Annotated in this window: 93 protein-coding genes, 5 tRNA genes, 1 other RNA gene and 1 pseudogene (1 of these 100 cut by a window edge); 47 read left to right on the top strand and 53 right to left on the bottom strand. The window is 66.2% G+C overall.

Annotated features, from left to right (window positions below):
- Positions 1-171: 171 nt before the first annotated feature.
- From ACFWVD_RS24055 to ACFWVD_RS24030, 6 genes are all read right to left on the bottom strand, one after another.
- Complete coding sequence (locus ACFWVD_RS24055) at positions 172-1455, bottom strand: ROK family protein (protein ID WP_379246348.1); 1284 nt, start codon at positions 1453-1455, stop codon at positions 172-174.
- Between the two features lie 370 nt (positions 1456-1825).
- Positions 1826-2530: a hypothetical protein gene (locus tag ACFWVD_RS24050; protein WP_379246346.1), complete on the bottom strand. Its 705-nt coding sequence runs from the start codon at positions 2528-2530 to the stop codon at positions 1826-1828.
- A 104-nt stretch (positions 2531-2634) separates the two neighbouring features.
- Complete coding sequence (locus tag ACFWVD_RS24045) at positions 2635-3213, bottom strand: HhH-GPD-type base excision DNA repair protein (protein ID WP_379246344.1); 579 nt, start codon at positions 3211-3213, stop codon at positions 2635-2637.
- Between the two features lie 10 nt (positions 3214-3223).
- Positions 3224-4513, bottom strand: coding sequence for an aminotransferase class I/II-fold pyridoxal phosphate-dependent enzyme (locus ACFWVD_RS24040; protein WP_379246343.1), 1290 nt, complete (start codon positions 4511-4513; stop codon positions 3224-3226).
- Between the two features lie 155 nt (positions 4514-4668).
- Positions 4669-4763, bottom strand: an RNA gene (ffs, locus tag ACFWVD_RS24035) — signal recognition particle sRNA small type.
- Between the two features lie 35 nt (positions 4764-4798).
- The gene (locus tag ACFWVD_RS24030; RefSeq protein WP_379246341.1) at positions 4799-5344 is read right to left on the bottom strand and encodes a TetR/AcrR family transcriptional regulator; all 546 of its coding nucleotides are present in this window, start codon (positions 5342-5344) and stop codon (positions 4799-4801) included.
- Between the two features lie 158 nt (positions 5345-5502).
- Here ACFWVD_RS24030 and ACFWVD_RS24025 point away from each other — a divergent pair, with 158 nt between their 5' ends.
- From ACFWVD_RS24025 to ACFWVD_RS24015, 3 genes are all read left to right on the top strand, one after another.
- A complete protein-coding gene (locus ACFWVD_RS24025; RefSeq protein ID WP_379246339.1) occupies positions 5503-6537 on the top strand; it encodes a hypothetical protein in 1035 nt (344 codons plus the stop codon).
- 66 nt (positions 6538-6603) lie between these two features.
- Positions 6604-6688, top strand: a tRNA-Ser gene (locus tag ACFWVD_RS24020).
- A gap of 167 nt (positions 6689-6855) precedes the next feature.
- Positions 6856-7401, top strand: coding sequence for a DUF5994 family protein (locus ACFWVD_RS24015; protein ID WP_379246337.1), 546 nt, complete (start codon positions 6856-6858; stop codon positions 7399-7401).
- Here ACFWVD_RS24015 and ACFWVD_RS24010 read toward each other — a convergent pair whose 3' ends face one another.
- A complete protein-coding gene (locus ACFWVD_RS24010) occupies positions 7402-8853 on the bottom strand; it encodes a threonine/serine exporter ThrE family protein (protein WP_379246335.1) in 1452 nt (483 codons plus the stop codon).
- Between the two features lie 342 nt (positions 8854-9195).
- On the opposite strand from ACFWVD_RS24010, the gene ACFWVD_RS24005 reads away from it, so the two are divergent.
- Together ACFWVD_RS24005 and ACFWVD_RS24000 are read left to right on the top strand one after the other, a co-directional pair.
- Positions 9196-9834, top strand: a complete 639-nt coding sequence (locus ACFWVD_RS24005; protein ID WP_379246333.1) for a helix-turn-helix domain-containing protein — start codon at positions 9196-9198, stop codon at positions 9832-9834.
- 210 nt (positions 9835-10044) lie between these two features.
- A complete protein-coding gene (locus ACFWVD_RS24000; RefSeq protein WP_379246331.1) occupies positions 10045-10500 on the top strand; it encodes a helix-turn-helix domain-containing protein in 456 nt (151 codons plus the stop codon).
- Here ACFWVD_RS24000 and ACFWVD_RS23995 read toward each other — a convergent pair.
- Both ACFWVD_RS23995 and ACFWVD_RS23990 read right to left on the bottom strand, forming a co-directional pair.
- On the bottom strand, positions 10497-11924 hold the full coding sequence (locus ACFWVD_RS23995) for a WS/DGAT domain-containing protein (protein ID WP_379246329.1): 1428 nt from the start codon (positions 11922-11924) through the stop codon (positions 10497-10499). The genes ACFWVD_RS24000 and ACFWVD_RS23995 overlap by 4 nt on opposite strands.
- Positions 11925-12020: 96 nt before the next feature.
- Positions 12021-12230: a DUF397 domain-containing protein gene (locus tag ACFWVD_RS23990; RefSeq protein WP_379246327.1), complete on the bottom strand. Its 210-nt coding sequence runs from the start codon at positions 12228-12230 to the stop codon at positions 12021-12023.
- A 422-nt stretch (positions 12231-12652) separates the two neighbouring features.
- Here ACFWVD_RS23990 and ACFWVD_RS23985 point away from each other — a divergent pair, with 422 nt between their 5' ends.
- Genes ACFWVD_RS23985 through ACFWVD_RS23975 form a run of 3 tightly spaced genes read left to right on the top strand, consistent with a single transcriptional unit; the run spans position 12653 to position 14903 of the window.
- Positions 12653-13138 (top strand): DUF309 domain-containing protein, encoded by a 486-nt coding sequence (locus ACFWVD_RS23985; RefSeq protein WP_379246325.1) that lies wholly within the window; start codon positions 12653-12655, stop codon positions 13136-13138.
- A gap of 10 nt (positions 13139-13148) precedes the next feature.
- Positions 13149-14129 carry a tRNA glutamyl-Q(34) synthetase GluQRS gene (gene gluQRS, locus ACFWVD_RS23980; protein WP_379246323.1) on the top strand — a complete coding sequence of 327 codons (981 nt, stop codon included), beginning with the start codon at positions 13149-13151 and terminating at the stop codon, positions 14127-14129.
- A gap of 45 nt (positions 14130-14174) precedes the next feature.
- Positions 14175-14903, top strand: coding sequence for an RDD family protein (locus ACFWVD_RS23975; protein ID WP_379246321.1), 729 nt, complete (start codon positions 14175-14177; stop codon positions 14901-14903).
- A gap of 107 nt (positions 14904-15010) precedes the next feature.
- On the opposite strand, the gene ACFWVD_RS23970 is transcribed toward ACFWVD_RS23975, so the two are convergent.
- Positions 15011-15565: a DUF4190 domain-containing protein gene (locus ACFWVD_RS23970; protein WP_379246319.1), complete on the bottom strand. Its 555-nt coding sequence runs from the start codon at positions 15563-15565 to the stop codon at positions 15011-15013.
- 62 nt (positions 15566-15627) lie between these two features.
- Between ACFWVD_RS23970 and ACFWVD_RS23965 the strand changes: the two genes are divergently transcribed.
- A complete protein-coding gene (locus tag ACFWVD_RS23965) occupies positions 15628-16401 on the top strand; it encodes a queuosine precursor transporter (protein WP_379246317.1) in 774 nt (257 codons plus the stop codon).
- 28 nt (positions 16402-16429) lie between these two features.
- Here the strand turns inward: ACFWVD_RS23965 and tgt are convergent, their stop codons facing one another.
- The 5 genes from tgt to ACFWVD_RS23940 all read right to left on the bottom strand — a co-directional run bounded on the left by tgt (position 16430) and on the right by ACFWVD_RS23940 (position 22531).
- The gene (gene tgt / locus ACFWVD_RS23960; RefSeq protein WP_379246315.1) at positions 16430-17683 is read right to left on the bottom strand and encodes a tRNA guanosine(34) transglycosylase Tgt; all 1254 of its coding nucleotides are present in this window, start codon (positions 17681-17683) and stop codon (positions 16430-16432) included.
- Between the two features lie 49 nt (positions 17684-17732).
- Entirely contained in the window at positions 17733-19637 is a 1905-nt protein-coding gene (locus ACFWVD_RS23955) for an ABC transporter ATP-binding protein (protein WP_379246313.1), read from the bottom strand.
- Positions 19634-21367: an ABC transporter ATP-binding protein gene (locus ACFWVD_RS23950; protein WP_379246311.1), complete on the bottom strand. Its 1734-nt coding sequence runs from the start codon at positions 21365-21367 to the stop codon at positions 19634-19636. Before ACFWVD_RS23950 ends, ACFWVD_RS23955 begins: the two co-directional genes overlap by 4 nt.
- An 84-nt stretch (positions 21368-21451) precedes the next feature.
- Positions 21452-21928, bottom strand: coding sequence for an RrF2 family transcriptional regulator (locus ACFWVD_RS23945; protein ID WP_379246309.1), 477 nt, complete (start codon positions 21926-21928; stop codon positions 21452-21454).
- A 9-nt stretch (positions 21929-21937) separates the two neighbouring features.
- A complete protein-coding gene (locus tag ACFWVD_RS23940) occupies positions 21938-22531 on the bottom strand; it encodes a TetR/AcrR family transcriptional regulator (protein WP_379246307.1) in 594 nt (197 codons plus the stop codon).
- Between the two features lie 199 nt (positions 22532-22730).
- Between ACFWVD_RS23940 and ACFWVD_RS23935 the strand changes: the two genes are divergently transcribed.
- From ACFWVD_RS23935 to ACFWVD_RS23925, 3 genes are all read left to right on the top strand, one after another.
- Positions 22731-25028 carry an MMPL family transporter gene (locus tag ACFWVD_RS23935; protein WP_379246305.1) on the top strand — a complete coding sequence of 766 codons (2298 nt, stop codon included), beginning with the start codon at positions 22731-22733 and terminating at the stop codon, positions 25026-25028.
- A 165-nt stretch (positions 25029-25193) separates the two neighbouring features.
- Positions 25194-27482, top strand: a complete 2289-nt coding sequence (locus ACFWVD_RS23930; protein WP_379246303.1) for an MMPL family transporter — start codon at positions 25194-25196, stop codon at positions 27480-27482.
- 569 nt (positions 27483-28051) lie between these two features.
- The gene (locus tag ACFWVD_RS23925) at positions 28052-29020 is read left to right on the top strand and encodes a GlxA family transcriptional regulator (RefSeq protein WP_379246301.1); all 969 of its coding nucleotides are present in this window, start codon (positions 28052-28054) and stop codon (positions 29018-29020) included.
- A gap of 16 nt (positions 29021-29036) precedes the next feature.
- Here the strand turns inward: ACFWVD_RS23925 and ACFWVD_RS23920 are convergent.
- The 3 genes from ACFWVD_RS23920 to ACFWVD_RS23910 all read right to left on the bottom strand — a co-directional run bounded on the left by ACFWVD_RS23920 (position 29037) and on the right by ACFWVD_RS23910 (position 30162).
- Positions 29037-29127 (bottom strand) — tRNA-Ser (locus tag ACFWVD_RS23920).
- 46 nt (positions 29128-29173) lie between these two features.
- Entirely contained in the window at positions 29174-29626 is a 453-nt protein-coding gene (locus ACFWVD_RS23915) for a nucleoside deaminase (protein ID WP_379246299.1), read from the bottom strand.
- Positions 29623-30162 (bottom strand): tRNA adenosine deaminase-associated protein, encoded by a 540-nt coding sequence (locus tag ACFWVD_RS23910; protein ID WP_379246297.1) that lies wholly within the window; start codon positions 30160-30162, stop codon positions 29623-29625. Before ACFWVD_RS23910 ends, ACFWVD_RS23915 begins: the two co-directional genes overlap by 4 nt.
- A 58-nt stretch (positions 30163-30220) precedes the next feature.
- On the opposite strand from ACFWVD_RS23910, the gene ACFWVD_RS23905 reads away from it, so the two are divergent.
- The gene (locus ACFWVD_RS23905; RefSeq protein ID WP_379246295.1) at positions 30221-31168 is read left to right on the top strand and encodes a prephenate dehydrogenase; all 948 of its coding nucleotides are present in this window, start codon (positions 30221-30223) and stop codon (positions 31166-31168) included.
- A gap of 92 nt (positions 31169-31260) precedes the next feature.
- Here the strand turns inward: ACFWVD_RS23905 and ACFWVD_RS23900 are convergent, their stop codons facing one another.
- From ACFWVD_RS23900 to ACFWVD_RS23890, 3 genes are read right to left on the bottom strand one after another with little or no spacing between them, the layout of a single operon-like run.
- Entirely contained in the window at positions 31261-31878 is a 618-nt protein-coding gene (locus ACFWVD_RS23900) for a putative glycolipid-binding domain-containing protein (protein WP_379246293.1), read from the bottom strand.
- Positions 31879-31927: 49 nt separating this feature from the next.
- Positions 31928-33781 (bottom strand): ABC transporter ATP-binding protein, encoded by a 1854-nt coding sequence (locus ACFWVD_RS23895; RefSeq protein WP_379246291.1) that lies wholly within the window; start codon positions 33779-33781, stop codon positions 31928-31930.
- Positions 33778-35526, bottom strand: coding sequence for an ABC transporter ATP-binding protein (locus ACFWVD_RS23890; protein WP_379246370.1), 1749 nt, complete (start codon positions 35524-35526; stop codon positions 33778-33780). Before ACFWVD_RS23890 ends, ACFWVD_RS23895 begins: the two co-directional genes overlap by 4 nt.
- Before the next feature lie 310 nt (positions 35527-35836).
- Between ACFWVD_RS23890 and ACFWVD_RS23885 the strand changes: the two genes are divergently transcribed.
- The gene (locus ACFWVD_RS23885) at positions 35837-36970 is read left to right on the top strand and encodes a DNA cytosine methyltransferase (protein ID WP_379246368.1); all 1134 of its coding nucleotides are present in this window, start codon (positions 35837-35839) and stop codon (positions 36968-36970) included.
- A 245-nt stretch (positions 36971-37215) separates the two neighbouring features.
- Positions 37216-37626: pseudogene (locus ACFWVD_RS23880) on the top strand (very short patch repair endonuclease); the annotation flags it as partial.
- A gap of 11 nt (positions 37627-37637) precedes the next feature.
- Here the strand turns inward: ACFWVD_RS23880 and ACFWVD_RS23875 are convergent.
- Positions 37638-37766, bottom strand: coding sequence for a hypothetical protein (locus ACFWVD_RS23875; protein WP_379246289.1), 129 nt, complete (start codon positions 37764-37766; stop codon positions 37638-37640).
- 127 nt (positions 37767-37893) lie between these two features.
- Between ACFWVD_RS23875 and ACFWVD_RS23870 the strand changes: the two genes are divergently transcribed.
- Positions 37894-38574 (top strand): DUF998 domain-containing protein, encoded by a 681-nt coding sequence (locus ACFWVD_RS23870; RefSeq protein ID WP_379246287.1) that lies wholly within the window; start codon positions 37894-37896, stop codon positions 38572-38574.
- 165 nt (positions 38575-38739) lie between these two features.
- Positions 38740-39465, top strand: a complete 726-nt coding sequence (locus tag ACFWVD_RS23865; RefSeq protein WP_379246285.1) for a maleylpyruvate isomerase family mycothiol-dependent enzyme — start codon at positions 38740-38742, stop codon at positions 39463-39465.
- Positions 39466-39509: 44 nt separating this feature from the next.
- Here the strand turns inward: ACFWVD_RS23865 and ACFWVD_RS23860 are convergent, their stop codons facing one another.
- Complete coding sequence (locus ACFWVD_RS23860; RefSeq protein ID WP_379246283.1) at positions 39510-40688, bottom strand: nitrate ABC transporter substrate-binding protein; 1179 nt, start codon at positions 40686-40688, stop codon at positions 39510-39512.
- Positions 40689-40818: 130 nt separating this feature from the next.
- On the opposite strand from ACFWVD_RS23860, the gene ACFWVD_RS23855 reads away from it, so the two are divergent.
- Complete coding sequence (locus ACFWVD_RS23855) at positions 40819-41880, top strand: isopenicillin N synthase family dioxygenase (protein WP_379246281.1); 1062 nt, start codon at positions 40819-40821, stop codon at positions 41878-41880.
- 58 nt (positions 41881-41938) lie between these two features.
- Here the strand turns inward: ACFWVD_RS23855 and ACFWVD_RS23850 are convergent.
- The 3 genes from ACFWVD_RS23850 to ACFWVD_RS23840 form a co-directional block, all read right to left on the bottom strand.
- Positions 41939-42011: transfer RNA gene (locus ACFWVD_RS23850), tRNA-Arg, on the bottom strand.
- 40 nt (positions 42012-42051) lie between these two features.
- Positions 42052-42141, bottom strand: a tRNA-Ser gene (locus ACFWVD_RS23845).
- A 93-nt stretch (positions 42142-42234) separates the two neighbouring features.
- On the bottom strand, positions 42235-42939 hold the full coding sequence (locus ACFWVD_RS23840) for a dienelactone hydrolase family protein (protein ID WP_379246279.1): 705 nt from the start codon (positions 42937-42939) through the stop codon (positions 42235-42237).
- 89 nt (positions 42940-43028) lie between these two features.
- Between ACFWVD_RS23840 and hisC the strand changes: the two genes are divergently transcribed.
- From hisC to ACFWVD_RS23825, 3 genes are all read left to right on the top strand, one after another.
- Positions 43029-44099 (top strand): histidinol-phosphate transaminase, encoded by a 1071-nt coding sequence (gene hisC / locus ACFWVD_RS23835; RefSeq protein ID WP_379246278.1) that lies wholly within the window; start codon positions 43029-43031, stop codon positions 44097-44099.
- A gap of 297 nt (positions 44100-44396) precedes the next feature.
- On the top strand, positions 44397-45479 hold the full coding sequence (locus ACFWVD_RS23830) for a nitric oxide synthase oxygenase (protein WP_379246276.1): 1083 nt from the start codon (positions 44397-44399) through the stop codon (positions 45477-45479).
- 168 nt (positions 45480-45647) lie between these two features.
- A complete protein-coding gene (locus ACFWVD_RS23825) occupies positions 45648-46424 on the top strand; it encodes a DUF2382 domain-containing protein (protein ID WP_379246274.1) in 777 nt (258 codons plus the stop codon).
- 197 nt (positions 46425-46621) lie between these two features.
- Here ACFWVD_RS23825 and ACFWVD_RS23820 read toward each other — a convergent pair.
- Positions 46622-46706, bottom strand: a tRNA-Ser gene (locus tag ACFWVD_RS23820).
- An 83-nt stretch (positions 46707-46789) separates the two neighbouring features.
- Here ACFWVD_RS23820 and ACFWVD_RS23815 point away from each other — a divergent pair.
- Positions 46790-47773: an NAD(P)H-quinone oxidoreductase gene (locus ACFWVD_RS23815; RefSeq protein WP_379246272.1), complete on the top strand. Its 984-nt coding sequence runs from the start codon at positions 46790-46792 to the stop codon at positions 47771-47773.
- Positions 47774-47856: 83 nt separating this feature from the next.
- On the opposite strand, the gene ACFWVD_RS23810 is transcribed toward ACFWVD_RS23815, so the two are convergent.
- Positions 47857-49059 carry a cysteine desulfurase-like protein gene (locus ACFWVD_RS23810; protein ID WP_379246270.1) on the bottom strand — a complete coding sequence of 401 codons (1203 nt, stop codon included), beginning with the start codon at positions 49057-49059 and terminating at the stop codon, positions 47857-47859.
- Between the two features lie 86 nt (positions 49060-49145).
- On the opposite strand from ACFWVD_RS23810, the gene ACFWVD_RS23805 reads away from it, so the two are divergent.
- The 6 genes from ACFWVD_RS23805 (at position 49146) to rsgA (ending at position 54776) form a co-directional block, all read left to right on the top strand.
- Positions 49146-49709: a bacterial proteasome activator family protein gene (locus ACFWVD_RS23805; protein WP_379246268.1), complete on the top strand. Its 564-nt coding sequence runs from the start codon at positions 49146-49148 to the stop codon at positions 49707-49709.
- A 293-nt stretch (positions 49710-50002) separates the two neighbouring features.
- Positions 50003-50830: an ABC transporter permease gene (locus tag ACFWVD_RS23800; protein WP_379246366.1), complete on the top strand. Its 828-nt coding sequence runs from the start codon at positions 50003-50005 to the stop codon at positions 50828-50830.
- A gap of 12 nt (positions 50831-50842) precedes the next feature.
- Positions 50843-51685, top strand: coding sequence for an ABC transporter ATP-binding protein (locus ACFWVD_RS23795; protein WP_379246266.1), 843 nt, complete (start codon positions 50843-50845; stop codon positions 51683-51685).
- 331 nt (positions 51686-52016) lie between these two features.
- Complete coding sequence (locus ACFWVD_RS23790) at positions 52017-52925, top strand: glycosyltransferase (protein ID WP_379246364.1); 909 nt, start codon at positions 52017-52019, stop codon at positions 52923-52925.
- Positions 52926-53006: 81 nt separating this feature from the next.
- On the top strand, positions 53007-53540 hold the full coding sequence (locus ACFWVD_RS23785; protein WP_379246264.1) for a hypothetical protein: 534 nt from the start codon (positions 53007-53009) through the stop codon (positions 53538-53540).
- Between the two features lie 204 nt (positions 53541-53744).
- Positions 53745-54776: a ribosome small subunit-dependent GTPase A gene (gene rsgA / locus ACFWVD_RS23780; protein WP_379246262.1), complete on the top strand. Its 1032-nt coding sequence runs from the start codon at positions 53745-53747 to the stop codon at positions 54774-54776.
- 257 nt (positions 54777-55033) lie between these two features.
- Here rsgA and ACFWVD_RS23775 read toward each other — a convergent pair whose 3' ends face one another.
- Both ACFWVD_RS23775 and ACFWVD_RS23770 read right to left on the bottom strand, forming a co-directional pair.
- The gene (locus ACFWVD_RS23775; protein ID WP_379246260.1) at positions 55034-56932 is read right to left on the bottom strand and encodes a glycosyltransferase; all 1899 of its coding nucleotides are present in this window, start codon (positions 56930-56932) and stop codon (positions 55034-55036) included.
- A 104-nt stretch (positions 56933-57036) separates the two neighbouring features.
- On the bottom strand, positions 57037-57528 hold the full coding sequence (locus ACFWVD_RS23770) for a GtrA family protein (protein ID WP_379246258.1): 492 nt from the start codon (positions 57526-57528) through the stop codon (positions 57037-57039).
- 167 nt (positions 57529-57695) lie between these two features.
- Between ACFWVD_RS23770 and ACFWVD_RS23765 the strand changes: the two genes are divergently transcribed.
- Together ACFWVD_RS23765 and ACFWVD_RS23760 are read left to right on the top strand one after the other, a co-directional pair.
- Complete coding sequence (locus ACFWVD_RS23765) at positions 57696-58664, top strand: glycosyltransferase family 2 protein (protein WP_379246256.1); 969 nt, start codon at positions 57696-57698, stop codon at positions 58662-58664.
- Positions 58661-60178 carry a DUF2142 domain-containing protein gene (locus tag ACFWVD_RS23760; RefSeq protein WP_379246254.1) on the top strand — a complete coding sequence of 506 codons (1518 nt, stop codon included), beginning with the start codon at positions 58661-58663 and terminating at the stop codon, positions 60176-60178. The genes ACFWVD_RS23765 and ACFWVD_RS23760 overlap by 4 nt, the downstream gene beginning before the upstream one ends.
- A 21-nt stretch (positions 60179-60199) precedes the next feature.
- Here the strand turns inward: ACFWVD_RS23760 and rfbB are convergent, their stop codons facing one another.
- Positions 60200-61201 carry a dTDP-glucose 4,6-dehydratase gene (gene rfbB, locus ACFWVD_RS23755; protein ID WP_379246252.1) on the bottom strand — a complete coding sequence of 334 codons (1002 nt, stop codon included), beginning with the start codon at positions 61199-61201 and terminating at the stop codon, positions 60200-60202.
- 325 nt (positions 61202-61526) lie between these two features.
- Between rfbB and ACFWVD_RS23750 the strand changes: the two genes are divergently transcribed.
- The gene (locus ACFWVD_RS23750) at positions 61527-62225 is read left to right on the top strand and encodes a hypothetical protein (RefSeq protein ID WP_379246250.1); all 699 of its coding nucleotides are present in this window, start codon (positions 61527-61529) and stop codon (positions 62223-62225) included.
- 191 nt (positions 62226-62416) lie between these two features.
- On the opposite strand, the gene ACFWVD_RS23745 is transcribed toward ACFWVD_RS23750, so the two are convergent.
- A complete protein-coding gene (locus tag ACFWVD_RS23745) occupies positions 62417-63460 on the bottom strand; it encodes an alpha/beta hydrolase (protein WP_379246248.1) in 1044 nt (347 codons plus the stop codon).
- Between the two features lie 243 nt (positions 63461-63703).
- On the opposite strand from ACFWVD_RS23745, the gene rfbA reads away from it, so the two are divergent.
- A complete protein-coding gene (rfbA, locus tag ACFWVD_RS23740; protein ID WP_379246246.1) occupies positions 63704-64579 on the top strand; it encodes a glucose-1-phosphate thymidylyltransferase RfbA in 876 nt (291 codons plus the stop codon).
- Positions 64580-64582: 3 nt separating this feature from the next.
- The gene (locus ACFWVD_RS23735; protein ID WP_379246244.1) at positions 64583-65134 is read left to right on the top strand and encodes a dTDP-4-dehydrorhamnose 3,5-epimerase family protein; all 552 of its coding nucleotides are present in this window, start codon (positions 64583-64585) and stop codon (positions 65132-65134) included.
- Between the two features lie 42 nt (positions 65135-65176).
- Here ACFWVD_RS23735 and ACFWVD_RS23730 read toward each other — a convergent pair whose 3' ends face one another.
- Complete coding sequence (locus ACFWVD_RS23730) at positions 65177-66652, bottom strand: MFS transporter (RefSeq protein ID WP_379246243.1); 1476 nt, start codon at positions 66650-66652, stop codon at positions 65177-65179.
- 85 nt (positions 66653-66737) lie between these two features.
- On the opposite strand from ACFWVD_RS23730, the gene ACFWVD_RS23725 reads away from it, so the two are divergent.
- A complete protein-coding gene (locus tag ACFWVD_RS23725) occupies positions 66738-67160 on the top strand; it encodes a MarR family winged helix-turn-helix transcriptional regulator (protein WP_379246241.1) in 423 nt (140 codons plus the stop codon).
- On the opposite strand, the gene ACFWVD_RS23720 is transcribed toward ACFWVD_RS23725, so the two are convergent.
- Together ACFWVD_RS23720 and ACFWVD_RS23715 are read right to left on the bottom strand one after the other, a co-directional pair.
- Positions 67144-67989 carry a helix-turn-helix domain-containing protein gene (locus tag ACFWVD_RS23720; RefSeq protein WP_379246239.1) on the bottom strand — a complete coding sequence of 282 codons (846 nt, stop codon included), beginning with the start codon at positions 67987-67989 and terminating at the stop codon, positions 67144-67146. The genes ACFWVD_RS23725 and ACFWVD_RS23720 overlap by 17 nt on opposite strands.
- A gap of 123 nt (positions 67990-68112) precedes the next feature.
- Positions 68113-68709 (bottom strand): DUF4282 domain-containing protein, encoded by a 597-nt coding sequence (locus ACFWVD_RS23715; RefSeq protein ID WP_379246237.1) that lies wholly within the window; start codon positions 68707-68709, stop codon positions 68113-68115.
- A 241-nt stretch (positions 68710-68950) separates the two neighbouring features.
- On the opposite strand from ACFWVD_RS23715, the gene ACFWVD_RS23710 reads away from it, so the two are divergent.
- From ACFWVD_RS23710 to ACFWVD_RS23700, 3 genes are all read left to right on the top strand, one after another.
- Positions 68951-69445: a hypothetical protein gene (locus tag ACFWVD_RS23710; protein ID WP_379246235.1), complete on the top strand. Its 495-nt coding sequence runs from the start codon at positions 68951-68953 to the stop codon at positions 69443-69445.
- A gap of 98 nt (positions 69446-69543) precedes the next feature.
- Entirely contained in the window at positions 69544-71697 is a 2154-nt protein-coding gene (locus ACFWVD_RS23705; RefSeq protein ID WP_379246234.1) for a molybdopterin oxidoreductase family protein, read from the top strand.
- A 157-nt stretch (positions 71698-71854) separates the two neighbouring features.
- Complete coding sequence (locus ACFWVD_RS23700; RefSeq protein WP_379246233.1) at positions 71855-72481, top strand: pyridoxamine 5'-phosphate oxidase family protein; 627 nt, start codon at positions 71855-71857, stop codon at positions 72479-72481.
- A gap of 1 nt (position 72482) precedes the next feature.
- Here the strand turns inward: ACFWVD_RS23700 and ACFWVD_RS23695 are convergent, their stop codons facing one another.
- Entirely contained in the window at positions 72483-72938 is a 456-nt protein-coding gene (locus ACFWVD_RS23695; protein WP_379246232.1) for a GtrA family protein, read from the bottom strand.
- Between the two features lie 68 nt (positions 72939-73006).
- Here ACFWVD_RS23695 and ACFWVD_RS23690 point away from each other — a divergent pair, with 68 nt between their 5' ends.
- From ACFWVD_RS23690 to ACFWVD_RS23665, 6 genes are all read left to right on the top strand, one after another.
- Complete coding sequence (locus ACFWVD_RS23690) at positions 73007-74422, top strand: FAD-binding protein (RefSeq protein WP_379246362.1); 1416 nt, start codon at positions 73007-73009, stop codon at positions 74420-74422.
- A complete protein-coding gene (locus ACFWVD_RS23685) occupies positions 74419-75198 on the top strand; it encodes a decaprenylphospho-beta-D-erythro-pentofuranosid-2-ulose 2-reductase (RefSeq protein ID WP_379246231.1) in 780 nt (259 codons plus the stop codon). The genes ACFWVD_RS23690 and ACFWVD_RS23685 overlap by 4 nt, the downstream gene beginning before the upstream one ends.
- An 80-nt stretch (positions 75199-75278) precedes the next feature.
- Complete coding sequence (locus tag ACFWVD_RS23680) at positions 75279-75470, top strand: type II toxin-antitoxin system VapB family antitoxin (RefSeq protein WP_379246230.1); 192 nt, start codon at positions 75279-75281, stop codon at positions 75468-75470.
- A gap of 4 nt (positions 75471-75474) precedes the next feature.
- Positions 75475-75717 (top strand): hypothetical protein, encoded by a 243-nt coding sequence (locus tag ACFWVD_RS23675; RefSeq protein WP_379246229.1) that lies wholly within the window; start codon positions 75475-75477, stop codon positions 75715-75717.
- Complete coding sequence (locus ACFWVD_RS23670; protein ID WP_379246228.1) at positions 75714-76148, top strand: type II toxin-antitoxin system VapC family toxin; 435 nt, start codon at positions 75714-75716, stop codon at positions 76146-76148. Before ACFWVD_RS23675 ends, ACFWVD_RS23670 begins: the two co-directional genes overlap by 4 nt.
- Before the next feature lie 91 nt (positions 76149-76239).
- The gene (locus tag ACFWVD_RS23665; protein ID WP_379246226.1) at positions 76240-78144 is read left to right on the top strand and encodes a galactan 5-O-arabinofuranosyltransferase; all 1905 of its coding nucleotides are present in this window, start codon (positions 76240-76242) and stop codon (positions 78142-78144) included.
- Positions 78145-78165: 21 nt separating this feature from the next.
- Here ACFWVD_RS23665 and ACFWVD_RS23660 read toward each other — a convergent pair whose 3' ends face one another.
- Both ACFWVD_RS23660 and ACFWVD_RS23655 read right to left on the bottom strand, forming a co-directional pair.
- Positions 78166-78600: a PIN domain-containing protein gene (locus ACFWVD_RS23660; RefSeq protein WP_379246224.1), complete on the bottom strand. Its 435-nt coding sequence runs from the start codon at positions 78598-78600 to the stop codon at positions 78166-78168.
- Complete coding sequence (locus ACFWVD_RS23655) at positions 78597-78851, bottom strand: AbrB/MazE/SpoVT family DNA-binding domain-containing protein (protein WP_379246222.1); 255 nt, start codon at positions 78849-78851, stop codon at positions 78597-78599. The genes ACFWVD_RS23660 and ACFWVD_RS23655 overlap by 4 nt, the downstream gene beginning before the upstream one ends.
- Before the next feature lie 302 nt (positions 78852-79153).
- On the opposite strand from ACFWVD_RS23655, the gene ACFWVD_RS23650 reads away from it, so the two are divergent.
- The 3 genes from ACFWVD_RS23650 (at position 79154) to ACFWVD_RS23640 (ending at position 83761) form a co-directional block, all read left to right on the top strand.
- Positions 79154-79609, top strand: coding sequence for a hypothetical protein (locus ACFWVD_RS23650; RefSeq protein WP_379246220.1), 456 nt, complete (start codon positions 79154-79156; stop codon positions 79607-79609).
- A 216-nt stretch (positions 79610-79825) separates the two neighbouring features.
- Positions 79826-80338 (top strand): hypothetical protein, encoded by a 513-nt coding sequence (locus ACFWVD_RS23645; protein ID WP_379246218.1) that lies wholly within the window; start codon positions 79826-79828, stop codon positions 80336-80338.
- Between the two features lie 51 nt (positions 80339-80389).
- On the top strand, positions 80390-83761 hold the full coding sequence (locus tag ACFWVD_RS23640; RefSeq protein ID WP_379246216.1) for an arabinosyltransferase domain-containing protein: 3372 nt from the start codon (positions 80390-80392) through the stop codon (positions 83759-83761).
- A 399-nt stretch (positions 83762-84160) separates the two neighbouring features.
- Here the strand turns inward: ACFWVD_RS23640 and ACFWVD_RS23635 are convergent, their stop codons facing one another.
- Positions 84161-87493, bottom strand: coding sequence for an arabinosyltransferase domain-containing protein (locus ACFWVD_RS23635; protein WP_379246214.1), 3333 nt, complete (start codon positions 87491-87493; stop codon positions 84161-84163).
- Between the two features lie 78 nt (positions 87494-87571).
- Between ACFWVD_RS23635 and ACFWVD_RS23630 the strand changes: the two genes are divergently transcribed.
- Entirely contained in the window at positions 87572-88069 is a 498-nt protein-coding gene (locus tag ACFWVD_RS23630; RefSeq protein ID WP_379246212.1) for a peptidylprolyl isomerase, read from the top strand.
- Between the two features lie 117 nt (positions 88070-88186).
- Here the strand turns inward: ACFWVD_RS23630 and ACFWVD_RS23625 are convergent, their stop codons facing one another.
- From ACFWVD_RS23625 to ACFWVD_RS23560, 14 genes are all read right to left on the bottom strand, one after another.
- Entirely contained in the window at positions 88187-88768 is a 582-nt protein-coding gene (locus ACFWVD_RS23625) for a Uma2 family endonuclease (protein ID WP_379246210.1), read from the bottom strand.
- 92 nt (positions 88769-88860) lie between these two features.
- On the bottom strand, positions 88861-90405 hold the full coding sequence (locus ACFWVD_RS23620) for an acyl-CoA carboxylase subunit beta (protein ID WP_379246208.1): 1545 nt from the start codon (positions 90403-90405) through the stop codon (positions 88861-88863).
- Positions 90406-90409: 4 nt separating this feature from the next.
- Positions 90410-95617 carry a polyketide synthase Pks13 gene (gene pks13, locus ACFWVD_RS23615; RefSeq protein WP_379246206.1) on the bottom strand — a complete coding sequence of 1736 codons (5208 nt, stop codon included), beginning with the start codon at positions 95615-95617 and terminating at the stop codon, positions 90410-90412.
- A gap of 97 nt (positions 95618-95714) precedes the next feature.
- Positions 95715-97625 (bottom strand): long-chain-fatty-acid--AMP ligase FadD32, encoded by a 1911-nt coding sequence (gene fadD32 / locus ACFWVD_RS23610; protein WP_379246204.1) that lies wholly within the window; start codon positions 97623-97625, stop codon positions 95715-95717.
- 186 nt (positions 97626-97811) lie between these two features.
- Entirely contained in the window at positions 97812-98831 is a 1020-nt protein-coding gene (locus ACFWVD_RS23605) for an LLM class F420-dependent oxidoreductase (RefSeq protein ID WP_379246202.1), read from the bottom strand.
- A gap of 140 nt (positions 98832-98971) precedes the next feature.
- On the bottom strand, positions 98972-99958 hold the full coding sequence (locus tag ACFWVD_RS23600) for a cutinase family protein (protein ID WP_379246360.1): 987 nt from the start codon (positions 99956-99958) through the stop codon (positions 98972-98974).
- Entirely contained in the window at positions 99952-100455 is a 504-nt protein-coding gene (locus tag ACFWVD_RS23595; protein WP_379246200.1) for a DUF732 domain-containing protein, read from the bottom strand. The genes ACFWVD_RS23600 and ACFWVD_RS23595 overlap by 7 nt, the downstream gene beginning before the upstream one ends.
- A gap of 114 nt (positions 100456-100569) precedes the next feature.
- On the bottom strand, positions 100570-102372 hold the full coding sequence (locus ACFWVD_RS23590) for an alpha/beta hydrolase-fold protein (RefSeq protein WP_379246198.1): 1803 nt from the start codon (positions 102370-102372) through the stop codon (positions 100570-100572).
- Between the two features lie 174 nt (positions 102373-102546).
- Complete coding sequence (locus ACFWVD_RS23585; RefSeq protein WP_379246196.1) at positions 102547-103551, bottom strand: alpha/beta hydrolase; 1005 nt, start codon at positions 103549-103551, stop codon at positions 102547-102549.
- Positions 103552-103743: 192 nt separating this feature from the next.
- Complete coding sequence (locus tag ACFWVD_RS23580) at positions 103744-104805, bottom strand: alpha/beta hydrolase (RefSeq protein ID WP_379246194.1); 1062 nt, start codon at positions 104803-104805, stop codon at positions 103744-103746.
- Between the two features lie 447 nt (positions 104806-105252).
- The gene (locus tag ACFWVD_RS23575) at positions 105253-106323 is read right to left on the bottom strand and encodes an alpha/beta hydrolase (RefSeq protein WP_379246192.1); all 1071 of its coding nucleotides are present in this window, start codon (positions 106321-106323) and stop codon (positions 105253-105255) included.
- A 189-nt stretch (positions 106324-106512) separates the two neighbouring features.
- Complete coding sequence (gene zomB, locus ACFWVD_RS23570) at positions 106513-108408, bottom strand: flagellar motor control protein ZomB (RefSeq protein ID WP_379246358.1); 1896 nt, start codon at positions 108406-108408, stop codon at positions 106513-106515.
- Positions 108409-108412: 4 nt separating this feature from the next.
- Positions 108413-109345: a decaprenyl-phosphate phosphoribosyltransferase gene (locus ACFWVD_RS23565; RefSeq protein WP_379246190.1), complete on the bottom strand. Its 933-nt coding sequence runs from the start codon at positions 109343-109345 to the stop codon at positions 108413-108415.
- Between the two features lie 26 nt (positions 109346-109371).
- Positions 109372-109665 carry the 3' portion of a phosphatase PAP2 family protein gene (locus tag ACFWVD_RS23560; RefSeq protein ID WP_379246356.1) on the bottom strand. The gene runs 264 nt beyond the window's last position, so the window shows 294 of its 558 coding nt (coding positions 265-558); the start codon falls outside the window, past its right edge; its stop codon occupies positions 109372-109374.

The raw sequence follows: 109665 nt of genomic DNA, 5'->3' as shown, positions 1-109665 counted from the left end.
CAACGGTGGCTAACTCGCGGCCCCTCAGGGGCCGCGCTCGAGCGCGCCAGCGCTCCAAAAACACAGCCTCAAACAACCCGGGACCACTCAAACCCCGTGGCTCTGCCACACCTTTGAAGCTCTGCCACACCTTTGAAGCTCTGCCACACCCTGAAGCTCTGCCACACCCACCTAAACCCGGCGCATAGCCGCCAACGGATCCGCATACAACACACTCAGCGAAGTAACCACCGCAGCGAACTCCTGCACCTTCCCCCCGAACCCACTGATCCGAATATCAGTAGCCGCCAACTGCGTACTCTGCGAAAACGCTCGAGCCACATGCCCCAGCGCAGGCCGATACCCCGTAAAAGCCTGACCCCCCAACACAACCCGGTCCGGGTTCAGCATGTCCCGCACCAGCGCGACAGTCTGCCCGAGCATCGTCGCCCGCTCAGCCAACAATTCCCGCGCCGACTCCGACCCCGACTCCGCCGCCCGATACAGATCGTTGATCGTGGTCCCGGCAGTTCCGTTGTGCGCCGGGATGATTCCGCGACCGACGGCCCGAGCCTGCAGAGCCCGATCGCCGACGGTCACTTCCAAGCACCCACGCCGACCGCACGTGCACTGCACATCGGAACCCGTCGGCAGGTGCGCGATCGACCCCGGCCCATTGCTCGGCGTGTGCACCCGCCCATCGAGAGTGACTGCGATACCGGCGGTTTCGCGCACGTAGAAGTAGAGGCTGCTGCCGTGCTGGGCAGCGGGAAGTTCGGTGTCGGGCTCGGGCCGACGGGCGTCGAAGGTCGGCAGCAGCAATTCCGAACCCGCCATCGCCTCGACGTGCGGCGCCACCGACACCGGCAGTTCGAGCACGTCACCGAGCACCTGCCCGATCGGCGCGCCCTTCCATTCCAGTTTGGGATGGTCCACCACCCCGGTCTGCGGATCCACCCGCCCACCGATGGCAACGCCCGCCCACAGCGGCGTGCGCCGGTGCCACCGCTGCAGGAAAGCCTTGGCGCTGCGGGCCACTGTTGTGACCGCGAATTCCTGCCCGGTCTGCGGGGTAGCGATGGCCAGCCCGCCGAGAATGCGCCCGCGCAGGTCCGCGGCGACGATCTTGGTGGCCTCGGCACCGATATGGATACCCAGCGTGAGATAGGCATCGTGGTCGATCTCGAACGGCACGCGCGGCCGCCCGACAGCACCGGCAGCGGTCAGATCGGCCCGCTCACGCAGCAGCCCGGCCGAAAGCAGCGCGGCCACTTGACGATTCACCGTGGCGATACTCAAACCCGTTGCCCGCGCGGCATTGTCACGCGACACCGGACCCGAAGCCGCGGTACGCAGCACCGCGGCCGCCGGATTGTCACTGCGTCGCAGCTCAGGGGGTACAACAGGGCGCGAAACGCGAGGACGGACGACACCGCCGGTCCGGGAGAGGGGACGGTCGAGAATGGGAGCAGACATAGGAAGTTCCTTGCTGAAATCCCGTTGTCGCAACGGGATTGCCTACACGTATGACGTGGCGGCGCAGGAGTCGGAAGGACTCAGCCGCAGTGGCAGGAACGACACAGTTCACGGGTCAACGGCAACCGCAGGCCCAGAGCGGCGGTCACATAGGTGACCCGCTGGGCGGTGTGATGGTTACCGGACATAACAATCAAGTTAACACCGAATCCGGACCCATCCAAGCCGAACCGGCGGATTGTGCCGTGCGGCACACCGAACCCCCAGATCACAGCGTTTCGATGCGTGCGTAATGCGGCGCGTGTCGGCCGAAAAACGCCAAAACCCCTCCCGGAAAACAACTTCCGGAAGGGGCTGACGAACCGCGTGGCTACTTGGCCGGTGCGGTGAAGGGTGCGTTGATGGTGGTGAAGTACTGAATGGCGGCGCCGATCGCGACCGGCGCGGTGATGAAGATCTGACCGGCCAGGGTGCCCAGCGCGCCCACTGCCAGGATCCCGCCGATGCAGCCGACGGCCGCCGCGGGCAGGAACGGACCGAACAGGCCGACGATGGTCGCCGCCGCGACGGACGCGCCGACGATCCCGCCGAGCACGCAGCCGACCGCACCGCCGGTGAGCCCACCGACCAGCGTGCCCACCGCGGCACCGGTGGAGATGGTGCTGGTCAGCCGACTCCAGGCCGCCACCTCACGGTCGTATTCGGACTTGAACGGCGCCTTGTCCTCGAACGGCAGCGCGACCGGCTTGTAGACCGCCTTGTCGACGTCGAGCTGCGGTGTCAGGGTCGCGGTGTTGCCCGCGATGTGCGCCGCGATCGGCAATTCGTAGTCGTCGAGGCGGAAGGTCAGCGGGGTGGCCGCGATGGTGGTGCCGTTGGCGGCCTTCACCTTGAAGGCGCCGTCTTCGACCACCAGCGAACCGGCGTCGGTGGTGATCACGGAGGTGCCGTCGACTTCCGCGGCGGTGAAGTTCACGGGTGCGTCGACCTCGGGGGTCGCCACGGAGGTGCCCGCGCCCGCACCGGTTGCCAGGGTCACGAGCGCCGCGACCACGGCGAGCTTCCTCATTTTCATAACGTGCCAATCCCTCATCAGTCGGTGGAGCTGTTCGAGGGCAAGCTTCGAGCAGATCGTTCGCGCAGACGAGGGAAAAAAGCAGCCGGATCTCAACTAAGAGTTCACTTCGAATCCTTCGCGGCGGCCTTGGCCTGTTTCTTGAATTCCCTGACCTGAGTCAAAGTCTCGGCGTCCACCACATCCGCCACCGACCGCCGCGACCCGTCGTCGCCATAGGATCCGGCGGCTTCCCGCCACCCGTTCGGGTGCACGTCGCGCTGCTTCCCCAGCAACGCGAGGAAGATCTTGGCCTTCTGCGCGCCGAACCCCGGCAGGTCCTGCAATCGGCGCAGCACCTCTTTTCCGTCGGGGTCGCCCGCGGTCCAGATCGCCGCGGGCTCGCCGTCGTAGTGCTCGATCACGTACTGCGCCAACGCTTGTGCGCGCCGGGCCATCGAGCGGCCGTACCGGTGGATGGCGGGCGGTGTCGCGGCCAGTTCCTCGAATTCGGCCGGGTCGGCGTCGGCGATCTGCCGCAGCGAGAACCCGCCCATCCGGTCGGCGAGTTTGCGCGGCCCACGAAACGCGTGCTCCATCGGATATTGCTGATCCAGCAACATCCCCAGCAGCAGCGCGAAATCGTCGGTGCTGAGCAGTTCGTCCGCCTCGGGTTCCTGCGCGAGGCACAGCGTGCGGGTCATGGGTTCGACTTTATCCCTGGTCGAGCAGTTTCTCCGTGGCCGCGAGCAGCACGCAGGTCGCCAGCCCGTCCATCGCCTTCTCCAGTTCCGGCAGCTGCGGGAAGCTGGGGGCGATGCGGATGTTCTTGTCGTCGGGGTCGTTGCGGTACGGGAAGGCCGAGCCCGCGGCGGTGAGCGCGATGCCCGCGTCCTTGGCCAGGGCGATCACCCGGGCGGCGGTGCCGTCGAGCACGTCCAGGCTGATGAAATAGCCGCCCTTGGGCTCGGTCCACGACGCCACCTTCGAGGCGCCGAGGCGGTCCTCGAGGATGCGACGGACCAGCGCGAACTTGGGTTCCAGCAGCGCGCGATGCTTCTGCATGTGCTCGCGCACGCCCTCGGCATCGGTGAAGAAGCGCAGGTGCCGCAGCTGGTTGAGCTTGTCGGGGCCGATGCTCTTCTTCGACGCGTGCGACAGATACCAGTCGATGTTGGCCTTGGACGCACCGAAGAAGCTCACGCCCGCGCCCGCGAAGGTGATCTTGGACGTCGACGCGAAGACCAGCGGACGGTTCGGGTTACCGGCCGCGGCGGCCAGACCGAGCACGTCGATCACCGGCGCCGCGGTGTCGGTGATCGGGTGCACCGCGTAGGCGTTGTCCCAGAACAGCCGGAAGTCCGGCGCCGCGGCGTGCATCGAAACCAGTTCGCGCACAACGTCTTCGGAGTACACGACACCGGTGGGGTTGGAGTAGTTCGGCACCGCCCACAGGCCCTTGATCTGCGGGTCGTCGGCCAGCAGGGCCGCGATGGCGTGGGTGTCGGGGCCGTCGGGCAGCATCGGGATGGTGATCATCTCGATGCCGAGTGCCTCGGTGATGGCGAAGTGGCGGTCGTAACCCGGTGCGGGACACAGCCATTTGATCGGCTCGTCGACCCAGCGGCGCGGGGAGTCGGGGGTGCCGTACAGCATCGAGAACACGATGAGGTCGTGCATGATCTCGAGGCTGGCGTTGTTGCCCGCCAGCAGTTGATCCACGGGGATGTGCAGCAGTTCGCCGAAGATCGCGCGCAGTTCGGGCAGACCGTTCAGGCCGCCGTAGTTGCGGCAGTCGGTGCCGGTGCCGTCGCGGAAGTCGCCGTCGCCGGGCAGTGACAGCAGCGAATCCGACAGCGCGAGTTGTTCCGGCGAGGGCTTACCTCGGGTGAGATCCAGCGTGAGCTTCTCGGTCTGGAGCGTCGCGTAATTCGCGGTCTGGGACTCGTGTTCGGACACGAGTTCCGCGTGGCTCATCAAACCGATCTGCGTTTGCCGGGGCATCCTGGGCAGCCTTTCGAAGCAGCAAGGTGGGCGCACGCCGTGCGTGCTGACACCCGCAAGGCTACCCGGCGGCGGATCGGAATCGGCGGGGTATGTGCCCCGGATCAGGCTCGCACGCAGCGTCGGTGCGTGAGCCGAAGGGGGATCCCCAGAAATTAAGGGGACCCCGCGCACCCGGCAGAGCCCGTTGACCCTTGCTGCCTTCCGGCCCTGGGGGAGTTCACAGGATGCTCGCCGCGCGGGATCCGTCGGCCAGTGTAGCGGCTAATCGGACAGGCGGCGATCTCAGGGTTCGAACAGCAGGTCCGCGGCACGGGTGAGCACTTCGATGCGGGTACGGCCCTCGTGGTCGGCGGCCAGGAAGTGCGCGCCGATGGTGGCACAGAAGGCGAGCAGGCTCCTGGCTTCGACCTCGTCGGGATCGTCGCAGAACGTGCCGATCGTCTCGCGCAGCAACGCCATTCGCGTGTTGTCGACGCGGCGTAGACGTTGCGCGACCGCGTCGTCGCGGCGGGCCCAGTCGCGGATCGCGAGGTCGATGGGCAGCAGTCGATGACTGGAGAAGGTGAGCAGGCCGGCCACCCGCGCCTTGGTCTTCGGGTCTAGGTCGGCCACGCGTTCGAGCACCTGCTCGGTGGCCTCGCTCTCCCACGCGTCGAGCATGGCGGTCAGCAGGGCGTCGCGGTCGGCGAAATAGCCGTAGAACCCACCCTTGGTGACGCCGATGCGCTTGGCCAGCGCCTCGATTCGCACGGCGTCCACACCCGAGGACGCGAGCACCGCAAGACCTTCCTCGACCCATCTGACCTTGGGCGTTCGTGCGGTTCCCACGATGTGTGTCACCTCATATCCCTGGATTGCCACCCGATCTCGCAGTGTACGCAGCCGTATAGTCGCCGCACTGTCGGTGATGCTGGCTACGATCTATCCGAATATCGGTAGCCGGGGGGTCCGTTCCCCATGACGCAGACGCAGAGGGGGGTTCGAGCATGACCGACCCGAATCAACAACCGCCAGGCAAGGGTGTTCCGCCGTCCGACCCGACCGTCGCGTGGTGGGAACGACCGGGCGAGGGCGCGGGACAGAATCCGGCGCAGGCCGATCCGACGGTGCTGCGCGGCAATATCGGCGCGCCCGGGCCTTACACCGCACCGCCCTCGCCGTATCAGAGCGGCGCCAACCCGCAGCCGTACACCGCGCCGCCCTCGCCGTACCAGGGCAGCCCGCAGCCGTATCAGAGCGGTGCGAACCCGCAGCCCTATCAGAGCGGCGGCGCGAACCCCCAGCCCTATCCGCCGCAGCAGTTTCCCCAAGCGGGCGGCTACGGCCCGACTCCCCCGCAGCAGCCCTGGGGCGCACCGCCGCGTCCGCCGTCGTCGGGTGGCGGCAACAAGACCCTGTGGTGGGTCCTTGGCTCCATCGCGGTGGTCGGCGTGCTGGTGGTCGGCCTGATCGCCTTCGCCGCGAACAAGGCCGAGGACGCGTTCGGCCCCGATTCGGACAAGTGGGCGGGCAACTACGAGTATCGCGAGGGCAAGAACGCCTGCGAACTGGTCGACCTGACCGTGCTGAACAAGTGGTCGACCACCCGCGAGACCACCACCCACACCGAGCACCCGCCCTACGAGTACATCGGCGGCGGCTCCTACGACTGCGACGCCGACAACAAGGACTCCGGCCGCAACGGCAACTCGGCGAGCCTGTCGCTGGACGTGCAGTTCAAAACCGATTCCGGCAGCGAATCGGACTACGCGCGATGGAAGAACTCCGACACCAAGACCACCGGCAAGGGCTACGAGAACGGCCCGGTGAGCGGCCTGGGCACCGAGGCGTATTTCGCGAGCGAGCAGCAGACCTACAGCTCGATTCCCAACCGGTACATCTACACCGTCGCCGCGATCGACAGCAATATCTCGGTGAAGGTGCAGATCGAGGTGTCCACGATGAGCTCCTACGACCGTGCCTCGATGGCCACCGCCGCGGAATCGCAGGTCCGCAAGGCCATGGCAGCTTTGAAGAAGTAGCAGGTCAGATGCCTGTCCCGGGGGCGGTTTGGCGTAAACCCCCGGTCACCCGCTATGCTGCTCCACGGAGGATTCGCCTAGTGGCCTATGGCGCTCGCCTGGAACGCGGGTTGGGTTAACGCCCTCAGGGGTTCAAATCCCCTATCCTCCGCAACAGCAGGGCCCTGATCGGTTCGCCGATCGGGGCCCTGTTCGTTTAATCGGTGGATCTGTCAGTGGGCATCCGTAGAGTGAGCCCCGACGGTGCGGGAGACCCCCACCACACCCACACGCCGTCGTCGCCGCACCTCCCACCTATGTGCGTGCCGACACAGTGCAATGGGTACCCAACCTTCGCGCGCGTCCGAGAACAGGACCGCGCCGGTCGACAGCCACGAAGAGGCATCGATCGAACAAAACCAGGAAGACGAAGACGAAGTGAATACATCACCTGAAACGAGCATCGGGCGCGACGTGTCCGGGCCGATCCGGCTGATGCTGCGTGACCGCACAGCCACCACCGGGCCCATCGACGGCGCCTGGTGGCCACGAACCGACCAGCCGATGACCGAACTGCACCAGCTGGTCGCCGCGGTCGCGCCGCGCATCGGCAAATTGGCCCGGCTCGGGTTCGACTGGACCTCCAGCGAATCCGGCGACGACAACACAGCCCACAACAACACAGCCAAAAACGATCAGGCCGCGCGCATCATGCACGTGGTCGGCAGCAACGGCGCCGCGCTGGCGTTGCTGGTCATCCCCGCGGCCACCGAGGCACCGGCCGCCCGCAGCCATATGCGCTGGGCGGCGGGCAAGCCGCGCATCCAGGACCCGGCGCCCGCTGAGAAGGCAGCCGACGGGCCCCGGATGCTCGTGCAGATCTAGTCAGCGGTCGCTGGTGTAGGTCGGGTCGAAGTCGCGCGGTGCACCGCGACGACTCAACAAGCGGTCGAACCATTCGCCGAGAATGACGCCCGCGGCCAGCGCACAGCCCACACCGAACGCCCCGAGGATCTGTCCGAAGCCCAACAGGGTTTCGTCCTCGAGCAGGGCATACAACCCTCGGTACACCTTCAGACCCGGCAGCAGCGGCGTGATCCCGGCCGCTGCCACCACCAACGGCGGCGTGAGCGCGCGACGCGCCATCAGACCACCGGCCAGACCGATCAGCGTGGCGGCCAGACCCGACGCCACCACCGGCCCGAAGCCGATGTACTGGGCGCCGAGGAAGACCATGATGCCGCCCGCACCACTGAGTCCGGCCGCGACCAGCGCCCGTCGCTCGGCGTAACAGGCCAGCGCGAACGCGATCGACGCGACGGCACCGGCGGCCAGTTTGATCGGCAGATACTGGATGTCACGTCCGGCGTCGGCCGCGATCTCGGGCACCGCGATGCCGATCATCGTCGAAATACGAAGGGCCAGACCGATACCCGCGACGATGCCCGCCGTCATCATCACCACTTCGAGCATGCGGGCGGCGGCGGTGACGGGGGCGCCGGTGATCGCGTCCTGCACCGAACCCACCAATTGCAGACCCGACAGCAGCACGGTGATCCCCGCGGCGACGATCAGCGCGGCGTCGGCACGCCAGTGTTCGCTGAACGCGGCCAACGCGATGGCCGGGGTGGCGGCGACGATCCCGCCGATCATGTGCTGGAAGAACAGCGGCAGACCCAGCTGATGCAGTACCCGGTTCACCACATCGATCACCGCTGTCGTGGCGAAACTGATTGCGGCGAGCAGGAATCCACCGCCAAGCAGCACCGCGATCGCCGCCGCCAGCAGCGACCAGCCCAACGTGGATACCCAACGCGGGTACGGGTGCCGGGAGGAGATGAGTTCGTCCAGCGCCGCGTGCGCCTGGTCGACGGGCACGATCTGGCTGCGGATGCGGCGGGTGAGGCGGTCGACCGCGGCCAGTCGGGTGAAGTCCAGCGAGCGGTACTTCACCACGCGCATATCGCTGGCCGGTGGGAGTCGCGGCCCGCGGTCGGCCCAGATGCGGATCGCGTCGAAGGTGACGTCGATATCGCAACTGTTCAGGCCGTAGGTCGAGGCGATGAAACGGACCTGCGCGGTGGTGTCCGCGACACCGGTGCCCGCCGAGAGCACGACCTCGCCCACCCGCACGGCCAAGTCCAGTACCTGCGCGACCTCGGCATCGTCGGCGAGGTCGATCGGCTGCAGCGGGGTGGGCGCGGCGACGATGTTGTCGGCGGTGGCGCGTTGCGACGGCAACAGGAACGGTCGACGCAGTCGCCACCATCGATGTCGCAGACTCGGGCGTTCGAGAATTGTGGCGCCATCGCCTTCCGCCAGTGGGTCCGCACTCATACCTCGACGGTATAGCCGTTGGCAGCGGCTTCGCGTTCTCGCAATCAGTTCGTCAACGTGTCGGGGCCGCTGACCTGGTATCGGCGCTCAGATGTCCTCGATCAGGCCGGTGCTGTAGGCCATCGCCGCCAGGTGTTGCAGACAGCGCGGACCGCAGTCATTGTGCTCAGTCATCACGAAACGGGCCTGCTGCAGCGAAGAAATGGAAGAATCGGCCAGGCAGTCGGCATGGGCGACGCGCCAGCGGTCTTCGTGACCCGCGAGCGCGGCGCGCGAGGTCGGCGGGTCCGGTGTGTCCAGCAGGGTGTGACGGGAGGGGCAGGCGATGGAGGCGATGACTGTATGAACACCGGGACGGGGAAGGTGATCCAGGAGCGGCGCAGGCTGCTCGGGCTGTCGCAGCCCGCACTGGCCACCGCGATCGGGGTGAGCTCGCGCCAGATCACCAGGTACGAGTCCGAGGAACAATCGCCGACGCTGCCGGTCGCGGTCCGCCTGGCCGACGCGCTGCAGGTGTCGCTGGCGGAGCTGGCCGGCATTGTGGACAACCGGGTCGACCTGGCCGGACGGTGGTGGGCAGCCTGGCAGAAACCGGCGAACCACCGCGACGAGGTCGAGGTAACGGCGGTGGACATCCGGCACGAAGGCGACCACCTCATGCTCGATTCCGCTGCCGAAACGCCTGTCGCCGAGGCGGATCCGACCACGCAGATGCGCGGCGAGATGCGCGTGTGGGACGGTGACGCGCTCACCGGCTGGGTGCGCGGCATGGACATCGCCTACCCGGTCGGCACCATCTACTACTCGCTGCATCCCCAAGGCGCTCACGCCGTCGGCTCGTGGACGACGAAGTCGGGCCCCGACGGCTTGTTGCGCGGCTGGAGTGTGCTCGCGCGGGAGAAGTCCGAAGCCGAGAAGCTGCTGGCGGAGATGTTGCGGACCGACGGCACTGTCGAATCGTGGCCGACGCGTCCGGCCTGACGTAGTAGGCGCCGGGTCAGCGCCCCGAACACGAACAGCCCCACGGCAATCCACGCGTAGATCTGCATCAGACCCTCCGAACTCGTCGTCGCTGACAAAGGTGGCGCGGTATGGTGTTCACGAAGCCGCCACGAAAAGTATGGTCGCCGTCAAGACCTTTTGGACAGCAAAAAGCGTCTACAAACGTCTACAGTTCTCTACGATGGGTCCATGTCCAGTCGGGGCGAGCAGGGGAACGGCATCGTCGGAGCTCGGTTGCGGCGATTGCGAGAAGAAGCGGGATTGTCGCTGGCGGCGTTGGCCACTCGCGTGCCGTACAGCAGGGCCGCGCTGGGTCACTACGAAACCGGTACGCGCGCGGCTACTTTCGAAGTGATCGCCTGGTACGAGCGTGTGCACGCGCAATCCGGTGTGCCGGTGATCCATCGACGCGATCCGCGCGCGGCCGATGCGGCACTGGCGGCGGCCATCGCGTCCGCGAATCGAAACGGTCCGCTGATCGAGATCGGGCGACCGCACGAGGGGGACAACGGGACTGGGTATTTCTGTCCGTTTCGGATCGTCGGGGTGATCGAAGGGGAAGCCGCCGGTACCGATGCGGCGACGGCCCTGCACTCGGCGTTGCTCGCGGTGGGCGCCGAACTGAATCGGGCGAAGTCGGCTTAGCGGTGGGCGGCGACGACGGTTTTCAGCGCGTGCGCGAGTAGTTGCAGGTAGCGGTCGGGATCTGGCACGACCTTCGGGTCGGAATGTACTGACAGCGTGATGGTTTCGCCGATGCCGTGGATGCCGTGGGTCAGGTGCATGACGGTGCCGAGCGCCGGAAAACCGCCGGTGAACAGCACAGGAGCGCCTGCGAGGGTGAGGTCGGTCGGGCCGCGGTAGACGCTGGAGACCACGGTGTTGCCGTCGAGGATCGCGGGGACGTTGTCCAGGTCGGCGTGCTGCACGTCGCGGGCTGCCAGGACCGACGGGACGGTTTCACCGACTCGATCCTGTGCGGACAGTAGGGGATTCAGTGCTCGCTCGCGGCGGGTAGTGAGATCGTCGGCGATGAGTTCCGCGCGAAGGCGCAGGTCGGGTTCGTCGATGTGCAGGTCGATGGACAGGCCGCGGTAGTTGTTGCGGGACGTGCTCTGCGTCGGGAGTGCCATCGGGAGCGCGGTGCCCAGACGTGCTGGGCGCTCGCCGTTTTCGGCGAGATAGTCGGACAAAGCTCGCGAAATCGCCGTCAGTGCAACAACAGTGACGGTTTTGCCGGGTATGCGGAAGTCGTCCGCATCGATGACAAGCATTCGCACGTCGCGGTCGACCACCGGCGATGTCGGGTTGAGCGCGCACGGTGCGAAACCCGTTGTGGGCGGCGGTACCTCACCGGTTGCGGTGAGCTCCGCCAGTTTCCGCTGCGCGAGGTAGGCGGCCCGCCCGCGCCACGCCGTGGTCACCACCTGCCGGGGAAACCGCAGCACTCCAAGCCATCTCGGATTTGCATGGTTCGCAATCCATCCACAGGTTTGTCCACAGGTATCCACAGGCTGTGCACGGGTTTTGGCTGGTCCGACCGGGGGCTTTGCCGAGTTATCCACAGACACACCGGGATGTGTGTGGACAACTGGGTCAGCCGCGGGCGCGAACAGCGCGCGAGCGATGGCGGCGGCGCGGGTGCCGTCGGCGAGCGCGTGCGAAAGTTGTAGCAGCACCACGACAACGGGCTCCGTGGACTGCGGTGCGTCACGAACCCTGCGGAAAACATGGATGCGCCAGGGGAATTCGGTCGCGTCGACGCCGGTTCCCAGAAGTTCGCCCATGCGGGTGAGCAGCAGGGGCCACGACAGCCCGTCGGGCTGGTGGTGCACGATTTGCTGGGACGTGAATTCGGCCGGAACCCACCGCGGATAGGCGAGGTCGCCCGGTATCCGCTGGAGTCGAATCCGCAGATCGGGAATGTGTTCGACCCGCGCAGTGACGAACGCTCGCAGTTCATCAGCGGCGGTGTCGGTTTCGGCGAAACAGTAGAGCAGGAACACGTCGTTGGCGGTGCGGCGCGACAGCCAGAACATCGTCGCGTCCCGCGCGGCCATCGAGGTCATTGCGCCACGATAGGCCACCCCGCGTAGGTCCCTGAGAAGGCCCCGAGTCCGTATCGACCCGGGGCCGGTATTGCCCGCTCGAGGCGCATCAGCGGATCAGCCGCGTGCGAACTCTCCCGCGTTGACATCGGCTAGAAAGGCCTGCCACTGCCCTGGACCGAAGGCCAGCACGGGTCCACGGCCACGGTCCTTGGTGTCGCGAACGGCGATATCGCCGCCGGCGAGAAAGGCCACTTCGACGCAGTTCCCATCGGGTCCGCTGTAGGTGCTCTTCCGCCACACAGCGTCGGTCACATCAACTTTCACGGCACTTGCTCCTTTGGTTCATCGAGAAGAGGGAGAACTCCTGGATTCGTAACGAACATTGGCGATATCCGGCGCGACCGGTGAGTTACTTCGTGGCACACACGGCACTGCCACACGGCGCGCGCAACCGACCGGCACGAACCAGCTCATGGAGGTGTTTCCAGCTCCGGGGGCTGCCCCCGCGGAAGAAACACTAGCAGGTCTTCCGCAATGTTGCGGAAGAGAATTTGCTTTCTCATATCGTTTTGCCAACCTTGCGAAGCTTGCCGTTTGCGGAGGCATTGCCGGGGGTCCTTACCCATTCCCGAAGGGGGTCACACATCGGGATTTACTTCCATGTGATTGGTCCGTGATACGTCAAATTCTCGAGTACCTCAGCAGTCACATGCGCACCATCGGGCCCGGGCGTGGATCATGGAGGAATGATCTCCCGTGACCGTGACGCCGCAGGTCGTGCCCGTAGCGACCGCCCCCGCGATCGACTCGGCCGACCGCTGCCCCCGGGCAGTGTCGGAGTCGCCCGAATCCCCGACGACCTCGAGCTCGACCCCCAGCAAACTCTGGCCTTCGCTCAGCAACTGCTGGACGACGGATTGGCTTTCAACGCCCACGAGGTATTGGAGGCGGCGTGGAAGAACGGGGCGGTTGCCGAGCGGATGCTCTGGCAGGGACTTGCCCAATATGCGGTGGGGCTCACGCACATTCAGCGCGGCAATGCCAAGGGCGCGGGTACCCTACTGCGCCGCGCGAGGCAGCGACTCGAGGCGTATCCGGCGAATGCCCAGCAGCACGATGTCGACCGCGCGGGGCTGATCGCGCACGCGCGGGAACTGGTCGACGCGCTCGACGCCGGTGAGTCCATCGACGAGCGGCGGTTGCGCACGCGGCTGTGTGTGACCCCCGCCTAGGATTCGCCAGGTGCCAACGAATTCGGACGGCCCGACCAGCCACAACGCGCCGACCACGTCGGGCCACGGCCCACGCGAGCGCCGAGGTGCGGGCCGCTACGCCCCGAGCCCGTCGGGGGAACTGCACGTGGGGAACTTGCGCACTGCGGTTCTCGCGTGGCTGTTCGCGCGAACTACGGGGCGCGAGTTCCTGATTCGCGTGGACAACCTGGATCGCGTGCGACCCGGTGCCGCGCAACGTCAGCTCGACGACCTCGCCGCGATCGGCATCGATTGGGACGGCCCCGTGGTCTATCAGTCCGATCGACTGCCTGTTTACGAGGCCGCCGTCGCCGAGCTCACCGCCGCCGGGCGTACCTACGAATGTTTCTGCACCAGAAGGGAAATCCAGCAGGCCGCCACCGCGCCACACGGGCCGATGGGTGCGTATCCCGGCACTTGCCGTGAGCTGACCGAGGCCCAGCGCGCGGAGCGGCGAGCCGAAGGACGTGTCGCCGCACTACGTTTGCGCGCCGACGTGACCGAATACGAGATCACCGATGCGCTGCACGGCCGATATCGCGGCGCCGTAGACGATTTGGTGTTGCGACGCGGCGACGGCATCCCGGCCTACAACCTCACCGTCGTGGTCGACGATGCCGCGCAGGGTGTTGACCAGGTGGTTCGCGGCGATGACTTGCTGCCATCGACCCCGCGCCAGGCCTACCTCGCCGCACTGCTCGGACTCACCGTTCCGACCTACGCGCACGTCCCGCTGGTGCTCAACGAAGAAGGCAAGCGACTGGCGAAACGTGATGGGGCCGTGAGTCTTTCGGATCAACTAGCCCTCGGCAACACACCCGAGGACGTGGTCGCGGCGATCGCGGATTCACTCGGCTACACCGCACGCACCACCGCGGCGCTGCGCGAAGTTTTCGACCCCGCACGCATCCCCACGAAACCATGGATACTCGAGCCCATCGGGTTGTTCCGACCCGAAGGATGTCCGTAACGTACGCATCGACCGATCTAGAAGATCAATACGAGGACTGAGATTATGACCAGCGGTGGTTACGACCCCAACCAGTACCCGCAGGGCGGTCAGCCCGGCGGCTACGGCCAGGACCCCTACGGCCAGCAGCAGCCGCAGCCCGGCTACGGCCAGCAGCAGCCTTACGGCCAGCCTGCGCACGGCGGGGCGCCCCAGCCCGGTTACGGACAGCCAGATCCCTACGGTCAGCAGCAGCCGGCGTACGGGCAGGATCCGTACGGTCAGCAGCAGCAGCAGCAGTTCCCGCAGGGCGGATACGGTCAGCAGGGCGGGTACGGTCAGCAAGGCTTCGGCGGCGTGATGCCTGCCGACCTGGGAGTTCGCCTCGGCGCGCGCGTGATCGATGGCCTGATCATCGGCATTCCGATGTTCTTCGTGAACATGGCCATCAGCTTCGCGCTGCTGGACAGCCCGTTCACGGCAGGGATCATCACCTGGTTGATCATGGGCCTGGCGTACGTCGGCTACAACGTGGGCTTCGAAGTGACCCAGGGCACCACGATCGGCAAGAAGCTGCTCGGCCTGCGCGTGCTCGCCCCCGGTGGCGCCCCGAAGCTCACCCCGGAAGCCTCGCTCAAGCGCAACATCTTCCTGGCTCCGCTGGTGGTCTACTGCCTCGGTGGTCTCGTCACCACCGGCCTGGCGATCTACATCGCGGTCACCATCAACAACGACCCGAACAAGCAGGGCTGGAACGACAAGTTCGCCGGCGGTACGCAGGTCGTCAAGGGCTGACGCTCTTCTCCTGACGAAAACGTAAGGGGCGCTTCCGAATTCCGGAAGCGCCCCTTTTTCGTAGTTCGTGCCGACGCAAGTTGCGCGTCCGGCTCGCCCCGTCGCAACTATGACGACGAAGAGGTGCCTATGACGACGAAGAGGAATACGAAGTACAAGACCACAGCCAGTATCGACAGTGCGCCGATCCAGATTCCCGCAACTGCCAGCCCGCGACCTTCACCGCCACGCTCCTTGATCTGATTCACCCCGAGCACACCGAGAATGATCCCGACGATCGAGCCCAGGCCACAGGTGAACGGACCGACCAACGACGCGATCAAGGCACCGATCGCCAACCCGTTGGTGCCCTGCGGCTGCGGGTACTGCCCGTACGGCTGGTAACCCGCGCCCGGATACCCACCGTAAGCAGGCGGCTGCCCGTAAGCGGGCTGCTGCGGATACCCCGGCTGCTGGTACTGCGGCTGCGAAGGCTGCGGATACTGGGGCGTGGAGGGCGGCGCCGGCTGCTGCGGGTACTGCGGCGACGACGGGTAGTTCGAAGGCTGCGACGGTTGCGCGGTCGGATGCTGCGGCACCGAACCCGGCGCGCCGGATTCCGGCGTCACACCGGAACCGCCGTACTGCTTCCACCACTCGTCGGAATCGCCAGGATTCGTCATGAGAACAGCGTATTCCACAACCGCCCACCGTGGCGCATCGTCAGCTTGGGAGAATATGCCTCGTGACTGATGCAAACTCGCTCGAAAAAACTGCTCAATCTGGGCACCCCGCGCCGGACCATGCGGCATTCGCCCAGGTTGCGCGGGGGTTCTATCCGGTAATCGTCGCCGTTTTCACCGCGACGCTGATCATCTCCAACATCTGCGCCACCAAGGGCGTGGAGTTCTTCACCGACAGTTCGGTGATGTTGGGCCCGCTGCAGATCCTGCCGATCGCCACCGACGGTGCCTTCTTCCTGTTCCCCCTGGCCTACATCCTCGGCGACGTGCTGAGCGAGGTCTACGGCTTCCGCGCCACCCGCCACGCCATCTACACCGGCTTCGGCGCCCTGCTGCTGACCGTGGGCTGTTTCTATGTGGCCATCAACCTGCCCGCCGCGGGCTTCTACGAAAACCAGGAAGCCTTCCGCACGGTCCTGGGCACCACGCCCCAGTTGGTCCTGGCAGGCCTGGCCGGTTACTTCGTCGGCCAACTCCTGAACTCCGCCACCCTGGTCATGATCAAGGAACGGACCAAGGAAAAGCACCTGTGGGCGCGCCTGATCGGCTCCACGGTGGTGGGTGAGTTCGCCGACACCCTGATCTTCTGCTCGATCGCCGCGACCGCCATCGGCATCAACACCTGGCAGTCGTTCATCAACTACGTCATCGTGGGCTTCGTCTGGAAGACCCTGTGCGAGGTGTTGGTCATGCCGATCACCTACCGGCTGATCGCCGTCCTGAAGAAGACCGAACCGACCTACGCTCCGGCGAAGGCCGCCGCCCTGCACGACTAGTGCGCCAGTGCGGGTGGCGGATCGAGCGCTACTCCCCCGGAACCTTGATCCGCCCCCGCCACTGCCCCAGGAACTCCTTCTTGAACTCGTCGAAGGTGCCGTCCTCGATGCTGGCCCTGATCCGATCCACGAGCCGAATCGTGTACCGCTCGTTGTGAATCGTGCACAGCGTGGCCGACAGCATCTCCTTCGCCTTGAACAGGTGATGCAGGTAGGCCCGGCTGTAATGCGCGCAGGTGTAGCAGTCGCACGTCTCGTCGATCGGCCGGAAATCGCGTTTGAACCGGGCGGTGTTGATGTTGAACCGGCCCTCGTCCACGTAGATCGCGGCGTTGCGAGCCACCCGCGACGGATTCACGCAGTCGAAGGTGTCGGCGCCGTTCTCGATCGCGGTGAACATGTCCTCGGGCTCACTGATCCCCAGCATGTGTCGTGGTTTGGTCTCGGGCAGCTCGTCACAGCACCACCCGACGATCGTGCCGAGGTTGTGCTTCTCGAGCGCCCCGCCGATCCCGTATCCGTCGAATCCTGTTCCGCCGGTTCCACGAATCGTCTCCAACTCGCGACAAGCCTTGCGCCGCAAGTCTTCATACTGCGCGCCCTGGATCACTCCGAACAGTGCCTGGTACGGCCGATGGCTGCGCAGGTCGGTCAGGCGCTCGTGCTCATCCACGCACCGCTGCGCCCATTCGTGCGTGCGCTGCAGCGACTTCTCTTGGTAGCCACGGGTATTCATCAGCGTGGTCAGCTCGTCGAAGGCGAACATGATGTCCGCGCCCAGCTGGTGCTGGATCCCCATCGACACCTCGGGGGTGAACCGATGCTTGGAGCCGTCCAGGTGCGAGCGGAAGGTGACGCCGTCGTCGTCGACCGTGGCCAACCGCTCCTTGCCCGCCGCGATCACCTGATCCGACCGGACGCCCACGGCCTCCATAGCCAGCACCTTCTTGAACCCGACCCCCAGCGACATCACCTGGAACCCGCCGCTGTCGGTGAAGGTGGGCCCCGGCCAGTTCATGAACTTCCCGAGCCCACCGGCCTCGTCGACCACGTCGGATCCGGGCTGCAGGTACAGGTGGTAGGCGTTGGCCAGCAGCGCCTGCGCCCCGATCTCCTTCATCGTCTCCGGCAGCACGGCCTTCACCGACGCCTTGGTGCCCACCGGAATGAAAGCGGGCGTGGCGATCTCGCCGTGCGGGGTGGAGATCACGCCGGTACGACCGTGCCGACCCCCGTCCAGTCGGGTGCCTACGTCAAAGGAGAACTCGCTGCGATCAGCCACCCGTCCATGTTGCCAGGCCCGCGACGATGGGCCTGAACTGGGCGTTGTATTACTGAGCCGCCGCGAACTGGGCGTTGTACAGGTCGTAGTAGGCCCCGCGCTCGGCGAGTAATCGTTCGTGCGTCCCGTGTTCGACGATGCGGCCCTTGTCCATCACCACGATCAGATCGGCGTCCCGGATCGTCGAAAGCCGGTGCGCGATCACGAAACTGGTGCGATCGCGACGCAAGGCCGCGGTCGCGTGCTGCACCAGGCACTCGGTGCGGGTATCGACCGAGCTGGTCGCCTCGTCCAGGATCAGGATCGACGGCTTGGCCAGGAACGCGCGCGCGATGGTGATCAGCTGCTTCTCGCCGGCGCTGACACCCCCGCCCTCCTCGTCGATGACCGTGTCGTACCCGTTGGGCAGCGAGTGCACGAACCGGTCCACATACGCAGCCCGCGCCGCGGCGAGGATTTCCTCCTCCGAAGCGGTGGGGTTGCCGTAGGCGATGTTCTCGCGGATGGTGCCCTTGAACAGCCAGGTGTCCTGCAGCACCATGCCGATGCGCGAGCGCAGGTGGTCGCGCGAGATGGTGGTGATGTCGATGTCGTCGATGGCGATGGTGCCCGCGTCGAGTTCGTAGAAGCGCATCAGCAGGTTCACCAGCGTGGTCTTGCCCGCACCGGTCGGCCCGACGATGGCGACCACATGGCCTGGATCCGCGACCAGCGAAAGGCGTTCGATGACAGGCGATTCCGGGTCGTAGCCGAACGACACCGCCTCGAACTCCACCCGTCCACGATCCACCGGACGCTGGTTCTCCACCACCGGATCGGGGCTCTGTTCCTCGGCGTCGAGGATCTCGAAGATCCGCTCGGCCGAGGCCACGCCCGACTGCAGCAGGTTCGCCATCGCGCCGATCTGGGTCAGCGGCTGACTGAACTGGCGCGAGTACTGGATGAACGCCTGCACCTCGCCCAGCGACAGGTTGCCCGTGGCCACCCGCAGCCCGCCGACCAGCGCGATGAACACGAAGTTCACGTTCCCGAGGAACATGATCGCGGGCATGATCAACCCGGAGATGAACTGTGCCTTGAAGCTGGCGTCGTAGAGGTCCTGGTTGCGCTTGTCGAACTCGGCGCCGACCTCGCGGCCGCGACCGAACGCGGTGATGATCTCGTGGCCGGTGTAGGCCTCTTCCACCGAGGAGTTCACTTCGCCGGTGAACTTCCACTGGTTGACGAAGTGCGGCTTGGAGCGCTTGGCGATCTGCGCGGTGACCACGATCGCGGCAGGCACGGTGAGCAGCGCGATCAGTGCCAGCAGCGGCGAGATCCAGAACATCATGATCAGGATGCCGATCACGGTGAACAGCGAGACGAGCAGCTGGCTCATGGTCTGCTGCAGGCTCTGCGAGACATTGTCGACATCGTTGGTGACGCGACTGAGCACGTCACCGCGCGGTGCGGTGTCGAAGTAGCGCAGCGGCAGGCGGTGCAGCTTCTGCTCCACCTCGTCGCGCAGCCGCTTCACCGTGCGGTTGATGACGATATTGAGCAGATATCCCTGCAACCACCCGAACACCGACGCGGCCACATACAGCGCGAGCACGATCATCAGCACCCGGCCCACGGCGTCGAAGTCGATCCCGGTTCCCGGAATCACGTTCATCGCCGACAGCATGTCCGCGCGGGTGGTCTCGCCCTGGCGGCGCAGCAGTTCGACCGTCTGGTCCTTGGTCAGCCCCGGCGCGAGCTGCTTGCCGACGAAGCCGTCGAACACCAGGTTCGTGGCCTTGCCGAGCAGCCACGGGCCCAGCGTATTCAGCACCACCGACGTGATCACCAGCGCGACGATCACCCCGACGGTGAACTTCTCCGGAGCCAGCCTGCTCAGCAGTCGCTTCAGCGACGGACGGAACGACTTGGCCTTCGTACCGGGAGCTCCGGGTACGGGTCCACCTGGCCTCATCGGGCTTCCTCCGCGCTCAGTTGGGACTCGACGATCTCGCGGTACTCCGAGCAGCGCTGCATCAAGTGGTCATGGGTGCCGATGCCCACCATCGCGCCGTCTTCGAGGACGACGATCTGGTCGGCATCGCGAATGGTCTGAATGCGCTGGGCCACGATGATCACCGAGGCATCGGCGGTTTCGGGCTTCAGCGCGGCGCGCAGGCGGGCGTCGGTGGCCACGTCCAGCGCGGAGAACGAGTCGTCGAACAGGAAGATCCGTGGCTTGCGCACCAGCGCCCGCGCGATACACAACCGCTGCCGCTGACCACCCGACACCGTGGTGCCGCCCTGGGCAACCGGAGTGTCCAGACCCTGCGGCATCTCCCGCACGAAATCGGCCGCCTGGGCCACCTCGAGCGCGTGCCACAGTTCTTCGTCGGTGGCGTCGGGCTTGCCGTAGCGCAGGTTCGTGGCGATCGTCCCGGAGAACAGGTACGCCTTCTGCGGCACCAATCCGATTCCGCTGCGCAACAATTCGAGGTCCAGGTGTCGCACGTCGGTGCCGCCCACGTAGACCGCACCGTCGGTGACGTCGATCAGGCGCGGGATCAGGTTGATCAGCGTGGTCTTGCCCGAACCGGTCGAACCGACAACGGCAGTGGTCGTGCCGGGCGCGGTCTGGAAACGGATCCCGCGCAGCACCGGCTTCTCCGCACCCGGATACGCGAACTCCGCGTACTGCATGTCGACCGTGGCCGGATCACCCTTGAACGGCTGCGGCAGTCGCGGCGGACGCACCGAGGACTCGGTCTCGAGCACCGCCCCGATCCGATCCGCGGACACCGCCGCGCGCGGCGCCATCATCGCCAGGAACGAGGCCATCATCACGGCCATCAGGATCTGCATGACGTACGACAGCATCGCGGTGAGCGAGCCGATCTGCATCGTGCCGTTGTCGACATGGTGTCCGCCGAACCAGATCACCCCGACCGCGGTCAGATTGCTGATCAACATCACGGTCGGGAACATCAGCGCCATCAGCTTGCCCACCCGCAGCGATGCGTCGGTCAGCGCGGTGTTGGCCATGCCGAACCGCCAGATCTCCTGCCGTTCGCGCACGAACGCGCGCACCACCCGGATACCGGTGATCTGCTCGCGCATCACCCGGTTCACCCCGTCGATGCGTTCCTGCATCTGCCGGAAACCCGGCACCATCCTGGCCACGATCGTGCCCATCGACAGCGCAAGCGCCGGCACCGCGATCAGCAGCAACCACGACAGTCCCAGATCCTCGCGCAGCGCCATGATCACGCCACCCACGCACATGATCGGCGCCATCACCAGGATGGTCACCGACATCACGATCAGTAGCTGGACCTGCTGAATGTCATTGGTCGAGCGGGTGATCAGCGAGGGCGCGCCGAACATCCCGACCTCCCTGGCCGAGAACGTCTCCACCCGGTGCAGCACGCCACCGCGCATGTCCCGGCCCGCGCCCATCGCGGCCTGCGCGCCGAAGTACACCGAGGCCGACGAGGCCACGATCTGCACGCAACTCACCGCCAACATCCACAGGCCGGTGGTCCAGATGAAGCCGATGTCGCCCTTGGTGACACCGTCGTCGATCAGGTCGGCGTTGAGGCTCGGGAGGTAGAGCATCGCGATAACCGAGATCAGCTGGAGGACCAGCACAGCCGCCAATTGGGGCCGGTAGGGGGTGAGGTAGGTCCTCAGCAGGGTGATCAACATGATGGGTCGAAGGCTACCGCGCGCAGGTCACCGACGCCGCGCACTTTTGCCCACCCTGTGGATAACTTCGCGCCTGTGGATAACTCAGGCACCCGCAGGTGTACGGGGTTCGCGACGCACCCATGCGCCGGGGTCAGCGACCAATTCTCCGATGAAACCCGGCAGTGCGTCGGCAGCGATATCGGCAATCGAAACGTTCTCCAGCACCGCGCGAATATTTACTCGCAGCGCGATCCACACCTGCTGCAACGGTTCCGCCGCACCGGGATATCGCACATCCTCCGGCCGCTGCCCGCGCACCGACGCCAGCGGCGATTCCACCGCGCGGATCACATCGGCCACCGAGATCTCCGCCGCGGGCCGACCCAGCCGATACCCGCCGTCGGGCCCACGCCTGCTCAGCACGAGGTCCGCGCGGCGCAGTTCGGCCAGCACGGTCTCGAGCACTTTCGGGGGGATCTGTGCGGCGGCGGCGATGGCCTCGGACTTGACGACTCCATCGGCCGCGGCGAGTTCGAGCAGCGTTCGCACCGCGTAATCGACCCTGGCGGTGATATGCACAGGTCGAACTTACGCGGTCCCACACGCGGTCAGGACACAGGTAGCCGCGTCGAGCAGGGTCTTCTCGACCACCTCGTCGGTGGCGTCGGGCGTGAGCTCCGAGGACAGCAGTGCCACGCCGAGCACCTCGATGGCCGCGGCCGCGCGCAGCATCGACGCGGTGGTCGGCTCGGGCCCGGCCAGCCATAACCGCAGCTCACGGGTGGGTTCCATCAGATCGGGATAGCGATCGGCGATGGCGTTGACCACCGCGGCGGTATCGCGCACACACAGCGCGCCGGCGTCGCGGTGGCGGATCATGCCGCGCAGATAGGTGCGAAGGACCGCGCGGATCCCCTCGTCGTCGTACGGGACGGCGTCGATGTCCTCGACGATCTCGCGCATGTGATCGATGATCGGATCGATGATCGCCAGCAGCAGATCCAGCTTCGAGGCGTAGTGGTAGTACAGCGACGCCTTCGTGATTCCCACCACATCCGCGACCTCGCGCAGGCTCGTCTGCTCGAAACCTTTGGCGGAGAACAGCGCGACGGCGGCGTCACGAATCGCCTGTTTGGTGCCGCCACCTGCGGTGACGGTATCGGCGATGTCTCGGGCGGGCATGGCGGCAATCCTCCCATGAATGTGCGTTGTACATAAGCAGCCCCAAAAATTGAGGTTGCTCCTCCACTTCCTTCCTCGGTAGTCTACCTACCGCACGGTAGGCAGAAAACGATGTAGTGGAGGCGGGTTCGGCAGGGGCGGCCCGCAAGTGCTGTCTACGAGCCCTATCCCACCCGTTCTTCGCGCTAGGAGCACCCGCGTGTCCGTATACCTGTACAGATGGGGAAAGTTCGCTTTCCGCCGTAAATGGATCGTCTTGCCGGTCTGGCTGTTGCTGTTCGTGATCCTGAGCGGACTCGGCTTCACCCTGGCCAAGCCGATGTCCAACGACTTCAGCATGCCCGAGCTACCGTCGGCCCGCGCCAACGAGATCCTCGACAAGCACTTCGAAGGCATGTCCAAGCAGTTCTCGATGGACGCCGTCACCGGCACCTACGTGCTGGGCGCGCCGGAGGGGCAGAAGCTCACCGACCCGGCCAACCGCGCCGCGATCGACGCGTTCATCGCGAAGCTCAACGAGCTCGACATCGTCGATCACGCCGAAAAGCCGGTCAGCCCGGTCGAACTCACCGACAAGATGGGCTGCCTGAGCAACCCGGACCCGTCGAAGTGCTCGTCCGCGCCGCTGAACGTGTTGAGCCAGACCGCACCCGACACCGTCGGCGTGCTCAGCGTCCCGTTCACCATCCCCACCATCACCGACGTGACCGATGCCCAGCGTGACGCCGCGTTCGACGTCGGCGCGCAGGCCCGCGACGCAGGCCTGACCGTCGAGCTCAGCGGTTCGATCGCGATGAAGCAGGAACAGCCCAGCGGCAAGTCCGAGATGATCGGCATGGGTGTCGCGCTGATCGTGATGGTCGTGGCCTTCGGCGCGCTGGTCGCCGCAGTCGTCCCGATCATCACCGCCATCGTGGGCCTGGGTGCCGCGACCTCGGTGATCATGCTCGGCACGTCGGTGATGGAGGTGCCCAGCTTCACCACCTTCCTGGCCTCGATGATCGGTATCGCGCTGTCGATCGACTACGCGCTGTTCATCGTGTCCCGGTACAAACACGAACTGTCCGTGCGTGATTCGGCCGAAGAAGCCGCCGGAACCGCGCTGGGCACCGCCGGTTCGGCCGTGGTGTTCGCCGGTCTCACCGTCATCATCGCGCTGGGTGCTCTCGGCATCGTCGGCGTGGAGTTCCTGACCTTCATGGGTCTGGGTGGCGCCATCGCGGCGGCGTTCGCGGTGCTCACCGCGGTCACGCTGATGCCCGCGCTGATGGGCGCGTTCGGCAAGTACCTGTTCAAGCCGAAGCTGCCGCTGGTGGCGCAGCACGATCCCGACGACGACACGTCCGTCACCAACGGTCAGCGGTTCGCCAAGCTGATCGCCAAGGCGCCGTGGGTCGCGCTGATCCTGTCGGTGGTCGTGCTCGGCGCGCTGGCCGCACCCGCCGCCGGCCTGAACCTGGGCCTGCCCGGTGACGACAGCATGCCGAAGACCTCCACCATCCGTAAGGCCTACGACCTGCGGACCGAAGGCTTCGGCGAGGGCAGCAACGGCGTGCTCATGGTCGCCGCGGACCTGAGCGCGACACCCGAGGCTGAGCGCGAAGCCGCCGTGGGCGCACTGCGCGCCAAGCTCGAGTCCTACGAGGGCATGGATTACGTCACCGAGCCGCAGTGGAGCGAGAACAAGCAGGGCGCCATGCTCAACGGCGTGCCCAAGTCCGGTCCCAACAACCAGGACACCAAGGATCTGGTCGCCGAGGCACGTGGCGCGGAAGCCGATCTGAACGCGAAGTACGGCATGGCGTACGGCATCACCGGCACCACCGCCATCTACGCCGATGTCGACCATGTGCTGCTCAGCAAGATCGTGCCGTACCTGGCGATCGTGGCCGGTGCCGCGTTCATCCTGCTGATCCTGGTGTTCCGCTCGATCCTGGTCCCGCTCACCGCGGCCCTCGGCTTCCTGCTCTCGATGGCGGCCACCTTCGGTGCGACCGTGCTGATCTTCCAGGAGGGCGCGTTCGGCCTGATCTCCGATCCGCAACCGCTGGTCAGCTTCCTGCCGATCATGTTGATCGGCTTGGTGTTCGGTCTGGCGATGGACTACCAGGTGTTCCTGGTGACCCGCATGCGCGAGGAATTCGTGCACGGTAAGTCGCCGAGGGACGCGATGGTCGCCGGCTACCACCACGGTGCCCGCGTGGTCACCTCCGCGGCGATCATCATGATCTCGGTGTTCGGTTCCTTCATCATGGAAACCGACGTCACCGCGAAGTCGTTCGGTTTCGCGCTGGCCGCCGGTGTGGCGATCGACGCGTTCATCGTGCGCATGGTGATCGTGCCCGCGCTGCTGGTGATCATGGGCAAGTGGTCGTGGTGGATGCCGAAGTGGCTGGACCGCATCGTGCCCGATATCGACGTCGAGGGCGCCAAGCTCGAGCAGTTGCGCGCCGAGAAGACCGTGACGATGGAGAAGCAGCCGGTTCCGGTCAGCTGATTCCTCCAGAGACGACCCCGCAGTCCGCTACCGGATTGCGGGGTCGTCTCGTTTTCAGTGTTCGTGCTGTTCCGGTGCTTGATATCGAGGTTGCCGGGCAGCAGACTCAAGGGTTAGTTCGACCGGAAGATCCGCGCTGCGCACCGATCCTCGAGGAGAACAACCGTGTCCATCTACCTGTACCGGTGGGGTAAGCTCGCGTTCCGCCGCAAATGGATCGTGCTGCCTGTCTGGTTGCTGCTATTCATGGTGCTGGCGGGGTTGGGCTCCTCGTTGCAGAAGCCGATGACCGACGACTTCAGCATGCCGAACCTGCCGTCCGAACGCGCCACCGACATTCTGGACAAGCACTTCCCCGGCATGTCGGAGGCGTTCGCCTTCGACGCGGTGACCGGCACGTATGTCGTTGGCGCCCCCGCCGGGCAGAAGCTCACCGACCCGGCCAACCGCGAGGCGTTGAAAGGGTTGATCGACCGACTCGGCCAACTCGACATCGTCGACCACGCGAAACCCATCGAGGACCCGATCGCCGCCACCGAGGAAATGGGCTGTCTCACAGCACAACCCGACCCCTCCACCTGCAGCGCCGCACCCCTGAACGTGCTGAACAAGACCGCGCCCGACACCGTCGCGTTCTTCAGCGTCCCGTTCACGATCAAGGATTTCGCCGACATCACCGCCGACGAACGCGAAGCCGCCTACAAGGCAGGCGATTCCGCGCGCGCGGCCGGGCTGACCGTCGAGATCAGCGGCACCATCGCCATGGAACAGGAAATGCCCAGCGGCAAGGCCGAATTGATCGGCATGGGCGTGGCGCTGGTGGTGATGATCGTGGCGTTCGGCGCGATCGTGGCCGCGTTCGTGCCGATCATCACCGCGATCGTGGGTCTTGGTGCGGCGACGTCGCTGATCTTCCTGTCCACCTCGTTCGTGTCGGTGCCCAGTTTCACCACGTTCCTGGCCTCGATGATCGGCATCGCACTGTCGATCGACTACGCGCTGTTCATCGTGTCGCGGTACAAACACGAACTGCACGTACAGGATTCACCCGAGGAAGCAGCCGGAACCGCGCTGGGCACGGCGGGTTCGGCGGTGGTGTTCGCGGGCCTGACCGTGATCATCGCGCTGGTCGGGCTCAGCATCGTCGGGGTCAGGTTCCTGACCTTCATGGGCTTGGGTGGCGCGATCGCGGCCGCGTTCGCCGTGCTCACCGCCATCACCCTGATGCCCGCGCTGCTGGGCGCGTTCGGCAAGTACCTGTTCAAGCCGAAGCTGCCGCTGATCGCCCAGCAGGATCCCGAGGACGACAACGTCGTCACCAACGGCACCCGCGTGGCTCGCGTGATCGCCAAGTTCCCGGCGATCACGATGCTGCTGGCCATCCTGGTGCTCGGCCTGCTCGCCGCGCCCGCCCTGAACCTGAACCTCGGCCTGCCCGGCGAGGACAGCCTGCCCAAGACCACCACTGTCCGCAAGGCCTATGACCTGCGCACACAGGGTTTCGGCGAGGGCAGCAACGGTGTGCTGCAGGTGGCCGTCGACCTCAGCGACACGCCCGCCGATCAACGCCCCGCGGCACTGACCGCCCTGCGCGAGAAGCTGCAGTCCTACCCCGACATGGACCTGGTCACCGAGCCTCAGATGAGCAAGGACGGGGCGGGCGCGCTGATCAACGGCATTCCCAAGACCGGCCCCAATGCCCAGTCGACCAAGGATCTGGTGCAGTCCGCGCGCGACGCGGAATCCTCGCTGAACGAGCAGTACAAGATGACGTACGGCATCACCGGCACCACCGCGATCTACGCCGATATCGACCACGTGCTGCTGAGCAAGATCGTGCCGTACATGGCGATCGTGGCGGGCGCGGCATTCATCCTGCTCATCCTGGTATTCCGGTCGATCCTCGTCCCGCTCACCGCCGCACTCGGCTTCCTGCTGTCGATGGCGGCCACGTTCGGCGCGACCGTGCTGATCTTCCAGGAGGGCAAGCTCGGGCTGATCGAAGACCCACACCCGCTGGTCAGCTTCCTACCGATCATGCTGATCGGCTTGGTCTTCGGTCTGGCGATGGACTACCAGGTGTTCCTGGTGACCCGCATGCGCGAGGAATACGTGCACGGCGCCGACCCCACCCAGGCGGTGATCAAGGGCTACCACCACGGCGCGCGCGTGGTGACCTCGGCGGCGATCATCATGATCTCGGTGTTCGGTTCGTTCCTGCTCGAATCCGACCCCACCGCCAAATCCATGGGCTTCGCGCTGGCAGCGGGCGTGGCCCTGGACGCGTTCGTGGTCCGCATGGTGCTCATCCCGGCTTTGCTTGTGCTGCTGGGCAAATGGGCATGGTGGATGCCGAAGTGGCTGGACCGCATCGTGCCCGATATCGACGTCGAGGGCACCCGGTTGTTGGAGATCCAGGCCGAACGACGAGCGATCGCCCCACCGCAAGGCTGAGTTCCGATGGCCGGGGAGCCCAGGTCCCCGGCTATTGACTCGGTTGCGGCACTTGGCATTCCGTCACGCGCGGATTCAACCCGACATAGTTCGCAGGCCCCGCCGCAGCGGTGACCGCGATCGTCGCCCAGTCCGAACACTCCCGCGGCAACTGAGCGAAATGATGCCGCTGGCCAGCAGCAAGCAGCCCCACAGCAACCCAGCCCAACACCAGAAGAACCACAAGCTTTCCCCCGAGCCCGATCCCGGACTTCGCGGGTGGCGGCTGTCGCCCGCGCATAAACATCGTTCCTTCCCGGATTCGGTGTAACCCAGTCTATTACGCGAGACCGACACCGCAGGTCGGACGAGGTGAATACCCGACGACAGATCGCTACCGAGTTCTCCGCGCACCCGCGCACGGTGTCTCGCGGCGAGCGGCGGTGGGTGGGCGGATGCCGTGCCTGATCGCGTTCGCGGCGTGGATCCCGATGGCAAAGTCCTTCAGTCGCTTCAACATAGCTCTATGGTCCGACTTCCGCGCCACCGGGAGAAGTGGCGCATATGACGACTACCGCTAAGATTTAGACATGAGTTCCGTATCCGTGCTGGCCTATGACGGGATGACGGCGTTCGAAACCGGCATCGTCGTCGAGGTGTTCGGCCTGACCTGGTCCGATATCGACCAGCCCTGGTACGACCTGAAGATCTGCACGGAAACCCCCGACCCCATCCGCGTGATCGGCGGCGCGACCCTGACCAGCCCCTACGGCCTCGCGGAGTTCGCCGCGGCCGACACGGTCGTGGTCCCCAGCGTCGCCGACCCCCGCGCACAGACCTCACCGGAATTGATCGATGCGTTGAAGCTGGCGCACAGCAACGGATCCCGGATCGTGTCGATCTGTTCGGGCGCCTTCGCGCTGGCCGCCGCAGGCCTGCTCGACGGCCGCCGAGCCACCACCCACTGGCGCTACGCCGACCTGCTGCGTCAGCGCTACCCCCTGGTCGAGGTCGACCCGGAACCCCTCTACACCGACGAAGGCGACATCCTCACCAGCGCGGGCTGCGCCGCGGGCCTCGACCTGGCCCTGCACCTGGTCCGCACCGACCTGGGCGCGGCCGTGACCAACGCCGTCGCCCGCCGCCTGGTCATCCAACCCCACCGCACCGGCGGCCAAGCCCAATACATCGAGTCCCCGCTACCCCCCGAACCCCTCGACGCCCCCATCGCCCGCAGCCTCTCCTGGGCCCTGGAACACCTCGCCGACCCCCTCGGCATACCGGACCTGGCTCGCGTGGCAGGCCTGTCCCCCCGCACCTACCTGCGCCACTTCACCCGCGAAACCGGCTCCACCCCCAGCAAATGGCTCACCGCCCAACGCATCCAAGCCGCCCTGGCAATGCTGGAAACCACCGACGCCCCCATCGAGGAAATAGCCACCGCCGCCGGCTTCGCCACTCCGGTCACCTTCCGCCACCATTTCGCGAAGGCGGTCCGCACCTCCCCGTCGGCCTACCGCCGCACCTTTCAGACAAGAAAAAGCCCCTCACCTGCGTGAACAAGTGAGGGGCTCTTGGCGGTGGCGGAGGGATTTGAACCCTCGGAGGGGGGTTACCCCTCACACGCTTTCGAGGCGTGCTCCTTAGGCCGCTCGGACACGCCACCGCCGACTACGGTACCGGAATGGGTCGGGGATTGTTAAATCGGCTGGTCAGCGTTGGTTTTTGAAGAAGGTGTCGAGCAGGGTCACGCAGTCTTGTTCGAGGATGCCGCCGCGGACCTGGGGGCGGTGGTTGAGGCGGCGGTCGCGCACCACGTCCCACAGGGAGCCGACGGCGCCGGTTTTGGGTTCCCAGGCACCGAACACGACCTTGCCGACGCGGGCCAGGACCAACGCGCCCGCGCACATGGTGCACGGTTCGAGGGTGACGGCCAGGGTCGCGTCTTCCAGGCGCCAGCCGTCGCCGTGGACCGCGGCGGCTTTGCGGAGGGCCAGGACCTCGGCGTGGGCGGTGGGGTCGCCCATTGCTTCTCTGGCGTTGGTGGCGCGGGCCAGTTCGCGGCCGTGGGCGTCGAAGACGACGGCGCCGACCGGCACATCGCGCGGGTCGGCGTCGGCTGCGGCCGCCAGGGCGGCGCGCATCATGTCTTCGTCAGATTTCACCTGGGCAATTTGTCCAGGGCCGCGGCGAATTCGTCGGCGAAACCGAGGCGCTGGGCGATCATGCCGAGCTGCTCGTCGGGGTAGAGATCGGTCTCGGCGATGATCACACTGAGCACCGGCTCGGGCAGGCCCAGATCGGCCAGCACACCGAGGTCGCCCTCTTCCCACGGTTCGACATCGTCGAGGTCGTCGGGGTCGATATCGGGGATCTCGACATTGAGCGCGTCGAGAACATCGGCGGCCAGGTCGTAGTCGATCGCGGCGGTGGCGTCGGAAACCAGCAGACGGGTGCCACTGGGCGCGGGACGCAACACCACGAAGAACTCATCGTCGACGTCGATCATCCCGAATACCGCGCCTGAGCTGCGCAAACTCTTCAGTTCGGTCTCGGCGGCGGAAAGGTCGTGCAAGGCTTCGTTGCTCAGCGGGCTGACCCGCCACGTGCCTTCTTCGCGGACCACGGCCACTGCGAACCCTTCGACGTCGAAGTCGTCATCCGACGTCGCCCTGTTCGTGCCCGAGCGCTGTGCTGCCATGAACCAAACGGTAGTCTGTCCGACCCCTAATGATGAACTCGTGTGCCAATCTGTTCGCATGAAAATCGACCAGCGTGGGGCTGTCTGCGTCCTGGGAACCGGCCTGATCGGTGGTTCGCTGCTGCGCGGGGCCGTGGGGGCAGGATATGCGGCGTTCGGGTACAACCGGTCGGAATCGGGGGTGGTCGCGGCGCGCGCGGACGGATTCGATGTGTCGGGGGACCTGGTCGAGGTGCTGCGCCGGGCCGCGGAAGTGGACGCGTTGGTGGTGATCGCGGTGCCGATGCCTGCGGTGGATTTCGTGCTGGGCGAGATCGCCGCGCATGCGTCCGGGTGTGCGCTGACCGATGTGGTGAGTGTGAAGGGGCCGGTGTTGGACGCGGTGCGTGAGCATGGGCTCGAGGGGTTGTATGTGGGTGGGCATCCGATGGCCGGTACTTCCGAATCAGGGTGGGCTGCAACAGATTCCACGCTGTTTCGCGGTGCTGTGTGGGCTGTCGGGGTAGACGAGGGTACACGGGTGGAACCGTGGTCGCGGGTGGTGCGGCTGGCTTTGGATTGTGGGTCTGTGGTGGTTCCGGTGGTTGCGTCCGAGCATGATCAGGCGGTCGCTCGGATCTCGCATCTGCCGCATGTGTTGGCGGAAACGTTGGCCGCGTCGGGGGCCGCTGGTGGGAAGTTGGCGCTCGGTCTGGCGGCTGGGTCTTTCCGCGATGGGACTCGTGTGGCGGGTACCGCGCCCGACCTCGTGCGGGCTATTTGCGAACCGAACGCGACCGCGTTGGGGCGGGTGCTCGACGAGGCGATCGAGACACTGGTCACTGCGCGGGAATCCCTGCGTGCGCAGGGGTCGCTGCGCGGGGTTGTCGAGACGGGTTATCGCGGGCGCACCGCTTATGACGAGCGTGCGAGCTGGGATATCACGGGTGTCGTCCCAGGGTCGGACGATTGGCTGGGCGAACTGCAACGCGCAGGTCGCGACGGTGGAGTGCTACGCGCGATCTGAACTCGCCTGCGGTCGGGCCGCGACGCGGGATGTCGGCATTCGGCCGATTGTGCAGCGTGGCTGTATCGCCTTGTGCGCGAACCGCTTCGAGATCAGACGCGCTCGGCCAACCCCGGGTAGTCCAGGACGAAACCTTCCGGATCGACCTTCAGCGTCGCGCTCGACACCGGCGACAGGACGTTGATCCCGTCGGCCGCGCTCGAGTAGGTCAGCTCGGCTTCCTGCACCAACAGGTCGGGCAGCCGCACGTAGACCACCGGGACCTGCACGTCGCCGACGGCGTTCTGCAGGCTGAACCGGCGAATCGGCAGCGTGTTGAAGAACGGGCTCAGCACCACGTCGACATCGAGCGCGCCGCCGAAAGTGGAGCGCACGTGCGTGCCGCCGGCGTCGACGAGCCAGTAGTTCTCGTCATCGCGCGAAATCGAGGCGTGACGTTCACCGGCCGCGGTGGTGGTGCGCAGCGACAGCCGACGCGTAGCGCCCGCTTCATCGGTGACCAGGTCGTACGACGCGCTGAACGCCGGGTGTTCGTCGCCGGCGCTGCCGATCAATCGCCCGGCTGCCCTGATCCGATTGCCGTTCAGCGTCACGCGCACCGATTCCATGCGGGTGTTGTCGTGGGCACGCCAGGTGAGCACCGAAGGCCACCGCGACGGCGGTTTGATCTCGGTGGGGCCGTCGGCCGGGCCCGGGGCTGGGGTCGTCACCTCTCTACGGTAAGCGACACCGGCCCCGGCGCTACACAACACGGGCGCTTCACACCAGCGAATCCCGCCACGCCGCGTGCAATCCGGCGAAGCGTCCCTGGCCGGCGATCAACTCGGCGGGCGAACCGTCTTCGACGATCCGGCCGCCGTGCAGCACCAGCACCCGGTCGGCAATGGCCACCGTCGACAGTCGGTGCGCGATGATCACGGCCGTGCGGTCGCGTAACAGGGTCTCGAGCGCGTGCTGAACCAGCCGCTCACCGGGGATATCCAGGCTGGAGGTGGCCTCGTCGAGCACGATCACCGCCGGATCGGCCAGGAACACCCGCGCGAACGCCACCAACTGCCGCTGCCCCGCCGAGAGTCTGCCGCCACGGGTTCGCACGTCGGTGTCGTACCCGTCGGGCAGCCCGCGCACGAACGCGTCCAACCCCACCGCCCGCGCGGCCGCGGTGACGTCGGCGTCGGTCGCGTCGGGCCTGCCGAGGCGGATGTTGTCGGCGATGGTGCCCGAGAACAGGTAGGCCTCCTGCGTGACCATCACCACGTGCCTGCGTAACTCGGCGTCGGCCAGCTCGCGCAGATCCACACCGTCGAGCGTGATGACGCCGCCGCTGGGGTCGTAGAACCGGGTGAGCAGTTTCGCCAACGTCGACTTGCCCGCACCGGTCGCACCGACCAGCGCGATCACCTGCCCGGCCGGAATCTCCAGGTCGAATTCGGGCAGCACCTCGGTGGCGTTGTAGCCGAACCAGACCTTGTCCATGCGCACCGCACCGGTCGCGCGTTCCAGCTCGACCGGGTGCTCGGGTTCGGCGACAGCCGGTTCTTCCTCGAGCACACCGGAGATCTTCTCCAGCGCCGCCGCGGCGGATTGGTAGGAGTTGAACACCTGCGCGAGTTCGTCCAGCGGTCCGTAGAACTGGTCGAGGTACAGCAGGTACGCGGCCAGCACACCGATCGCGAGGTTGCCCTCCATCACCTGCCAGGCGCCGACCAGCAGCACGACGACGGTGGTGGCCTTGCCGACGAAGTTCGTCAGCCCGACGTAGTCGCCCATCCCACGGATCGCGGTGATGACCGCCCGCCGGTACTCGGCGTCCTCGACATCGAGCACATCGGAGTTGCGCTGTTCGCGACGAAACGCCTGCACCGCGCGCATACCGCTCATCGATTCGACGAACTGCACGACCACCCGCGCGATCGCGCCACGCGACCGTCGGTAGCCGGCCCGTTGACGCCGCTGCGCCCACCGGGTGACCAACACCAGCGGCACGAACCCCAGCAGCACGATCGCGGCGAGCAGCGGGTCGAGCCAGATCAGCAGCGCCGCGATGGTCACCACAGAGATCACCGCGCTCAACGCCTGATTCAGCGCACCCTCGAGCAGCTTGTGCAGGGAGTCGATATCGCTGGTGAGTCGGGTGACGACCTTGCCCGAGGTGTAGTTCTCGTGGAACGACACACTCAACCGCTGGGTGTGCTGGAACGCCCGCACCCGCAGGTCGAACAGCACCCGCTGACTCAGCGATCCCGAAGCCCGCAGGAACACGAACGTCGTAACCCCCGACAGCAGTGTCACCGCGACGAAACCGCCGACCGTGGTGATCATCGGGGTCCAATTGCCTTGGCGGCCTTGGCTGATCCCGCGATCGAGCCCGTAGGCGATGAACAGCGGGAGCGATACTTTCGCGGCGTTGTCGAGCAGGATCAGCAGGAATGTGAAGATCGCCTGCTTGCGGTAGGGCCGCACCAGATCCAGCAGCAGTCGGCGAGATCGCGCGGCCAACACCAGGTTTCCGGTGCCGGTGACGGTATCGTCTTCCTTCGCGATGCCACGCCAGTCGGCTTCCAGGTCCGCATCCGGTTGCGGCACAGCGGTTTCCGATGTCACGGTGCTCATGCCTGCCCTCCCATCAATTCGCGGTAGTGACTGCTGGTGCGCAACAACTTCTCGTGTGGCCCTTCGGCGACGATCCGCCCGTCGACCAGCAGGGCAACGCGGTCGGCCAGTGCCGCGGTGGACGGGCGATGCGCGACCAACAGCGTGGTGGCGCCGGACAGCACCGAACGCAGCCGTTCCTGCACTCGCTCTTCGGTTTCCACGTCCAATGCCGAGAGCGGATCGTCGAGGACCATGATGCGGCCGGTGGGTTCGGTGTCGCCGGTGAGCACGGCCCGCGCCAGTGCCAGCCGCTGGCGCTGCCCGCCGGACAGACTCATCCCCTGCTCGCCGATCCGAGTGTCCAGGCCCCACGGCAACGCGTCGACGAATTCGCTGGCCTGGGCGATGTCGAGTGCTTGCCGCACGTCGTCATCGGTGGCGTGCGGGTCGCCCAGCGCCACGTTCTCGCGCACACTGGCCGAAAACAGCACCGGCTCTTCGAAAGCCACCGTCACCACCCGGCGCAGCTCGGCTAATCGCAGGGTGGCGATGTCGATCCCGTCGATGGTGATGCTGCCGTCGGTCACGTCGTGCAGCCGAGGGATCAGCTCGAGCAGCGCCGTCTTGCCGCTCCCCGTCGCACCGACTAGCGCGACAGTCTCGCCTGGCCTGATCCGCAGCGAAACCCCTTCCAGCACAGCCTTTTCCTGCCCATCGCCGGTAACCGGGTAGGCGAAGCGGACACCATCGATGACGAGTTCACCGCGCAACTGGGTCGGCAAAACGGCCGGCTTCGGCGGGTCGGTGATATCCAGTGGCGTGTCGATGATTTCCCAGAACCGATCCGCGGCGGTGCGCGCCTCGAACAGTTCCGCGAGCAGGAAACCCAGCCAGATGATCGGCCACTGCAGAAACGTCGCCAGCGCGATACTGGCGACCAGCGTGCCCATCGTCATCGACCCCTGCACCACCGCGTAACCGCCCACACCCAGCGACAACGCGATCGAGATGGTCGGCAAGGTCACCAACGCCGCCCACAGCGTGGCGTCCAAGCGGACTTTCACCATCTCGGTGCGTTGCAGTTCGCGCGACAGTGCGGTGAATCGCGCACCGAAGAACCGTCCACGACCCAGTGCCTTGAGTACACGCACGCCCTGCGCCGATTCCTGCGCGATGGTGGCGAGGTCGCCGGACTGGTCTTGGGAACGCCGCGACGCGGTCTCGAACCGGCGCACGAAGCGCGCGCAGAACAGGGTGAGCGGCAGCGAGGTGACCGTGAAGATCAGTCCCACTTGCCAATTCATCGAGAACAACACGATGAGGCCGGTCGGCATGATCACGCTGTTGACGATCAGGAACGGGCCGACGAACGCGACGAACTGACCCATCACCACCAGATCGTCGATGGCGCGCGACAGCAGCTGACCCGACTGCCAGCCGTCATGCCGTCCGATCGACAGGGCTTGCAGTTTCGCGAACAGCTTTGCGCGCATGGTGGTTTCGAAGGTCACCGCGGGCTTGGACACCAGCCAACGCCTGCCCCACATCCCGAACGATTCCAGCGATCCGAGCAGGAAAACCAACCCCACCGGCAGCAGCAGGCCCGCGAAATCGCGTCGCGCGATCGGCCCGTCGATCACCCGCGCGATCACCAACGGAATCGCGATCGCCGTGCTCGCGGTGACGATCGCCAACAGGTTCGCCGCGATCAACGGCACTCGAAACGGCCGCAGGAACGGCAGAAATCGCCACAGCGGCCGCATTCCCCCACCCGACCGCGGCACACGCCGCTGAGTTCTGTCGGCCTCCGATTCGGCGGCCGCCAACTCTGATGTGACAGACAAAACTCCCCCTTGATGCCCGGCTGGCTGGTTGATTTCCGGAACGGACCCAAGATGATGTTCGCACCAGGGTCCGACAAGTTCGGTCCTTCTACAGTCCCAGAGCACCCCCACCCCCGGCCACCGAATTTTCCAGCTCGTTTGCGGCCGTTCGGGGCGATCGGCCGCCCCGATACAATGCGACGCAGGCGCGAGTGGCGCTCCAACCAACACAGGAGTCTCGTTGTCGAGGATGGTCGGGTTGTTCGCCGGGATCGGCGGGCTCGAACTCGGCCTGAGCAGGCACGGTTGGTCCTCGGAGTTGCTGTGCGAGATCGACCCCGGCGCGCAGGGGGTACTTGCGGCGCGCTTCCCCGACACCGACCTGCACGGCGACATCACCCGCCTGCGTTCGCTGCCCGCCGGGACCGAGCTCGTCGCGGCGGGCTTTCCCTGCCAGGACCTTTCGCAAGCAGGCCGCACCGCAGGCATCACCGGACGGCGATCCGGGCTGGTGGACGAGGTCTTTCGGCTCGTGCGCAGGCAGCGTGGACCGCGGTGGTTGTTGATCGAGAACGTGCCGTTCATGCTGCAGCTGGGGCGCGGTGCGGCCATGCGCCACATCACCGAAGCGCTCGAGGACCTCGGGTATATGTGGGCGTACCGGGTCGTTGACGGGCGCGCGTTCGGTTTGCCGCAGCGACGTCAGCGGGTGCTGATGTTGGCCTCGCGCACCGAAGATCCGCGCCAGGTCCTGTTCGGCGACGACGCGGGGCCGCGCGACTACGGCGACCCCGACTGCGACCCGTGCGGCTTCTACTGGACCGAAGGTGTGCGCGGCCTGGGCTGGGCGGTGAACGCGGTGCCAACCCTCAAGGGAGGTTCCGGTCTCGGCATCGCCAGCCCGCCCGCTGTCCGACTGCCCGCGGGCGAGATCGTGACACCCGGCATCACCGACGGCGAACGATTACAGGGCTTCGACATCGACTGGACCGCCCCCGCCCTGGACGTACCGGGCGTGCGCCACGGCCATCGCTGGAAACTGGTCGGCAACGCGGTGAGCGTCCGCATGGCGAACTGGGTCGGCGAACGCCTGGCCGCCCCTTCCGACCCCCTCACCCTCGGCGAGCCGATGGATCCGGGCCAACCCTGGCCCAGCGCCGCATGGGGCCACGCGGGCGTCATCCACCGAGTGCCGCTGTCGACCTGGCCGGTTTACGAACCCTACGAAGACCTCAAAAACTTCCTCACCGACCCTCGCCTGCTCTCCCCCCGAGCCACCGCCGGCTTCCTCCGCCGCACCTCGATGGGAAATCTCCGCTTTCCACCGGGTTTCCTCGACGACGTCCGCGATCACCTCGACCGCATGGGCGGCTGGGCGGCATGAGCGCCCGGCGGGCTGACGACCGGGAATCACCCGGGCGAACTCCCGCGCAGGGCTCGACCTCTGCTCCGGCCCCGGCCGACTCTGGTTCGCCCCCGGCCCAGTCTGCTCCGACCCCGGCCCACTCTGCTCCGACCCCGGCCGACTCTGCTCCGCCTCCGACCGACTCTGGTTCGCCTCCGCCCGACTCTGGTTCGCCCCCGGCTGGCGAGAGCTCGTCACTTGCGACGTCATCGGCTGCGCCAAAGCCGCCGACCGACGCGGCGACGAGCGCGCGCATGTCCCGGCAGCGACGGGCAAATACCGCCCCCGAACTGGCCTTACGCCGGGAGCTACACCGTGCGGGCCTGCGCTATTTCGTCGATCGCGCGCCCATCAAGGGCCAGCGTCGACGGGCTGACGTGGTGTTTCCTCGCCTGCGGATCGCGGTGTATGTCGACGGCTGTTTCTGGCATCGATGTCCCGAACACGCGACCGATCCCAAGAACAACGCGCAGTGGTGGGCCGACAAACTGGCCGGGAACGTGGCCCGAGACCGGGCTACTGATACCGCGTTGACCGAGGCCGGTTGGCTGGTCGTTCGGGTATGGGAGCACGAAGATCCGCACGCGGCGGCCGAGCGGATCGGGTCACTCGTGCGGGCGCGATTACCTGGTTGACCTTGCGATACTCAGCGACTGTGCGGTGCGCTTTCGGCGCGGACCCGCACTCGTACCCGCGACGCTTCCGCCGCGACGAAGCCGGACACCGTCAACGCCAGGATCGTTGCGAAGCTTGCCAGCGCGATCACGTAGCTCATCGAGGACCTCTCCGTTGGTTACCACCCACCCTGCCCGGTGAACCTGACAGAAACCTGATGAAACCACGTCCGCGCTGTCGACGCGCCTGATCCGGTGGGTCGGGATCGGGCGCGCACAATGGTCGATGTGACCGAATCCGCCCGGCACACCCGCCGCTACTCGATGCTGATCGCGCTCGCGATCGCACTCGCGGGCCTGTGCTATTCGTCCTGGCTGCTGGAATTCGTGCTCCCCATCGACTCCGACCCGGTCAACCAATTCCTCAGCGAACTCGACGCCGAAGGCAAGCCCTACCGCGAGGTGTTCGCCACCGCCGACAAAGTGGTCGGCTTCCTCCTGATCCCCGCCGCCCTCGGCGCACTGTTCGTCTTCCCACGCCGCCGCCTGACCACGATCGGCTGGATCGCCCTGATCTGCTTCGGCGCGTCCACGATCGCCGACACCCTGCTCCCCCTCAAAGACTGCGCCCCCGGCGACCCCACCTGCGGCGGCGACAGCGGCCTGTTCCCCCAACTCCACCAACCCCACGCCCTGACCAGCACCCTGGCCGTCACCTCGATAGCGGTAGCCACCTTCGCCTTCAGCGCCGCCGCCTACCGCTACCACCGCTGGCGAATCCTGCGCGAATTCGGCGTAGCCGTACTCATCCTCGGTACCACCGCCACCCTCTGGATGATGATCGCCGACAACCTCCCCGGCTCCTACGCCCTAGGCATAGCCCAACGCATCCAGGTAGGCACCATGTCGATCTGGCTACTGGCCCTCGCCGCCGCGGTCCTCATCGAAGCACGCGAACGGACTGCCTGACGACGATCGACAACGTGCCGAATTGTCACACGAGCACGCCGTTGGACTGTGGCGTAAACGGTCCAAATACGCGAGTTATCCACAGGCTAGAAGTTATCCACAGGGCAATTTCTATGGCGGCGTTATCGGCGGTCGGGTGGGGGTCGGGGCGCTACTGTCGGATTTGTGACCAGCGAAACAGCAACTCCCACCGACCTGCTCGATCAGGTTGCCGCGTCTACCGCGCGCTTCGATGCCGCGATCGGCACGCTCACCGATGCGGCCCTGGCCGAACCGTCGCTGTTACCGGGGTGGACTCGGGGGCATGTGCTGGCTCATGTGTCGCGCAATGCCGACAGTCTGCTGAATTTGCTGCTGTGGGCTCGCACCGGGATCGAGATGCCGCAGTACCCGAGTGTCGCGGTGCGCGATGCCGACATCGAGGCCGGCGCACCCCGGCCACTGACCGTGCAGCACGCGGACTTCACCGCCACCGCACACCGCTGGCAGGCCGTGGCCGTCACCATGCCGCCCGCGGACTGGCAGGCCGAGGTCCGCAACCGGCAGGGCGGCATCCTCACCGCCGACCAGGTCCCCTGGATGCGCCTGCGCGAGACCGAAATCCACCACGTGGACCTCGACATCGGCTACACCCCCGCCGACTGGCCAGCCCCGTTCGTGGCCCGCTTACTCCCCGAAGCCATCACCGACCTGTCGACAAAGCTGCTCCCCGAAGCCACCCCCACCTTCGACATCCAGTCCACCGACACAGATTTCATCGCCACCGTAGGCCCAGGCCGCCCCCACCACACCGTCTTAGGCCCCGCCAACGCCATCCTGGGCTGGTTGCTCGGCCGCACCACTGGCAGCGACCTCACCGGCCCCTTACCGCCGCTGCCTGCTTGGAAGTAGGCCGAAGGAACCTCCGCCCCTCACAGTTCGGAGGTTCCTTGCGGTCAGCGAATACCGATCTTCGGGTCCGTGAAGCGGTTGGTGAAGATCTCACCGGCGGTCAAGGCCGACGGAATGGCCGCACCGCCCGCAACCAGAATCGGCCGCAGGTCGTCGAGGTTGCGCTGAGTTCGAGCCTGCTCGTACGTACCGAAGGAGCCATCGGACTCGTTGGCCAACAGACCGAGTTCGAGCAGCTGCTTGGCGGCGAACTCCGCCTCACCCGCGGGGTAGGGGTTGAATGCCGGTGTGCGAGAGACGATATCGACCACCTTGGCATTGGTGTCCGCCGGTGCGGACGCGAAGTCGGCGCCGGACTGCTGCACGATCGGCACCAACTTGGCCAGGCATGAGGCCAGTCCGTCGAGCTTGTCGGCACGCACGGTGAGGTTCGAGGCGTAGGTGTCGAAGCCGGAGTTCTTGATCAGGTCGTAGGCGACGGGCTTCTTCCAGGCGCGGGCCTCGTGTTCGTAGACGTAGGGTTCCGCGCTGGCGAATCCCTGCTGGGCGATGGTGGGGTCTGCGACGAAACGCGCTGGGGCGCCGTCGTATCCGGTGTCGATCTGCGACTTCTTCAGCAGCCCCTTGGCCACCAGCCACTGCGGGAAGATCTGCTCCTTCGACACCACGACGGGCGCATCGGAACGGCCGATATCGGCGATCGACTTCCAGTCCGGGTGACTGGCCGGATCCCACATCAGAATGGAGGGACTGTATTTCAGCAGCGGCGTGACCGCGACGACCTGCTTGGCCGCACTGGCCGCGATCACCTGCTCGCCGTGCACCACTCCCAGCGTGATCTTGTCGTCGACATACAGGCGCGACGGCACCGACTGGAACCCGATCGCGGGCCCGCCCGCGCGCAGCTGCAACCGCACACCGGTGTCCTTACCGCCCGCGACAAGTGGCCCTTCCACCGACTTGGTCTCGGAGTCCACCTGATAGCCGGGTCCCAGCAGCTGGAACAGCCCGCCCTGATCGGACTGCGGCTGCCACTGCAGCTGGATGGTGACCGTGTCCGGGCAGACCCCACGCAGCGTCTGGGCGGGCGCGGCGGGTTCCAGCGCGACGGCCGTGCCGCCCTGCTGCGCGCTGTCGGTACCGCAACCGGCCACGGCGAACACTGCCGCAAGTAGCACTGCTGCCGAGGTGGCGGCGCGTCTGCGGTGTCGGTGGTTCTGCATGTCGTTCTCCTCGCCGTCGCGGCGTTGTGCGCGACGTCTACATGCAACGTCCGGGCAGTTTCGGGGCCGTTACATGCTCACTACATGTCTGTTCTTCCTCCGGTTCGGTAATGCGGGTGCAATACATGCAATGGACCGTGAACGGATGACGCCCACGTTCACCGTTCCCACCATCGACATCACGCCCTTCCTGACCGACTCCGACGACGCCGGTCGCACCGCCGTCGCCGCCGATATCGACACCGCCTGCCGCGAGGTCGGTTTCATGCAGATCGTCGGCCACGGCATTCCCGACGAGGTGCTCGCAGCGTTCGCCGCCGCCCTCGACGAGTTCTTCGCGCTGCCGCTCGAGGTCAAGAAGCGCTACCGCCGCTCGACCTCGGAGAATCGCGGCTACTCCCCGCCGCGTTCGGAATCGTTGAGCGGCAGCCTCGGCCTGCCCTCCGCCAACCAGATGAACGATTTCTACGAGGCGTTCATCGTCGGCACCCAGAGCGCCGATTTCCCCGGCCTGGAACTGCCCGCCTCGTCGTATGCCGCGAACAATTGGCCCGAGGCCGCACCCGGTTTCCGCCCCGCGATCGACACCTACTTCGCCCATGCGCAACAGCTGTCCCGAATCCTGTTGCGCGCCTTCTCATCAGCTCTGAACCTGCCGATCGACTACTTCGACACGCTCACCGACTACTCCATCGACGCGCTGAAGATGAACAACTACGCCCTGCCCGAGGGCGAACTGCGCCTGGACGGCGACATGACCGGCATGGGCGCGCACACCGACTTCGGCATCCTCACCATCCTGTGGGCCGACCGCGTCCCCGGCCTGCAGGTGCTCGACAAACACGGCCACTGGCACGACGTGCAGCCCGCCGAGGGTGCCCTGCTCATCAACCTCGGCGACGCGATGGCCCGCTGGACCAACGACCGCTGGATGTCGACCCTGCACCGCGTCGACCCACCGATCGTGAACGGCCACATCCGCCGTCGCCGCTCGGCCGCCTTCTTTTTCGACGGCAACCACGACGCGGTCATCGAACCCCTGCCCGGCACGGTCGCCCCCGGCGAACAGGGCTACCCCCCGATCACCGTCGCCGACAACATCAACGCCAAGGTCGCCGGCCTCAAAGGCCTGAGCATCCCGCCCACCGCCCGCGAAACCGCCAGAGTCCTGGCAGCGATCAGCCCGGAGTGACCCGAGCCCGCCTACGAAAAAATCGACCCCGTATCGGCTGATACGGGGTCGATTTCGGTGCGCCCGAAGGGATTCGAACCCCTAACCTCTTGATCCGTAGTCAAGTGCTCTATCCGTTGAGCTACGGGCGCATGGTGGTGCATCTTCAGTTGTTACCCAGCAAGCTGGGTATGGCGGAGGCGAGAGGATTTGAACCTCCGGTCCCCGTGAAGGGACAACTCATTAGCAGTGAGTCCCATTCGGCCGCTCTGGCACGCCTCCTGGAGCCTTCTCTTTCGAGGGCACCGGTCCTTGTCGAACCGCCGGGAATGAAGATTACACGAGCAGCGGTAGTAGTCCAAAACGCCTGGTCAATCAGCGTAAATTGCTGTCGAACCAGTCGTAGATGCGCGTCTGGGAATCGAGGCGGATGGCGGTGGCCTCGTCGTCGTCGGGGTCGGGGCGGTCGGCGCGGTGGGTGAGGCCGGGGTAGGTGATGGTGAGACTGGCCACATCGGCGTTGGCGGTGGCTTCGCGCAGGCGCTCGACCGCTTCGGGTGGGGTGGCCGGGTCGTCGGCGCCGAACAGGCCGAGCCAGGGGGCTTGTAGGTCGGCGGCGACGTCGATGAGGGCGGCGTTCTGGTCGGGCAGGGGGTCGGTGATGCCGGGGGCGGCCACGCTCACCGCGGCGCCGATCGGGCGGGTGGCGGCGACGAGGAAGGCGGCGGTGCCCGCGGAGTCGAAGCCGAGCACGCCGATGGTGTCGGGGAACAGGCCGCGGCCGGTGAGCCAGTCGAAGCCTGCGTCGAAGTCGTCGAACAGCTCATCGCCGAAGACCTCGCGCGCTTGGGGGTCGGCGATGCGGTCGAACAGGTGCGGCGCCACGACCATCCAGCCTTCGTCGGATAACGCTTGCATCAGGTTCAGCATTCGGGGGGAGAACTCACGGGATTCGTGCAGCACGACGATCCCGCCGCGGGCCGCACGGGCAGGTTCCACCACGGTGATCGGCACGGTGGCGCGACGCGCGGCGCCGGCATCGGACCGCAAAGGGGCGACATCGTTGTAGGTGCCCGGCATAAACCCAGCGTAGGCGGCGAAACTGGTCTTGGGTAGGGATAGGCGCCCGTACCGCATGTCGCGGCGGCCGATGGTCGTAGGGTGGAGGCGTGACCGCGCATATCCGCCCCGATCTCGCCACCATTCCGGCCTACGTTCCCGGCCGCAACCACCCCGATGCGGTGAAGCTCGCGTCCAACGAGACCACGTTCGGTCCGTTGCCCAGCGCGACGAAGGCGATCGCGGAGTCCGCCGAGCTGGCCAACCGCTACCCGGACAATCAGGTCACCGAGCTGCGGACCGCGCTCGCGGAGTTCCTCGACGTGACCGTGGCCAATGTGGCGGTCGGCTGCGGCAGTGTGGCGCTGTGTCAGGAACTGGTGCAGATCACCTGCGACGCCCCCACCGACGAGGTGATGTTCGCGTGGCGCTCGTTCGAGGCGTACCCGATCGTCACGCAGGTCGGCAACGCGACCGCGGTGACGGTGCCGCTGACCGACGGCTACCTGCACGATCTGGACGCGATGGCCGACGCGGTCACGCCGCGCACCAAGCTGATCTTCGTCTGCAATCCGAACAACCCCACCGGCACCGCCCACGGGCGCGCGCAGCTGGAACGGTTCCTGGATCGGGTGCCCGCGCACGTGCTGGTCGTGCTCGACGAGGCCTACTTCGAATACCTGCGACTGGACCCCCAGACGCGTCCCGATGGTGTCGAGATCGCCCGTGGCAGGCCGAATGTGGTTGTGCTGCGCACCTTCTCGAAGGCGTACGGTCTGGCCGGTCTGCGCGTGGGCTATGCGGTGGGCGATCCCGAGGTGATCTCGGCGTTGCTGAAGGTGCACATCCCGTTCAGCGTGAACCGGGTCGCGCAGGCCGCGGCCATCGCGTCGCTGCAGGCGCGCGGTGAGCTGCTCGATCGCACCGATGTGCTGGTGGCACAACGGCATCGGGTGCGCGATGCGCTGCTGGTCGCGGGCTACGAGGTGCCTGCCAGCGAAGCCAATTTCGTGTGGTTGCCGCTGGGTGCGCGCAGTGTCGATTTCGCGCAGGCCAGTGCCGCCGCGGGCGTGCTGGTTCGGCCGTTCGCCGGTGACGGTGTGCGAGTGACGATCGGCGACCCGCACGAGAACGATCAGTTCCTCGCCTTCGCCACGGAAAACGCGGCGCAGTTTCGATAGAGCGGCATACGGTCAGCAACCCTTGACGTCGGTCGCGGAAGGATTACCGCGAATTCGAGCACACTGCCAGCACACCGGTAATAGGCTGGCCCGAAGTTGATTTCGGTGCCGACCGATTACCCCGGTCGGCGCGTGCCACCGGTCGAGCAGGGCGTTCTCGGCGGGCGATCTTCCCGCACCACGGGCACCTCCGCGCGGCCTCGCATCCTGCTGCCCGACCGGAGATGTATCGTGAACCAAGGCTCTCGCCCCACTGTCTGCGAAAAACCTTCTGCGCCAGTCGTTTCCGATGTCGCGGTGCCGCCGTCGGTCGAGCTGGACCGCCGGTTACGCGACTGCGACGAGTTCTTCCGCTACCCCGAACTCGGGCATCTGCCCGTGTCGCGACGCCTGAACGCGCTGGCGCAATTACGTGACACCGGCACCTATCGACAGACCGCCGAGGAAATTCTGATCGGCGCGAAACTGGCCTGGCGCAATCACGCGCGCTGCGTGGGCCGCAAACATTGGCGTTCCTTGAAATTGCTCGATGCGCGCGGAGTTACTTCTGCGCGGGACCTTTCCGAAGTGTGCTGGCAACATCTGCGATTGGCCACCAACGGGGGCGCGATTCAGTCGATGATCACGGTCGGTCCGGCGCGAGAACCCGGCGGTGGGCAGTATCGGATCGAGAGTTCGCAGCTGATCCGCTATGCCGGTTATCGCAACGGCGACGGCACGGTCACCGGCGATCCGGCCAACATCGCGGCCACCGAACAGGCCGCGGAGCTGGGCTGGCGTGGGGCGCACACGCCGTTCGACGTGCTGCCGGTGGTGATCAGCACGCCCACCGAGGGCCTGCGGTATTTCGACGTGCCGCGCGAACTGGTCCGTGAGGTGGATCTGATCCATCCCGACTACCCGTGGTTCGGCAGGCTGGGACTGAAATGGCATGCGGTGCCCGCTGTTTCGAATATGGATTTGGAGGTCGGCGGGGTTTGCTACCCCTTCGCTCCGTTCAACGGGTGGTATGTGGGCACCGAGATCGGCGCGCGCAATCTCAGCGACACCGATCGGTACAACATGCTGCCGCTGATCGCGGACATGATGGGTCTCGATACGTCATCGGTGCGCACGCTATGGCGGGACAAGGCGCTGATCGAGCTCAATCATGCTGTGCTGCACAGTTTCCGAGCATCCGGCGTACATATGGTCGACCACCACACCGTGGCCAAGCAATTCTGCGATCACGTCCAACGCGAGGAGGCCGCGGGGCGTGGCTGCCCGACCGACTGGAGTTGGGTCAACCCGCCCATCTCGTCGGGCCTGACGCCCACCTTCCACCGCTACTACGACGCCCCAGACCTGGACATTCGACCTAATTTCGTGCGTCGAGACTGATCCACGACAGGTTGTTTGACCTTCCAGTGGCCGGGTATTTGCTGTTATGTAGCCGAGTCCGGTAGCGCCGGACGCTATGGACCACCTGATCACCCAAAAACCCAGCGGTGCGCACGAGTGGAACACCCATGTCCGCGCGGCCTCCGCACCAGGTAGGAGGGAATCATCATGAGCAAGGCAACACTGGAATCGCTGATCGGCAGCACCGCGTTCGACGAGCGGGGCGACAAGATCGGCAAGGTCAAGCAGATCTACATCGACAACAACACCGGCTCGCCGACCTGGGCCGCCGTCTCGACCGGCCTGTTCAGCGGCGACTCGCTGGTACCGCTGGCCGGCGCGCAACACCAGGCCGACGACGACACGCTGCGCCTGCACGTGGACAAGGAACAGGTGAAGTCCGCACCGCACCTGGACAACGGCGGCCGCATCAGCGCGCAATCGGAGCAGGAACTGTTCAAGCACTACCACGTCGACCCGCGGTCGGCAGGCTGGAATACGTACGGCCGTCAGCAGATTCGCCCCGGCGACGACGCCCCGATGACGCACGGCATCCCGGCCCAGCCCAAGCACGCCGACGACTCGATGGTGCGCTCCGAAGAGCAACTGCGCGTCGACACCGAGAACACCGAGGTCGGCACCGCCCGCCTGCGCAAGTACGTGGTCACCGAGGAGCAGACCATCAAGGTCCCGGTCACCCACGAAGAAGTGCACATCGAACGCGAACCCATCACCGGCGACCGCACCACCCGCACCACCATCGGCGAGGACGTCCGCGAGGTAACCCTGCACGCCGACCAGGTCCACGTCCAAAAGGAAACCGTCCCGGTAGAACGCGTCCGCCTGGCAGTAGACGAGGTAGCCGACGAGAAAACCATCTCCGACACCGTCCGCAAGGAACGAGTAGAGGCAGAAGGAATCAACGACCCCCGCAAGACCGAGTAACCCAGTACAGCAGATCAGTCACCGAGCCGCCCACCACCAGGTGGGCGGCCGGAGGTCCAATCCCACCAACTGATCACGCAAGAACATGGGTAACTCCCCCAACAACAGCAAACCCGCCCACCAACCCACCCCCGGCCGCGTCAACGCCTCCCCACGCACCCAAGTCTGGCTTGAATACGCGGAGAGGCGGAACAGCGCGGAGACGGAGGGATTTGAACCCCCGATGGTTTTACCCATGCTCGCTTTCAAGGCGAGTGCATTCGGCCGCTCTGCCACGTCTCCCTGGCATGGATCGTAGCCGATGCACCCCGTGGCAGCGGCGTGGGTTCTGGAGAGCGGGGTGGCGTGGGGGCAGGATTACCTCCATGTATGCGATTGAGCTGAACGGGTTCGGTGGGCCCGAGGTCATGGAGTGGACTGTGGCGGTCGATCCGGAGGTGGGGCCCGGTGAGGTGTTGGTGGAAGTTGTTGCGGCGGGGGTGAATCGGGCTGATGTGATGCAGCGGAAGGGGTTCTATCCGCCGCCTGCCGATGCCAGTTCGATTCTCGGGTTGGAGTGTTCGGGGACGATCGTGGCGCTGGGGGCGGGGGTGACCGATTGGCAGGTCGGGGATCGGGTGTGTGCGCTGTTGGCGGGGGGTGGGTACGCGCAGTACGCGGCGGTGCCCGCGACGCAGTTGTTGCCGGTGCCGGCGGGGATGGACCTGGTGGCGGCGGCGGGGTTGCCGGAGGTGGCGGCGACGGTGTGGTCGAATCTGGTGCTCACGGCGGGGTTGCGGGCGGGGCAGCTGGTGTTGATCCACGGTGGGGGTGGCGGGATCGGCACGCAGGCGATTCAGGTGGCGCGCGGGCTGGGGGCGCGGGTGGCGGTGACGGCGGGGTCGGACGAGAAGCTGGCCAAGTGCGCGGAGTTGGGGGCGCAGATCTTGATCAACTATCGGACCGAGGACTTCGTCACGGTGCTCGCGGACCAGGGCGGGGCCGACGTGATCCTGGACAATATGGGCGCGGTCTATCTGGAACGCAACGTCGAAGCGTTGGCCCCGCACGGGCAGTTGGTGATCATCGGGATGCAGGGCGGCAATACCGGATCGTTGAATATCGGTGCGCTGCTTCGTAAATGGGGCACGGTGCATGCGACGAATGTGCGCAGTCGTCCACGGCAGGGGCCGGGCAGTAAGGCCGAGATCATCGCGGCGGTGCGTTCGCAGGTGTGGCCGCAGGTGGCCGCGGGCGAGATCGTGCCGGTGATCTCCGCGGAGTTGCCGATCACCGAGGCGGCTCGGGGGCAGGAGCTGCTCGACGAGGCGGGGGCGTTCGGGAAGGTGATCTTGAAGGTGCGCGACTGACCCACAACCACGCTCAGCGGACATTCTTCGCCGCGATGGTAGAGATTTCGACCGTTTCGCCGAAGAGTGGGCGCTGGGCGTGGCTACTCCAACGAACTGAGCGCCCGCCCGAGCTGGTCGATCTCGTACCGAGTCGTATACGGCGCCAACCCGATGGTCACCGCACCGCCCTCGTCGTTCACCCCGAGCGCGTCCAGCAGTCGGCTCCCGCCGTGCACCCCGCTGACCGTGCCGATCCTGGCATCGGCGAGCTTGGCCGCCACCTTCTCCGCCTGCATCCCGGCCACGGTGAAACTGACCGTCGGGATGCGGGTGGAGGCGCGGCCGATCACGGTCAGGTTCTCGATCTTCTCGAGCACCTGCATGAGGTGGTCGAACAGCTGGTCGTGATAGTCCTGCAGCGAGGTGATCGACATCTCGAGCCGTTCGCGGCGGGTGCCGGTGGCGCGTTCGTCCAGGCCTGCGAGGAACTCGATCGACTCGGTGAGCCCGGCCAACAGCGCGTACTGGTGCCCGCCGACTTCGAGACGTTCAGCACCCTTGGCATAGGGGTTCAGCGACATCGACGGGATGCGGTCCAGGAACGCGGGGTCGCGGAACACCAGCGCGCCCACCTGCGGGCCACCCCATGAGGGTGCGCTCAAGGCGACCACGTCGGCGTTGAGTTCGTCGATGTCGATCAGCGCGTACGGTGCGGCGCCGAACGCGTCGGCCACCAGCAATCCGCCCACGTCGTGCACCCGATCCGCCGCCACCCGCACGCCCGGCGCGGAGCCCACGATCGGTGACGCGGCGGTGAGCGCGACCAGCCGCGCGGTGGGTCCGATCAGCTCCTCGAACTGCCACGACGGCATCTCGCAGGTCTCGATCTCCACCTCGGCCCAGCGCACGTGCGCGCCGTAGCGGTTGGCGATGCGCAGCCACGGGGCGACGTTGGCTTCGTCGTCCAGGCGCGAGAGCACAATGCCCGTGCCGAGGCCCAGTCGCGAGCTCAAGGATTCGGCCAACCAGGCCAGCAGGACCGCACGATCGGGTCCGAGTACGACACCGGCCGGATCTCCGCCGACCAGATCGGCGACCGCTTCCCTGGCGGCTTCGAGGATCGCGCCGCTGCGCGATGCCGCACCGTGGCGGCCGGTATGCGAGAACGAGGAGGTACGGAAACCTGTTGAGACGGCACGAGATACCGAATCGGGAACCAGCATCCCCGCCTGCGGGTCCAGATGGATCCAGCCGTCGCCCAGGGACGGTATCAGGCCCCGAACCCTCGCGACGTCATAAGTCATGGTGGCCACTTTAAGGGCAGCGGGCGTCCCGGTGTAACCGCGTGGGGGTTTTAGCGCGAACCCGGCACACACGCAATGATGGGGACATGACGCACTCGGAGGATGTCCCCGAATCCATCGTCGTGATCGGTCCCGACGGCCGTCCGGTCACCGTGCCCGCCGACTCCGACGCGGCGCTGACCGGACAGGTCGTGCCCGACGACGACAAGTCCGCGGGCGAGTCCCTGTCGGACATGGTCGAGCAGCCCGCCAAGGTGATGCGCATCGGCACGATGATCAAGCAGCTGCTCGAAGAAGTGCGCGCGGCTCCGCTGGACGACGCCAGCCGTTCGCGGCTGAAGGAGATCCACAAGTCCTCGGTGCGCGAGCTCGAGCAGGGACTGGCACCGGAGTTGCGCGAGGAACTCGAACGTCTCACGCTGCCGTTCACCGACGACTCGGTGCCCTCTGACGCGGAACTGCGGATCGCTCAGGCCCAGCTCGTGGGCTGGTTGGAGGGTCTTTTCCACGGGATCCAGACCGCGCTGTTCGCCCAGCAGATGGCCGCGCGGGCGCAGCTCGAGCAGATGCGTCAAGGTGCGTTGCCGCCGGGGATGCACGCCGCGGACACCAAGTCCGGGAGCCATGTTGGTGGCGGGCAATACCTATGACACCGGCGTAATCGACCAATCGGCGGTCTTTCGGCCCGTTTTCTGACTTTTCGGCGACGAATTGGACGATTACGCCGGGTTCAGCGGCCCGAACACCCCGGCGCCTGCCCGAGGACAACCCTGTAAGGTCGGGGACCGTGCCCAGCGCTGCCGCCCGTCCCGACTCTGAACGCAGTGACGCGCGTACTGAAGAGAGCCCCGTGCAATCCGAAGACATTCCCACCGACGCCGAACTGGCCGAAGTCGCCGAGGCCGAGCACACCACCGACGCACCCCTGCTGGTGAAGACGCCGATGGTGTCGGATTCGCAGACCTTCGGTCGGGCGTTCAAGGACATGCGCGACGGGCTGCACCAGCGCGAACTGTGGTTGTCGCTGGGTTGGCAGGACATCAAGCAGCGGTATCGCCGGTCGGTGTTGGGTCCGTTCTGGATCACCATCGCGACCGGGTTGCAGGCGCTGGCGATGGGCCTGCTGTACTCGACGCTGTTGGATCAGCCGATCAGCGAGTACCTGCCGTATGTGACCGTCGGTTTGATCGTGTGGAACGTCATCAGCGCTTCGATTCTCGAGGGTTCTGATGTGTTCATCGCCAATGAGGGACTGATCAAACAGTTGCCTTCGGCGTTGAGCGTGCACGTGTATCGCCTGGTCTGGCGGCAGTTCCTGTTCTTCATCCACAACGCGGCGATCTACGCGGTGCTGGTGGTGGCGTTCTCGATTTGGCGCAATCTGAACTTCTCGGTGCTGCTGGTGATACCCGCGATTCTGCTGTTGTTCCTCAACGCCATGTGGGTCACCATCGTGTTCGGCATCTTCTCCACCCGCTACCGCGACATCGCCCCGATCCTGGGCTCGATGACGCTGATGCTGTTCGTGCTGACCCCGGTGATGTGGTCGACGAAGGCGCTCGAGGACTCGGTCGGCGGCGCGGGCGACCGGGCCAAGCTGCTCGAGATCATCCCCACCTACCACTACCTGGAAATCGTGCGCGCGCCGTTGCTCGGCGAGCCCGTGGAATGGCATCACTGGGCGGTCGTGGTCGCGATCACCGTGGTCGGCTGGGCCGTGGCGATCCTGGCGCTCAAGCAGTACCGTGCCCGCGTCCCGTACTGGGTTTAGGAGCAGTTCTCGATGAGCCGTGTGAGTATCGAAACCCAGGATGCGTGGGTCGAGTTCCCCATCTTCGACGCCAAATCGCGGTCGCTGAAGAAGGCTTTCCTCGGCAAGGCCGGCGGGGCGATCGGGCGCAACAGCTCCGATGTGGTGGTCGTCGAGGCGCTGCGTGACATCAACCTGTCGCTGAAGGAAGGCGACCGGGTCGGCCTGGTCGGCCACAACGGCGCCGGTAAGTCGACGCTGCTTCGCCTGCTCTCGGGCATCTACGAACCCTCGCGCGGCAGTGCGCGCATCCGCGGCCGCGTCGCCCCCGTTTTCGACCTCGGCGTCGGCATGGACCCGGAGATCTCCGGCTACGAGAACATCATCATCCGCGGCCTGTTCCTCGGCCAGACCCGCAAGCAGATGCTGGCCAAGATCGACGAGATCGCCGACTTCACCGAACTCGGCGAATACCTGTCCATGCCGCTGCGCACCTACTCCACCGGCATGCGAGTGCGGCTGGCGATGGGCGTGGTCACCTCGATCGACCCCGAGATCCTGCTGCTCGACGAAGGCATCGGCGCGGTCGACGCGGAGTTCATGAAGAAGGCTCGCACACGGTTGCAGTCGCTGGTGGCGCGCTCGGGCATCCTGGTGTTCGCCAGCCACTCCAACGAGTTCCTCGCCCAGCTCTGCGACACCGCGATGTGGATCGACCACGGTCAGATCCGCGAACAGGGCGGAATCGAAGACGTTGTGCGAGCGTATGAAGGGCCCGAGGCGGGTAATCACGTGGCACAGGTGCTGCGCGATCTGGAATCCGAGAGCGCTTCCGGCGCAGCGGGCGAGAAGAAGTTGGAGCAGAACAACGCATGAGCGGTCAACGGCCGGAGGCGGCAGCGCAGCGTAACCACGGAGGCCGTCCGAGCATGCGTGGTGTCACAGCATGAGCGGTCTACGTGACGAGGCCGGCCCGGCTGTGGTGCCGGGTGGGTTCAGCATGACGGATCGGCTCGAAGCCTCGACTCCGGCGCGCGTTGAGCCTGCGGCTGTGCTGCCCGCTGATGCCGCCCTGGCGACCAGTGACGCGGGGCTCGAAGGCGCTTCCCTGTCGGATAGCTCGCCCCTGCCTGCTGACGTCGAACCGGCGGAACCCGTTGTCCTTGCTGACGATGCGGAACTTCCCGTGGGTGCCGAACCGGCCGACCTGTCGACCGAGACCGGCCCGAACGCGCGGATCATCGCGGTGGTCGTCACGCACAAGCGGCGTGAACTGCTCGCCGAGTCGTTGAAAGTGCTTGCCTCGCAGTCGCGTCCGGTCGATCACCTGATCGTGGTCGACAATGCCAACGAGGACGCGGTGGCGGAATTGGTTGCGCAGCAGCCGATCGAGGCCACCTATCTGGGCTCGCGTCATAACCTCGGTGGTGCAGGCGGTTTCGCGCTCGGGATGTTGCACGCGCTCACGCAGGGTGCGGATTGGGTGTGGCTGGCCGATGACGACGGGCGCCCCGACGGCCCGGAAGTGCTTGCGACGCTGATCGATTGCGCGCGCAGGCACAATCTGGTCGAGGTGTCGCCGGTGGTGTGCGATATCGAAGAACCCGATCGTCTCGCGTTCCCGCTGCGGCGTGGTGTGGTGTGGCGGCGGTTGCGGTCGGAGTTGGGTGACGAGGACTTCCTGCCCGGTATCGCGTCGCTGTTCAACGGTGCGCTGATCTCGGCGAAAGCCGTTGACCTGATCGGCGTTCCGGACCTTCGCCTGTTCGTGCGCGGTGACGAGGTGGAGGTGCATCGCCGCCTGGTCCGCTCCGGGCTGCCGTTCGGCACCTGCCTGCAGACCGCCTACCTGCACCCCAACGGCGCCGAGGAATTCAAGCCGATCCTGGGCGGGCGCATGCACACCCAGTACCCGGACGACCCGGTGAAGCGCTACTTCACCTACCGCAATCGCGGGTACCTGATGTCGCAGCCGGGTATGCGAAAGTTGTTGCCGCAGGAGTGGATTCGGTTCTCCTGGTTCTTCCTGGTGACCCGTCGCGACCCGGCCGGGTTGAAGGAATGGTTCCGACTGCGGTCGCTGGGACGCAACGAACACTTCGGCAAACCCGACTAGCTCCCTGATATCCAGTCCCCCTGAAATTTGGGGGTAATTCCCTATGGGAACAACGGCTCGGCGCGGCCTACGATGCGAAATGTGACTTCGACTAAGAGTTTCGCGGCCGCCGCCGCTGTCCTCGTCGGCGCAGCCCTGTGTGTGGCCGGGCCGGGCACTGCCCAGGCCGATGACTCCTGCCAACTCGGCTGGTCCAACGTCGGCCCACGCTCCTGCGTGATGAACGAACTACGGACCGCGCCTGTCGCGACCATGGGCAACGGCATCTGCGTCGGCATCCTGAACGCGGCGGGCACCGCCTTCGACGGACCCCTCAACTCCCCGAGCGTGGCACCGGGCGCCACCCACAGCATCGCCTTGCGCATCTCTCAGGGCTTCTCCCCGCTCGGAAACTGGGCGCCCACCGTGCTGGCGTGCGATGTGAACGTCGTCGTCGACTGGCGGAACCTGGACAGCGGCGCCGCCGGCTCGGTGACCCGCTTCGTCCCGGCGGGCGCGACCAGCACCTACCCCGTCCAGGACCTGATCGTCGGCACGGGCCCCGGCCGAGTCCAGCTCACCGTCCGCACCGATAAGCCCAACATCCCCCAGTCGACCGAGGTCTTCGTGCCGTAACGGAAAATGGGTTGCCGGGTCCTGTCGTGGTCCGGCAGAATCGGGTTTCGAACGTTGGAGAGGAGGTGGATGTCCGTGAGTACCCCCGTGTGGATTGCCGTGCCCGGCCGGCGCGATTGCGCGCCTGGCCAGGCCGCTCCGGACACCACCTCAGCTCGCTGAACCCGTTCGTCGGGTTCGGCACCCGACGAAGGATTACTCACGATGGTCGACCACGACCTGCTCGTCCCTTACGGCTGGACCGAAGCCGTAGCTGCTGAATATCTGCCCTTGCTCGGCGACCTCACCCCCGCTCGCATCGTGCGAATGGATCGCAGTGAATGCGATGTGGTGACACCGAAGGGGCCCGCCAGATCCGCTTGCCCACGCGACATCACCGGACTGTGTACCGGCGACTGGGTGGGTATCGACGCCGATAGCACTGTGCGACAACTGCTCCCGCGACGTTCGGCGATCATGCGATCGTCGGTGTCCGGGCGTTCGGTGGCACAGGTGCTGGCCACCAATGTGGATACCGTGCTGATCTGTAGTGCCGCCGACGGTGATGTCGACCTGGGGCGGATCGAACGGATGCTCGCCCTCGCGTGGGAGAGCAACGCGCAACCGGTGGTTGTGCTCACCAAAGCCGATGCGGCGGATCATCTTCCGCTCGACGAAGTACGTGCGGTCGCGCCCGGTGCGACGGTGGTCGCGGTGAGTGCTGCCGCGGAGGTGGGGCTCGACGTGCTCACCGCCGTGCTGACGGGCACCGTTGCCCTGATCGGTCCGTCCGGTGCGGGCAAATCAACCCTCGCCAATGCACTACTCGGTGCGGAAGTGTTCGCTACCAACGCAGTTCGCGCGGTCGATGGCAAAGGCCGCCACACCACCGTCCACCGCGAACTACGCCCACTCCCCGGCGGCGGCACCCTCATCGACACCCCAGGCCTGCGCGGCATCGGCCTCTACGACGCCGCCGAAGGCATCGGCAAAACCTTCAGCGACATCGAATCCCTAGCCGCTGACTGTCGTTTCGCCGACTGCGCCCACGAGTCCGAACCCGGCTGCGCGGTCCAGTCCGCGCTCACCGATGGCACCATCACCGAACGCCGACTGACCAGCTACCGCAAGCTGGCCAGGGAAAACGACTGGATGGCGGCCCGCACCGACAAACGCCTAGCCGCCGAACGCGAACGAGCCTGGCGCGACATCACCAAACAACAACGCAAGCAATACCGCGAACGGGGCCGCCGCTAACGCGAGTCCTCTACCTGGACAGTCGATCACAACGCTGTGGTGGCGGGGGCCTCTCGGCCGATGCCGCCACCACGGCGTGGTGATCTTGATCGGGAAGGCGGCAATCGCCGCGCCCTCCACCTGGACAGGCGGTCACCACGCTGTGGTGGCGGAAGCCTCTCGGCCGATGCCGCCACCACGGCGTGGTGATCTTGATCGGGGATACGGCAATCGCCGCGTCGGAGGGGTCCGGCGCGGCGATTGGCGTGAGGAAGGGGTTAGCTGGGGTCGATGCCGTAGAGGCGGGCCCAGTTTTCTCGGCTGGTTAGTTCGGGGACCGCGGCGCGGTATTCGGCTTGGAGGGCCGGGAGTTCCTTGCGGAGTTTGCGCAGGGTGCGGTAGGTGCGGATCAGGAGTGCGCGGGCGCGGGCCTTGTCGCGGCGGCGGACTCGGACGCCGGACTGGGAGGCGTCGGTGACGACCACGTGGTCGAACAGGCCGATGTGCCACCAGTGCGCGTCTTCGCGGGTGACGCCGATGAGGCCGGGTTGGGTGCGGCCGGTCCACTGGGTGATCGCGCGCTTGATCAGGACCAGGGTGATGCGGCTGGGTTCGCCGCTGGCTCGGCGGACCGAGATGTCGGCGGAGTTCACCGGCGGGGTGGCGGCGGGGTGCTTGATGGTTTCGGGGTAGTCGTTGCGGGTGGAGCGGGCGGCGGCCAGGGCGTCGATGCCGCCGTCGCGCAACGTCTTCGGGCCCTTCATGAAGTCTTCGATGCCCTGCAGCGTGGTGTGCACCAGGCCGTACTGCATGCCGACCAGGTGTTCGGCGATGTAGCGGAAGAACTCGCGGGTGATGGCCTTGCCGTCGAGGTCGGTGTGCAGGGCGCCGACGATCAGGGAGTTACGGGTGGAGAAGTAGCGGGCCCAGTCGTCGTAGTCCTTCCAGTAGAAGTCGGCGTGCCACACGGCGGCGTTGGGCAGGGTGACGGTGACGAAACCGTTCTCCCGCGCGCGGATGCCGTATTCGACGTCGTCCCACTGGAAGAAGATGGGCACGGGCAGGCCGATCTTCTTGACCACCTCGGCAGGGATGAGGCAGGTCCACCAGGCGTTGTAGCCGGCGTCGACGCGCCGTTCCTGGTTCTTCTTGAGCATGGACGTGTTGCGCAGCGCCTTGGGCACCTTCTGGCCGTGCTTGAGTTCGCCCAGGTGCACCTCCTCCGCGCCGACATTGAGGAAGTCGGGGTTCAAAAGGAACAACATCTGCGCGCCGACAAGGGTCGGTTCGACCGTGAGGTTGGCGAAAGCCTGTAGGCGCAGGACGGTTTCGGGCTCGCAGAGGATGTCGTCGTCCATGAGGATGACGTCGGCGTGCTCGTTGGCCGCCGACACCTCGTACAGGCCGCGGGTGAAGCCGCCCGCGCCGCCGAGGTTGGGCTGACGGATGTAGCGCAGCTTGTCGCCGAAGGCGGGCAGCACTTCCTGGAACAGCGGCCGGTCCTGGACCAGGTCGGTGCCCTGATCCACCACGTACACCGCGTCGATCGCGGCGAGCACGGTGGCGTCCGAGGCCAGTGCGGCCACGGTGTGCGCGCAGTCCTCGGCCCGGTTGAAGGTGCAGATCGCGATCGCGACCGGGCGCACCGTCTCGGGTGCCTTGGCGGTCCAGGCCAGTTCGGTGATGTCGAGTTCGCCCCCGACGGCGTCGAACTCGAGCCACAGCGCGCCACCGTCGACGTACTGGTCCAGCGGCGCGGTCAGGCAGACGTATCCGCTGCTGGTGGCCACCAGCGAGGCGATGATGCGGCGGTGCCCGGCGATATCGGAGGCGACCAGGCGCACATTGGCCTTGCCGCCGACGGTCAGGTGCGCGCCGACCGAGACCTCGGTGACGGTGGTCCAGCGCTGCCAGTAGCTGGCGGCCAGGCGACCGAAGTAGGTGTTGGTGTGCGCGGTCGCGCCCTTGGGCAGGTGCAGCGCGTGCCGCTCGCGAACAGCGGCACCCCCCTTGACGACGGCGTAGAGCTCGTCGCTGACCCGTGCCGACGGGCCGGTGAAAATGCCTCTGGCCAGCACGAGCCGCTCGGGTGCGCTGTGTTCACCTCGCAGCGATGCGGGCGCGGCCTCGCGCCGATCGTTCGATTCGGTCACGGCTTGTGTAGCCGACTGCTCCATGAAGTCCTCGAAATTCTCGGTATCGACTGCGCCGACGCAGGCAGTCACGTAAAAGGGCGCGACGGGCGGGGCGAGGATATCAATCGCGCGCCACCGGTGTGCTGTCAGTGAGGTGTAGCCGCACCCCGCGCGTGTTGCTCATCGGTTGCCGACGAGCCGGTGAAAACGAATTTGCCGTAGGCCCAATAGCGGAAGATCACGGCCATGGTCTGGCCGATCACGGTGGCGGCGATGTTGTCGGCCAGCGGCGATGACAAATCCAGGACATAACGGGAAAAGCCGAGGCAGCCCAGTTGCAGGAGAATCGCCACCACATTGACCACCGCGTACAAAAGGTATTCGCGGCCGGGGCTGTCGGTCTTGCGGTGCGAGTAGGTCCACCACTTGTTGCCGAAGTAGGTGACCACCGTGGCCACCACGATCGCGATCACCTTGGCGATCAGCGGAAAGTGATAGAGCACACCTTCGGAGAACCCGAATCCCCCACCCCAGAACACCAGCAGGTTGTAGGTCCCGGCATCGACGAGAAACCCGATCGCCCCGACAACGAGGAACGCCGCACCCTGCCGCAGCCCCGCCACCACCCTTGACACCATTGACGCAGGGGGAGACTCGGACAGATCGGACTGGGACACGGGCCGACCGTACACCGAGCACCTGAACACCCCCGAGATAAGCTCGCGGAACCGGAATGAGCGGATCGGCCGCGCGCTGTGTAGCCTCCCGGTGTCCCACTGCTGCCTAACACCGAGGATTGACCCGGGTGGACTCCACCGAGCTTCGCATTGCCGCCGTGGTTCCCTGCCACAACGAAGAGGCCGCGGTCGCCAAGGTCGTCGCCGACCTCAAGGCCGCCGTGCCGGGGATCGTCGTCTACGTCTACGACAACCTGAGCACCGACCGTACCGCCGAGTGTGCCCGCGAGGCCGGGGCGATCGTGCGCTACGAGAACACCAAGGGCAAGGGCAATGTGGTTCGCCGCGCCTTCGCCGATATCGACGCCGACGTGTATCTGATGATCGACGGTGACGACACCTACGAGGCGTCGGCCGCACCGTTGATGATCAAGACGCTGCTCGACGGCCCGTACGACCACATCCTCGGCGTGCGCAAGCAGGACGCCGCCGACGCCAGCGCCTACCGCAGCGGTCACGAGACCGGCAACAAGGTGCTCAACGGCGTGGTCGGCAAGGTGTTCGGCGAGAACGTCGAGGACATGCTGAGCGGGTTCCGGGTGTTCTCGCGTCGGTTCGTGAAGAGCTTCCCGGCGGTGTCGCGCGAGTTCGAGATCGAGACCGAGCTGACCGTGCATTCGCTGCACCTGCGGGTTCCGCAGACGTCGGTGGCCGTCGGTTTCCGCGACCGTCCCGCGGGCAGCGAGTCCAAACTGCGCACCTACCGCGACGGCACCAAGATCCTCGCGCTGATCCTCGGCTTGGCCCGGCACGAACGCCCCGTCGCGTTCTACGGCCTGTTCGGCACGGTGGCCTGGTTGATCTCGGTGATTCTGACCGTGCCGATCGTGATCGAGTTCTACAACACCCACGAGGTGGCGCGGTTCCCCACGCTGTTCCTGGCGTTCACGCTGCTGCTGCTCGGCAGCCTGGCCTGGACCGCTGGGCTGATCCTGGACGGGATCCGCCGCTCGCGGCATGAGACCGCGCGGCTTGTGTACCTGCGCTATTCGGCTGTCGGGGTGCGCGAGGACATCGCAGCCGGAGAGCGTCGGTGACCACCACGACCGAGCCCGCTGTCGAGCTCAGTAGAACCCCCGCACGCAAGGATCGAGCACTGGCGCCGGTGCGCGCGGTGACCCGGCGGTTCGGTGCCGCCACGGTCGCCTTCGCGATCGTCGCCACGGTGTTCGGCGCCCTGTTCGCCGTGCTCACGCCCGCGTTCTGGGGCCATGACGAGATCACCCAGTTCGGTCGCGCCTACCAGGTCGCGCACGGCGGCGTGTTCCCGCAGCGCATCGTCGACGATCGCGGCGTGGCCTATGGCGGGCAGATCCCGGTCAGCGTCGACGAGCTGATGGGTTACGCCTTCAAGGACTACGGCGACAACCCCGAAGAGCCCGACGCGATGGTGGCCGACCCCGGCGCCTACGACCGGCTCGGCGACGCGGCGGTCTCGGACAAGACCCGGCAGATGTGGTTCACCAATACCGCCGCCTACTCGCCGGTGCCGTATGTGCCTGCGGCCGTTGGCATTCGGCTCGGTGAAGCCCTTGGGCTGAACGTGGGCGGCATGTACCTGCTGACCCGTTTCGCCGGTCTGGTTGCCTATCTGGCGGTCGTCGGCTTCGGGCTGTACGCGTTGCGCGAAAGGCGTTCGCAGTGGCTGGTTTTCACCGTCGCGGTGCTGCCGATCGCGCTGTTCCAGGCGGGCACCGTCACCGCCGATACGCTCACCAACGCGCTGGCGATCATGGTGTCGGCGCTGCTGTTGAAGGCGCTGTTCGTCGGTGATCGTCTGCGCCCGGTGGAAACCGGCGCCCTGCTGGCCGCGACTATCGCACTGCCCCTGAGTAAACCGACGTACGTGTTGCTGGCGATGCTCGTTGTGGTCATCCCGGCCGACCGGCTCGGTTTCGCCGGAAAGCTCAAGATCGTGCCGTGGCTTTTCGCGGTGACCGGCGGTGTGCTCTTCCTGGCCTGGACCAAGATCGCGGCGAAGACCGGCGAGGGCATGGGCCTGATGCGCCCGCCGCATCAGTGGGGTCAGGTGCGTCCCGGCGACCAGCTGAAGGGAATCCTTTCCGACCCACTGCAATTCGTGCACGTGTTCGGCGAGAGCATCGCGCTGCGCGACCATCGCTGGTTCAACCAGTTCTTCGGCGAACTCGGTTTCGCGTATGTGGATGTGCCCGCGCTGTCGATGCTGGCGTGCCTGCTGGCGTTCGCGGTGAGTTTCGGGATCGTCGACCGAATGAACACTGCCACAGCGACTTTCCGTCGCACGCTGATCGTGGCGCTGGTGGTTCTCGCGAGCGTGGCGATGATCTACGTGACGCTGTACATGTCGTTCACGCCGGTGGATTTCTACCTCATCGACGGCGTGCAGGGCCGGTATTTCGTGCCGCTGGCGATCATGGGATTGGCCGTGCTGGCACGGATCGTGCCGCTGCGGCTGACCAATTCCGACGGGGTGATTCCCACCCGCGGCACCGCGATCACTATCGCCTGCGCGTCGACTTTCGCGCTGATCGCCACCGCCGCAACGTATTACACCGTCGTCTGGGGATAATTCCCCAGACGACGGGGGGAATTACAGCGTCTTTTCGCCCGCGGCCGCGTAGGCCCGTTCGGTATCGGCCTTTTTCGGCCGCCACCACTGCTCGTTGTCGCGGTACCAGGCGACCGTATCGGCAAGTCCCGCACGGAAATCCGCGTAGCGCGGCGACCAACCCAGTTCCGAACGAAGCAGGCTCGCGTCGATGGCGTAGCGCTGATCGTGGCCGGGACGATCGGTCACGTGGTCGAAATCGGTGGGCTCGCGATCGAAAGCTTGCAGGATGAGCTGCACGACAGTGAGGTTGTCGAGTTCGCCCTGCGCGCCGATCAGATAGGTCTGGCCGGTGCGGCCGCGTTCGAGAATGTCCCAGACCGCGCGATTGTGGTCTTCGACGTGGATCCAGTCGCGCACCTGGTGCCCGGCGCCGTACAGGCGCGGGCGCACCCCGTCGATCAGGTTGGTGATCTGGCGCGGGATGAACTTCTCCACGTGCTGGTACGGGCCGTAATTGTTGGAGCAGTTCGACAGGGTCGCGCGGACGCCGAAAGACCTGGTCCAGGCGCGAACCAGCATGTCGCTGCCCGCCTTGGTCGCCGAGTACGGGCTGGACGGGTTGTAGGCGGTGGACTCGGTGAAACCCGGTTCGTCGGGGGTGAGATCGCCGTACACCTCATCGGTGGAGACGTGGTGGTAGCGCACATCGTGGCGGCGCACGGCCTGCAGCAGCGAGTAGGTGCCCACGATATTGGTCTGCACGAACGGCCACGGCTCGGCCAGGGAGTTGTCGTTGTGGGATTCCGCGGCGAAATGCACGACCGCGTCCACCCCGCTGACCAGATTGTCGACCAGATCGAGATCGGCGATATCGCCGTGCACGAATTCGATCCGGTCCGCCACCGGATCCAGCGACGCCCGGTTGCCCGCATAAGTGAGCGCGTCCAGCACTGTCACTTGGACATCCGGGCGCGTGGCCACGGTTTGTTGGACGAAATTTGCACCGATGAACCCGGCCCCGCCGGTAACGAGCACTCGCACGGCGTCAACGATACGTGCCTTCGGCGGGCCTTCGAAACGAAAGTACGGTCGTTATGCGATGTCGAAACGTCTCCGGTCCGTATCCGAGCCGCTATTTACACTGTGATCTCCATCACGTTACCCGGGAGTAAGTGAAGACTTTGGGTCTGTTTTCCTGAGAAAAACCCCGGTCAACGCTCAGGTTTCTCACAGCGCACCGGCATTGGGGTACCGATGGTGAACAAAACTTGAACTAACAGTCACAGCAGGTTCACCTCTGGTTAGCTGCGGAGGCTTTTGATCTACGAGTCCCCTCCGCACGCTCCAACTTTGAGGTTTCAACACAATGCTGATGAGGAAATTCGCCGCCACGTCGGCGCTGCTGATCGCTGCCATGGGCGTCACCGCCGGCACCGTCAACGCCGCGCCGGCTGAAGAGGCCGCCCCGATCAACTACACCGCCGAGGTTGTCGACGGTTCCAAGTCCATCATCACCATCGACTCGGGCTCGCTCGTCGCTGAGGATGGCCAGTTCAAGATCAAGGCCGCCGACGGCAAGACCGTGGCCGCGACCGCACTGACCTACCAGATCGATGACTTCCAGCTGCCGATCCTGGCCGACATCTCGGGCAAGTCCGCGACGCTGACCCCCGTGGTCGACCCGGCCCAGGCCGTCTACAAGCCCGTCGCCCTGCCGTACCAGAACGTGGCGCCGTGGAAGACCGAGTACGAGCGTGAGCAGGCCGCCTGGAGCCGTCTGACCTCCACCATCTCCATGGGCGCCACCGTTGGCACCCTGGTCGGTGGCCTCACCGGTGCGGCCATCGGCTGCGTCGCCGGTGCGCTCGCGGGCACCGTCGTGACCGCCGCCCTGGCCACCCTGTTCGGTGCGGGCCCGGTCGTCGGCTGCATCGCGGGTGCGGGCGCTGTCGGCTTCATCGGTGTGCTGATCGGTCAGATCTTCGTGACCGGCCCGGTCGCGATCGCCGCTGCCGTGCAGTACTTCTCCACCATCAACCAGCCCTTCACCCCCCCGGCCAAGTAATTTCGCCGTAGGACAGAAGGAAAGCGGCCCCCGCCCGGAGAAATCCGAGCGGGGGCCGCTTCTGTATTTCGAGGAACTCCAAGAAGTTTCAAGGGCCAAGGGTCCAGGGGCCCACGTCTCCGTAGGCCCCCAAACCCGAGTCGACTCGTTCGGCCGATCGCGATCAGGACCGTCCGAGTCGGTTCGGTGGCCTAGGCCGTGCGGGCCCGTTGGGCCGGTTCTACCGCCGTGCGAACGAATTTCGCGACCCGTCCCAGTGCCGAGCGGCTTTCCGGCATGCTCGGCAGGATGCTCATGAACGCGTGCACCTGACCCCGCCATAGCTCGAGGGTGTTGGGTACGCCCGCGGCGGTGAGGCGGTGGGCCATGAGTTCGCAGTCGTAGCGCAGTAGTTCGTCTTCGGCGGCGATGAGCAGGACCGGGGGCATTCCGGCGAGGTCGGCGTTCACCGGGGACAGCGCCGGGTCCAGTGGGCCTTCGTGCTCGGCACCCAGCCGCACAACGGCTTCCAGACCGGCCAAGGGGATGTACGCGTCCCGTCGAACATTCACGTACCCCTCCTTCGCCCGATAATCCAGGTCGAGCAGCGGGCTCAACCCCACCAACCCGGCAGGCAGCGGCAGCCCGATGTCCCGAGCCCGGATTGCGGTGGCGAAGGTGAGGAAGCCGCCCGCGGAATCGCCGGCGAACACGATCTTCGCGGGATCGGCCCCGTGCCGCAGCAGCCAGCGGTAGGCGAGCACACAGTCGTCGATGGAGGCATCGATCGAACCGGGCAGCTGCCGGTACTCCACATTGAGCACGGGCAGCCCGGTGCGCCTGGCCAGCCCGGCCACCACCGCGCGGTGCGTCTGCAGCCCACACACCGCGAATCCGCCGCCGTGCAGGTACAGCACCGCCCCGTGCCGCACCGCGCGGGAACCGCCCGCGGGTCGCACCATTTCCATCTTGAATCCGCCGAGCTGGATCTGCTCGCGTTCGATGCCGTGCGGTTCGGGGCGCAGTCGCGACAGCAGGTCGACCGCGACAGCCCCTACCGGGATCGTGGCCCGGTTGATGGGCACGTTGCGCAGCAGCGGCCCGATCAGGCCGACGCACGCGCCCATCAGTACCCGCGAGGACGTGCTGTTGCCGCCCGCGTTGACGACGATGCCGGGCTCGGGCCTGCGGGCGCTGCCGATCGAGGACACGGGCGCGAGCCCGCCCATCACGCCGGTGATCTTCGTGGCGACCATCGCGCACCTACCTTCGCAGCTGGCGCGTCGACCCCCTGACCAGGCGAACCCCCGGAGCGGATGTCAACGCTGACATCTAACACAGTGATGTTTCACACATCGGCGCTCACCTAATCAGATGAGCGTCGTGTCTGTACTGGTTATCGCCCGACACGCCCAGTCGCGAAACCTTCGTGATCAATTCGTCGACGTGTCGGAACCTCGTCGTCTCCGTCGCGGACCGAGCTGGCAGACTTGCCACCTATGCGCGGAATCATCTTGGCGGGCGGCACCGGCTCACGGCTGCACCCGATCACGCGCGGGGTGAGCAAGCAGCTCGTCCCGGTCTACGACAAACCCATGGTCTACTACCCGCTGTCCACCCTCATGCTGGCAGGTATCGACGACATTCTGGTGATCACCACGCCGGAGGACGCCGACGCGTTCGCCCGACTGCTGGGCGACGGCAGTCAGTTCGGCGTGAACATCACCTACGTGGTTCAGCACACGCCCGACGGCCTGGCCTGCGCGTTCGTGCTCGGCGCCGACCACATCGGCAACGAACCGGCCGCGCTGGTGCTGGGCGACAACATCTTCCACGGCCCGGGTCTGGGCACCAGCCTGGAACGCTTCCACGACATCGACGGCGGGGCGGTGTTCGCCTACTGGGTGAAGGACCCGACCGCCTACGGCGTGGTGGAGTTCGACAGACAGGGTCGCGCGATCTCCATCGAGGAGAAGCCGAAGGTCCCGCGCAGTAATCACGCCATCCCCGGCCTGTACTTCTACGACAACGACGTGGTCGCGATCGCGCGCGAGCTGAAACCGTCGGCGCGCGGAGAGTACGAGATCACCGACATCAACCGCGTCTACCTCGAACAGGGCAGGCTCAGCGTCGACGTCCTGGCCCGCGGCACCGCCTGGCTGGACACCGGCACCTTCGACTCCCTGCTCGACGCCGCCAACTACGTGCGCACCATCGAGGAACGTCAGGGCCTCAAGATCGGCGTACCAGAGGAAGTGGCCTGGCGACGCGGCCTGATCTCCGACGAACAGCTGTGCAAGCTAGCCGAACCGATGGTGCGTTCGGGCTACGGCCGCTACCTGCTCGACCTGATCGACCGCGGAAAAGACTGGTAGCGCATGGAGTTTCGTGAACTGGCCATCCCCGGTGCGTGGGTGGTCACCCCGCGCCTGCACGGCGACGACCGCGGGATGTTCTGTGAATCGTTCAAGGCCTCGGAGTTCGAGAAGGCCACCGGACGCCCCTTCGCACTGCACCAGGTGAACACCTCGGTCTCGGCGGCAGGGGTGCTGCGCGGGATCCACTACACCGACGATCCGCCCGGTCAGGCCAAGTATGTGACCTGTGTGCGCGGGGCGTTCCTCGATGTCGTGGTGGACCTGCGGCCCGGCTCGCCGACCTATGGGCGCTGGGACAGTGTGTTGCTCGACGACGTGGACCGCCGCTCGGTGTTCCTGTCCGAGGGACTCGGCCACGCGATCCTGTCGCTGGAGAACCGTTCGACCGTCACGTACCTGTGTTCGCTCGAGTACTCCCCCGAATTCGACAGGGACATGGACGCTTTCGATCCGCAGCTGGGGATCGACTGGCCGACCGAAGGCCGCGACGGCCGCCCGCTCACCTATGTTCGCTCCGCGAAAGATGAAGTCGCGCCGAAGTTTCGGGCATAGCAAAACGGCACCACCCGCGAAAGGTGGTGCCGTTCAGCATTATCAGGCAGGTTCGAGAACCTTGTCCTCGACCACAGGACCATCCACAACCGGCTTGCGGAACCGGGGCAGGAACACCGTAAGGGCAAGCAGCGCACCGACAATGGTGACGCCCGCCGCGAACTCCAGACCCGGCCGGTAGGTATCCAGCATCTGCTGCGGAGTGGCACTCTGACCGTGCCCGCCGGAGGTGACGATGGCGGTGGTCACCGCGAGCACGATCGCCGCGCCGACCTGCATCGACGTCTGCAGCACACCGGCCGCCAGACCCTGCTCGTCGTCATCGATACCGCTGGTGGCCTGCACGTTGATCGCCGGGAAACCGACCCAGCCGATGCCGATCAACAGGATCGCGGGCAGCAGCATGGTCCAGTAATCGGGGGCGGTATCCAGTCGCAGGAACAGCAGGTAGCCGATCGCCATCACGCTCATGGTGACCGCGATGACCGGCCCGGTGCCGAAACGGTCGATCAGCTTCTCGGAGAAGAACGCCGACGCCACCACCAGGATGCCGACCGGCAGCAGAGCCATCGCCAGCTTCAGCGCCGACCATTCCAGGGTGTCCTGCATGTACAGGGTCACGATGAACTGCCAGGAGAAGTACGAACCGGCGACCGCGATGATGGCCAGGCTGGCCCGCAGCAGCGAGGCCTTGCGCAGGATGCCCAGGCGGATCAGCGGGTGCTGCACGCGCTGCTCGGTGATCACGAACGCGGCGAACAGGGCGATCACCGCGAGGAACGAACCCAGCGTGCGCACCGAGGTCCAACCCACTTCGGGCGCGGTGACCACGGTGTAGACCAGCAGCAACATGCCCGCAGTGGACAACAGCGCACCTAGTAGATCGTGTCCGCCTTCTTCGGCCTTACCGTCGCGAGGCACCAGCGCGAACGCGGCGATCAGGGCGGCGACGGCGATCGGGACGGGCAGCAGGAAGGTCCAGCGCCAGCCGACGCCGGTCATCAGGCCGCCGAACAGCAGACCCATGGAGTAGCCGCCCGCACCGAACACGGTGTAGATCGACAGCGCCTTGTTGCGCGCTTTTCCTTCGGCGAACGTGGTGGTGATGATCGACAGGCCGGTCGGCGCGGTGAACGCGGCGGCCAGGCCCTTGATGAAACGGGTCGCGATGAGCAGGGCGGGGTCGCTGACCAGGCCGCCGACCAGCGAGGCGACGGCGAACACCGCCAGCGCGATCAGGAAGACCTTGCGTCGGCCCAGCAGGTCGGCGGTGCGTCCGCCCAGCAGCAGCAGGCCGCCGTAGCCGAGGATGTAGCCGCTGACCAGCCACTGCAGGGTGGAGGTGTCGAGGTCGAGTTCGGCGCCGATGGACGGCAGGGCCACGCCGATCATCGAGACGTCGAGGCCGTCGAGGAACAGGACGATGCACAGGGTGATCAGCATGCCCCACAGGCGGAGGGGCCATCTGGTGGGATCGGTCGCCTGATCTGCGGCCGAGAGCGTTGCTGGCGAAGTCATGCGGAGGACATTACATGCGCACGCATTAATTGCCAACACATAAAATGACGTTGCATAAGGTTGCTAGGACCTCTAAGATGGGGCCATGTTGAACCCGGCCGAAACCACAGCTCGGCGCGAAGAAGCGCCGTCCGAGCTGGTCGGTCAGTGGCGTGAACTCCTCGGCAGACATGCCGCGGTGAGTTGTGCGCTGGAGAAGGCGCTACAGAACGACCATCAGATCGGCCTCAGCGAATTCGAAACGCTGGACCGCCTGGTCGACGCGGCCTGTCAGAAGTACCGCATGACGGAGCTGGCGCACGACATCTACCTCAGCCAAAGCGCGCTGTCCCGCGCCGTGGCCAGGCTCGAACGCGACGGCCTGGTGGAACGCAGCATGTGCGATCTCGACCGCCGCGCCATCTTCGTGCAGCTCACCGACAAGGGCAGGCAGGTCTACGACGCAGCCCTGCCCACCCACCGTTCGGTGCTCGCCGGCTCGTGGAACAGCCCTACAGCTTGCCCGTAGCGGCCGCGGTGATGTCGACGAACGCGTCGCGGTACCGCTCGAACTCCGCGGGCTTGTCCAAATACGTGCTGCCCGCGAAGGTTTCGACGTAGACCACCGGCGGCTCCGGTCGATCCACCGAATCGTCGACCCCGAACTCCAGGATCACGAACCGGCCCGACTCGAGACCGGCGTGATAGCCCGAATCCGCCGGAACCACATCGATATTCACCGTTTCACGCTCGGCCAGCTCTTTCAATCGAGCCAGCTGACCTGCCCGCACGCGGTCGTCACCGATGCGGCGGGTGAGCACCGACTCGGCGAGAACGACATGCAGGTGCAACGGTGAATCGGTCCTGGCGATCAGGGCCTGCCTGGCGGCCAGTACCGCCAGCCTGCGTTCCAGCTCCGACTCGGTCAGCTCCGGAATGGTCTGCTCGAGAAGGGCTTTCGCGTACTCCTGCGTTTGCAGCAGCGCCGGGATCAGGCCGTCCTCATAGACGGACAGCTCCGAAGCGGCTTCCTCGAGGCCGATATAGACCTCGAAGCCCTCCGCGATCACGTCGCCGTAGCTCGTCCACCAACCCCTGGCCTTGGTTTCCCGAGCCAAGGCGGCCAGCGGTTCGACCAGATCGGTCGGCGCGCCGTACACCTTGCACATGGCTTCGACGTCGAGGCTGCGCAACGACGTCTGCCCCGTTTCGATCCGCCAGATCTTCGCTTCCGACCATTCCAGTTGCGATGCAGCGGTTCTCGTGGTCATCCGCGCACGATTGCGCAGGTCACGTAAGTGCCTGCCCAGCTGCCTGCGCGGCATGGTCGAACCGGTGACGCCCTGTGGTGAAGCCATACTTCCCCCCTGTATCCGAAACATCGGTCTCCCTCATAACTTTCGGAGACCGCCCTAACCAGCCGACATATCGTCGGATCTGCGTACGGATTGTTTCACAATGAATCGGACACCGCGCGAGACCTACTTTTTCTTTCTGAACCGCCAGAACTGGACGGCGCGAACGTCTTCCGACAGCTGGTTCACCGGTTCGGCCACATCCGACAGCGCCTGGAACAGACCGTCGGCCAGTTCGCTGATGTGCTCCACGCGTCCGGCCAACCTGGCTGCGTTGTCGGCGAATTCGAGCATCAGGCGCACCGAGGCCGCGATCGTCAGGCCCAACGGCACCGCCACCAGCGCGGCGAGCACACCAAGCAGCGCAGAGGCTTTCCACATCAACACCGTGAACGCGATCGGTGCGCCGATCCCGAACGACACCACGCCCAACACGTAGGCCAACGGCAACAAAGTCCTGGTAGCGGGCCTGCGGAACTGCACATCCAGCAGCGAACGACCCGCTTCGGCGGCCCACTGTTTGGCCGAACCGGTACTGCGGAACGGCTCTTCGAACCCCGCGTCGCGCGCCAGAGCCGCGGCGTACGTATCTTCTTCCTCGGCGTCCGATCGTGACGCCGAACGCTTCCGATCGGTCTCTTTCCAAGACAGCCAACGTGATTCGGCTTCGAACTCCTCGGCGACCTCCTCGGTCGATTCCGGCGTTCCAGGCACTTCGGTCATGCCCGAATCCTGCCGCCCTTTCCACCGACACGCCAACCCGCGCGACGCCGTACCTGCGATAGCGAAGGTTGCACAACTGAGACGAAGCAGACACTGACGAATATTTTTCGAGAACGGCGTAACAAGTCGGCCACCCCGCGCCGATACGCCCATGAACGCAGCAACGACAGCTTCAGGGCCCACGAGGACAGATCATCGGGCCCATGAACGCAGAACAAGAGCTCGGGGAATGGAGAACACAGTGCGCACGACGTTTCCGACCACCACTACGGCGGCCGACAAGGGTGCCGCCGCGCAGGAGTACGCCGCGCGTGGCTGGACGGTCGCCGAAACCACCAACGGCCTGTGCCTGATCACCGACGACGAGGTCTCGGCCATCGAGATCACCGGTGAGATCGCCGGCGAGGTCCGTCGCTTCCTGCGCGCCAACAACCTGTCCGGCCCCGTGATCGAGATCCCGGGTACCGAGCGTCGCGAGATCCACCTGGTCACCGGCGTGCGCAAGGCCGCCATGGCGATCGCCGCCATGCGTGAGGCCGGCGTGCTCGTGCACACCGACGGTGCCAGCATCCCGCTGCCGCCCACCCAGCTGGCCGCCGGTTCGGCTTCCTGGGGCGTCGCGCCCACCGAAGCCCGCTGGATCCCGCCGGTCGTGGCGCTGGGTGCGGCTGTTCGCTCGGCGCTGTCCCGCAAGGGCCAGAGCAGCGGCAAGCGCAAGCTGACCCTGGCCAGCTGAGCCCGAACTTCCCGAACCCGCGAAACGCGACGCCTCCCCGACGTCGCAGTTCGCGGGTTTTCGGCGTTTCCGGACGTCAGTGGGCGTAAGCATGAGGGATGCGCTCGCTGCTTCGAACCTGTCCGCTGTGTGAGGCTGTTTGTGGTCTGACCGTCACGCTCGACGACGCGGATCGGGTGGTGTCGGTGCGTGGCGACCGCGACGACCCGTTCAGCAAGGGCTTCCTCTGCCCGAAGGGTGCCAGCTTCGGCAAGCTCGACGACGATCCCGACCTGGTCAGCACGCCGCTGATCCGCGACGGTGACGGGTTTCGTGAGGCGAGTTGGGACGAGGCCTTCGAGCTGATCGCGGCCGCGTTCGCCGACATTCCGTCCAGTTCGACCGCGCTGTACCTGGGCAATCCCAATGTGCACACCGTCGCGGGCACGCTGTACCTGCCCGCGCTGATCCGCGCGATGAGTACCAGACACCTGTACAGCGCCAGCACCGCCGATCAGATGCCCAAGCAGGTCGCGGCCGGGTTGATGTTCGGCGATCCGCTCACCGTGCCGGTGCCCGATCTCGACCGCACCGATTTCCTGCTCATGCTCGGTGCCAATCCACTCGAATCCAACGGGTCGCTGTGTACCGCGCCCGATTTTCCGGGGCGCTTGAAGGCGTTGAAGGCGCGCGGCGGCAAGCTGGTGGTGGTAGATCCGCGTGCGACCAGGACCGCCGCGATCGCCGACCAGCACCTGTTCATCCAGCCGGGCTCGGACGCGTACCTGCTGTTCGGGATCGTGCACACACTGTTCGACGAGGGTTTGACCGACGTGCGGGTCGAGGTCGCCGGGCTGGACGAGCTGCGGGCAGCGGCTGCGGACTTCGCGCCGGAAGCGGTGGCCGCGCGCACCGGTATCGCCGCCGACACCATTCGCATACTCGCCCGCGAGCTGTCTGCCGCGCCTTCCGCCGCCGTCTACGCGCGGATCGGCACCTGCACCGCCGAGTTCGGCACGCTCACGCAGTGGCTGGTCGACGTCGTCAACACGCTCACCGGCAACCTCGACTCCCCCGGCGGCGCGATGTTCGCCAACGCGGCCGCCGGCGGGGTGGCTCGCAGCAGGCCGTTCCGGCTGGGTCGCTGGGTCAGCCGGGTGCGCAAACTGCCCGAGGCGATGGGTGAGCTGCCCGTCGCGACACTGGCCGACGAGATCGAAACACCAGGTGAAGGGCAGATCCGCGCGCTGGTGACGGTGGCCGGTAACCCGGTGCTGTCCGCGCCCAGCGGGGCACGGCTGGACAAGGGGTTGGCCGGGCTCGAGTTCATGGTCAGTGTCGATCGGTACGTCAACGAGACCACCCGGCACGCGAACGTGATCCTGCCGCCGCCGCGCTCGGTGCAATCGCCGCACTTCGACTTCGCGCTGCTGCAGTTCGCGGTGCGCAACTACGCGCGGTACTCGCCGCCGCTGGTCGCGCTGGGTGACCGGCCGTCGGAAGCGGCGGTGATCGCCCGGCTGGCAGCGGCGGTGAGTGGGCAGCCGCACGCGGGCACGGGGGAGGCGAGTCCGATCAATGTGATCGACGAGCTCGTGATCGCGGGGACCTTGCACAAGGCCGGGATGAGTGAGCGGCGCGACGAGCTGACCGGGGCCGATACGACTGAACAGCGTCTTGATCTGATGCTCAAGCTCGGGCCGTACGGTGCTTGGAATGACGGCTCACTCAGCCTGAAAACCCTTCTCGATAGCCCGCACGGCGTCGACCTCGGAGCCTTGCAACCGCGGTTGCCGGGGGTTCTTCGGACCGCGTCGAAAATGGTCGAACTGGCACCGCCGCAGCTGCTCGCGGACGTCACGCGCCTGCGAGAGGGGCTGGCCAGTACCGCGCCCGCGATGGTGCTGATCGGGCGCAGGCAGTTGCGTTCGAACAACAGCTGGATGCACAACGTGGAAGGACTGGTCGGCGGCTCCAACCGCTGCACGCTGCTGGTTCATCCCGACGACGCGACCCGCCTGGGCCTGGGCGAACAGGCCCAGATCACCTCGGCGGCCGGCTCATTGACCGTGCCGATCGAACTGACGCCGACGATCATGCCCGGCGTGGTGAGCCTGCCGCACGGTTGGGGGCACGCGGCCAGCACCACCCAGTCGGTCGCGTCGGCACATCCCGGAGTGAATGCCAATGTGCTGACCGATGATTCGGTGGTCGACGCGGTGTCGGGGACGGCGGTGTTCAACGGGGTGCCGGTGACAGTGGGTCCCGCCTGACCCGAAGCTGTTGCGCAAACGCACCTTTCACCCCATTCGCAACAATGGACACGCCCCACTATCGGTGAGAGTCCCCTAGACTGAATGAGATTGCGGTCACAGCGGGGGTTTCATTGCGAAGCCCGCATCCACCGGTACGGCTAGCGAAGGGGTCCTGATGCCCGAAAATCTCGTCGGCAGCGATGGAGAGCACGAGCTACAGGACACGTTAGGCACTGCTGACCGGGCCGAACGGTTCTACGACGACCAGGTGATCGACTACCTCAACCCCACGATGATCGACTTCGTCGCGCGCATGGACATGGCCTTCATCGCCACCTCCGACTCGCACGGCGAATGCGACTCCAGCTTCCGGGCCGGCACGCCGGGATTTCTGCACGTGATCGACGACCGCACCGTCGCGTACCCCGAATATCGGGGCAACGGGGTCATGGCGAGCCTGGGCAATGTGCTCGAGAACCCGCACGTGGGGATCCTGATGATCGACTTCGTGCGCGACCTCATCGGGCTGCACATCAACGGGAAAGCGCGCATGGTCGCCGACAGCGAGCTGCGCGACACCGTCACCGATCTGCCCGCGCCCGCGCGCGGTCGGACCGCGCAGGTGTGGGTGGTCGTCGACGTCGAAGAGGCTTATATCCACTGCCGCAAGCACATTCCGCAGATGGTGCCGGTCGCGCGGGATCAACGGGAATGGGGCACCGACAACGTGCGCGCCAAGGGCGGGGACTACTTCGGCGTCAAGGCGGGCAAACGCGCACCGGCTGTGGCCGAGGCCAGCTGACCTACTTGATCTTGAAGATCACGACCCGCTGCACGATGAAATTGATCACCGTCGCGGTGCCCTGCGCGATCACGAAGGCCACCGGCTGACGCCACCACTTGTCATCCAACGCGAAGAACAGCAGCGCGTAGATGCCCACCTGCACCGCGAACGTCACCGCGTACAGGGCCACGACCGCGATGAACCGCGACCTGCTGGGCTCCGCTTTGAACGTCCAACGGCGGTTGATCAGGTACGCGGTGGTCGTGCCCGCGATGAAACTGATCACCTTCGCCAAGATCTCCGGCAAGCCCAACACGTTCGACAGCAACGTCAGCAGGCCGAAATCCACGATCGCGGAAAAGCCGCCGGTCAGCGTGAACCGCACGATCTGCGTCTTGAGGTCGACATCGGTTCCACCGGGCTCGTCGACCAGGGGAATCTCGGCGGGCAGCGGCAGATGCGGTTGGGCTTGCACGTGAGAAGAGTACGAGACCGGCGCACTGTCGTGCCATGCATGTAGCCTCTTAGCCGATGTCTGAGAAGATTTCGACCACCAACGACGAGGCGTTCGCGCTACCCACGCGCACGCGCAAGCTCACCGGTTGGGGTCGCACCGCACCCACGTCCGCCGAAGTGCTCTCGACCAGCGATCCGGAACTGATCGTCAAGGCCGTGCGCATGGTCGCGCAGGACAACGACTCCAAGCCGGCGCATCTGCGACGCGGCGTGATCGCGCGTGGCCTGGGCCGCTCGTACGGGGACAACTCGCAAAACGCGGGTGGCCTCGTCGTCGACATGCCCGCGCTGAACAAGATCCACAGCATCGACGCGGCCACCCGCCTCGTCGACGTGGACGGCGGCGTCGACCTCGACCAGCTGATGAAAGCCGCGCTGCCGTTCGGCCTGTGGGTTCCGGTGCTGCCGGGCACCCGCCAGGTCACCATCGGCGGGGCCATCGGCTCCGATATCCACGGCAAGAACCATCACAGCGCGGGCAGCTTCGGCAACCACGTGCGCTCGATGGACCTGCTCACCGCCGACGGCGTGGTCCGCACGATCACCGCCGAGTCCGACCCCGAACTGTTCTGGGCGACCATCGGCGGCTGCGGCCTGACCGGCATCATCCTGCGCGCCACCGTGGAGATGACCCCCACCGAAACGGCGTACTTCATCGCCGACGGCGACGTCACCTCCACCCTCGACGAGACCATCGCCTTCCACAGCGACGGTTCCGAGGACAAGTACGAATACAGCTCGGCCTGGTTCGACGCCATCAGCCCGCTGCCCAACCTGGGTCGCGCGGCGATCTCGCGCGGCAACCTGGCCAAGGTCGACCAGCTGCCCAAGAAGCTGCAGAAGGACCCGCTGCGGTTCAACGGCAAGACCTTCTTCACGCTGCCCGACGTGTTCCCCAACGGCCTGGCCAACAAGTACACGTTCGGCCCGATCGGTGAGATCTGGTACCGCAAGTCCGGCACCTACCGCGGCAAGGCGCAGAGCCTGACCGCGTTCTACCACCCGCTGGACATGATGGGCGAATGGAACCGTGGCTACGGCTCCAACGGTTTCCTGCAGTACCAGTTCGTGGTGCCGCCGGAGTCGGTCGACGAGTTCAAACGCATCATCATCGACATCCAGCGCTCGGGTTTCTACTCGTTCCTCAACGTGTTCAAGCTGTTCGGCGAGGGCAACCAGGCGCCGCTGAGCTTCCCGATGGCGGGCTGGAACATCTGCGTCGACTTCCCGATCTCGCCCGGACTCAACGAGTTCGTCACCGATCTGGACCGACGCGTGCTCGAATTCGGCGGCCGTCTGTACACCGCCAAGGACTCGCGCACCTCCGCCGAGACCTTCCACAAGATGTACCCGCGGATCGACGAGTGGATCAAGGTCCGCCGCAGCGTCGACCCGACCGGTGTGTTCATGTCCGATATGGCCAGGAGGCTGGAACTCCAGTGATCAACGCAGTTGGCAACCCGCAGACCATCCTGCTCTTCGGTGGCACCTCCGAGATCGGTCTCGCGATCGTGGCCGAGTACCTGGCCAAGGGCCCCGCACGAGTGATCCTGGCGAACCTGCCCGGCGATCCGCTGCTCGAGCAGGCCGTGAGCACCGTGAAGGCCGCCGGTGCGAGCGAGGTCGACGTCATCGACTTCGACGCCCTGGATACCGAATCGCACCCCAAGGTCGTGGACGCCGCGTTCGCCGCCGGTGACGTCGACGTCGCGATCGTGGCGTTCGGTGTGCTCGGCGACGCCGAGGAACTGTGGCAGGACCAGCGCAAGGCGGTCATGACCGTCGGCATCAACTACACCGCGGGCGTGTCCGTGGGCGTGCTGGTCGGCGACAAGTTCAAGGCCCAGGGCCACGGCCGCATCCTGGTGATGTCGTCGGTCGCCGGCGAGCGCGTGCGCCGCTCCAACTTCGTCTACGGCTCCACCAAGGCGGGCCTGGACGGCTTCTACCTGGGCCTGGGCGAAGCCCTTCGCCCCTTCGGCGCCCGCGTCACCGTCATCCGCCCGATGCAGGTGCGCACGTCCGCGACCAAGGCGCACTGGGAAGCCACCGGCTCCAAGGAAGCCCCTCTCACCGTCGACCCGGAAGACGTGGCTCGGCTCGCCGTCGCCGCGTCCGAGAAGGGCACCGAGATCGTCTGGGCGCCGGGCGAGGCCCGCTTCCTGATGTCGGCCCTGCGCCACGTGCCGCGCCCGATCTTCCGCAAGCTGCCGATCTGATCGTTCGCCGCTCACGACTGCCGCATCGTCCTAGGATGATGCGGCAGTTCGCGTTTCCGACCAGGTCGAGGGAGGTCCGCATGTCCGCGATGCACATCGAGATCGACGAAACGGTCCTTGCCGAAGCAATGCAGCTCGGGGGCCACCCAACCGAATCGGCCGCAGTAGCCGCCGCCCTGACCGAATACAACGAAACGCACGGTCGCGCGGCTCTCGAACTGCGTGCCAACCCCTATAAGCCCGGTCGACTCCGACGGCTGACGGTACCCTGAGTGGATGACCGCAGCGTTCGATGACATGCCCCTGCAGGATCTCGTCCGCTATCTGACCGAGGCGGAGCAGCGAGATCTTCGGCCGGTAGTGCTGCGACTTGTGACCAGCCATGAGCCCTCAGATGTGGCTGCCGAACGGCCGCTTCCCCGCCGGCATTTGTCCTTCGCCGGATCGATAGAGGCCGAACCCGACTTCGCCTCGACGTCGCAGGAAGTCCTCCGCCGCGAGCTCGGCGGAGGATCGTGATCGTCTGCGATACCGGGCCGCTCTTGGCAGTCGCCAACAAGCGTGACGTCGACTACGAGGTCTGCCTCGAGGTGCTTACCACCGAGCCGGGGCCGCTGATCGTTCCCGCGATGATCGTGACCGAGGTGTGCTACATGCTCGGCAGGGTCGATCCAGCATCAGAGGCAAACTTCCTTCGCTCGATCGCGGTCGGCGAACTCCGAGTGGAATCCCACACGCTCGATGACTATCGGCGAATTGCCGACCTTGTGATCCAGTATCGTGGCTTTCCGCTCGGTGCTGCTGACGCATCCGTCGTCGCCGTTGCCGAGCGGCTAATGGTCAACAAGATCGCCACGTTGGACCATCGGCATTTCCGTCAGGTAGTGCCCAACCATTGCAGCGCCTTCGAACTGGTTCCGGCAGAGTCCCAACTGGCACGCCAACGCTGACAGTCTGCGGTTCGACCGCAACCGCCTCGCGTGGGCTCCACTAGGCTGGCCCGGACCGTGGAGCACAGTGGAACCGGAGGATTGCGCGCCGATGACGACCGATGATGGGGTGCGGGCGGGGCGCCGGGTTCTGGTGGGGGTCGGGGAAGGGGTTGCTGCCGCCTTTGTGGCGTTGGTGGTTGCCTCGGTGGGGCTGTTCGCGTTTTCGGCGGTGCAGTGGCCTGCGTTCAACTCCTCCAATGTGACTCGGGCTTTGACCACTGTCGGGCAGGTTGTTTCGGTTGCGCTGCTGGTGGTTTCGGTCGTTTTGATTCGGGCGCGGAAGTGGCCTTGGGTCGCGAAACTGCTTTCCTGGGTGGGGATTTCGAGTTTTGTCACCGTCACGCTCGGGATGCCTCTAGCGGCGACGAAGTTGTATCTGTTCGGTGTTTCGGTGGATCAGGAATTTCGGACCGAATATCTGACGCGGCTCACCGACAGCGCCGCCCTGCGCGACATGACCTATGTGGATCTGCCGCCGTTCTATCCGGCCGGGTGGTTCTGGATCGGCGGGCGGGTGGGGAATGTGCTCGGCATGGACGGCTGGGAAGTGTTCAAGCCGTACGCGATCGGGCTGCTCGCTGTTGCCGCCGCGGTGGCATTGGTGTTGTGGATGCAGTTGGTTCGCGCGGACATGGCGGTGGGGGCTGCTGCCGCGGTTACTGCGATGACCTTGGCTTATGCCTCGCCGGAGGCTTATGGCGCGGTGTTGATCGTGTTCATTCCGCCGGTGTTGGTGTTGGCGTGGGGGGCGTTGCATCGGCGGTCCGGGGGGTGGGGTGCGGTGCTGGGGACCGGGGTGTTCCTCGGGGTCGCGGCTTGTTTTTACACGCTGTATCTGGCGATCGCGGCGTTCACCGTGGTGATCATGGCTGTCGTGGCGGCTGGTCTTGCTGTTCAGGCGCAGCGAGACGGACGACGGGTGTGGCGGGCCGGCGTTGCTCCGCTGGTGAAGGTGGTGGCGATCGGTGGCATCGCCATCGTGCTCGCCCTCGTCGTGTGGACCCCGTATCTGCTGAAGATGCTGTCCGGCGCAAAGATGCCGTCCGGCAACGCATTCCACTACCTGCCCGAGTCGGGGGCCCAGCTGGCATTCCCCATGCTGGAGTTCTCCCTGCGCGGCGCCCTGTGCATGATCGGCGTGCTGTGGTTGGTAGTCCGAGCCGGATCTTCCAGGCGCGCACAAGCATTGGGCATCGGCGTCGTCTCGATCTACCTGTGGACCCTGCTCTCGATGGCAGCGACCGCAGCAGGCACCACCCTGCTGTCCTTCCGACTCGAACCAGTCCTGCTCGCATTGCTGGCTGCCGCAGGCGTTTTCGGCTTCGTCGAAGGCGCGACCGCGATCTACCAAGCCTTGAACGAACCCGCCCCCATGCGCACCGCGGCGGCAGCAATCGCAGTCCTCGGCGCACTGGCCTTCGCCCAAACCATCCCCACCGTCCTCACCCACGAAATCGACACCGCCTACACCGACACCGACGGCAACGGCGAACGAGCCGACCAACGCAAACCCTCCGCGGTAACCCACTACCGAGAAATCGACGCGGCCCTCCAAGCCCAAACCGGCCGTCCCCGAGACGAATCCGTAGTCCTCACCGCCGACACCAGCTTCCTCGCCTTCTACCCCTACTGGGGCTTCCAAGCCCTGACCTCCCACTACGCCAACCCCCTGTCGGACTTCAAAGCCCGAGCCGAAACCATCGCCGCCTGGAGCAAACTCCCCAACTCCCCCGCCCTGGTCGAAGCCCTCACCAAGTCCCCCTGGCGATCCCCCGACGCCTTCCTCTTCCGCACCGACGGCGACAACTACACCCTGCGCCTAGCCGAAGACGTCTACCCCAACGACCCCAACGTCAAGCGCTACACAGTCACCTTCCCCAAATCCCTGTTCATCGACCCCACCTTCACCCCCACCCCAATAGGCCCCTTCACCCTGATCACAGTCCGCCGCTGATCGAGGTCCGAAGGCCACGGATCAGGAAGCACCCTCGGTGGCTCCAGGAAACGACCCGTCTTCCCCTGACTCGACGCGTCGTACTGTCCCCACCTTGCTGATCCCCTTGTCGAATGACCCGATTGCCGAACCGGGATCGGCCTCAGCGAGGGCGACAAGATATGCATCGGCGAACGACAGTCGATGGTGTTCGTAGACGTCGACAGCCCTGATCAGTACGGCTGGGTCGTCGGTAGAGATGTTGCGGGAGCCGATGATTGCCCGTGTCAGTGCGGCCACCTCGGGCCTGGGCACCCGGTAGACGCTCTGCAGCACGTACACCGTTTCTGCCACGATCAAGTCCGGTAGGTAGAACTCTTCGGACCGCGCGAGCATGGCGGTCGCGCGCCTGCCCATCTCCGGCGGATCCTGCGTGAAGTGCCGGACCAGGATGTTGGTATCCAGGTAGACGGTCACGAATCCTGACCCTCCCGCCACTGCTGTGTCCAGGCGGTTTCTTGGATTTCCTCCCAGGTCCGACCGCGAACCTGCGGCGGAACCGGCACACTGCCGGCGAGGTCGAGCAAGTCGGGCGTTTTGGCGAGCACAACGACATTGCCCTCTACCCGGAAGTGCACGTTGTCGCCGGTATGTAACTCCAACGCTTCGCGTACCGCCTTGGGGACGGTGAGCTGCCCCTTGGACGTCAGACGAGCCAGTGCATCCATCTCAAATCTCCTTACCTAGGTATAAAAGTAAGGATAGCGCGACCAACCCGGCCGTCGGATCGTTTCCTATCCGTGCCGGAAGCGGGTGTTCATCCCACTGGACGGCACTACACTGACGGGTGCGGCACGGTCGTCGCCGGTGGGGCGCGTTGGCCCTCGGCGGATGGCGTAGGAAACCTGATCCTGCACGTCACGGGTCCCGGCGACCCGCTACCGGAGGAGGACTCATGTCCGATCCGTTGCACACGAGGGTGTGTCTTACCGGTCTCGATTGTTCTTGCCCGAGCATCAGTTTCTTCGTGGTGCCCGAACCGCTGGTCAGCGGGGGGCAGATGATGCATTTGCTCGAGCAGGCGCCGGTCGCGGGGCGGATTCCCGCGCCGGATATCGGCTTGATCGATCTGATCGAAGCCGCGACGTTGCCGTTGGATACGCGGGGGTTGGCTCGCGCGCAGCGGGTGGCGTTTTCGGGGCCGGTGCATGATCCGCCCGCGGCGCGGGAGGTGCTGCACGACCATCTCATCGACGAGCCGTGGGGTCTGGACGTAGATGATCCCGAGGAAATGACGCGGTTGGCGATGCTGCCCGAACGGCGGATCGGGGTGCGGCGGATCGACGATTTCCAGGCGCATTCGATTCGGCAGGCGATGGAGGCGGTGTACCGGTATTTCGCGATCGATCAGCGCATTCCGCTGGTTTATCACGGGTTCGCCGATCCGCGCGAGGGCTGGTTCGCTTTGCGTGCGTCAGCGGCCTGACCAGGTACCCACTGGGTGACCTCGCTAACCGTGTGTCGATGGACACCCGATAGCCACTGGTGTGCGGATGCCCGATAGACCACAATATGTGCGGTCAGGGTCTACAAACCGCGCGGTCGGTGTCGCGTGGCGGGTACGCTGCGAAATGTTGGAAAGTTCGGCCGACCGAAATCAGTTTTTGGTAGCGCTGATCGGTACGGATGCAGAGGTATAGCTATGACGCTCAGCAGACCGGAGCGGATCGATCTTTTACTCACACGCCAGCAACGCCTCGGCCGTGAACCGCAAGCTCGCGAACAGCTGGAATCGCTGGGCGCGATCGAGCGGGTAGTCATCGACACCACCATCGCGATGCTGTCGCCGGGACAGAAGTTCGCGCTGCTGTGGTCGATGCAGGTCGGCGAACAGCTGGTCGCCGGAGTGCAGATCAAAGAGCGGGACGGAACGGTCACCAACCTGATGCCGCCCGCCGAGGTGCTCGAGTACCTCACCGATCACAAGCGCATGTCGTACAGCGCCGACACCGGTGCGTGGCTGTCGGCGGAGATCTTCATCGCCGGACCCACCCGGTACAAGACCAACTACTCCACCGGCACCGTCGCGGACTGGATGCCGGAAGTCTCGGCCGACGACCTGACCGCCGAGTTCGCCGCCTACCCGCGGCCCGACGCCGAAATCCCCGACTGGGCCCGCTCGCAGATGGAATGGGCGGCTCGCAAAACCGGCTAGTCGCGGGCGGCGCCCACCCACGCACAGGTTCGATGGATAGCATCAACTCCCGTGCCGGACCGATCTGAACGCGCGTTGCCCCGATACCGCCTGATCGCCCTCGTCTGCGGGCTGCTCGGGTTCGTGCTCGCCCTGCTCACACCGCTGTTGCCGGTGCGCCAGGACCGCGCGAGCCTGGACTGGCCGCAAGTCGGCGCCGCCAGTGTCGAAGCGCCGCTGGTGTCGTATGTGCCGCAGCGGCTGGACGCGCAGCTGCCGTGCACGATGTTGAGCGGCCTGCCCGGCGCGGAGACCACCACCCTGCTCACGACCATCCCGGTCGCTTCCGGCAAGGTCGATCGCGGGTTGAGCGTCACCGTGCGCGACGGCGTGGTGGGCGTGCAGGCGCGCGATGTGCCGATGCTGTCGGCGCCGATCGCGGAGATCGGCGGGTGCGAGCGGATCAGCATCGTGTCGACCATCGAAGCCACGACCGTCGAGTTCGTCGGGGCGGCGCGCAAGGACGGCACACCCTTCCGCAACACCGTCACCGTCGACAAGCGGCCGCAGATCGTGGGCGTGTACACCGACCTGCCCGCGACGGCACTGACCGGCGCCCGGCTGCACGCCGACATCGACTCCCGCTTCACCTCCACCCCGACCACGCTGAAACTGGCGGCGATGATCGGCGCCGGGGTCTTCACGCTGCTCGCGCTGATCGCGCTGCACCTGCTCGACACCTCCGACGGTCGTCGCGCCCGCCGCTTCCTGCCCCGGCACTGGTGGCGGATCACCCCGACCGACGTGGTGGTGGTCGGGACGCTGCTGGTCTGGCATGTGATCGGCGCCAACACTTCTGACGACGGCTACATCCTGAACATGGCGCGCGCGTCGGGACCGTCGGGGTACATGGCCAACTACTACCGCTGGTTCGGGGTGCCCGAGGCGCCGTTCGGCTGGTCGTACGAGGTGCTGGCCTGGATGACGAAGATCTCCGACGCCAGCCCGTGGATGCGACTGCCCGCGCTGGCCGCGGGGTTGGTGTGCTGGGCGGTGATCAGTCGAGAAGTGTTGCCGCGCCTGGGGGCTCGTGTGCGACGCGACAAGGTGGCGTTGTGGACGGCCGGGCTGGTGTTCCTCGCGTTCTGGCTGCCCTATGACAACGGGCTTCGTCCCGAACCGTTGATCGCGGCGGGGGCGCTGCTGACGTGGTGCCTCATCGAACGCGCCATCGCCACGGCGCGGCTGTTGCCTGCCGCCTTGGCGATCCTGGTTGCCGCGTTCTCGCTGGCAGCGGGGCCGACCGGTCTGATCTGTATCGCGGCGATGATCGCGGGCACGCGGCCGGTCATGCAGATCATCATCAAACGGGCACAGGGTCTGCGTCCGCGCCGGATCGCGGCGGACAGTGAAGTCGACCCCGCGGACGACCGACCGATAACCGAAGTCGACGCCGCGAAGCCGGGGCGGGCAGCTAGCTCGGATAGCACGGCGGTGAGCGCACCACGATTGTCGTTGCGCACCAAGATATTCCGCTACGCCGCCCTACTGGCCCCCGGCCTCGCATCAGGCACCCTCGTGCTCATCATCGTCTTCGCCGACCAGACGCTGTCCACCGTCATGGAGGCAACCCGAGTCCGCACCCTGGTCGGCCCGAACGTCGCCTGGTTCGACGAACGCACCCGCTGGGACTCCCTGTTCATGCTGTCCCCCGACGGCTCCCTGGCCCGCCGTTTCGGCGTGCTGGTGATGCTGCTGTGCCTACTCGTGTGCATCCTGCAGGTGTTGCGCAAGGGTCGCATCCCCGGCACCGCGCGCGGCCCGTCGGTGCGCATCCTGGGCATCGTGTTCGCGGCACTGTTCCTGATGATGTGGACGCCGACCAAGTGGACCCACCACTTCGGCGTCTACGCGGGTCTGGCGGGTTCGCTGGCAGCGTTGGCCGCGGTTGCGGTGGGCACCAACGGAATCAAGGCCCCACGCAATCGCGCGTTGTTCGCGGCGGCGGTGCTGTTCCTGCTCGCGATGACGTTCACCGGCTCCAACGGCTGGTGGTACGTGTCCAGTTTCGGCGTCCCGTTCTGGGACAAGGCGCCGATGCTGGCGGGCAAGGGTGTCTCCACGCTGTTCCTCGGACTCAGCATCCTGGCCCTGCTGGTCGCGCTGTATTTCCACCTGCGCGCCCCATACCGAACCCCTTCGGACACAGGTCGTTTCGATCGTTTCGCCACGATGCCGCTGACCATCGCGGCCGCGCTGCTCGTGCTGTTCGAAGTGGCGTCCATGGCCAAGGGTGCGATCACCCAGTACCCGGCCTACTCCATCGCGAAGTCGAATATCAGTTCGCTGCAAGGCAATACGTGCGCGATGGCGAATAGCGTTCTGGTGGAGGCGAATACACCCGATTCACTGCTCGCGCCCTATGACGGCTCCCCCGCCGACGGATTGAACGCCGAGTCGACAGGCTTCTCCCCCAACGGAGTAGCCGCCGACCTCACCGCCGACGCCGACGAAACCGTGGTCGGCGGCGCCAACTCCGTGGACAACGATTCCGCCAACAAGACCACCAAAACCACCGGCGCGGGCACGGGCGGCGGCACCACCGTCGAACCCGGCATCAACGGCAGCACCGTCGCGCTCCCGTTCGGCCTGGACCCCGCCCGCACGCCCGTACTGGGCTCGTTCCAGGACGGCGTGCAGCAGCAGGCGAAGCTGACTTCCCAGTGGTACCGCTACGACCTCGTCGACAGCATGCGCCACGATCCCGCCTACCAGGCCCTGGTGATCACCGCGGCCGGACGGATCCGGTACGTGGACACCGACGGCGTCGTGCACTACGGCCAGGACCTGCGCCTGGAATACGGCACCCGCGCCGCCGACGGTTCCGTGCAGGTGACCGGCTCGGTCGCGCCGATGGATATCGGGCCCGCGCCGTCGTGGCGCAACCTGCGCGTGCCGCTGGATCAGCTGCCCGACGGGGTGAACGCGGTGCGCCTGGTCGCCGCCGACAACGACATCACCGGCAAGCAGTGGCTGGCCGTCACGCCCCCGCGCCTGCCGCGCCTGGTCACTCTCGACTCGGTGGTCGGTCGCACCGACCCCGTGCTGCTGGACTGGCACGTGGGCCTGGCCTTCCCCTGCCAGCGCCCGTTCGAGCATCACGACGGCGTCGCGGAGGCCCCGCAATGGCGGATCCTGCCCGACCGGGTCGGTTCGGACGCGTCCAATGCCTGGCAGGACGATATCGGCGGCGGACCGCTGGGGTGGACAAATCTGCTGTTGAAGGCTGAGACTGTCCCGACATATCTCGATCACGATCTCGGCCGTGATTGGGGCTCGCTGGAGCGGTTCACGCCCTTTCAGCCCGCTCCGCCCGCCGAAATCTCCGTCGAGGTGGTGAACCAGTCGGGTCGCGCGAAGGAACCGGCGATTCGGGCACAGTAGGTCCGGCGGCTACTGGCGAGTAGGACTGTGGCAGCGCAAGGGCAGTGGCACGCACTTGTGTGTGACGCTTACCAAACGCTCAGTCCCCGTTAGGGTTTCGCTTACGTGAAACACCTGTAAATGACAGCGTAAAGGACCTGCACCTGCACGTTTGAGCACGTACGCTGGTGGGTATGACAGGAGCCTTCGATGACATGGATCTACGAGATCTCGTCGACTTGCTCAGCGAGGACGAGAAGCAAGAACTACGACCGGCCATAATGCGGGTACTGGGAAGACTGCCTTCACAAGAGGTATTACGACGCGATCTCAACCGTCGCATGCTCAACGTCTGACTCCTGGTCCCCACACAACCTAAAAGGCGCGAACCACATACGTGGTCCGCGCCTTTTAGCGTGCTCAGAAGACTCGCAGGGGCCCCGGCGTCCACAGCCCGGACCGCGCCTCACGCCCGGTCTCGAGCTTCGCCGGCGTCGCCTTCGCGTACTGGTCGTAGCGTTCCAGCGAACCCCAGTCACGGGCCCAGTCGTGGTTCAGATAGGTCGGGATCGTCACCCGGGCCGCCAGCATCTGCGTCATGCCCAACGGTCCGCCGAATTCCTGCGCCTGCCAGGTGTCGGTCGACGAGATCGCCAGCGGACGGTCGGGCAGGATCCGGTAGTTCGGCACCTCGGCCACGCCGTTCTTGTGCGAGAACGGACGCTGGCAGGGGAACTGCAGGCCGACCGCCCAGTCGAGCAGAACCGGCTGGTCACGACCGATGAACGTGTCCAGGGTCTGCAGCTTGGGCACGCGCGGCGGGGTGAACGCCAACCACTGGTCGCCGATCAGGATCGGGTCGTTGACCAGCACGCGCACCGCGTTCGCCTCGGGCGCGAGCTCCGCCAGCGGCACGCGCAGGTTGCGCCACGACGGCGCCGGGCCGATATCGCGCGGCTGGTAGGCGCCGAGCACGGCGACGCTGCCATCGGGGTTGCGGGTGCCGTATTCGACGAACAGCGCCTGACCGTAGTTGTCGTCGCCGGTGTCGTCCTTGGACGCGATGCGGCCGGCCGCGCTGATCACGACCAGCGGCGAGTCCGCCGAGCGTTCCGGCAGCCCGTACCAGGCCGACTCCAGGTGGGCCGGCTGCTGCATGCCCTCCTGGTAGGAGCCCAGAATCGGGGTCACGGCAGGGTCGAGGCCGAACGGCAGCGCCACGGTCGAACCGTTGATGCCGCGCGCGCCCTGTCCGCCGCCGGTGCCCGCGCTCTCGCCCTCCGCGAAGGCCGCGCCGACCGACTGGTTGCTGGTGTTACCGGTGCCCGGCTTCACCTCGACCGCGTCGGCGGACAGGTCGCCCGGCACACCGTTGGGGGTGAAACCGACCGCGCCGATGCCCGCGAGCGGGTCGTCGGGGTCGGTGAACGGGCGGGCCGGGTCGACGATCGGCTCGAGCCTGCCCGCGTTGGGGTCGGCTTCGACCAGCACATCGTTGGCCAGGCCGCACGAGTTGTTGCTCAACGCGTCGATATTGCCGCGGCCCAGCGAGTAACCGGGGTACTGCTGGGTGGCGCCCTTCACCAGCGACGCCACTTCGAACAGCACCATCAACCCGACCACCACGGTCAGCGGAATCGCCGCGAACTTGCGAATTCGCTTGCCGCGCTTGCTCTTCGCCGAGGGTTGCGGTTTCACATAGTCTTCGCGCAGCGCGTACCAGCCCACCAGTGCCAACGCGACGCCGAACAGGATCAGCATCACCGTGTTGGAGTTGATGCCGCTCACCGAAATGGTCTTGTCGAACCACGGCACGCCGTAACTGGACACGTACCAGTACCCGTTGATGCCCGAGAACGACAGCGCCAGCACGAACAGCAACCCGGCCAGGAAGATCGCCCGGTTCTTGCGCGAGCGCAACGCACTCTGCGACACCGCCACCGCCGTCACCGCCGCCAGGCCACCCGCGATGCCCGCGTAGGCACCGAAGTGGTGGGTCCACTTGGTGGGGTTGAACATCATGAAGAAGATCGTGCCGAAGACGATGCCCATCAAACGCCAGGTCGGACCCGACGCGATACCGGGCACCTGACGGCGGCGCAGCAGCACCAGCAGCGTGGTGAACAGGCACAGCAGCATCACCAGGAACGCGAAACGCCTGGCCAGCGAACCGTCGACGGTCTCGACGAACATGTAGTAGTAGCGCAGGTAGTCCTCGTACCAGGCCAGGTTCGGGCCGGTGGCCTGACGCACCCGGTTGGCTTCCTGGATACCGGCGAAGGTCTGGTCGCCGTAGACCACGACCAGCACGAGCAGACCGGCCGAAGCGATCGGGGCCAGCAGCGCGACCGTGCCGAATTCGCGATGACGGCGCACGATGATCCGCACCAGCGGACGGATACCGGCCAACAGCGCGGCCACACACATCAAACCGGTGGGCGCGGCGGCGAGAGTGAACGCCGCGATCAGCACCGCGATACCCGCGGGCAGCAGGCGACCGGTCGCGATCGCGCGTTCGATCGACACCCACGTCAGCAGCGCGCCCAGCGCCACGATCGGCTCCGAACGCAGGCCGTTGTCGAACGGCAGCCAGAACGCCAGGAACACCAACCCACCGGTCCACAGCGCCACCTGGCTGCGTTTCACGGCGTTGCCAAGGCGCGGCACCACCTCGCGGCTGATCACCATCCAGCACAGGATCGCGCAGATCAGCGCCGGAACGCGCACCCACGGGCTGGCCGTGGAGATCTCGGCGAACACCTGGATCACGTAGTAGTACCAGCCGAACGGGGCCTCCGGGACGCCGTACCAGCGGAAGTAGTTGGCCGTATAGCCCGCGTCGGGGGCCACGCGGACCATCGACAGGATGTAGCCGTCGTCGGAGGTGTTGGCGCCGACGAAATGCCAGATCAGCAGGGTGCCGATCACCGCGGCGTCGGCCCACGTCGGCTTCAACCAGTTGCGCGGCAGGAACCGGCGGTGGCCGCGGCCGTCACTGCCGTCGAGACGGCCCAGCGCCGCCAGCGCCAGCAACGTGCACAACACGGCCGCGATGATGGCGACCAGTTTGATCGGCGACGGGCTCGACGAGAAGCGGGTATCGATCGTCGACGTCAGCGAAAGACCCTGCGGGACATCACCTTTGAGATCGGTGAACACGCCCACGATCTGCGGCCGCAGATCACCGGGCAGCTGACCCTGCACCGGAACCTGCACGGTCTCCACCGCACCCGGCTGACCCACGATCGGCCGCTCGATCATCTTCGTCAGCCCAGCGAACTCCGCGGTCGTGCGCGACTGATCGGAACTGATCCGAATCGCCGAACACCCGCCCATCTCCGACCGCGGCGCCGACGCGACCACCGCATTGCGGTCCACCACATCCACCGACGTCTCCGAGACACGCACGAACAGCGCCTCCAACGCCGCCCGATCACCCTGCGCAGGCGCGGTGGCCAACAACATCCCGCCCTGCTCGGGCAACGACGCCACCGCACTACACGGAATCGACACGTTCACATCAATAGGCACCTGCGACATCAACGGCGCCTGCACATTGCCCAGGTTCCCGTTCTGCGGCCAGTTCAACTGCGCGGTGGTCTGACTCACCGGCAGAAACGGCGTAGCCACCGCGAACAGCGCCCCGAGTATCCCGGCGACGATCGCGATCCATCGCGCGACCCGGAAGTCCTTCGCGGACGCCACCGGTCCAGCGGGCGGCTTGGTAAGAACAGCAGTTGCGGCGTCTGGCACGGTTCGACATGGTATCTGTCTCCCGGTACTTACGAGGGGTCGCACGCCTTACGGGGAGACTTCCCTAGACTCGACTCCATGACCAAGGTGAATCTCGAAACCAATTACGGACCGATCGTGCTCGAGTTGGACGACCAGGCCGCGCCGAACACGGTCGCCAACTTCGTGAACTACGTGAACTCGGGCCACTACGCCGGCACCGTGTTCCACCGCGTCATCCCCGGTTTCATGGTGCAGGGCGGCGGCTTCGAACCCGGCCTGAAGCAGAAGCCGACTCAGGCGCCCATTCAGAACGAGGCCACCAACGGCCTGAAGAACGACAAGTACACCGTCGCGATGGCCCGCACCAACGACCCCCACTCGGCCACCGCCCAGTTCTTCATCAACATCTCCGACAACGCCTTCCTCAACCACTCCGCGCCCCAGGGTCAGGGTTGGGGTTACGCGGTGTTCGGCAAGGTCGTCGACGGCACCGAGGTCGTCGACAAGATCGCCGCCGTCAACACCGGCAGCGCGGGACCGCACCAGGATGTTCCCGTCGACGACGTCATCATCGAATCCGCCTCTGTCGCCTGATTTTCGACATCACTCGGGCCGTCACCACAATCATAGGTGACGGCCCGAGCCCGTCCACCGATTAGACTTGGTCCAGCGGGATTCCGGCCCGCCCCGATGATTCCCGGGAGGAGCGCGTCAGGACACCCAGGCTTTCAACGGTTCGGTATCGAGGGTGATTCCTACCGGATCAGGGATCGGGACTTCGGCGCCGAAGGGCTGGATCAGGATTCGTTCGTATTCGCCATCGACCGGGTTGCTACGCACTACGACGCAACCCTTTTCGCGGTCGATCAGGAGGTAGATCGGGATGCCGGTTCGGGCGTAGGCGCGGGGCTTTTCGCAACGATCCCGGCGGTCGGTGTCTTGGTCGTGAGAGGTCACCTCGACCACCATCAAGACGGGGGTGGGGTCGGCCCACTCCGACTGGCCCGCGAATACTCCGGTCGGCGCCAAAGTGCCGTCCGGGCGTGCTCGGCCCGTGCGGTAGGAGTCGATCTTCAGGCCGCGTTCCGGAAAGAGCCAAAGTTCGGGCCGAAGGACGAGCAAGATCCGCATCAACCACTCGAGCACGCAGTCATGGTCCCCGTCCGGCACGGCTTTGGCCCCCAGCTTCCCCTCGACGTACTCCAGTCGAACACCATCCGAGACGCGACCGGCAACGCGAGCAAGTTCTTCGAACTCCCCGGTCGTCATGAGCGGCTCAGGCGCTGCGGTCATGCCACAACGATACCCAGCGGCGATACGATCCGCGAAGAATGCGCGAACGGGCCGCCTCGAAGGGGTTCGAGGCGGCCCGTTTGGGGGTTGGTCTATAGCGGCAGCACGTGGTGCTTGCGGGGGTTGCGTTGGATCTTTTTGTCTTGCAGCAACTTCAGGGCTCGGCGGAGTTCGAGGCGGGTGGTTGCTGGTTCGATGATGGCGTCGATGAAGCCGCGTTCGGCTGCTACCCAGGGGGTGGCTACGTTCTCGTTGTAGAAGTTGATCAGGTTTTGGCGGATGGCGGCGCGTTGGTCTTCGGGGGCTGCCGCGATTTGGGCCGCGCCTAGGAGGCTTACCGCGCCTTCTGCGCCCATGACGGCGATGCGGGCGGTGGGCCAGGCGAGGTTGATGTCGGCGCCCAGTTGCTTGGAGCCCATGACCGCGTAGCCGCCGCCGTAGGACTTGCGGACCACCAGGGTGATCTTGGGGACCGAGGCTTCCACGTAGGAGAACAGGAAGCGGCCGCCGCGCTTGATCACGCCTACCTTTTCCTGTTCGACGCCGGGCAGGAAGCCGGGGGTGTCGACCACGAAGATCAGCGGGATCTCGAAGGCGTCGCACAGGCGCACGAAATGGGAGGCCTTGTCGGACGCGCGGGCGTCCAGGGCGCCTGCCGCGGCCATCGGCTGGTTGGCGACCACGCCGACGGTGCGGCCGTCGATGCGGGCGAAACCGGTGATGATGTTGGGGCCGGTGTCGGCGCTGATCTCCTTGAACTCACCGTCGTCGAAGATGCGCAGCAGGATGTCGTACATGTCGTAGCCGGCATTGTCGGAATCGGGCATGAACGAGTTCAGTTCACGGTCGGAGTCGGTGATCTCCGGCTCCAGGCCGGGGTTGACCACCGGCGGCAGTTCCTGGCAGCTGCTGGGCATGTAGCCCAGGTACTCGCGCACCCACTTGAACGCCGCCTCCTCGTCCTTGGCGACGTGGTGGATGTTGCCGTACTCGGCCTGCGTGCGCGCACCACCGAGCTCCTCGAGGCTCACGTCCTCGCCGGTGACCTCTTTGATGATCTTCGGGCCGGTCACGAACATGTGCGCGGACTCGGTGGCCACCACGACATCGGTGCAGATCGGCTCGTACACCGCGCCACCGGCGCAGTTGCCCAGGATCACCGACACCAGCGGGACCATGCCCGACAGCGGTTCGAGATTGGTGGCCATCCACGCGTACCAGGCCAGCGAACTGATCGCCTCCTGCACGCGCGCGCCACCGGAATCGTTGATGCCGACCAGCGGAATGCCGACCTTCGACGCGTACTGCATCAAACCGCACAGCTTGCGCCCGAACGCCTCGCCCACCGAACCGCCGTACACGGTCTGATCGTGCGAGAACACCGCCACCGGGCGACCCTCGACCTTGCCGTGCCCGACCACGACACCGTCACCGTAGAGCGCGTTCGCGTCGCCGGGCTTGCGCACCAGCGCGCCGATCTCCACGAACGTGCCGGGGTCCAGCAGCTGGTTGATCCGGTCGCGGGCACTGGGAATGCCCTTGTGCGCCCGCTTGGCGATGCCCTTGGCACCGGCGGGTTCCTTGGCGAGCTCGAGCCGCTCGTGTAGATCGGCAAGCTTTTCGGCGGTCGTGCTCACTTACTCATTCTCCCTTGGCGGAAATCGCGGCCAGCTTGGCAGCGAGGTCGGCACCGATCTGGCCGATCCGCGGTTCATCGACAATCTGCAGGTGGTCGCCCGGAATATTGACCACTTCGAGGTTCGGAATGTACTCGTCCCAGCCGCCGTTGGGCTTGCGGTCGGCGAAGCGGGGCTCGAGTTCGATCGCGCCGTCGTGGTAGCGGTCGGCCAGGTACAGCACGACGTCACCGTCGTACTGGCGAGGCTCGGCGACGGTCAGCGCGCGGTTCTCGAGCCATGAGGTGCGCTGGTGTTCGAGCACACCGCCGGGGATCTTGGCACCGGACAGCTTGATCAGATCGCTGATCATGGAGAACTGCTCGTCGTCCGACGCGGCGGCCAGCTCCTCGATCTGCTCCCGGTCGAGCTCGGCCGGCACGTTGTAGGTCTTCTTGGCGAAGGCCTGGTACCGCTCGAGGCGACGCACGCGCTCCTCGGGGCTGTTGTCCTCGTCCTCGACAGTGCGCGCGAGGTCGATCAGGCCGACGTAACGCACGTCGGCGCCTTCCTCGCGCAGCAGCTGACCCACTTGCAAGGCCAGCACCGCGCCCAGCGACCAGCCGTACAGCACGTACGGGCCCTCGCCCTGGATCTTGCGCAGCTCCGGCAGGTACTCGCGGGCCCGCTCCTCGATGGAGCCGTCGACCCGTTCGAACCCGTACATCGGGGTGTCGGCGGGCAGGCGCTTGAGCAGCGGCTCGTAGACCAGCGTGTTGCCGCCGGCGGGGTGGAACACGAAAACCGGTGTGGCCGAGGATCCTTCGACGCGGGCACGCAGCGGGCGGATGAAACCGTCCACGTCGGCGCCGCTGTCCTGCAGGTTGCGCACGATCTCGGCGAGCTGCTCGATGGTCTCGCAATCGAGCACATCGTCGACGGTGACCTCGGCCTTGACCCGCTCGGTCAGGCGCGCCGCCATCTTCTCGGCGACGTCCTCCTCGAGGATGGGCAGGGTGTTGTAGACGCCGCCGGGCGATGCGCCGGTGACCAGAGCCCAAGTGGCGTAGGCCAGACGTTCGGCAGCGTCACGCGGGGGAACGTTGTCCTCGTCACCGGCCGCGGCATCGGCGAAGTAGTCGATGTCGGCGACGGCCGATTCCGGCTCAGCAGCAACAGGATCCGCGACAGCGGCAGCGCTTTCGGTTACGGCAGCAGTCGAAACCGTTTCGCCCGCACCAGCTTCCGGCGCAACCTGCGCCCCGGCCTGCTTCGCCACGTTCAACGGATCCTCGCCCGCGGCAATCGCGGCCCGAGCAGCCTCGACGAAGTTGGCATCGACACCCAACTCGACATCTTCACCCGCGGCCTTGGCAGCAGCCTGCTTCTCCGCCATCGCCGCGACCTCGTCGCGATGCTCGATCGCGTACCGCAGCACCTTCGACACCTCGTTGAGGCTGGCGTCGCGCACCGCGGAGATCTGCAGCTGCGGGATGTCGAATTCGTACTCGACGCGGTTCTTGATGCGCATGGCCATCAGCGAATCCAGGCCGAGTTCCATCAGCGGGATCTCCATCGGGAGGTCCTCGACGGCGTAGCCCATGGATTCGGCGACGATGACGCACAGTCGCTGTTCGATGGTTTCGCTGCCGTTGGCATCCCACCGGTCACCGGTGGCGATGGCGATCTCGGCGGCCGACTGCTCGGCGGCCGGAACGGCAAGCGCGACAACGGGTTCGTGCAGTGCGGCACCGGAGGTGACGACCGCGTCGAACAGCAGGGTGAACCCGGTCGCGGACTTCGCGTGCACCTGCACCGACGCACCACCGAGGTGCGGGGTCAGCGTGGTGGTCAGCGTGCCGGAATCAGGCAGTGCGGCGTGGGGATGCGAAACAGAGACCGCGACGTCGGAAAGCACCTGGGACGCAGCGGCTTTCACCAGAGCGGGCAGATCGTTGACCGAGGAGGCCTGAACCTCCCAGGCGTGCCGACCATCCGGCATGGCGACGTGCGCGCCGGGCACGCGGGCGCTGCCGCCACCCGACGACATCGACACCTTGGGCCAGTACTCCTTGCGCACGAACGCAGTTCGCGGCACGTCGGCGTAATCACCTTCGGGCAGCAGCGAACTCAGGTTCACCGCGTGGCCGTGCACGTACAGCTGCGCGAGCGCGCTGATCACACCGGCGGACTCGTCTTCCTTGCGCTTCAGCGTCGGGATGAGCTGTGCGTCGTGCACGCCCGCCGCGAAGGTGGTGCCCAGAACCTGCATCAGCGCAACGGAATTGGGCGCCAGCTCCAGGAACGTGGTGTGTCCGGTGTCGACAGCGGCCTTGACCGCGTTGGTGAAGTAGACGCTGCCGCGCATGTTCTTCACCCAGTAGGGCTCGTTGTGGATCGGGTCCGAGCCGGGCTTGAAGAACAGGCCCTCGTGGACCGTGGAGTACAGGCCGGTAGTCAGCGAGGTCGGCTCGATGCCCGCCAGCTCCGCAGCCAGTTCGCCCAGCAGCGGGTCCATCTGCGAGGTGTGGCCCGCGCCGCGGGTCTGCAGGATCCGGGCGAACTTGCCCATCGCCTCGACCTCGGCGACGATCTGCTCGACCTGCTCACGCGGGCCGCCGATCACGGTGTTGGTCGGCGCGGCGTACACCGCGCACTCCACGTCGGGGTACTTCGGCAGCAGCTGCGCCACGTCGTGCGCGCTGAGTTCGACCAGTGCCATGTTGCGCACTTCGTCGTCGGTCAGCATCTGCTCGCCCTCGCCCATCAGGCGCGAGCGGGCGCAGATCACGCGCACCGCGTCTTCGATCGACAGGCCACCGGCGATGTACGAACCGGCCACCTCGCCCATCGAATGACCAACCACCCCAGCGGGTTCCGCGCCGTGCGCGCGCAGCACCGCGGCCAGACCGAGCTGGATGGTGAAGATGCCGACCTGGCAGGTGCCCACGTCGTAATCCTGGGCGTCGTCGAGGATCATCTCGCGAATGGAGTAACCGGCCTCGTCCTGCACCAGCTCGTCGACCTCGTCGACGGTGGTGCGGAAGATCGAGTTCTCGGTGTACAGCTGCTTGGCCATCTTGCGATGCTGCGATCCGAAACCGGAGAACACCCAGATCGCGCCGTTGGACGCGGGCGAATCGGCGGTGAACACGCCCGCACCGGGCTTGCCCTCGGCGATGGCGCGCAGACCGGCCACGGCCTCGTCGCGAGTCTTGGCGATCACCACACCGCGCGAACGCTGGTGGCTGCGCTTGGCCAGCGAACGGGCGACATCGGTGAGCGGGACGTCTTTGCCCGCGCCTTCCAGCCAGTCGGCCAGGTCCGCGGCGGCGCGCTTGCGACGCGAGGGCAGGTAGGCGGACACGGCCAGGATGACCGGCAGCGGCTCCTCGCGTTCGCCGTCCCACTCGACGACCACAGTGGGCTGCACGATCTCGGCGGCGGCCTCGGTGATCGCGGTGGCCTCGGCGACCACATCGGTGGTGGTCTCGGTGCCCTCGATCTCCTCGACGGCCAGCTCCACGGCGGCGATCTGCTCGGGGGTCACGTCCTGGACCACGGGCGCGGACGGCACGTATTCCTGCAGCACGACGTGCGCGTTGGTGCCACCGAAACCGAAGCCGGAGATGCCGACGGTCGCGACGCCGCTGTAGCGGGGGAACTCGGTGGCGGAGTCGACGACCTTGAGATTGGCCTGTTCGAACGGGATGTACGGGCTGGGGCCCGCGTAGTTGATGTTCGGCGGAATCACGTTGTGCTGGAACGACATCAGCACCTTCGCGAGGCTCGCCGCGCCCGCGCCCGATTCGAGGTGACCGAAGTTGGACTTCGCGGAACCGAGCAGTGCGGGCTTGTCGGCATCGCGACCACGGCCGATGACGCGGGCGAGCGCCTCGGCTTCGATCGGGTCGCCGATGGGCGTACCGGTGCCGTGGGCCTCGATGTAGTCGACCGTGGAGGGAACGATGCCCGCGTCGCGGTAGGCCGCACGCAGGACGTCGGCCTGCGCGTCGGGGTTCGGGGCGAACAGACCGTTGGAACGGCCGTCGGAATTCACCGCGGAGCCCTTGATGACGCCCATGATGGTGTCGCCGTCGCGCTCGGCATCGGCCAGGCGCTTGAGCACGAGCATGCCCGCGCCCTCGGAGCGAACCATGCCGTCGGCATCGGAGGAGAACGGCTTGATGTGCCCGTCCTTGGCGACCGCGCCGTTCTGGTCGAAACCGAGGGTGATGACGGGGGCCAGGATCATGTTCACGCCACCGGCCAGCGCCACCTCGGCCTCGCCGCTGCGCAGCGCGCGCACGGCCTGGTGCACGGCCACGATGGTCGACGAGCAGGCGGTGTCGACGGTGATCGACGGGCCGCGGAAGTCGTAGAAGTACGACACGCGGTTGGCGATGATGCCGGTCGAGCCGCCCAGCAGCGCGTAGCCGCGAGACGAAGCGGGCGCGTCGGGATCGGTGTCGCCGAGACCGAGCGAGGCGATCATCTGGAAATCGTTGGTGGACGAGCCGACGAACACGCCGACCTGTTCGCCCTTGAGATCGCTGGCCGGGATGCGCGCGTGCTCGAGCGCCTCCCAGGTGAGCTCCATCATCAGCCGCTGCTGCGGGTCGACCTGCTCGACCTCGATCGGCGACATCGCGAAGAACTCGGCGTCGAAACCCTTGATGACGTCCTGGTCCAGGTAGCCGCCGAGAGTGTTGGCGTTGTCGATGGTCTGGGCCACGGTCGGGTCGGTCATGAACTCGTCCCACCGCCCCTCGGGCAGCTCACGAATCGCATCACCGCGCCCGATGATGAACTCCCAGGTCGACTCAGGAGTCGTCCCCGCACCCGGCAGACGCGTCGACAGGCCGACCACCGCGATGTCATGCGCCTCGGAAGGCGCGAACGCGGCGGTGTAATCCGAGTCGTCCACAGCGGCAGGCTCGGGCTCACCGTTGATGATCACCTCGGCCAGCGAGGCGATCGTCGGATGCTGGTACACCACCGTCGGCGTCAGAATCACGCCGGTGAGGTCCTCGATGTCACCACCGAGGGCGAGGGCGTCGCGCGAGGCCAGCCCGAACTCCTCCATCGGTCGGTCGACGGTGATCGCGTCGACAGACTGTCCGGTCGCGTCGGCAACCCAGCGGCGTAACCATTCACGCAGCTCAGCTACCGAGAGTTCCGCCGAAGCGGACGACTCGGACGGGAATTCGGGGGTGCCCTCGTTGTTAGCCATCAATTCCTCAAGCTACCTGTCTGCCTACAGGGCGCGCCGTGGAATGGCACCCGGCATGCGTCACACGCCGAGTGCCATCACCGAACCGGTGGGCCGATTACTCTTCCGGTGCATCGGGGAAAGCCTGCTGGGTGTAACCACCGCGCAGAGTTCCCTCGAGGTAGGCGGCCTTGCAGGCGCGCCGGGCGATCTTGCCGCTGGACGTACGCGGGATGGACCCCGCGGGCACCAGCAGGATGTCACGAGCGGTCACGCCGTGACGTTGCGACACCGCCGCGCGCACCGCGTCCGCGATGGGCCCAGGATCGGCCTTACCGGCACCGGGACCACGTTCGGCCACCACCACCAGCTGCTCGGACGCGTCGTCGACGTCGAACTTCAGGCCGGAGTGGCTGTCGGCGGCGAAGACCTCGGCGGGCAGCTGGTTGGCCGGCACCGCGAAGGCCGCGACGAAACCGGGACGCAGCGACTTGGACGCCTCCTGTGCGGAGAACTCCAGATCCTGCGGGTAGTGGTTGCGGCCGTCGACGATCACCAGGTCCTTGACGCGACCGGTGATGAACAACTCACCTTCGAAGTACACACCGAAGTCGCCGGTGCGCATCCAGTCGGCATCGGGCTCGGTGCCCGCGGTGTGCCCGCCGTCGACCGGCTCGGTGACCCGGTTGCGGAACGCCTTGGTCGACTCGTCGGGGCGTCCCCAGTAGCCGATGCCCATGTTCTTGCCGTGCAGCCAGATCTCGCCGACGTGCCCGTCGGGCAGTTCGCGACCCTGCGCGGTGTCGGCGGTCTCGGGGTCGATGATCGCGGCCCACTGCGACAGCCCCACGTAACCACACGAGACCTGCGCGATGGCCGACTCGTGCGACTGGTCAACGCGCACCATGCGGCCCGCGTTGAGCTCGTGACGATCCACGTAGACGTACTTGGCCTCGTCCTCGGCCTTGGTCGCCGAGACGAACAGCGTCGCCTCCGCCATGCCGTAGCAGGGCTTGATCGCGGTCTTGGGCAGCCCGAACGGCGCGAACGCCTCGTTGAACTTCTTCATCGAGGACACGGTCACCGGCTCGGACCCGTTGATCAGGCCGATCACGTTCGACAGGTCAAGCGATTCGCCCGCCTTGGGCACACCACGCGCGGCAGCGTGCTCGAACGCGAAGTTCGGTGCCGCCGCGAACGTGCCGGCACCGTCGGACACGGCGGCCAGCTCGTTGATCCACCGCGACGGCCGACGCACGAACGCGCTGGGCGACATGATGGTGATGAACTTGCCGCCCACCGCGGGCAGGATCACCGTCAACAGGCCCATGTCGTGGAACAGCGGCAGCCAGGTCACGCCGCGCGAGTTCTCGTTCATGTTCAGCGAGTTGATCATCTGCAGCAGGTTGGTGCCCACCGCGCGATGGGTGATCTCCACACCGGCGGGTACCCGGGTGGAACCCGAGGTGTACTGCAGGTAGGCGATGTCGTCGACCGCGGTGTCGGGACGCACCCACGAGTCACCCAGGGTGTCGGGGATGGCGTCCACGGCGATGATGCGCGGGCGCTGGGCCGCGGGCAGCGAGCGGAAGAACTGGCGGACACCGGCGGCCGAGGAGGTCGCGGTGAGGATCGCCGACGGCTCGCAGTCGCCGAGAACGGCGTGCAAGCGGTCGGTGTGGCCCGGCTCGTCGGGATCGAACAGCGGCACCGCGATGGTGCCGGCGTAGATCGCGGCGAAGAAGGAGATCACGTAGTCGAGCCCCTGCGGCGCGAGGATCGCGACCCGGTCGCCCGGGTTGGTCACCTGCTGCAGCCGAGCGGCCACCGCGCGCAGCCGCACACCGAATTCCTGCCAGGTCAGCTCGTGTACCTCACCGTCGCGTTCCCGCGAGTAGTCGATGTAGCGGTACGCGAGCGTATTGGCATCGTTTCGGGTGTGCTTCTCGACGTGATCGACCAGGGTGCGACCCTCGGGAATGATGATGTTCCCGGTCTCGTCCAGGTAGTCGTCGAAAGTCTGTTCCATTCCTTCTTCTCCTTGCGAGGACACGCGATGACAAGCTCTGCGGCCTCGACTCGCTATATCGCCACCGGACATCGGACTCACCTGAGCGTGCGTCGACAACCTGCGGATTTTCACAAGCGGTCTGCGCGGTGACCGCTATCGGCTAAATGTTCTCAAACCAGAGTCATGTTACAGAGGACCCCCCGCTCAGTCCTCCCGCAGCAGCGGAATGACAGGCGCGAATGCGTCCATCTGGGTGGGGAAGATGCCCACATACGACATCGAAGTGAGTTGCCGCACACGTTTGACCTGTTCGGCGATTTCCTCGAACGTGCCGATCGCGATGTACGGCGACTCGAGGATCTGTTCCACGGTCAGTTCGACGTCGACTTCGAGGTCGGGATGCAGGCCGCGTTCGATCGCGCGCAACGCCATCTCCGCGGTCTTCTCCCGGTCGTCGGTGATGACGATGGCGGTGATGGCCCAGTTCAGCTCGATATCGGCGAACCGGTCGCCCGCCGCGGCGCGCACCCATTCGACCTTCTCGATCGTCTTCTCGAGCGTGATGCCCGACAGCAGACCCTTGCCGTTCTTGGTGGTCTGCGGCACGACCGAGACGATATCGGCGTGCTTGGCAGCAAGGGCCAGCATCTTGGGACCGCCGCCACCGGTACACAGCGGCGGACGCGGACCCTGCCGTGGACGAGGAGTGCCCTTGACGCCACGCACCTGGTAGTGCTTGCCCTCGAAGGTGCACTCCTGGCCACGCAGCAGCGTGTCCAGGATGGTCAGCGACTCGTCCAGCTTCTCCAGCCGCAGGCCGGGACGCTCGAACGGGATGCCCGCGTTGTCGAACTCTTCCTTGATCCAGCCCGCTCCGACGCCGACCTCGAGCCGACCCTTGGACAGCACATCCAGGGTGGCCAGCTCTTTGGCGAGCACCACGGGGTGGCGCATGCCGTTGGCCAGCACCGACGTGCCCAGACGGATCTTGCTGGTGGCCTGGGTGAGTGCGCCCAGCGCGGCGATCGGGCCGATCTGATCGCCGAGGTGGTCGGGCACGACGAACGTGTCGTAACCCATCTCCTCGGCTTCCTGCGCCGTCTGCACGAACTTGCGTGCGCCGCCCTCCTGTTTGTTGCCTTCGCCTGCTGCGGCGAAGCGGAACGGACGCAGCGGCGTACCCAGCGCGGTCAACTCACCGACGGGTGCGGCAGCTTCGGTCATGAACTCTTCGCTCCTGGCTGGTGTGGACTCGGGCGCAATTCCCAGCGCACTTTACAGCGTGCGAGCGATCCGGCGTGCGGATGTCACAGCGGGGCGTGATCGGTGGCAACCACGCCCCCACTGTGACTGTGACAACTCCGTCAGGAATGTGGCGGATGTGGTGCGTTCTCGATCAGGCCCGCGGCCCAGTTCACGGTCCACTGGGTGGCCGTGGTGCCGTTGGCGTCCACGGTGTTGGAGGCGTACAGCGCGTGCACCGGATTGCCCGCCGAGCGGATCAGCGCGGCGAGACTGCCCAGTGCGTTGAGCGGGTTCAGTGCCTCGCGTGGCGCGTCGCAGATCATGTCGCCGGGCGCGCAGATCGAGAACACCTTCGGTGCCAGCGTGCCGAAGCCGCCGGGGCGCGGGCCGGTCATGCTGATGCCGGGCACGTTCACGCCGCGCAGCGCCACCTCGGCGCCGTCGCCCGCGGGCGGGGGGTCGCCGATCTCGGTGGGCAAGCCGGGACCGGTGGCGGTGCGGCGGCCGTCGGCGATCACCGTCACACCCAACACGTTGGCCTCGGGGATCGGACCGTTGCCCGCGCCGATCTGGGCGGCCACGTCACCGGCGATCACCGCGCCCTGCGAGAAGCCCGCGATGACGTAGGTGGTCAGCGGGCATTCCTTGTGCCGCTGGGCCAGGATGTCGGTGGCACGCGCGGTGCCCTCGGTGCGGCTGTTGTTGTACGAGGCCTGACCGTCGGGCGGCAGCGCGATCGGGTTCGAGAACTGGGCCACGTACGGCACCGTGTACACCTCGAGCCGGTTGTCGGGGAACTGCGCGCGCAGCGGCCCGGTCACGCCCAGCATCAACGAGATCGGGTTGGCCTGCGGGTTGTACGGGTCGTCGGTGCTCGACGACTCCCAGGTGCCCGGAATCGACAGCAACATCACATCGGGGCAGTCCGCGGACTGCGAGGTGGGCGGCGGCGGACCGGGCGGCGTGGGCCCCGGCTCGCGCAACCGACCCGCCAGCAGGTACCACAGCAGCACGATGACGATGATCGCGAGCACCAGCAGGGCCACCACGGTCAGGCAACCCGCGGGCCAGAACTTGCGACGTGTCGGTCGGGCGTTCACTAGCAGTAGGTCGAGTTCGCGGCGGCGATGTAGATCTGCGCTGCCTTGTTGACGTCCATCTTCGCCGGATCGAAGGCCGGGTCGGTGCCCGCCATCGCGGCGACGAAGGTGGCCACATCGGAATCACTGGCCCCGGTGCCCTTGACCGAGCAGATGTACGACGCGGTGGTGAGCGCGGTCGTCTGATCACCGGGGGTGATGCCGTTCTTGGCCAGCTCGTCGAGGAACGCCTTGTCCTTGCCTGCCGCGGGCGCGACGGCGGTGGTCTGCGGGATGGGCGTGGGCTCCTCGGTCTGCGCGCTGGTGGGCGCGGCAGTGCTCGACGGTGCCTCGGCGGGCGGCTCGATGACCACCGGCGGCGTCGTGGTCGACTTCTGCGCGGCGCTGCTCGAGAGGGTGGGCGTCTGCGACGCGGTCGAGTCGTTGCCGCCACAGGCGGACAACATGGCCACGGCAGCCAGGGCCGCGACCGATCCGGCTACCTTGCCAGTGATCCGATGCATGAAGATGTCTTTCCTCGAAAGTTGCTGCGGGGAAGCGGTCGCAGACCAGGCTAGCGCGACAAACCGCGTCATCGGGTACCGCGCGATGATGCTCAGACAGTTCTCAGCCCGAGCTCACACGCCGTGAACTTCGGATTTGCCGTCTCGCACCACGATGAACCCGGTCTGAAAGTTCTGCTGGATTCCGCCGGGGACCACGAACTCGTCGCTGACGGGATAGCCGAGCCTGCCGTTCTCGAAACCCTGCGCGCCCCACGCGTCGGCCATGGCGCCGTTGCGCACCGACCAGGCGCCCGACAGCGGACTCCAATAGATGTTGCCGCCCTCGAACCTGCTGAACCGGCCCAGATCCTTCAGCGGCGCTTCCTCGGCCACCGGGAAACCCAGCGGGCTGTTCTCGAACCCGAGCTGGCTGTACTTGTCCAGCACGAAACCCTGCACGCGATGGGCGCCGGTGGCCGGGCTGTAGAACATCGGACCGTGTTCGAAGGCCTGCACCGAGCCGTCACGGCTGGGTGTGCGGGCTTCGGCGGCCACCGGGTAACCGGCGGGACCACCTTCGAAACCCTGCTTGCCCCAGGCTTCGAGGAACGCGCCGCGCATCACCTGGGCACCGGTCTGCGGGGTCCAGTAGATCGAACCGCCTTCGAACGTCTGCATCCGGCCGCGGCCGTCGGGCAGGGCGCGGTCCTCGCCGTTGGGCAGGCCCAATGGCGATGTCGCGCCGCCGATTCCGGCGTAGGTGCCGCCGATCCGACCGGCCACGGCATGGGTGCCCGTCGCGGCGGAATGGAAGACCCGGCCGTTCGGGAAGTCCTGCGCGATTCCGGTGCCGGCGGGGTACTCGGCGGTCACGCAGTTGCCCAGCCAGTTGGCCGCCTGCGCGAGTCCGGCGATCGCGCCGCCCAGCGTGCAGGTCGCGCCGCCGGGATCGGTGCCCAGTGCCGCGGCGGCCTGGTTCCAGGACTGACGCATTTCGAAATCCCAGTACGGCCACGTATGTGTGCCCGCGGGACGGTAATTCGCCTGCACCGGAATCTCGAGTTTCTCCAGCTTGGCCACGAAATTCTGAGTCGACAACCGCGACAGGATCTCCAGACCCGTACCCGCCCAGTTCTCGCTCACCAGCGGCACTTCGCCGAGTTGATCGTGGCTGCCCGCCAGCCCGCTGCCGCTGGACACGTACATGCTCACGCCTTTGAGCTTGTCGGCCAGCAGGTACGGGTCGTGCGCCTCCCACTCGGGACTGCCGGGGGGACCCCACATCGCGCCCGCGTCGAAACCGCCCGCGTCCTTGTTGGCGAACGTGATCGCCTGCGGCATGCCCAGTGTCGTGGTGGTGAGCAGACCCGAATACGAGGCCACATATTTCATCAGCCCGGGGTTGCGGCCCGCGAGGTTCATCGCCGCGGTGCCACCCATCGAAAGTCCTTGCACCCCACGCACATCCGTGGTTCGCCAATCACGTTCCAGGATCGGCGGGAGTTCCTTGGTGAGGAAGGTTTCCCACTTGTAGGTGAAGCCGTTGTCGGGCGACAGCCAGTCCGAATACCAACTCGACTGACCACCCACCGGCAGCACCACATTGATGTTCTTGTCGGCGTAGAAACCCTCGGCGTCGGCGTCTTTGGTCCAGCCGTTCTCGTCGTCCTGCGCGCGCAGACCGTCGAGCATCAGCATCATCGGAAACTTCGCGTCGGGCCGGGCATTCCAGTCGCGCGCCAGCAGCATCTGCACCTGGATCGGGGTGTTCATCGCGGCCGAATGCACCCACAGCGCCACCCGCCGATCCGACAGCCACTCCACCCGTTGCACCGCGGACACCGCCGCGTGCGCGGGCGTGGGAACGGTGACGGCAGGTCCGAGCAACGCCGCCGCCATGGCCGCAATTCCGAGGAACCGAACACGATGTTTCATCACACGCGCCTTCCTTATCCCGGAAACATCCCGGAAAACCGGACACAGCCTCACCGTCGGTTGTACCGCAGGAAATAGCGATAACTGGGGAAGACACGCTTACTTATGACACAGCAAAAGACCGGCCCACCCTGGGGGTAAGCCGGTCTCGAGCGTGTTGCTGAGCGGAAACTACTAGGCGCCCAGTGCATTCAGGATGTGCGGACGCGCCTTCCACAGCTCGTCTTCCCAGTACTTCCACGAGTGGGTACCGGAGGCGCCGATGTCGTACACAGCGTTGATGCCGAGGCTGTTGAGACGACGCTGGAACGCCAGCGTGCTCACGAACGAGATGGCCTCGATGCCCATCGCGGTGCTGGTGTTGAACGCACCACCCAGACCCGCCGGACGATCGTGCGTGCCGGGCAGGCCGTTGGCCGAGGAGATGAACAGCGGCAGGCCGCGCAGCTCGGGCGCGAACACCATCGGGTCCATCCGCAGCCACGCCGAGCTCCACGGAGTGGCCATGGCGTCGACGTTGAAACGACCCGCGTCCAGCATCATCACGCGGATGGCCTCACGCATACCCGGGGCGCTCCAGTTCAGCGGGCCCGACAGCGAGGAAGCGTGCTTGAACTGGTCGCGGTTCAGGGCGGCCAGACGCAGCGCGGCCGGACCCGACATCGACAGGCCCAGCACCGCGTTGTTCTTGCGGGACACGCCGTAGCCCTCGAGGAAGGCCGGAAGCTCTTCGGTGAGGAAGGTTTCCCACTTGTAGGTGGTCTTCTGGCCGTTGGTGTTGCTGGCCGCGGTCCAGTCGGCGTACCAGCTGGACTGGCCACCGACCGGCATCACCAGGGTGACGTTGTCATTGCTGAACTGCTGCATCGCGTTGGTCTCGAAGGACCAGGCGTTGCGGTCGTCCCTGGCGCGCAGGCCGTCGAGCAGGTAGAGCGCGGCGTTGCCACCGTTGCGTGCCCACTGGACCTGGACCTTCACGGGGCCCATCTTCGAGGGCACCATCAGTTCTTCGTAGCCACCGGCCGGTGCGCGCAGCACGGGTGCCGACACCGACGGTGCGGCGAGCGCGGTCGGGGCCGCTCCCGCGGCGATCGGCAGCACGAGGGCTGCAGCGCCGACAGCTAGAATTCGATTACGCCAACCACGAGATGCCGGCGCGACGGCCTTGCCGAAACGCATGTGAATTCCGCTCTCTTTCTGCTGTTATGGCATGCCTGATCCGTCAACCGTCGTTCGACGCGGCCCCGACAGCCCGGTCGAACAGACGGATGAAACAACGATCTGGTCACACTTATGCTCGCTGGAGGATATTCGACACACCAATTAACTGCAAGGGCAACAGAACTGGGCTTGTTATATGCCCCGAAACGGCTAGCCGATGTTGTTGGACAAATCCGGGATCATCCGCAGGGCCTCGTCGGTCCAGTTGTTCCAGGCGTGGATGCCGAAGGCCGGGTAGGAGTAGTGCACGTTGCGGGCGCCCAGCGTGGCCATTCTGACTTCGAACGAGCGAGTGTTGGCCAGGGCGAGGGCTTCCAGTGCCATGCCGTTGACGGTGCCCATGTGCGGGCCGTCGGAGTTGGTCGGCAGGCCTGAGGCGGCCGCGATCCACAGGCGGGTGTTGTTGCCTACTAGGTTGGGGGCGAACACGAACGGGTCCATCCGCAGCCACTGTGGGCCCCACGGCGGTGCCATCGAGTCCACGTTGTAGCCGCCCGCGTCGAGCATCGCGATGCGGATGGCCTCGCGCATAGCGGGGGCGGAGATGTTCAGGTAGCCCGAATACGCACCGGCGAAGGAGAATTGGTCGGGGTGGTAGGCGGCCAGGGTGAGCGCGGCCGAGCCACCCATCGACAGGCCGAACACGCCGTTGCGGTGGCGACTGAAGCCCTCGCGGCCCGCCAGCGCGTTGGGTAGGTCGTTGGTGAGGAACGATTCCCACTGGTAGCGGTAGCTCTTGCCGGGTCCACCCGACAGGGCGTTGCTCGCGCCCGAACCCGAGTTGGGGGCGCCCTGGCCGGGAATGCCGAAGAATTCGCTGGGCGCGTTCCAGTCGGCGTAGAAGCTGGACATGCCGCCCACGGGCATCACCACGTTGATATTGGCCGCGGCCAGCGCGTTGGGGATATCGGTTTCGATCTCCCAGCCGTTGAGGTGCTCGGGCGCGCGCATCCCGTCGAGAACGTAGACGACTCGCTCGCGATTGCCGTCGGCCGCGCGCAGGATGCGCGACTTGATCGGGCCCATCCCCGAATCGACCCAGAAGTCGTAGGCATTGCCGTTGAATCCGGCAGTGGCGGGGGCGATCCCCCCGGTGACGGCGGTCGCGATCGGAACCAGCAGGGCCATGGATACGCCCGCGGCCAAGCGCCGAGCCCAGGAACCAGAGGCTGCGGTCTTGCTCGACCCACGCGTGCGGCGCAGTGTTCGCATTCGACTAGACCTTTCTCGCGGACCGAACGCGCAAACCCCGAGCTACGCAATCGGAACCCTCAACGGACGTCGATCAGAACCAATCCAGGGCAAAACGGACGATTCAACCTCGACGCATGCTCACTGTGTATCAATCGGTGACGAATGCTCTACATGTTGCTGGAAAGTGACCCGAAGCACAACTCTCGGTTATCTACCGCCCATGATTCGTCACCGACCCTCCCCTGGATCGTGACGAAACAGCGCCGCCCCGGTGCTTTCCGCCCTGTTCTCGGCGCGCCTCCGCCGATGGACTGACCGAAGGGTGCGACGAAGGAGTGCCCGTAGGGAGGGAAGAGGTGGAGTTCAGCGCCGAGAACCGCGGCGCCAGCCGCAAATAGACACAGCAGAAAACCGCCCGGTGCTGACGAGGCACCGAGCGGTTTTCAGGGGTCTAGCGGGGTTTACTTAACCGATGTTCGCCGAGAGGTCCGGGATCATGCGGTAGACCTCGGCCTCCCAGTTGCGCCAGTTGTGCACGCCGGTGATCGGGAAATCGAAGTGGGCGTTGCCGCCGCCGAGGGTGGCCATGCGGACCTGGAACGCGCGGCTGTTCGCCATCGCGAGCAGTTCCAGCGGCACGCCCTGGATGATTTCCATCGGGTTGGACACATCGCCGGCGCCGGGGATACCGGCCGCGGCGGAGACCCACACGCGGGTGCCGTTGGCGACCAGACGCGGCGCGAACACGAACGGATCCATGTGGAACCACTGCTGGCCCCACGGCGGTGCCATCGCGTCGATGTTGAAGCCGCCCGCGGACAGCATCGCCACGCGCATGGCTTCACGCATACCGGGTGCGGAGATGTTCAGGTAGCCGGAGAACGAGCCCGCGAAGCTGAACTGGTCGGGGTGGTACGCGGCCAGAGTCAGGGCGGCGGAGCCACCCATCGACAGGCCGAACACGCCGTTGTTGTTGGGGTTGAAACCCAGTCGAGCCGACAGCGCGTTGCGCAGGTGGCTGGTGAGGAAGGTTTCCCACTTGTAGGTGTTCTTCTTGCCTGCCACCTGGGCGGGCGCGATCGACGAACCGGTCATCGCGGAGCCGGTCGCGGCAGAGCCGGTCGAGCTACCGCCCGAACCGGCGTCGATGCCGAAGAAGCTGCTCGGCGCGTTCCAGTCGGCGTAGAAGCTGGACTGGCCGCCGACGGGCATCACGACGTTGATGTTGGCGTCGGTCAGCGCGCGGGCGACGTTGGTGTCTTTTTCCCACCCGTTGAGGTCGTCCTGCGCACGCTGGCCGTCCAGCGCGTAGACCACGCGATTGGTGTTGCCATCCGCCGCGCGGAAGATCCGCGACTTGATCGGGCCCATCTCCGAATCGACCCAGAAGTCGAAAGCACTGGGATCGAAGGCCGCCGTCGCGGTACCGGTGGGACCAGCCACCATGGCACCGACCGGGAGCACTACTGCCAGGGAGAGAAGCACCGATCGTTTGAGCCAGCCGGCTCCCCGGGCTCTGAGACGTCCGCCACGCATTCTGTTATGGGCCTTTCCTCATGCGGTTCGCGCGGAACCGCTGTTGCAATGACCGCCGACTGTTTACCGGCACACCAGTGCGCCGACGGGCCGTTCCTCTCAGAGACCATATCGCTACATCGATAGCCTGGCGTTACCGAAAAGTGATTTAGCGGTGTACGCCACTATAAAATCCCAGGCGGAAGGGTTTCAGCGAGGCGGTTGCGGGAACGGGTCGACCAGGCCGCAGCGCTGGATTTCGTACTTGGGGACCCGGTCGATGCGATATTTCGCGAAGGTCATGGCGTTGCGGAGGTTGTGTTTGAACCGGTCGAACGTCATCGGGTCGCGGGTGGACACCATCAGCGCCTGGGTGGCCGGGCACGACATCGCGGTGCGGGCCTGGGTGACCCAGTCCTCGTCCATGTACCAGGGCAGCCACGGGTGGATGCTGACCATGCCCGAGTCGGCCACGACCCAGTCCGGGTACAGCGCCTTGTCGTGGCCGATGCGGCCGTCGGCGAGGCGGTCCGAGTGCGCGGCCAGCGGGTAGGCCAGGCCCATCGGGTCGATCACGCGCACGCTCAGCGGCACGTTCATGCTGGTCATGCCCAGATTCAGGAAGTAGACCGTGTGGCCGGAGCCGCCCTCGGGGATCGGTTCCGGGGGCGGGTCGAGGTACCAGAACGTGAACGAGGGCGAGTTCAGCAGCAGCCCGCCCTTGGGGTTGGCGGCGATGTCGTTGACCATGGCGCGCATGCGCGGGTAGTCGAGGTAGTCCTCGGCCAGGATCGGGTGGTCCTTGCCGGTGTTGAGCACGTAGTAGATGCGTTCGTCGACGATGCCCGACGAGCGGATCTTGGTTCCCGCGGTGATCGCGGTGGTGCTCGCCGCGTACAGCGACCAGCCCGCGGTGCCCAGCAGCGCGACCAGCAGCACCAGCACCGAACAGTCGGACCTGCGGAGATGCAGCGGGATCGGGACCACGGCCACCGGCAGCAGCAGCAGGAACAGCTGGGTGAGCAGCATGCGCCCGTGCATGAAGTCACCGCCCACGCGCACCGCGTAGACAGTGAGCAGCAGACCCGCGCCCAGCACCATCACCACAACCGCACTGGGCGAACGCAGCCACGCGCGGATTCCGGCCACCGACAACGTCGGCAACGCGAACCCACGCGAGATCCCCGCGATCACCCCGGCGATCAACAGCACGACCAGCGGAATCCACAGGTAGTACGGGCCGACCAGGTCCCACAGATACGTGAAACCCTGACTCCACTTGGCCCCGCCCGCGTCCTTGGCGACCGCGGTGTTCGGGTAGGGCAGGCCGTAGTAGCCCATCCGCCAGATCTGGTAGCAGATCGGCACGACCCCGGCCACGAACACGATCAGCGCGCGCAGCACGATCGGTCCGAACCGGAACGCGGGCATCGGCGCGAGGAAGATCATTCCCAGCGCGAGCACGCCGATCAACGTGGCCTCGGGGCGTACCAGCGGCGCGAGGCCGGCCAGGAAAACGAGGCCGAGCAGCGACGGCACGCGAACCACCGCGGCCTGACTCCAGCGGATCATCATCCACCACAGCAGCCCGACCCAGCAGATCACCAGGCCGCTCTCCAGCCCGGAGGTGGCGTAGTCGCGCGCGGGCGGCAGCGCGATGTACACCAGCACGCCCGCCGGAATCAGCAGCTGACCGGCGGTTCCGCCCCACAGCCGGGCGGTGCCCAGCATCGCGAACACCACCGCGAGCACCGACACCACCAGCGACACCCCGAGCACGACGTACTCGAGGCGGGCCTGGGTGAGCCAGGAGAAGAACCAGATCAGGTAGGTCCACGCGGTGCTGGTGTTGGCTTCGACCCGCTCGTCCATGTTGAACACGGGGCCGTTGCCCGCGAGCAGGTTGCGGACCGTGCGCAGCACGATCAGGCCGTCATCGGCGATCCAGCGACGCTGCCACGCACCGAAGGTGAACAGCGCGACGGTGAGCACGACCCCACCGACGAAGGTGGCGCGGGACAGCACCGAGGTACGTAGGTCCCTGCGCGCGGATTCTTCGTCGCGTAGAGGCTCGTATTCGGTGGAATCCTGCTCCGCTACCAACATCTCGTCAGGTGAGATAGACAGCGACACCTACCGCTCCGATCCAGGCAATAGCGAGGAACTGCAGGATGCGGTCCCCCAACGCGATCTCTTCGGGTTCACCGGCCTCGCCACCATCGACGTCGACCGCGTAACGCAGGATTGCGATGGTAAACGGGATCATCGAGATCGAGTACCACTGGGTGTCTCGAGCGGAGTCCTGCTGGAAGGCCCACAGGCCGTAGAAGACCACGACGGCGGTGGCTGCCAGCGTCCAGATGAAGCGCAGGTAGGTCGGGGTGTAGTACTCGAGCGACTTGCGGATCTTGGCGCCGGTGTCGAGTGCGTACTGCAGTTCGGCGTAGCGCTTGCCGGCCGCCATGAACAGCGAACCGAACGCCATGATCAGCAGGAACCACTGCGACAGCGCGATATCGGCGGCCGCGCCACCGGCGACCGCGCGCAGCAGGAAGCCCGAGGACACGATGCAGATGTCGAGCACGGCCTGGTGCTTGAGGCCGAGGCAGTAGGCGAGCTGGATGACGATGTAGACCACCATCACCACGGCCAGGTGCCAGGACGCCAGGAACGAACCGGCGATCGAACCGATCAGCAGCACGGCCGACAGCGCGTAAGCCAGGTTGACAGGAAGCACGCCCGCCGCGATCGGCCGGAAGCGCTTGGTGGGGTGGGCCCGGTCGGCTTCGACGTCGAGGGCGTCGTTGACCAGGTAGATGCCCGAGGCCGCCATGCAGAACACGATGAACGCGATCGCGACGTTGAGCAGAATGCCCGCGTCACCGACCGCTTCGGGTCCGACGGCCAGCGGTGCGGCGAGCACCAGGACGTTCTTCACCCACTGACGTGGGCGCATGGCCTTGATGACACCGCCGAGCAGCGTCTTCGGCGGGCCCTTCACGGCACCCTCGTCGAGGACGGCGGCGGACGGTTCTTCGCTCATCTCAGCCAGGGTTCTTTCAGTTGCAGTCACTGTCGGAGTCTCTTTTCAGCGGCTAGCACCGCAGCTGCCGACGCGGCACCCAGTGCGGAACCGGCGATCACGTCGGAAGGGTAATGCACCCCGAGCACAACCCGGGACAGCAGCATCGGCGGGACGATCACCGCAGGCAAGGGTAGCCCGGTGAGGCGACCCAGCAGTACGGCAGCCGCGGTGGTGGAGGTGGCGTGCGAGGACGGGAAGCTCAGCTTGCTCGGCGTGGACACGTTGACCTGCACCGACGGGTCGTTGGGGCGCGGGCGTCGGACGATGCGCTTGATCAC

It is taken from the genome of Nocardia sp. NPDC058666, from assembly GCF_042714895.1.
Taxonomy (GTDB): domain Bacteria; phylum Actinomycetota; class Actinomycetes; order Mycobacteriales; family Mycobacteriaceae; genus Nocardia.
Note: the sequence above shows the minus strand (reverse complement) of the source record. Positions and strands in the feature narration are given on the sequence as shown.

Excerpts from the sequence above, each read along its gene's own strand:
- ACFWVD_RS24055 (WP_379246348.1), bottom strand. The coding sequence starts at position 1,455 with ATGTCTGCTCCCATTCTCGACCGTCCCCTCTCCCGGACCGGCGGTGTC.
- ACFWVD_RS24050 (WP_379246346.1), bottom strand. The coding sequence starts at position 2,530 with ATGAAAATGAGGAAGCTCGCCGTGGTCGCGGCGCTCGTGACCCTGGCA.
- ACFWVD_RS24045 (WP_379246344.1), bottom strand. The coding sequence starts at position 3,213 with ATGACCCGCACGCTGTGCCTCGCGCAGGAACCCGAGGCGGACGAACTG.
- ACFWVD_RS24040 (WP_379246343.1), bottom strand. The coding sequence starts at position 4,513 with ATGCCCCGGCAAACGCAGATCGGTTTGATGAGCCACGCGGAACTCGTG.
- ACFWVD_RS24025 (WP_379246339.1), top strand. The coding sequence starts at position 5,503 with ATGACCGACCCGAATCAACAACCGCCAGGCAAGGGTGTTCCGCCGTCC.
- ACFWVD_RS24015 (WP_379246337.1), top strand. The coding sequence starts at position 6,856 with ATGGGTACCCAACCTTCGCGCGCGTCCGAGAACAGGACCGCGCCGGTC.
- ACFWVD_RS24010 (WP_379246335.1), bottom strand. The coding sequence starts at position 8,853 with ATGAGTGCGGACCCACTGGCGGAAGGCGATGGCGCCACAATTCTCGAA.
- ACFWVD_RS24005 (WP_379246333.1), top strand. The coding sequence starts at position 9,196 with ATGAACACCGGGACGGGGAAGGTGATCCAGGAGCGGCGCAGGCTGCTC.
- ACFWVD_RS24000 (WP_379246331.1), top strand. The coding sequence starts at position 10,045 with ATGTCCAGTCGGGGCGAGCAGGGGAACGGCATCGTCGGAGCTCGGTTG.
- ACFWVD_RS23995 (WP_379246329.1), bottom strand. The coding sequence starts at position 11,924 with ATGACCTCGATGGCCGCGCGGGACGCGACGATGTTCTGGCTGTCGCGC.
- ACFWVD_RS23985 (WP_379246325.1), top strand. The coding sequence starts at position 12,653 with ATGATCTCCCGTGACCGTGACGCCGCAGGTCGTGCCCGTAGCGACCGC.
- ACFWVD_RS23975 (WP_379246321.1), top strand. The coding sequence starts at position 14,175 with ATGACCAGCGGTGGTTACGACCCCAACCAGTACCCGCAGGGCGGTCAG.
- ACFWVD_RS23970 (WP_379246319.1), bottom strand. The coding sequence starts at position 15,565 with ATGACGAATCCTGGCGATTCCGACGAGTGGTGGAAGCAGTACGGCGGT.
- ACFWVD_RS23955 (WP_379246313.1), bottom strand. The coding sequence starts at position 19,637 with ATGAGGCCAGGTGGACCCGTACCCGGAGCTCCCGGTACGAAGGCCAAG.
- ACFWVD_RS23950 (WP_379246311.1), bottom strand. The coding sequence starts at position 21,367 with ATGTTGATCACCCTGCTGAGGACCTACCTCACCCCCTACCGGCCCCAA.
- ACFWVD_RS23940 (WP_379246307.1), bottom strand. The coding sequence starts at position 22,531 with ATGCCCGCCCGAGACATCGCCGATACCGTCACCGCAGGTGGCGGCACC.
- ACFWVD_RS23925 (WP_379246301.1), top strand. The coding sequence starts at position 28,052 with ATGAGTTCCGTATCCGTGCTGGCCTATGACGGGATGACGGCGTTCGAA.
- ACFWVD_RS23910 (WP_379246297.1), bottom strand. The coding sequence starts at position 30,162 with ATGGCAGCACAGCGCTCGGGCACGAACAGGGCGACGTCGGATGACGAC.
- ACFWVD_RS23905 (WP_379246295.1), top strand. The coding sequence starts at position 30,221 with ATGAAAATCGACCAGCGTGGGGCTGTCTGCGTCCTGGGAACCGGCCTG.
- ACFWVD_RS23895 (WP_379246291.1), bottom strand. The coding sequence starts at position 33,781 with ATGAGCACCGTGACATCGGAAACCGCTGTGCCGCAACCGGATGCGGAC.
- ACFWVD_RS23890 (WP_379246370.1), bottom strand. The coding sequence starts at position 35,526 with ATGCGGCCGCTGTGGCGATTTCTGCCGTTCCTGCGGCCGTTTCGAGTG.
- ACFWVD_RS23885 (WP_379246368.1), top strand. The coding sequence starts at position 35,837 with ATGGTCGGGTTGTTCGCCGGGATCGGCGGGCTCGAACTCGGCCTGAGC.
- ACFWVD_RS23875 (WP_379246289.1), bottom strand. The coding sequence starts at position 37,766 with ATGAGCTACGTGATCGCGCTGGCAAGCTTCGCAACGATCCTGGCGTTG.
- ACFWVD_RS23860 (WP_379246283.1), bottom strand. The coding sequence starts at position 40,688 with ATGCAGAACCACCGACACCGCAGACGCGCCGCCACCTCGGCAGCAGTG.
- ACFWVD_RS23855 (WP_379246281.1), top strand. The coding sequence starts at position 40,819 with ATGGACCGTGAACGGATGACGCCCACGTTCACCGTTCCCACCATCGAC.
- ACFWVD_RS23840 (WP_379246279.1), bottom strand. The coding sequence starts at position 42,939 with ATGCCGGGCACCTACAACGATGTCGCCCCTTTGCGGTCCGATGCCGGC.
- ACFWVD_RS23825 (WP_379246274.1), top strand. The coding sequence starts at position 45,648 with ATGAGCAAGGCAACACTGGAATCGCTGATCGGCAGCACCGCGTTCGAC.
- ACFWVD_RS23815 (WP_379246272.1), top strand. The coding sequence starts at position 46,790 with ATGTATGCGATTGAGCTGAACGGGTTCGGTGGGCCCGAGGTCATGGAG.
- ACFWVD_RS23810 (WP_379246270.1), bottom strand. The coding sequence starts at position 49,059 with ATGACTTATGACGTCGCGAGGGTTCGGGGCCTGATACCGTCCCTGGGC.
- ACFWVD_RS23805 (WP_379246268.1), top strand. The coding sequence starts at position 49,146 with ATGACGCACTCGGAGGATGTCCCCGAATCCATCGTCGTGATCGGTCCC.
- ACFWVD_RS23800 (WP_379246366.1), top strand. The coding sequence starts at position 50,003 with ATGGTGTCGGATTCGCAGACCTTCGGTCGGGCGTTCAAGGACATGCGC.
- ACFWVD_RS23795 (WP_379246266.1), top strand. The coding sequence starts at position 50,843 with ATGAGCCGTGTGAGTATCGAAACCCAGGATGCGTGGGTCGAGTTCCCC.
- rsgA (WP_379246262.1), top strand. The coding sequence starts at position 53,745 with ATGGTCGACCACGACCTGCTCGTCCCTTACGGCTGGACCGAAGCCGTA.
- ACFWVD_RS23775 (WP_379246260.1), bottom strand. The coding sequence starts at position 56,932 with ATGGAGCAGTCGGCTACACAAGCCGTGACCGAATCGAACGATCGGCGC.
- ACFWVD_RS23770 (WP_379246258.1), bottom strand. The coding sequence starts at position 57,528 with ATGGTGTCAAGGGTGGTGGCGGGGCTGCGGCAGGGTGCGGCGTTCCTC.
- ACFWVD_RS23750 (WP_379246250.1), top strand. The coding sequence starts at position 61,527 with ATGCTGATGAGGAAATTCGCCGCCACGTCGGCGCTGCTGATCGCTGCC.
- ACFWVD_RS23745 (WP_379246248.1), bottom strand. The coding sequence starts at position 63,460 with ATGGTCGCCACGAAGATCACCGGCGTGATGGGCGGGCTCGCGCCCGTG.
- rfbA (WP_379246246.1), top strand. The coding sequence starts at position 63,704 with ATGCGCGGAATCATCTTGGCGGGCGGCACCGGCTCACGGCTGCACCCG.
- ACFWVD_RS23735 (WP_379246244.1), top strand. The coding sequence starts at position 64,583 with ATGGAGTTTCGTGAACTGGCCATCCCCGGTGCGTGGGTGGTCACCCCG.
- ACFWVD_RS23730 (WP_379246243.1), bottom strand. The coding sequence starts at position 66,652 with ATGACTTCGCCAGCAACGCTCTCGGCCGCAGATCAGGCGACCGATCCC.
- ACFWVD_RS23725 (WP_379246241.1), top strand. The coding sequence starts at position 66,738 with ATGTTGAACCCGGCCGAAACCACAGCTCGGCGCGAAGAAGCGCCGTCC.
- ACFWVD_RS23720 (WP_379246239.1), bottom strand. The coding sequence starts at position 67,989 with ATGGCTTCACCACAGGGCGTCACCGGTTCGACCATGCCGCGCAGGCAG.
- ACFWVD_RS23715 (WP_379246237.1), bottom strand. The coding sequence starts at position 68,709 with ATGACCGAAGTGCCTGGAACGCCGGAATCGACCGAGGAGGTCGCCGAG.
- ACFWVD_RS23705 (WP_379246234.1), top strand. The coding sequence starts at position 69,544 with ATGCGCTCGCTGCTTCGAACCTGTCCGCTGTGTGAGGCTGTTTGTGGT.
- ACFWVD_RS23700 (WP_379246233.1), top strand. The coding sequence starts at position 71,855 with ATGCCCGAAAATCTCGTCGGCAGCGATGGAGAGCACGAGCTACAGGAC.
- ACFWVD_RS23680 (WP_379246230.1), top strand. The coding sequence starts at position 75,279 with ATGTCCGCGATGCACATCGAGATCGACGAAACGGTCCTTGCCGAAGCA.
- ACFWVD_RS23675 (WP_379246229.1), top strand. The coding sequence starts at position 75,475 with ATGACCGCAGCGTTCGATGACATGCCCCTGCAGGATCTCGTCCGCTAT.
- ACFWVD_RS23665 (WP_379246226.1), top strand. The coding sequence starts at position 76,240 with ATGACGACCGATGATGGGGTGCGGGCGGGGCGCCGGGTTCTGGTGGGG.
- ACFWVD_RS23655 (WP_379246222.1), bottom strand. The coding sequence starts at position 78,851 with ATGGATGCACTGGCTCGTCTGACGTCCAAGGGGCAGCTCACCGTCCCC.
- ACFWVD_RS23645 (WP_379246218.1), top strand. The coding sequence starts at position 79,826 with ATGACGCTCAGCAGACCGGAGCGGATCGATCTTTTACTCACACGCCAG.
- ACFWVD_RS23630 (WP_379246212.1), top strand. The coding sequence starts at position 87,572 with ATGACCAAGGTGAATCTCGAAACCAATTACGGACCGATCGTGCTCGAG.
- ACFWVD_RS23625 (WP_379246210.1), bottom strand. The coding sequence starts at position 88,768 with ATGACCGCAGCGCCTGAGCCGCTCATGACGACCGGGGAGTTCGAAGAA.
- pks13 (WP_379246206.1), bottom strand. The coding sequence starts at position 95,617 with ATGGCTAACAACGAGGGCACCCCCGAATTCCCGTCCGAGTCGTCCGCT.
- fadD32 (WP_379246204.1), bottom strand. The coding sequence starts at position 97,625 with ATGGAACAGACTTTCGACGACTACCTGGACGAGACCGGGAACATCATC.
- ACFWVD_RS23605 (WP_379246202.1), bottom strand. The coding sequence starts at position 98,831 with ATGACCGAAGCTGCCGCACCCGTCGGTGAGTTGACCGCGCTGGGTACG.
- ACFWVD_RS23595 (WP_379246200.1), bottom strand. The coding sequence starts at position 100,455 with ATGCATCGGATCACTGGCAAGGTAGCCGGATCGGTCGCGGCCCTGGCT.
- ACFWVD_RS23590 (WP_379246198.1), bottom strand. The coding sequence starts at position 102,372 with ATGAAACATCGTGTTCGGTTCCTCGGAATTGCGGCCATGGCGGCGGCG.
- ACFWVD_RS23585 (WP_379246196.1), bottom strand. The coding sequence starts at position 103,551 with ATGCGTTTCGGCAAGGCCGTCGCGCCGGCATCTCGTGGTTGGCGTAAT.
- ACFWVD_RS23580 (WP_379246194.1), bottom strand. The coding sequence starts at position 104,805 with ATGCGAACACTGCGCCGCACGCGTGGGTCGAGCAAGACCGCAGCCTCT.
- ACFWVD_RS23575 (WP_379246192.1), bottom strand. The coding sequence starts at position 106,323 with ATGCGTGGCGGACGTCTCAGAGCCCGGGGAGCCGGCTGGCTCAAACGA.
- zomB (WP_379246358.1), bottom strand. The coding sequence starts at position 108,408 with ATGTTGGTAGCGGAGCAGGATTCCACCGAATACGAGCCTCTACGCGAC.
- ACFWVD_RS23565 (WP_379246190.1), bottom strand. The coding sequence starts at position 109,345 with ATGAGCGAAGAACCGTCCGCCGCCGTCCTCGACGAGGGTGCCGTGAAG.